Annotated in this window: 90 protein-coding genes and 2 pseudogenes (2 of these 92 cut by a window edge); 39 read left to right on the forward strand and 53 right to left on the reverse strand. The window is 63.4% G+C overall.

What is annotated here, in order from left to right:
• From SMD14_RS11125 to SMD14_RS11150, 6 genes are all read right to left on the reverse strand, one after another.
• On the reverse strand, nucleotides 1-1635 hold the 5' portion of the coding sequence (locus SMD14_RS11125) for an HAD-IA family hydrolase (RefSeq protein ID WP_321213668.1). It extends 1551 nt beyond the left edge of the window; the window shows 1635 of its 3186 coding nt (coding positions 1-1635); its start codon is at nucleotides 1633-1635; its stop codon lies beyond the left edge, outside the window.
• A 42-nt stretch (nucleotides 1636-1677) separates the two neighbouring features.
• Nucleotides 1678-4092 (reverse strand): phosphoenolpyruvate synthase, encoded by a 2415-nt coding sequence (gene ppsA / locus SMD14_RS11130; protein WP_321213669.1) that lies wholly within the window; start codon nucleotides 4090-4092, stop codon nucleotides 1678-1680.
• 111 nt (nucleotides 4093-4203) lie between these two features.
• Nucleotides 4204-6759 (reverse strand): cation-transporting P-type ATPase, encoded by a 2556-nt coding sequence (locus tag SMD14_RS11135; RefSeq protein ID WP_321213670.1) that lies wholly within the window; start codon nucleotides 6757-6759, stop codon nucleotides 4204-4206.
• Nucleotides 6759-7220: a universal stress protein gene (locus tag SMD14_RS11140; RefSeq protein ID WP_157242014.1), complete on the reverse strand. Its 462-nt coding sequence runs from the start codon at nucleotides 7218-7220 to the stop codon at nucleotides 6759-6761. Before SMD14_RS11140 ends, SMD14_RS11135 begins: the two co-directional genes overlap by 1 nt.
• A 67-nt stretch (nucleotides 7221-7287) precedes the next feature.
• Entirely contained in the window at nucleotides 7288-9267 is a 1980-nt protein-coding gene (locus SMD14_RS11145) for a heavy metal translocating P-type ATPase (RefSeq protein ID WP_321213671.1), read from the reverse strand.
• Nucleotides 9239-9721, reverse strand: coding sequence for a pyridoxamine 5'-phosphate oxidase family protein (locus SMD14_RS11150; RefSeq protein ID WP_321213672.1), 483 nt, complete (start codon nucleotides 9719-9721; stop codon nucleotides 9239-9241). The genes SMD14_RS11145 and SMD14_RS11150 overlap by 29 nt, the downstream gene beginning before the upstream one ends.
• Nucleotides 9722-9877: 156 nt before the next feature.
• Between SMD14_RS11150 and SMD14_RS11155 the strand changes: the two genes are divergently transcribed.
• The 5 genes from SMD14_RS11155 to SMD14_RS11175 all read left to right on the forward strand — a co-directional run bounded on the left by SMD14_RS11155 (nucleotide 9878) and on the right by SMD14_RS11175 (nucleotide 12397).
• On the forward strand, nucleotides 9878-10342 hold the full coding sequence (locus tag SMD14_RS11155) for a flavodoxin domain-containing protein (RefSeq protein ID WP_321213673.1): 465 nt from the start codon (nucleotides 9878-9880) through the stop codon (nucleotides 10340-10342).
• 66 nt (nucleotides 10343-10408) lie between these two features.
• Complete coding sequence (locus SMD14_RS11160; protein WP_157242010.1) at nucleotides 10409-10879, forward strand: pyridoxamine 5'-phosphate oxidase family protein; 471 nt, start codon at nucleotides 10409-10411, stop codon at nucleotides 10877-10879.
• Between the two features lie 99 nt (nucleotides 10880-10978).
• Entirely contained in the window at nucleotides 10979-11266 is a 288-nt protein-coding gene (locus SMD14_RS11165) for a DUF5655 domain-containing protein (protein ID WP_321213674.1), read from the forward strand.
• Between the two features lie 74 nt (nucleotides 11267-11340).
• On the forward strand, nucleotides 11341-11811 hold the full coding sequence (locus SMD14_RS11170; RefSeq protein ID WP_157242009.1) for a GyrI-like domain-containing protein: 471 nt from the start codon (nucleotides 11341-11343) through the stop codon (nucleotides 11809-11811).
• 22 nt (nucleotides 11812-11833) lie between these two features.
• Nucleotides 11834-12397: a flavodoxin domain-containing protein gene (locus SMD14_RS11175; protein WP_157242008.1), complete on the forward strand. Its 564-nt coding sequence runs from the start codon at nucleotides 11834-11836 to the stop codon at nucleotides 12395-12397.
• 55 nt (nucleotides 12398-12452) lie between these two features.
• On the opposite strand, the gene SMD14_RS11180 is transcribed toward SMD14_RS11175, so the two are convergent.
• The 3 genes from SMD14_RS11180 to SMD14_RS11190 form a co-directional block, all read right to left on the reverse strand.
• Nucleotides 12453-12962 carry a DUF1003 domain-containing protein gene (locus tag SMD14_RS11180; protein WP_321213675.1) on the reverse strand — a complete coding sequence of 170 codons (510 nt, stop codon included), beginning with the start codon at nucleotides 12960-12962 and terminating at the stop codon, nucleotides 12453-12455.
• Nucleotides 12963-13074: 112 nt separating this feature from the next.
• Nucleotides 13075-14520, reverse strand: a complete 1446-nt coding sequence (locus SMD14_RS11185) for a DUF5129 domain-containing protein (RefSeq protein WP_321213676.1) — start codon at nucleotides 14518-14520, stop codon at nucleotides 13075-13077.
• A 52-nt stretch (nucleotides 14521-14572) separates the two neighbouring features.
• Entirely contained in the window at nucleotides 14573-15343 is a 771-nt protein-coding gene (locus SMD14_RS11190; protein WP_157242006.1) for an SDR family NAD(P)-dependent oxidoreductase, read from the reverse strand.
• 153 nt (nucleotides 15344-15496) lie between these two features.
• On the opposite strand from SMD14_RS11190, the gene SMD14_RS11195 reads away from it, so the two are divergent.
• From SMD14_RS11195 to SMD14_RS11255, 13 genes are all read left to right on the forward strand, one after another.
• Complete coding sequence (locus SMD14_RS11195; RefSeq protein WP_157242005.1) at nucleotides 15497-16348, forward strand: universal stress protein; 852 nt, start codon at nucleotides 15497-15499, stop codon at nucleotides 16346-16348.
• A 146-nt stretch (nucleotides 16349-16494) separates the two neighbouring features.
• Entirely contained in the window at nucleotides 16495-17394 is a 900-nt protein-coding gene (locus SMD14_RS11200) for a CPBP family intramembrane glutamic endopeptidase (protein WP_321213677.1), read from the forward strand.
• 121 nt (nucleotides 17395-17515) lie between these two features.
• Complete coding sequence (locus SMD14_RS11205) at nucleotides 17516-18046, forward strand: hypothetical protein (protein WP_321213678.1); 531 nt, start codon at nucleotides 17516-17518, stop codon at nucleotides 18044-18046.
• Nucleotides 18043-18237 carry a hypothetical protein gene (locus SMD14_RS11210; RefSeq protein WP_321213679.1) on the forward strand — a complete coding sequence of 65 codons (195 nt, stop codon included), beginning with the start codon at nucleotides 18043-18045 and terminating at the stop codon, nucleotides 18235-18237. Before SMD14_RS11205 ends, SMD14_RS11210 begins: the two co-directional genes overlap by 4 nt.
• A gap of 57 nt (nucleotides 18238-18294) precedes the next feature.
• Nucleotides 18295-19167 (forward strand): HNH endonuclease, encoded by an 873-nt coding sequence (locus SMD14_RS11215; protein ID WP_321213680.1) that lies wholly within the window; start codon nucleotides 18295-18297, stop codon nucleotides 19165-19167.
• Nucleotides 19168-19275: 108 nt separating this feature from the next.
• Nucleotides 19276-20022, forward strand: a complete 747-nt coding sequence (locus SMD14_RS11220) for a hypothetical protein (RefSeq protein WP_321213681.1) — start codon at nucleotides 19276-19278, stop codon at nucleotides 20020-20022.
• 170 nt (nucleotides 20023-20192) lie between these two features.
• Nucleotides 20193-21215 carry a LacI family DNA-binding transcriptional regulator gene (locus SMD14_RS11225; protein ID WP_321213682.1) on the forward strand — a complete coding sequence of 341 codons (1023 nt, stop codon included), beginning with the start codon at nucleotides 20193-20195 and terminating at the stop codon, nucleotides 21213-21215.
• Between the two features lie 143 nt (nucleotides 21216-21358).
• Nucleotides 21359-22651, forward strand: coding sequence for a sugar ABC transporter substrate-binding protein (locus tag SMD14_RS11230; RefSeq protein ID WP_321213683.1), 1293 nt, complete (start codon nucleotides 21359-21361; stop codon nucleotides 22649-22651).
• 71 nt (nucleotides 22652-22722) lie between these two features.
• Nucleotides 22723-23691, forward strand: coding sequence for a sugar ABC transporter permease (locus SMD14_RS11235; RefSeq protein WP_321213684.1), 969 nt, complete (start codon nucleotides 22723-22725; stop codon nucleotides 23689-23691).
• 1 nt (nucleotide 23692) lies between these two features.
• A complete protein-coding gene (locus SMD14_RS11240; protein ID WP_104998153.1) occupies nucleotides 23693-24571 on the forward strand; it encodes a carbohydrate ABC transporter permease in 879 nt (292 codons plus the stop codon).
• Nucleotides 24572-24573: 2 nt separating this feature from the next.
• Entirely contained in the window at nucleotides 24574-26091 is a 1518-nt protein-coding gene (locus SMD14_RS11245) for a glycoside hydrolase family 32 protein (protein WP_321213685.1), read from the forward strand.
• 133 nt (nucleotides 26092-26224) lie between these two features.
• Entirely contained in the window at nucleotides 26225-27304 is a 1080-nt protein-coding gene (locus SMD14_RS11250; RefSeq protein ID WP_321213686.1) for a glycerophosphodiester phosphodiesterase, read from the forward strand.
• Nucleotides 27305-27539: 235 nt separating this feature from the next.
• A complete protein-coding gene (locus SMD14_RS11255) occupies nucleotides 27540-29396 on the forward strand; it encodes a substrate-binding domain-containing protein (protein ID WP_321213687.1) in 1857 nt (618 codons plus the stop codon).
• A gap of 82 nt (nucleotides 29397-29478) precedes the next feature.
• Here SMD14_RS11255 and SMD14_RS11260 read toward each other — a convergent pair whose 3' ends face one another.
• Complete coding sequence (locus tag SMD14_RS11260; protein ID WP_157241995.1) at nucleotides 29479-30447, reverse strand: metallophosphoesterase; 969 nt, start codon at nucleotides 30445-30447, stop codon at nucleotides 29479-29481.
• A gap of 362 nt (nucleotides 30448-30809) precedes the next feature.
• Between SMD14_RS11260 and SMD14_RS11265 the strand changes: the two genes are divergently transcribed.
• From SMD14_RS11265 to SMD14_RS11280, 4 genes are all read left to right on the forward strand, one after another.
• A complete protein-coding gene (locus tag SMD14_RS11265; protein ID WP_321213688.1) occupies nucleotides 30810-31502 on the forward strand; it encodes a histidine phosphatase family protein in 693 nt (230 codons plus the stop codon).
• A gap of 24 nt (nucleotides 31503-31526) precedes the next feature.
• Nucleotides 31527-32081 (forward strand): DUF3090 domain-containing protein, encoded by a 555-nt coding sequence (locus tag SMD14_RS11270; protein ID WP_321213689.1) that lies wholly within the window; start codon nucleotides 31527-31529, stop codon nucleotides 32079-32081.
• Nucleotides 32081-32848, forward strand: a complete 768-nt coding sequence (locus SMD14_RS11275; RefSeq protein WP_321213690.1) for an SCO1664 family protein — start codon at nucleotides 32081-32083, stop codon at nucleotides 32846-32848. The genes SMD14_RS11270 and SMD14_RS11275 overlap by 1 nt, the downstream gene beginning before the upstream one ends.
• A 69-nt stretch (nucleotides 32849-32917) precedes the next feature.
• Nucleotides 32918-34456, forward strand: coding sequence for a DUF222 domain-containing protein (locus SMD14_RS11280; protein ID WP_321213691.1), 1539 nt, complete (start codon nucleotides 32918-32920; stop codon nucleotides 34454-34456).
• A gap of 346 nt (nucleotides 34457-34802) precedes the next feature.
• Here the strand turns inward: SMD14_RS11280 and SMD14_RS11285 are convergent, their stop codons facing one another.
• The 6 genes and pseudogenes from SMD14_RS11285 to SMD14_RS11310 form a co-directional block, all read right to left on the reverse strand.
• The gene (locus tag SMD14_RS11285; RefSeq protein ID WP_321213692.1) at nucleotides 34803-35489 is read right to left on the reverse strand and encodes a hypothetical protein; all 687 of its coding nucleotides are present in this window, start codon (nucleotides 35487-35489) and stop codon (nucleotides 34803-34805) included.
• A gap of 366 nt (nucleotides 35490-35855) precedes the next feature.
• Nucleotides 35856-37199 carry a hypothetical protein gene (locus tag SMD14_RS11290; RefSeq protein ID WP_321213693.1) on the reverse strand — a complete coding sequence of 448 codons (1344 nt, stop codon included), beginning with the start codon at nucleotides 37197-37199 and terminating at the stop codon, nucleotides 35856-35858.
• Between the two features lie 2 nt (nucleotides 37200-37201).
• Nucleotides 37202-38968: an Hsp70 family protein gene (locus tag SMD14_RS11295; RefSeq protein ID WP_321213694.1), complete on the reverse strand. Its 1767-nt coding sequence runs from the start codon at nucleotides 38966-38968 to the stop codon at nucleotides 37202-37204.
• Complete coding sequence (locus SMD14_RS11300; RefSeq protein ID WP_321213695.1) at nucleotides 38965-40110, reverse strand: hypothetical protein; 1146 nt, start codon at nucleotides 40108-40110, stop codon at nucleotides 38965-38967. Before SMD14_RS11300 ends, SMD14_RS11295 begins: the two co-directional genes overlap by 4 nt.
• Nucleotides 40111-40113: 3 nt before the next feature.
• A complete protein-coding gene (locus tag SMD14_RS11305) occupies nucleotides 40114-41235 on the reverse strand; it encodes a hypothetical protein (protein ID WP_321213696.1) in 1122 nt (373 codons plus the stop codon).
• Nucleotides 41236-41751: 516 nt separating this feature from the next.
• Nucleotides 41752-42892 (reverse strand): annotated as a pseudogene (locus SMD14_RS11310) (IS3 family transposase).
• 368 nt (nucleotides 42893-43260) lie between these two features.
• Here SMD14_RS11310 and SMD14_RS11315 point away from each other — a divergent pair.
• On the forward strand, nucleotides 43261-45624 hold the full coding sequence (locus tag SMD14_RS11315; protein WP_321213697.1) for a hypothetical protein: 2364 nt from the start codon (nucleotides 43261-43263) through the stop codon (nucleotides 45622-45624).
• A gap of 250 nt (nucleotides 45625-45874) precedes the next feature.
• On the opposite strand, the gene SMD14_RS11320 is transcribed toward SMD14_RS11315, so the two are convergent.
• The 3 genes and pseudogenes from SMD14_RS11320 to SMD14_RS11330 all read right to left on the reverse strand — a co-directional run bounded on the left by SMD14_RS11320 (nucleotide 45875) and on the right by SMD14_RS11330 (nucleotide 52555).
• Nucleotides 45875-47164, reverse strand: a complete 1290-nt coding sequence (locus tag SMD14_RS11320; protein ID WP_013601589.1) for an ISL3 family transposase — start codon at nucleotides 47162-47164, stop codon at nucleotides 45875-45877.
• Nucleotides 47165-47377: 213 nt separating this feature from the next.
• Nucleotides 47378-47662, reverse strand: a pseudogene (locus SMD14_RS11325) (integrase core domain-containing protein); the annotation flags it as partial.
• Nucleotides 47663-47743: 81 nt separating this feature from the next.
• Complete coding sequence (locus SMD14_RS11330) at nucleotides 47744-52555, reverse strand: sacsin N-terminal ATP-binding-like domain-containing protein (RefSeq protein WP_321213698.1); 4812 nt, start codon at nucleotides 52553-52555, stop codon at nucleotides 47744-47746.
• 329 nt (nucleotides 52556-52884) lie between these two features.
• Between SMD14_RS11330 and SMD14_RS11335 the strand changes: the two genes are divergently transcribed.
• Nucleotides 52885-53100 carry a hypothetical protein gene (locus SMD14_RS11335; protein ID WP_321213699.1) on the forward strand — a complete coding sequence of 72 codons (216 nt, stop codon included), beginning with the start codon at nucleotides 52885-52887 and terminating at the stop codon, nucleotides 53098-53100.
• A gap of 564 nt (nucleotides 53101-53664) precedes the next feature.
• Here the strand turns inward: SMD14_RS11335 and SMD14_RS11340 are convergent.
• The 4 genes from SMD14_RS11340 to SMD14_RS11355 form a co-directional block, all read right to left on the reverse strand.
• On the reverse strand, nucleotides 53665-54237 hold the full coding sequence (locus SMD14_RS11340) for a hypothetical protein (RefSeq protein ID WP_321213700.1): 573 nt from the start codon (nucleotides 54235-54237) through the stop codon (nucleotides 53665-53667).
• Nucleotides 54238-54278: 41 nt separating this feature from the next.
• Nucleotides 54279-54710 carry a hypothetical protein gene (locus tag SMD14_RS11345; RefSeq protein WP_321213701.1) on the reverse strand — a complete coding sequence of 144 codons (432 nt, stop codon included), beginning with the start codon at nucleotides 54708-54710 and terminating at the stop codon, nucleotides 54279-54281.
• Nucleotides 54703-55698, reverse strand: a complete 996-nt coding sequence (locus SMD14_RS11350; RefSeq protein ID WP_321213702.1) for a hypothetical protein — start codon at nucleotides 55696-55698, stop codon at nucleotides 54703-54705. The genes SMD14_RS11345 and SMD14_RS11350 overlap by 8 nt, the downstream gene beginning before the upstream one ends.
• 325 nt (nucleotides 55699-56023) lie before the next feature.
• Complete coding sequence (locus SMD14_RS11355) at nucleotides 56024-56884, reverse strand: PGN_0703 family putative restriction endonuclease (RefSeq protein WP_321213703.1); 861 nt, start codon at nucleotides 56882-56884, stop codon at nucleotides 56024-56026.
• A 567-nt stretch (nucleotides 56885-57451) separates the two neighbouring features.
• Here SMD14_RS11355 and SMD14_RS11360 point away from each other — a divergent pair.
• The 9 genes from SMD14_RS11360 (at nucleotide 57452) to SMD14_RS20280 (ending at nucleotide 76656) form a co-directional block, all read left to right on the forward strand.
• On the forward strand, nucleotides 57452-57772 hold the full coding sequence (locus tag SMD14_RS11360; protein ID WP_321213704.1) for a hypothetical protein: 321 nt from the start codon (nucleotides 57452-57454) through the stop codon (nucleotides 57770-57772).
• Between the two features lie 130 nt (nucleotides 57773-57902).
• Nucleotides 57903-62123 carry a BREX system serine/threonine kinase PglW gene (pglW, locus tag SMD14_RS11365; RefSeq protein WP_321213705.1) on the forward strand — a complete coding sequence of 1407 codons (4221 nt, stop codon included), beginning with the start codon at nucleotides 57903-57905 and terminating at the stop codon, nucleotides 62121-62123.
• Nucleotides 62120-65683, forward strand: coding sequence for a BREX-2 system adenine-specific DNA-methyltransferase PglX (gene pglX / locus SMD14_RS11370; RefSeq protein ID WP_321213706.1), 3564 nt, complete (start codon nucleotides 62120-62122; stop codon nucleotides 65681-65683). Before pglW ends, pglX begins: the two co-directional genes overlap by 4 nt.
• Complete coding sequence (locus tag SMD14_RS11375) at nucleotides 65680-69471, forward strand: DUF6079 family protein (RefSeq protein WP_321213707.1); 3792 nt, start codon at nucleotides 65680-65682, stop codon at nucleotides 69469-69471. The genes pglX and SMD14_RS11375 overlap by 4 nt, the downstream gene beginning before the upstream one ends.
• A complete protein-coding gene (gene pglZ, locus SMD14_RS11380; RefSeq protein ID WP_321213708.1) occupies nucleotides 69468-72224 on the forward strand; it encodes a BREX-2 system phosphatase PglZ in 2757 nt (918 codons plus the stop codon). Before SMD14_RS11375 ends, pglZ begins: the two co-directional genes overlap by 4 nt.
• The gene (brxD, locus tag SMD14_RS11385; RefSeq protein WP_321213709.1) at nucleotides 72217-73569 is read left to right on the forward strand and encodes a BREX system ATP-binding protein BrxD; all 1353 of its coding nucleotides are present in this window, start codon (nucleotides 72217-72219) and stop codon (nucleotides 73567-73569) included. Before pglZ ends, brxD begins: the two co-directional genes overlap by 8 nt.
• Nucleotides 73566-75698, forward strand: a complete 2133-nt coding sequence (locus SMD14_RS11390) for a DEAD/DEAH box helicase (protein WP_321213710.1) — start codon at nucleotides 73566-73568, stop codon at nucleotides 75696-75698. The genes brxD and SMD14_RS11390 overlap by 4 nt, the downstream gene beginning before the upstream one ends.
• A gap of 566 nt (nucleotides 75699-76264) precedes the next feature.
• Nucleotides 76265-76405: a hypothetical protein gene (locus SMD14_RS20275; RefSeq protein ID WP_409339726.1), complete on the forward strand. Its 141-nt coding sequence runs from the start codon at nucleotides 76265-76267 to the stop codon at nucleotides 76403-76405.
• Between the two features lie 107 nt (nucleotides 76406-76512).
• On the forward strand, nucleotides 76513-76656 hold the full coding sequence (locus SMD14_RS20280) for an RES family NAD+ phosphorylase (RefSeq protein WP_409339680.1): 144 nt from the start codon (nucleotides 76513-76515) through the stop codon (nucleotides 76654-76656).
• 604 nt (nucleotides 76657-77260) lie between these two features.
• Here the strand turns inward: SMD14_RS20280 and SMD14_RS20285 are convergent.
• The 4 genes from SMD14_RS20285 to SMD14_RS11405 form a co-directional block, all read right to left on the reverse strand.
• Nucleotides 77261-79252 (reverse strand): zinc-ribbon domain-containing protein, encoded by a 1992-nt coding sequence (locus tag SMD14_RS20285; protein WP_409339727.1) that lies wholly within the window; start codon nucleotides 79250-79252, stop codon nucleotides 77261-77263.
• Between the two features lie 171 nt (nucleotides 79253-79423).
• Nucleotides 79424-80476, reverse strand: a complete 1053-nt coding sequence (locus SMD14_RS11395) for a TniB family NTP-binding protein (protein ID WP_321213711.1) — start codon at nucleotides 80474-80476, stop codon at nucleotides 79424-79426.
• A complete protein-coding gene (locus SMD14_RS11400; protein WP_321213712.1) occupies nucleotides 80476-82494 on the reverse strand; it encodes a transposase in 2019 nt (672 codons plus the stop codon). Before SMD14_RS11400 ends, SMD14_RS11395 begins: the two co-directional genes overlap by 1 nt.
• The gene (locus tag SMD14_RS11405) at nucleotides 82487-83314 is read right to left on the reverse strand and encodes a TnsA-like heteromeric transposase endonuclease subunit (RefSeq protein ID WP_321213713.1); all 828 of its coding nucleotides are present in this window, start codon (nucleotides 83312-83314) and stop codon (nucleotides 82487-82489) included. The genes SMD14_RS11400 and SMD14_RS11405 overlap by 8 nt, the downstream gene beginning before the upstream one ends.
• 441 nt (nucleotides 83315-83755) lie before the next feature.
• Between SMD14_RS11405 and SMD14_RS11410 the strand changes: the two genes are divergently transcribed.
• From SMD14_RS11410 to SMD14_RS11420, 3 genes are all read left to right on the forward strand, one after another.
• Complete coding sequence (locus SMD14_RS11410) at nucleotides 83756-84244, forward strand: helix-turn-helix transcriptional regulator (RefSeq protein WP_321213714.1); 489 nt, start codon at nucleotides 83756-83758, stop codon at nucleotides 84242-84244.
• A gap of 208 nt (nucleotides 84245-84452) precedes the next feature.
• Nucleotides 84453-85223 carry a metallophosphoesterase family protein gene (locus SMD14_RS11415; protein WP_321213715.1) on the forward strand — a complete coding sequence of 257 codons (771 nt, stop codon included), beginning with the start codon at nucleotides 84453-84455 and terminating at the stop codon, nucleotides 85221-85223.
• A gap of 585 nt (nucleotides 85224-85808) precedes the next feature.
• Nucleotides 85809-86132, forward strand: coding sequence for a hypothetical protein (locus SMD14_RS11420; RefSeq protein WP_321213716.1), 324 nt, complete (start codon nucleotides 85809-85811; stop codon nucleotides 86130-86132).
• 131 nt (nucleotides 86133-86263) lie between these two features.
• Here SMD14_RS11420 and SMD14_RS11425 read toward each other — a convergent pair whose 3' ends face one another.
• The 14 genes from SMD14_RS11425 to SMD14_RS11485 form a co-directional block, all read right to left on the reverse strand.
• A complete protein-coding gene (locus SMD14_RS11425; RefSeq protein WP_321213717.1) occupies nucleotides 86264-86731 on the reverse strand; it encodes a hypothetical protein in 468 nt (155 codons plus the stop codon).
• The gene (gene istA / locus SMD14_RS11430; RefSeq protein WP_321213718.1) at nucleotides 86731-87972 is read right to left on the reverse strand and encodes an IS21 family transposase; all 1242 of its coding nucleotides are present in this window, start codon (nucleotides 87970-87972) and stop codon (nucleotides 86731-86733) included. Before istA ends, SMD14_RS11425 begins: the two co-directional genes overlap by 1 nt.
• 42 nt (nucleotides 87973-88014) lie before the next feature.
• Nucleotides 88015-88344, reverse strand: coding sequence for a hypothetical protein (locus SMD14_RS11435; RefSeq protein WP_321213719.1), 330 nt, complete (start codon nucleotides 88342-88344; stop codon nucleotides 88015-88017).
• A 479-nt stretch (nucleotides 88345-88823) separates the two neighbouring features.
• The gene (locus tag SMD14_RS20290; RefSeq protein ID WP_409339681.1) at nucleotides 88824-89303 is read right to left on the reverse strand and encodes a Mov34/MPN/PAD-1 family protein; all 480 of its coding nucleotides are present in this window, start codon (nucleotides 89301-89303) and stop codon (nucleotides 88824-88826) included.
• Entirely contained in the window at nucleotides 89300-90610 is a 1311-nt protein-coding gene (locus SMD14_RS11440; protein WP_321213720.1) for a ThiF family adenylyltransferase, read from the reverse strand. The genes SMD14_RS20290 and SMD14_RS11440 overlap by 4 nt, the downstream gene beginning before the upstream one ends.
• A gap of 113 nt (nucleotides 90611-90723) precedes the next feature.
• A complete protein-coding gene (locus SMD14_RS11445; RefSeq protein WP_321213721.1) occupies nucleotides 90724-91719 on the reverse strand; it encodes a nucleotidyltransferase in 996 nt (331 codons plus the stop codon).
• A gap of 2 nt (nucleotides 91720-91721) precedes the next feature.
• On the reverse strand, nucleotides 91722-92249 hold the full coding sequence (locus tag SMD14_RS11450; protein ID WP_321213722.1) for an SLATT domain-containing protein: 528 nt from the start codon (nucleotides 92247-92249) through the stop codon (nucleotides 91722-91724).
• A gap of 456 nt (nucleotides 92250-92705) precedes the next feature.
• Nucleotides 92706-93680: a class 1b ribonucleoside-diphosphate reductase subunit beta gene (gene nrdF / locus SMD14_RS11455; RefSeq protein ID WP_056079660.1), complete on the reverse strand. Its 975-nt coding sequence runs from the start codon at nucleotides 93678-93680 to the stop codon at nucleotides 92706-92708.
• Nucleotides 93681-93772: 92 nt separating this feature from the next.
• Nucleotides 93773-95893 carry a class 1b ribonucleoside-diphosphate reductase subunit alpha gene (gene nrdE / locus SMD14_RS11460; protein WP_157243134.1) on the reverse strand — a complete coding sequence of 707 codons (2121 nt, stop codon included), beginning with the start codon at nucleotides 95891-95893 and terminating at the stop codon, nucleotides 93773-93775.
• Between the two features lie 20 nt (nucleotides 95894-95913).
• Entirely contained in the window at nucleotides 95914-96378 is a 465-nt protein-coding gene (gene nrdI / locus SMD14_RS11465; protein WP_321213723.1) for a class Ib ribonucleoside-diphosphate reductase assembly flavoprotein NrdI, read from the reverse strand.
• 74 nt (nucleotides 96379-96452) lie between these two features.
• Nucleotides 96453-96698: a glutaredoxin-like protein NrdH gene (gene nrdH / locus SMD14_RS11470; protein ID WP_013601222.1), complete on the reverse strand. Its 246-nt coding sequence runs from the start codon at nucleotides 96696-96698 to the stop codon at nucleotides 96453-96455.
• Between the two features lie 383 nt (nucleotides 96699-97081).
• Nucleotides 97082-98506: a class I SAM-dependent methyltransferase gene (locus SMD14_RS11475; protein WP_321213724.1), complete on the reverse strand. Its 1425-nt coding sequence runs from the start codon at nucleotides 98504-98506 to the stop codon at nucleotides 97082-97084.
• On the reverse strand, nucleotides 98503-99234 hold the full coding sequence (locus SMD14_RS11480; RefSeq protein WP_321213725.1) for a DUF1365 domain-containing protein: 732 nt from the start codon (nucleotides 99232-99234) through the stop codon (nucleotides 98503-98505). Before SMD14_RS11480 ends, SMD14_RS11475 begins: the two co-directional genes overlap by 4 nt.
• Nucleotides 99231-100631 carry an FAD-dependent oxidoreductase gene (locus tag SMD14_RS11485; RefSeq protein WP_321213726.1) on the reverse strand — a complete coding sequence of 467 codons (1401 nt, stop codon included), beginning with the start codon at nucleotides 100629-100631 and terminating at the stop codon, nucleotides 99231-99233. The genes SMD14_RS11480 and SMD14_RS11485 overlap by 4 nt, the downstream gene beginning before the upstream one ends.
• A gap of 130 nt (nucleotides 100632-100761) precedes the next feature.
• On the opposite strand from SMD14_RS11485, the gene SMD14_RS11490 reads away from it, so the two are divergent.
• Together SMD14_RS11490 and SMD14_RS11495 are read left to right on the forward strand one after the other, a co-directional pair.
• Entirely contained in the window at nucleotides 100762-101679 is a 918-nt protein-coding gene (locus SMD14_RS11490; protein WP_104998187.1) for a LysR family transcriptional regulator, read from the forward strand.
• A gap of 45 nt (nucleotides 101680-101724) precedes the next feature.
• The gene (locus tag SMD14_RS11495) at nucleotides 101725-102231 is read left to right on the forward strand and encodes a DUF2004 domain-containing protein (RefSeq protein WP_157241985.1); all 507 of its coding nucleotides are present in this window, start codon (nucleotides 101725-101727) and stop codon (nucleotides 102229-102231) included.
• Nucleotides 102232-102314: 83 nt separating this feature from the next.
• Here the strand turns inward: SMD14_RS11495 and metE are convergent, their stop codons facing one another.
• The 8 genes from metE to SMD14_RS11535 form a co-directional block, all read right to left on the reverse strand.
• Nucleotides 102315-104654, reverse strand: coding sequence for a 5-methyltetrahydropteroyltriglutamate--homocysteine S-methyltransferase (gene metE / locus SMD14_RS11500; RefSeq protein WP_321213727.1), 2340 nt, complete (start codon nucleotides 104652-104654; stop codon nucleotides 102315-102317).
• A gap of 111 nt (nucleotides 104655-104765) precedes the next feature.
• Entirely contained in the window at nucleotides 104766-105725 is a 960-nt protein-coding gene (locus SMD14_RS11505) for a methylenetetrahydrofolate reductase (protein ID WP_157241983.1), read from the reverse strand.
• Nucleotides 105726-106053: 328 nt separating this feature from the next.
• Nucleotides 106054-106809: a hypothetical protein gene (locus SMD14_RS11510; protein WP_321213728.1), complete on the reverse strand. Its 756-nt coding sequence runs from the start codon at nucleotides 106807-106809 to the stop codon at nucleotides 106054-106056.
• Nucleotides 106806-107951 (reverse strand): vWA domain-containing protein, encoded by a 1146-nt coding sequence (locus SMD14_RS11515; protein WP_321213729.1) that lies wholly within the window; start codon nucleotides 107949-107951, stop codon nucleotides 106806-106808. Before SMD14_RS11515 ends, SMD14_RS11510 begins: the two co-directional genes overlap by 4 nt.
• On the reverse strand, nucleotides 107948-108979 hold the full coding sequence (locus SMD14_RS11520) for a VWA domain-containing protein (protein ID WP_321213730.1): 1032 nt from the start codon (nucleotides 108977-108979) through the stop codon (nucleotides 107948-107950). Before SMD14_RS11520 ends, SMD14_RS11515 begins: the two co-directional genes overlap by 4 nt.
• Nucleotides 108970-109440, reverse strand: coding sequence for a hypothetical protein (locus tag SMD14_RS11525; protein WP_321213731.1), 471 nt, complete (start codon nucleotides 109438-109440; stop codon nucleotides 108970-108972). The genes SMD14_RS11520 and SMD14_RS11525 overlap by 10 nt, the downstream gene beginning before the upstream one ends.
• Nucleotides 109430-110332, reverse strand: a complete 903-nt coding sequence (locus SMD14_RS11530; RefSeq protein WP_321213732.1) for a DUF58 domain-containing protein — start codon at nucleotides 110330-110332, stop codon at nucleotides 109430-109432. The genes SMD14_RS11525 and SMD14_RS11530 overlap by 11 nt, the downstream gene beginning before the upstream one ends.
• A gap of 6 nt (nucleotides 110333-110338) precedes the next feature.
• Entirely contained in the window at nucleotides 110339-111346 is a 1008-nt protein-coding gene (locus SMD14_RS11535; RefSeq protein WP_321213733.1) for a MoxR family ATPase, read from the reverse strand.
• Between the two features lie 139 nt (nucleotides 111347-111485).
• On the opposite strand from SMD14_RS11535, the gene SMD14_RS11540 reads away from it, so the two are divergent.
• The gene (locus SMD14_RS11540; protein WP_157241980.1) at nucleotides 111486-111689 is read left to right on the forward strand and encodes a hypothetical protein; all 204 of its coding nucleotides are present in this window, start codon (nucleotides 111486-111488) and stop codon (nucleotides 111687-111689) included.
• 95 nt (nucleotides 111690-111784) lie between these two features.
• Here the strand turns inward: SMD14_RS11540 and SMD14_RS11545 are convergent, their stop codons facing one another.
• From SMD14_RS11545 to SMD14_RS11560, 4 genes are all read right to left on the reverse strand, one after another.
• Nucleotides 111785-112660: a carbohydrate ABC transporter permease gene (locus SMD14_RS11545; RefSeq protein ID WP_321213734.1), complete on the reverse strand. Its 876-nt coding sequence runs from the start codon at nucleotides 112658-112660 to the stop codon at nucleotides 111785-111787.
• Nucleotides 112657-113538, reverse strand: coding sequence for a carbohydrate ABC transporter permease (locus SMD14_RS11550; RefSeq protein ID WP_157241978.1), 882 nt, complete (start codon nucleotides 113536-113538; stop codon nucleotides 112657-112659). Before SMD14_RS11550 ends, SMD14_RS11545 begins: the two co-directional genes overlap by 4 nt.
• Nucleotides 113539-113542: 4 nt before the next feature.
• Nucleotides 113543-114895, reverse strand: coding sequence for an extracellular solute-binding protein (locus SMD14_RS11555; protein ID WP_321213735.1), 1353 nt, complete (start codon nucleotides 114893-114895; stop codon nucleotides 113543-113545).
• A gap of 118 nt (nucleotides 114896-115013) precedes the next feature.
• Nucleotides 115014-115343: the final stretch of an ROK family protein gene (locus SMD14_RS11560; protein ID WP_157243127.1), read on the reverse strand. The gene runs 873 nt beyond the window's last position; only the last 330 of its 1203 coding nucleotides appear in the window; its start codon lies off the right edge, out of view; its stop codon occupies nucleotides 115014-115016.

The following is a 115343-nucleotide window of genomic DNA, read 5'->3' on the forward strand; positions in this document are numbered from 1 at the left end:
GGCAGACAGGAGGGCTTCGAAATCGTCACCACACCGCTCCAGTACGGCCCGCGCAGCCGACGCCGGGGAGGAAATCGCGCGGTCACGGGAGGTCACTACGGCCACGGCCTTGCTGATCCTGGACGGTGCCCCGTCGACGAGCGGAACCTCGAACGTCCGGAAGTGAAAGGCACCCTTCCTGCCGGGATGTCCGCCGCCCGCCGCCCCGGATACCAACGTACGGAACGCGGCAGCAATCCGGACCAGGCTTTGCGTCGTTTCAGCTTCGACGACCGAAATGTCTTCCGGATTGGATTGCTCGACGCCGCTTCCGGCCTTGGTCCGGTCCACCAGGTGGCTCCCGGGAACCGACCCCTTGCCGGGAGTGTTCATATTCCTGACACCGGCGTTGACGCCGCTGCGGACTTCCACAACACCGTTCCAGCCCAGCGGGGTGACTTTCATGTCCAGGGCAAGGAGGTGGGGCTCGGCCATGGACGCGAAACGCGTCTGGACAACTTCCAGGCGCCGCTTGTCAGCGGCTTCCAGCAGCAGCCGCCGCTCCAGGACGGCGCGCTGGAGATCCAGGGTGCGGCGCTCGCGGAGGACTGTCATTCCACCCGTCGACCACCACTGTCCGGGCGACAGCCGAAGGTCGACCGGAAGGCAGTCAGGGGCATTGACCATGTGCTCTTCCACGAGCACTTCACCGGCCACCTCGGAGGCCACCCGGTTGTAGACGCCCGCGAGGTACATGCCCGGGTACCGGAAGCTTCCGCCCTCCGGCGCCGCTCCCCGCACGCCAAAGTAGCCATTGCCAAGGGTGGTAAGCGCTTCGCGGTGCCCCTCGTGGCCGGCGTCGAAGCCCTCATAGATCAGTTGCCAGGGATCACCCACAACGAGGCCCAGGTCCAGTTCGCCAACGTCGTTGAGGACAGAGCGCGCCCCGGCGGCTTCGAGTTCCCGCCGGCTGCCGTTGCGGTCGATTCCCACCACCAGCCCGAATCCGCCCCGGTGCGCCGCCAGTACCCCCGCGACCGAGTCCTCAATGACCACCGCGTGGGACGGCGATACCCCCAGGCGGAACGCGGCGGCCAGGAAGACGTCAGGGGCGGGCTTCCCGCGGAGGCCCAGGTTTGCTGCGGCGGTCCCGTCCAGGATGACGTTGAAATAGCCCGGAATGCCGGCCGCGTCCAGGACGGAGGAGGCATTGCGGCTGGACGTGACCACACCGGTGGGAACACCGGCGTCGGAAAGTCTTTGCAGCAGCTGCATTGTCCCCGGATAGCTCTGGACGCCGTCCTCCCTCAGGTGCTCGAGGAACAGGCGGTTCTTAAGGGCGCCCAGCCCAAAAGCCGTCCAGGTGCCCGGCTCATCCCGGTCAGATCCCCGGTCGACTTTCACTCCCCTGGAGGCAAGGAACTTCAGCACGCCTTCTTCCCGGGGAAGGCCGTCAATGTAGTTGCGGTAGTCGGCTTTGGTGAGGGGGGACCGGTCCGCGGTGGCGGGTATCCGGGGATCCTGCAGGATCTGTTCGAAGGCCTCTTTCCAGGCGGCCTGATGCACCAGCGCCGTGTTGGTGACCACCCCGTCCAGGTCGAAGATAACGGCGTCAAAGGGCGGCTTGGCGGCAGCAGCAGTGGGCGACGCGGTCATATGACAGGGATACCAGCAGGCCGTCCGCCCGTGACAGTGCCGTTAGGCCTGTCTGCCCAGCCGCTGCTCGGCTGCGGCGATGACGGGCAGGGCCTTCAGGAACGTGTCCGGGTTCAGCGAGATGGAATCAATGCCCTTGCTGATCAGGAACTCGGCAAGGTCCGGGTGGTTGCTCGGGCCCTGCCCGCAGATTCCGATCTTGATGCCGGCCGCGTGTGCTTTCTCGATGGCCTGGGCAATCATCGAACTGACGGCGGGGTCCCTTTCGTCGAACAGCCCGGCCAGCTGCTCAGAGTCGCGGTCCACGCCCAGGACCAGCTGGGTGAGGTCGTTGGAGCCAATGGAAAAGCCGTCGAAGCGCTGGGCGAACTGTTCCGCCAGCACCACGTTGGAGGGTATCTCGCACATCATGTAGAGCTGCAGCCCGGCGCTGCCCCGCACCAGGCCGTGCCCGGCCATGGCCTCTATGACCAGGTCAGCCTCGCGCAAGGTCCGGCAGAAGGGAATCATGACAATGACGTTGGCGAAACCCACTTCCTCGCGGACGCGCTTAAGGGCCCTGCATTCCAGGGCAAAGCCCTCGCGGTAGTGCTCGCTGTAATAGCGCGAGGCACCGCGGAAACCCAGCATGGGGTTTTCTTCCGCGTGTTCAAAATAGCCGCCGCCGATCAGGTGGCTGTACTCGTTGGTCTTGAAGTCGCTGAGCCGGACGATCACGGGCCTGGGGTGGAACGGCGCCGCGATCTTGGCGATCCCGGTGGCCAGCACGTCGACGAAGTACTCCTGGGGGTCCCGGTAGCCGCTGGTGAGTTTGCGGATGAGCGCTGCTTCCTCAGGGTCTGCCACCCGCTCGGGGTGCACCAGGGCCATCGGATGGATGCGGATGAGGTTGTTGATGATGAATTCCATCCGGGCCAGCCCCACTCCAGCCGCCGGCAGGCGCCACCATTTGAAGGCTGCGGCAGGACTTCCGATGTTGACCATGATGTCGGTGCCGGTGGCGGGAAGAGCCTCCATGTCCACTTCCTCCACGGTGTACTCCAGGAGTCCTTCGTACACCCGGCCTTCTTCGCCTTCCGCGCAGGACAGGGTGATGGGGTCACCGTCAGGCAGGGCTTCGGTTGCGTTGCGTGTTCCGACGACGGCGGGTACGCCCAGTTCCCGGCTCACGATCGCCGCGTGGCTGGTAGGCCCGCCGTGGTCCGTGACGATGCCCGCTGCACGCTGCATCACCGGCACCCAGTCCGGATCTGTCATCCGGGTCACCAGCACCGAGCCGTCCACGAACGATTCGATGTCCTTCGCATCCCGGATGACGCAGGCCGGCCCGTTGGCTATGGCATCACCGATCGCCGCCCCTGATGCCAGCACGCGCCCCGGCTCACGCAGGTGGTAGGTGCGGAACGTGGAGCTGCTGCGCCGGGCCTGGACCGTCTCCGGCCTGGCCTGCACCATGAACAGTTCGCCCGTTACGCCGTCTTTGGCCCATTCCATGTCCATGGGCCTGCCGTAGTGTGCCTCCACGGCAGCGGCCCAACGCGCCAGCAGGACAACTTCCTGGTCGTTCAGCACCAGGGTCTCCTGCTCCCGTTGGCTCGTTTCCACCATCCGGGTCCTCGCGTTTCCCCCGAGGCTGTAGACCATCTTGCGTTCCTTTGCGCCGCGTTCCCTGTCAATCACGGGGCTGAAGCGGTCATCGGCGAGCAGCGGTTTGAACACCTGGTATTTGTCCGGGTTGATGGTGCCCTGCACTACCGTCTCGCCGAGGCCCCAGGCGGCGCTGATAAGCACGGCCTGCGGGAACCCGGACTCCGTGTCGATGGAGAACATGACCCCCGAAGCGCCGATGTCCGAGCGGACCATGCGCTGGACACCCACGGACAGCGCCACCTCCAGGTGGTCGTAGCCCTTCATTTCCCGGTAACTGATGGCGCGGTCCGTGAACAGCGAGGCGTAGCAGTTCCGGCAGGCTTCGAGGACGGCGCGCTCCCCCGCCACATTGAGGAACGTCTCCTGCTGGCCCGCGAAGCTGGCGTCCGGCAGGTCCTCCGCTGTGGCACTGCTGCGGACCGCAACCGCAACCTCGGGCTGGCCGGCGCGGCGGCAAAGGAGGCGGTAGTGTTCCTGGATTGCCTGCCCGGTGCTTTCCGGAAAAGTGGCTGACAGAAACAGTTCCCTGATGGCTGCCCCGGCCTGGCGCAGGGTGGCCCGCCCCGCGCGGTACTCGCCGATGTAGGCCCGGATGCGCGGCTCCAGGGCGTTGGCTTCCAGGAAAGCGCGGTAGGCAGCAGCGGTGGTGGCGAACCCTTCCGGGACCCTCACGCCGGCCGAACGCAGGGACCGGCTCAACTCGCCCAGGGAGGCGTTCTTTCCGCCCACGGACGCGATGTCCCCTATCCCGGTGTCAGCGATCCACATGACATGGACATCGGCACGGGGGGTTGCGGGTGCAGTCATGCCTTGATTCTGGGCCGTGGCGGAAGACGCCGGGCAGAGTCTTTGGTCCCGAGCACGGACCGCCCCCGGAACGCGCCCCTTGCCGGGCCCCGCACCAGGGCCGGCTGCCGGTCATACGTGGTTGGAGCGGCCCCTGATGCGCTTGTAGGCCCAGTCCGCGGCCAGGACGGCAGGCACTGCGGACAATGCCACGAGGAGTCCGGCAGGCGCCGGGGGGGCCTGCCCCAGCACGGCGGCGAGCTGGGGAATAAACAGGCAAGCCGCGAGCACAGCCAGCTCAGCCAGGATCGCCCATGCCAGGAGCCTGTTCGTGCCCCAGCCCAGCTGCCAGGGCGGAACGGTTGCACTCCGGCAGGCAAAGGCGTTGGCCAGCTGGCCCAGCACCACCGCTGTGAAAGCGGCACCTGAGGCGGCCATCAGCAGCCCGGGCTCCGGCGTCTCGCCGCGGTCCCAGCCACCGCCAAAGAGCACCGCGGAGAATGCGGCCATTTCGATGACGGCCTCCACGGGGCCAAGCACGCAGAAGACGCGCACCATCAGTTTCCGGTCCATCAGGTGCCGCCGTTCCGGGGGCCGCGCAAGCACGCGTTTGCCCGGCTGCTCAGCGCCCAGGGCCAGGGCCGGCAGCAGGTCGGTTCCGATGTCCAGGGCAAGGATCTGCAGGACGCCGAGGGCCAGCGGAAACTGCCCGCCGGAGAGCGCCCAGATAACAAACGGGGTCAGCTCCGCCACGTTGTCCGTGAGGTGGTAGGTAAGGAATCTGTGGATGTTGGCGTAGGTGGCCCTGCCCTGTTCGATGGCGGCCACGATGGTTCCGAAGTGGTCATCGAGGAGGACCAGGTCGGCCGCTTCGCGTGCGACATCGGTGCCGCTTAAGCCCATGGCCACCCCGATGTCCGCTTCGCGCAGGGCCGGGCCGTCGTTCACACCGTCTCCGGTCATGGCCACCACGTGTCCCCGGGACTGCAGCGCCCTGGCAACCCGCAGCTTCTGCTCCGGGGAAACCCTGCTCACCACCACCCCGTCGCGGTCCAGGAGCGCGCCGAGCAACTGCTCGTCGTCCGGGAGCTCCGTGCCTTCCAGCACCCGTTCGGGAACCCCCATCAACCCGATCTCACGCGCGATGGCCGCGGCAGTGCCCGGATGGTCACCGGTGATCATGGCGAGTTTGAGACCGGCATTGCGGGCGGTCCGGATGACCTCGCCGACGTCCGGCCGGGGCGGATCATGAAGCCCGATCAGGCCCAGCAGCTCGAGGCCGCGTTCGATGTCCTCGGCGGGGCGGGACTCCCAGAGGTCCGGCGCGCCCTCCAGCTTCCGCCGCGCCACGGCGATGACACGCAGCCCCCGTGAGGCCATCAGATGGACCTGTTCCCCGACCGGTTCGGGCACGGCGCCGCAGAGCGGAAGAACCGCCTCCGGGGCGCCCTTGCAGAACAGGTCCTGTCCGACGATCGCCGATTCCCGCCGTCGTACGGGATCGAAGGGGAGCCTGCGCGAAGGCACCCTCCCGTCGCCTGCTGCCCCTGTCAGCCGCCGTGCCAGCACGTCGATGGCCGCTTCCATTGGGTCGCCGGAGGCCCGCCACTGTCCTTCGTGCAGTTCGGCGCGGCCTTGTGAGGCGGCAAGGGCCGCGAGCGCAGTTTCGGCGGCTTTGTCCTTTCCCTCCCCCAGGACTGTCCCTTCCGGGTTGTACCCGTCGCCGGCAATGTGTACCTCTCCTTGGGAGGTGAAGACCTCGACGGCGTTCATCCTGTTCTGGGTCAGTGTGCCCGTCTTGTCCGTACAGATGAACGTGGTGGACCCAAGGGTCTCCACCGCCTCAAGGTTGCGGACCAGCGCATTGCGGGCAGCCATGCGCTGGGCGCCCATCGCGAGCGACAGCGTCACCGTGGGCAGCAGGCCCTCGGGAACAAGGGCAACGGCGACGCCGATGGCGAAGAGGAAGGAATCCCGCCACTGGATGCCCACCAGCAGGGACACCAGGAAAAAGACGGCGGCAATTGCCAGGGCAACGGATGCCACCACGCGGACGATCCGGCGCAGTTCCAAGGACAGCGGAGTGGGTGGGGAAACGGCTCCGCTGGTCAGGAGCGCGATCCCGGCCAGCCGGGTCCTGGCGCCCGTGGCCGAAACGGCGGCCTCCGCGTTGCCGTTGACCAGGAACGTCCCGCCCCAGGCAGGATCGCCGCCGGCTTTCGGCACCGGTTCGCTCTCCCCGGTCAGCATGGATTCGTCCACGGTGCAGGACGCAGCGGTGACCAGCACGACGTCGGCGGGGATGCGGTCTCCGGCGGCCAGCAGCACGACGTCGTTGATCACCAGTTCACTGGCATGGACTTTCCGGACGCGCCCGTCCCGCCGCACCAGTACGTCAGCGGGCAGCAGTCCCCGCAGTTTCGCCGCCGCGTGCTGGGCGCGTTCCTGCTGGATGTGGGCAAAGACGCCGTTGACAAGGACGACGACGATAATCGCCACGCCCAGTTGCGGCATGTCCGCGAGGAAGGCAAGGCCCGCCGCGCACCACAGCATGAGGGCGAAGAAGTGCGTCAGCTCCCCCCAGAGTTTCCGCCACTGGGGCACCGGTTTCTCGGCCGGAAGGAGGTTGGGGCCTGCCTGCTTCAGGAGATCCGCGGCCTGGACCGAGGTCAGGCCAGCCGCGGTCATCACACGACGTCCGCCTCCTGGCCCACCAGGAGCACCGGGCACACGGACCGTGCGGCGCACGCCTTGCTGACGGAGCCCATGCTGGTTCCCAGGAACCCTCCCTCACCGTGCCGCCCGACTACCAGAAGCTGTGCCCGCCGGCTCTCCTCCACGAGGACCTTGCCCGGCGGCCCGAACTTCACCGTTACACCGACATCTTCGGGCCGGTCGCCGGAGAATGCCCTCCCCAGGGCTTCGTCCACCAACCGGCGGGCCGCGTCCTCAAGCCTCGCGGTAAATTGGCGGTCGGCGCCTTCAAGGTGGGGCAGCACCAGGTAGTCCGGCATGCCGATGCAGGTGATGACCTCCAGCCGGGCGCCAAGGCGGGCCGCGAGGGTGCCCGCGTACCTCAGGGCTGCCGATGAGAATTCTGACCCGTCGACACCCACAATGACGGGCTTGGACACTGTTTCTGCTTTCATATCCACCAGATTCCCTACTGGCGGCGGCCGTGGGAAGGGCCGAAGGTCATGCCGGCCCCCTGCCGTTTCAGCCTCGGCCCACGGGCTTTTTCGGCCTGGGTCCGTGCAGCGCCCTCAACCCGTTCAAGATTGTGGCCAGGTCCACGAGTTCCTGGAGGAGTGCCCCCGTGACGGCCGGGATGTACCCGGTCATGGCAACAGCCATGAGCCCGATGCTGAGGCCTATTCCTGTCCAGATGCTCACCAGGGCCACAGCGACGGTGCGTTTCCCGATTTCGACGGCAACGGCGACTTTGGACAGGTCGTCGAGCATGATCACCACGTCTGCCGACTCACTCGCGGCTGTAGCGCCCTTGGCCCCCATGGCTATCCCCACGTCCGCCGCCGCGAGCACAGGGGCGTCATTGACGCCGTCGCCCACCATCAGCACCGGTCGCTCCCGCACGCCGGCCACCGTGTTGACCTTGTCCTCGGGAAGGCAGTCCGCCTGCACGTGCCGGATGCCTGCCTCTTCGGCAATGTGCGCCGCGGTCCCCCGGGCATCACCGGTCAGCAGCATGGTGTGGCGGATTCCCAGGCGGTGCAGCCGGGCAAGCGTCTGCCCTGCGTCGGCGCGCAGCGGGTCCTTCATGATGAGGGCACCTGCGTAGGTGCCGTTCACGGCCACGTAGACCGCCAGCTGCCCGCTGCGCAGGGCGGCTTCACGGAAGCCCCGTGCTGAGCTGCGGACCAGGCCCGCCTTGCCCACCACCACCGTGTCCCCGCCGCATACCGCCTCCACCCCCTGGGTGGCATGTTCCGTAGCCCGGGTAACCGGCAGGAGTTCAAGGTCGCGCAGGGCGGCAGCTTCAATGACGGAGGCTGCCAGGACGTGCGAGGAGTATTGCTCTGCGGAGGCGGCAAGCTGCAGGATCCGCGCAGGGTTCATCGATCCGCTTCCCGCCCCTCCCGGTGCTGCCTGCACGGTATCCAGGACGGGCCGCCCGGAGGTCAGCGTTCCTGTCTTGTCGAACACCGCGGTCCTGGCCTTGGCCAGCTGCTCGAGGGTCCCGCTGTTCTTGATGATGATGCCCTTGTGGGCGGCCTGGCTGGTACCGGCCAGGAAGGCCACCGGCGCGGCGATCAGGAGCGGGCACGGAGTTGCCACCACCAGGACCTGGGCGATCCGCACGGGATCCCCTGAAAGAAGCCACGCGGTTGCAGCCATGAGGACCGCGAGCGCGGTAAACGGAACGGCGTAGCGGTCCGCCAGGCGGACCACCGGGGCGCGGCTGGACGCCGCCTCCTCCACCAGGGCGATGATGCGGCTGTATTGCGAATCGTCCGCGGTCGCGGCGGCCCGCATTCTGATGGCCGTCTCGCCGTTGACCGAGCCGCTGAGCAGGAGGTCGCCCCGGACCCGCTCAACCGGGAGGCTTTCGCCCGTCAGCGAGGATTCATCCATGCTGGCAGCGTCCGAGAGGAGCTCCCCGTCCACTGGTACGAGCTCGGAGGGACGCACTACCAGCACGTCCCCTGGCAGCACTTCGCCAACCGGGGTGTCCTCCAGGACTGATCCGGGGGCTTCCCTGTGCGCGAACCGCGGAGCCCTGTCCAGCAGCGCCCTCAGCTCCCGTGCTGCGCGTCCCTGGGCAAAGGTTTCCAGCGCTTCCCCGCCGGAAAGCATGAGGATGACCACCAAGGCAGCAAGGTACTCACCCACCCACACAGTGCTGCCAATGGCCATGAGTGCCAGGACGTCGATCCCCCAACGGCCCTGGCGCAGGGAACGGAACATTGACACGGCACGGGTCACGGCGACGACGGCGGCATAGGCAGACGCGCCGAGCCGGGCCGGCTGCCCCAGGCCGGACTGCAGCAACAGTCCCGTCACCGCGAGCATCAGGCATGTCAATGCCACCAGCGGGTACAGCCGGACAAACGCGATGCCCCTGCCCGCCAGGGACGTGCGGGGCTGCTCGGGGTTCGCCGCCTGCAGCGGCCCCAGGGACGTGCCGGGCGGACCGGCCGGCCGACCCTCAGGCAAAACCTGCCCGCGCCGGGTCATCCAGGTGGCTCCACCAGGTCAGCGGCGAAGTGATCTTGAAGCGCCGGCCGGTCACCGCCGTCGGAGTTATCCGCACAAAGTAGTCCTTGTGCCCCGCCTGCCACGGAAAAAGGGTGAGCCCGACGCCGGTCATCAGGTCCGGGGAAGGTTCAAGGACAACCGCATGGCCCTTCACCTCGACGCTCCACGCGGTTTGCGTTCCCTGGTCGGTGCCGTCGGCTTCCAGGGCGACGGCGGCGGGCCCGGCGGCCGCGTGAAGTTTCGTTCCTTCTCCGGTGCGGAAGACCACCGACTCATGGTCCACCTTGTAGTTCACGGGGAAGATTTCCGGATGGCCGTCAACCAGGACGGCGAGGTGGCCAACCGATACTGTCCGCAGGAGATCCCAGCAGGCACTGGCGCCAAGGACCTCCACTGCCGATGAGGCGTCCCGTTCCGGTGAGTTGTTGAGCATACAGCTGAACGTACTGCCACCCCTCGGCCGCCGCTAGGGCATTTAGGCCCGGAGCCCGCCTCCCGTATGACCTTCGCCCCTCCCGCCCAGGCCCGGCGGCGCGCATTCTTGAAAGGGAACCCCGGCTTCCGCCCGTCCATGAAAGGGACCAGGACCATGAAGGCATTCGTCGTCTATGACTCCGCCTACGGCAACACCAGGACCATCGCCGAAGCCCTGGCGGCGGGCCTGGGCAGCATGGCCGCTGCCGTTCCCGTAGACCGTTTCGATCCCGGTTCAGTCCAGTCCGGCGATCTCCTTGTGGTCGGCAGTCCCATCAATGGCTGGCGCCCGACCCCCAAAATCACCCAGGCGCTCGCCGATCTTGCGGCCCGTGGACTGTCAGGGGTCCGGGCCGCCGCGTTCGACACCAGGCTCAAGCTCTTCATCCACGGGGATGCGGCCAGGAAAATCAGCCGGGCACTCAAGGACGCCGGCGCAAGCATTGTCGCCGGCCCCATGGCCTTCCATGTCAAGGGCAGCGAAGGCCCTCTTCGCAAAGGGGAGGTTGACCGCGCAGCTGCGTGGGCTGAAACGCTTCTCTCGCGCCTGCAGGACCAGGGCAGCCACAGGGAAGCCTGAACTCGCGGACAGGTCAAAGGTCTTTGGGCCCTTTCAGGGCTGTGGCCGGCGCCGTAGGATCTGGACATGACCGACAAGAACATGGTGCCAGAAGCTGAGATCCTTGACTCCGACGAGTGCTGGAAACTACTGGAACACACCAGCGTGGGACGTCTTGGCGTCGTCGTGGACGGCCAGCCTGATGTGTTCCCGGTGGGCTTCAAGGTTGACGGCCAGGGCCTTGTTTTCCGGACAGGGAGTGGAACCAAGCTGCAGGCCATTGAAGCCAACCCGCTGGTTGCCTTGGAAGCGGACAGCGTCAGCGCCGAGTTTGGCCTGGCCTGGAGCGTTGTGGTCAAGGGCAGGGCGGTCCAGGACGATGCCGCGGGGCCGGCACTGAACGAGACGCGACGGGGGCTCTTTCCCTGGCAGGGTGTAGGCAAGGACCACCTCATCCGGATTGTTCCCCAGTCGGTGACGGGCAGGAGGTTCACCCTGTCCGCCTCCGGTACCTGGCGCACCCCGCTGGACGAGGCCACCCGCGCAGGATTCGAATAGACCCCGCCCGTTCCCGTGGAGGGCGGCGAACCCTGGACGCTTGACCGTTTTTTTGAAGGTTCCGCCACGGCCTACGGCATCTACCGGGCGGCAGAACGCATGGCATCCGCTCTCGGACCGATGGAGGTCCGGGTTTCCAAAAGCCAGGTTTCGTTCCGCCGCCGGCACGGCTTCGCGTTTCTTTGGCGCCCTGGGACCTATGTGAAATCTTCGGTTCCCGTTGTCCTGACCCTTGCGCTCCCCTACGAGTTGCCATCGCCGCGGTTCAAGCAAATCGTGCACCCGTCCCCCGGAATCTGGATGCACCACCTTGAGCTGCTGGAGAGTAGCCAACTGGACGCCGAAGTGGAGCATTGGATGCGCGAAGCCTATGGTGCTGCCGGCTGAGGCCGGGCGGCCCGGACACCATTTAGAGTCCTAAGGCCCTGTGACGCCTGCAGCCTGCGGCGCACGCTAATGCCATGAACAACTCTGCCCAGCACCCAAGGAAAGTCCACCTTACAGAGCAGCCCGTCGCCGTCGTCCGCGAACGCGTCCCCATGGCTTCCCTGACTGACTTCTTCAGCCGGGCCTTCGGCACGGTGATGGCTGCGGCCCGGAAACAGGGTGCCAGCCCCGCAGGACCGCCTTTTGCGCTCTACCGGGGAATGCCCAGCGAGACAGTTGACGTGGAAGCCGGCTTCCCCATCGACGGCAACTTCACGGAGGCTGACGGGGTGGCGAGCGGCACCCTGCCTGAGACAGATGCCCTGGAAGCGCTCCACGTCGGGCCGTACGACACCCTGGAGAACACCTACCACGCGATCCTGGGGCAGATGGAAGCCGAAGGACTCACCCCGTCGGACACCATGTGGGAGTACTACCTGAGCGACCCGGAAACTGAACCCGACCCCGCGAAGTGGCAGACCCGGGTTGTCTGGCCCGTCGCCTAAGTGCCAATCAGGGAGGTACCCGATGAAGGTTCTCGTTGCGTACGCCAGCCGGCACGGCTCCACCGCCGGCATTGCCGAACGCATCGCTGCCCGGATCACTGAAGACGGGATCGAGGCCGAGGCCCGGCCCGTGGCAGAAGTGGATGACGTGGGCCAGTATGAAGCCGTGGTGCTGGGCAGCGCCGCCTACATGGTCCACTGGCTTAGGGAAGCGACGGCCTTCGCCAAGCGGCACCGGCGGGAGCTGCAGGCCAGGAGGGTCTGGCTCTTCAGCAGCGGCCCGCTCGGAAACGACACTGTCGATAAGGACGGTGAGGATGTCTTGAAGAGTGCCAGGCCCAAGGAGTTCGCCGAACTGCAGGAGCTGCTCCGGCCCAGCGGAGAACAGGTCTTCTTCGGCGCGTGGAACCCGGATTCCCCTCCCATCGGCATCGGTGAGCGCCTCATCCGGCTCGCGCCGGCAGCGAAGGAAGCCCTGCCGGCAGGCGATTTCCGGGATTGGGCGGCCATCGACGCCTGGGCTGACGAGATCGCTGCCGGCCTGGAGGCTGCTGGCCGTCCGGACTCCGGCACCCCGGCAGACTAGCGGCCGCCTGATCTTCAGTCTGCGGTTCCGCCGCGCCCCGCCCGGCAACCCCTGCCTAGCCGCCGGCCGGGCGGCCGGCCGTACTGCCGCCGTCGTCCGTGCCTGCATCTTCCCCCTGTAGCGGCGCGGCCGGCGGCAGGGGGCCGGGTTGAAGCGCGCCTGGCCGGGAAATCATGGCCCGGAGCTCCTCCAGCAGCTCAACCTGCTGGCTGTTGATTGCCATCAGCCGGTCGATTTCCGACTTTGACTGAACGTCCGTCTCGTAGTCGTGGCGGGCCATCGCCGCCGCGATGGCGTCCTGGCGCTTTGCGGCAATCAACAGGATGGCGCCCTGGAGCCCGGCCAGCATGGAGAGGAAGAGGTTGAGGAGGATGTAGGGGTAGGGGTCCCAGGCGTCCGATGCCAGCACGTAGGTGTTAAATGCGGCCCATGCCGCCATGAAGGCGACGAAGAGCCCCACGAATGTCCAGCTGCCCATCCCGTTGCGGAGGACGTCCGCCGCCCGCTCACCCCGGCTTAGGCCCTCCTTGTGCCGCGCGTGCCACGTAGTTCTTCGCTCGCTCATGTGCCTAGGGTAAGTGCCGGCCCCGGGTGGCCGCTCGGCCCGCCGCGGAACGCGCCGGTAGCCCCTGGAATTACCCAATGGACAGGGCGCCCGGAAGGCGCGGGTCCCGGCGCTAGAAGCTGGATGAACTGCCCGAGCCGGAAAAGCTCCCGCCGCTGCTTCCATAGCCGGTGGTGCTGCCGCCTCCGCCGCGGGCGGAGCTGACGCTGCTGACCCCGGTGTTGAGCCCGGAATTGAAGGTGGCCACGGAGAAGAAGTGGTAGGATGGGTAGACGGTGCCCAGGATGCTTGGCTCATAGGTAGGGCGCCGGTGGTCCAGGCCTTCCTGCGCTTCCTGCATTTCCTTCCGCATGAGTTCGGCTTCACGTTCATTCTTCGCGAAGCCCCCGATGACCGTTTCCGCGTGGCTTTCCAGGAGCGAGGCGAGCCGGGTCCGGGCGTCGTAGAGGCGGTCCAGCGCCTCTTCCGGGCCGATCCTTCCCTCCGCCAGCTCGGCGGTCCAGCGCTCGATCTCCCGCAGGCTCTGGTCGCGGAAAGACCGCAGCGCCGCCGCGGTGGCCGAATCCCCCTGCCCGTGGCGCTTGGTGAGGAGCTGTTCAAGTCCGGCCAGGTCGCTGCGGAAGGGTGCCAGCTGCCGGTCCCAGGCAGTCTGCCAGGCGCTGGCGCGGTTCAGGAGGGCGTTGCTGTCCGCGATGACGTCGTCCAGCGCGTCGAGCTCCGAGGCCGCGTCCGCGTACTGTCGCGCGAGCTTGAGATTCTTCCGCCGGCTCAAAGCGCGCCCGGAGAACGCGTGCACTTTGTTGGACAGCTCGCTGGTTGCGTTATAGCGGTTCAGGAACGTGCGGTGTTTCTCAAGCACCTGGCTTCCGTACCTGGATGCCTCGGGAATGGTGCCGGCGTTCAGCTCGGTCACCTCCAGATCCATGCTGACGTTCGCGTAGCTCCGGTCCCCGCGCTCAATCTCTTTCCGGCTGGAGGACCTGGTAACGGCCCGCACGATGATCCAGGATCCCGCGCCGAGGGCTGCCAGCCCAGCGGTGACCCAGGCAGTGACCAGGAAGGCAGCCGAGAGGTACCAAGGCTGGTTGATGAGTTCGGCGGCACGCCGGACGCCGGCGATGGTTCCGTCGGTCCACTGGGCGTCCCGCAGAAGTTCTTTGGCCGAGTCCTGGATGTCCGTCCGCTGTCCCAGGGACACCTTGCGGTCCTCGCCCATGTATGTGCCTACATGGCGGCCCACCGGGTCGAGGGCAAAAATGAACAGCCCGTCCGCCCACTTTTGGCCGTCCGCGCTGATCCATTCAGGGTGCTCGGCCCGGGCGAACCTCAGGACCTCCTCGTTGAGGTTATCCTCCGCACTGCCGTTGTAGGTGTACACCACAACCTTGGTTGGATTGTGGAACTCAATGCGTTCAAGGGCCGGTACCAGCGTGTTCCGGTCCAGCACCCCAGCCGTATCCTGGACCTCGACGGACGCCGGCGGAACAGCGAAGGCAACGCCTGCACTGCCGGGCAGAAGCACCAGCAAAGCCAGCAGCAGACCAACGATCCTGCGCACAGTCCTGTCCTGTCCTTTCCTTTCCTGTCCTGTCCCGCGGCCCGCGGCCCGCTCAAATGGCGTTCCATCCGTTATCCGAGGCCAGCACCACGCCGTTGATGTTCGTGCCGTCCCTGCTCAGCAGGAAGGCGATCCCCGCTGCGACCTCCTCTGCCTCGGCGATGGGCGGAACGTTCGCCTGCATAAACGGCCCCAGCACCTCGGCAGCCAGCCGGGACTTGAACTCGGCGTGGATATTGGTCCTCGTCCCGCCCGGGGCCACAGCGTTGACGCGGATTCCACGGCGCCCGTACATGACGGCTGAGCTGCGGGTGAGGCCATTCACCGCATGCTTGGACACGGTGTAGGCGGCCCCTGCCGCGGAACCGCGGAGGCCTGCCTCGGAGGAGACATTCACAATCGAGCCGTACCCCGCGGCCAGCATCAGCGGCACCACTGCCCTGGTAAGCCGCATGACGGCGGTCAGGTTGACGTTCAGCACGCGCTCCCACGTTTCGTCGTCGAGCTCGTGCACCGGCTGGAAGCTGTCCATGATCCCGGCGACATTCGCCAGCGCGTCAACCCGCCCCCCGGCAGCAGCCACGACGCTCTGCACCACAGCCTCGTTGCTGATGTCCCCGGCCACGGGTACGAAACCCAGTTCGGCGTACTCCGCCGCGAGGCTGTCCAGGCCCTCGGCGCTGAGGTCGCTGGCAATCACCCGGCCGCCTTCCCGGGCAACGCGAAGGGCGGTGGCACGCCCAATGCCGGAGGCGGCGCCGGTGACGATGACGGTCTGGCCCTCGAACCGGTGCGGAGTGATGTTTTCCTGCCAGGCAGCCATGTGATGCTCCTCGTATCGGACAACAGTTCTTGCTTCCGGCAACTGCGGGTGCTCTGCTGGAAGGGCGGGTACACAGCAAGCCCACCCCATCAGCATGGAGTCCCACAGCGAGCCGCCACAGGGCCGAAGGTCCCTGCGAAGGAGCGAGGAGCAATGGAGGAACCTGGAACCATCGTCGCCGGATACGACGGTTCGGCCGAAGCGGCCGCCGCCATCACGTGGGCAGCGCAACAGGCGGACCTGCGAGGCTGTCCCCTCCACGTCGTCCACGTTTCAATCTGGCCGCTGCTGACCCACAAACTGGGCCCCGTTCCAGGAGTAGCGGACAGCGGCCTGGAACGGTCAGCACAGGCGATCCTCGAGGAGGGCGTCGGCCGCGCCCAAGCCGCGGCACCCGGGCTGGACGTCCAGGGCACCCTGCTGCATGGGCTGCCCGCCTCGTACCTTGCCGAGATCTCTGCCGGCCAGGAGATGGTTGTTGTGGGCAGCCGGGGGCTGGGCGGATTCCTGGGGCTGCTGGTGGGTTCGGTGAGCCTGGAACTCGCCGCCACTGCTTCCTGCCCCGTAGCTGTGATCCGGCCGGACCTCCACCCTGGCGGGCCGGTCGTCGTCGCGGTTGACGCATCCGGTTCTCCCGCGGCCCTGGAGGACGCTTGCGCCTTGGCCTCGGCATGGCAGGCAAAGCTCAATATCGTCCACGTCCACCATGTGCCTGCCGGGTACGCGCAGCGGAACGGGCCCGACGCCGAGGCTGCCGCCGGCGAAGTGCTCCACGCCGCCCTCCACCGTGCCCGGGCGCTCGCACCCTACGTTGCCGTGGAGGGCAGGGTACTCACCGACGCGTCGGTCCCGCATGCCATCCTCAAAGCCTCGGACGACGCGCGGATGCTCGTCGTGGGAACCAAAGGCCACGGCTTTTTGCGGGAGACCATCGGTTCCACCGCCCATGCGGTCCTTCACCACGCGCGAGGCCCGGTCCTGATCTCCCGGCGGGGAACTGTCTGACCCGCTGCTCCGTTCCTGCGCCTGGCCCGAGCCAGGCCCTGGAGCCCCTGCCCTATGTTCCAGGCGAATCGGGCCGGACGGCCCTATGCCGTGCGTTCCGTGGAAGGGAAGCTGAAGGTACATCAGGCGTAAATCGGGAGGATCCCATGCTTGCCCTTCGGACATCAGTCCGGAAGCATCCGCTGTGGTGGTATTACGGCATTACTTTCCTCTTGTCATGGGGCAGCATTGTGCTGGCCGTATGGGCCTCCACCGGCGGCCTGTCGCCCACCCCGGAAGAGTTCCAGCTGACGGTCCCGGTCACCGTGCCTGCGATGCTGCTCGGGCCGGCTGTTGCCGGCCTGCTGCTGACGGGAGTCGTGTCCGGACGGGCAGGGTACCGCGAATTATGGTCGCGCCTGCAGAAGTGGCGCGTGGGCGGCCGCTGGTACGCCGTCGCCCTGCTGGTCGCGCCAGTGACGATGGCCGCCGTCGTGCTGGGCCTTTGGTTGTCCTCCGCGGATTACGCACCACGGATCGCCACGGCAGAAGACAAAGCCGGCACCATCGTCATGGCGCTTGTGCTCGGGCTGGTGGTCGGGCTCCTCGAAGAAATCGGCTGGACCGGGTTCGCCATCCCGAAGGCGCGCCGGCGCCTCAGCGTGCTCTGGACCGGAATCATGGTGGGAGTGCTGTGGGGTGTATGGCATTTCTTTGTGAGCTACTGGGGCGGCGGCGGGACAAACGGCGGCATACCGCTGGAGATCTTCCTGTCCCTATGGTTCGTCGCCGTGCTCGTGGGGCAGCTCACCGCCTACCGCGTGCTCATGGTGTGGGTCTACGACCACACCGGCAGCCTGCTCCTGGCAATGCTGATGCACGCCAGCCTCGCGACGTTCCAGTTCATCCTGAACCCCCTGACGCCCGGGATCCCCCAGCAGGTCTACCCGTGGGGCCATGCGGCAACAGCCTGGCTGGTCGTCGCCGTCGTCATGCTGGTCCGCCGCGGAGACCTGACACGGGGACCTGAGACCCTTTCGGCCCGGAAACCCATCCACCATTCTTGAGGGGACGTGGTCCGACGACGTTGCGGCCGTCCAGGAGGAAAGGATCCTGGGCCGCGAAGGCGTGTGGCAGTAGCGGGGTGTCAGGCGGGCCGGCCGCTCTTCCCCGGCCTATGCTGGCGAAGTGACCCCTGCACCGACCCCCAGCACGCTTGATGTCGTGGTGCATTCCGGACCGGCTGACTGGTGGGTGATCCTTGCCGGCCTCGGGCCGTTGGCCGTCCTCATCGCCGCCCTGCTCGCCTTCTACATCAACTGGCGCACGCTTAAGCAGCGCACCACAGCGGACAAGACGGCCCTGGACCAGAAGCGGGAAGCGGACGCCCGGGCCCTGATGCAGAAGACGGAAGCGGACAGCCGGGCCGAATGGTGGCGGCGGACCCAGTGGGCGCTGGACCGGGCGCTGGACCAGGACGAGGGAACGAAGGCCCTGGGACTGGCCACCCTGGAAGTGCTGGCCCGCAGCGAACTCGCGCGCACCGAGGAACTCGAGTTGTTCGACATCGCGTGGAAGAGCGTCTCCGGGGATGAGAACGGGGACGACCTCGGGGAGGAAGGAAACACCGGCGCGGAGATGCCGTTCATGGACGCCGGCCGCAACATGGGCGAGAATGGAACGACGGATGAAGACACAACCAAGGAGGCTGGACCATGAGCGCAGCGTCGCCTGAACACCGGTTTGTCCATCCTCCGCGGAGCACTTCCGCCAGTCCCGCCCCGAAGAAGGCCACCCCGGCTGAGCACCGGGTCCAGGTTGCGGCCGCCAGGCTGCGCGTCACGCTCGATCAGCGTCTGGGCCGCGAAACACCCGCAAAGACCAAGGCGCTGGCCAAGGAACCTATCTAGGTTCCGCTCGGATGGCTGTGGTACCCGACGCACAGCACGTGCTGGATTAGGTGAGTAGTGGCTGCAGTCCTCCTTGGATGGAATCCCAACGCATGGGACCGCTGGGACTACCGTGCCGCCGTCGAGCAGGTGGAACAGTCCGGGCGGTTCCTGCAGCGCTGGAGCATTGGCCACGCACTGCATGTCCGGCCGGGGGCTGAGGCCTGGCTCCTGGTAGAGGGCAGCACTGACGCAGGTTCCGGGCTCATCGGACATGGGGTGGTGGTGTCCGAACCCTACGCAACCATGCCACGAGGGGAACGCGAAGACGCCGGCTGGCACGTCAGCGTCGCTTTCGATGCCCTGCTCCCCCTCGGCGAGCAGATACCGCCGGAGGCCATCAGCCATGCCGTCCCCGGGATGGCCTGGCGCGACATCACCTTTCGTTCAGGCATGGACCTTCCACCAGGGGCGGAGCCTGGCCTTCGCCGGCTGTGGCGGGAGCAGGGGCCGTCCGCCGTTGTCCCTGCCCAAGTGGTTTCCGGGACCTATCCCCAGGCCGCGGTCAGCAGTATGGAGGTGAACCGCTACGAGCGGGACCCCGAAGCGCGCCGGATGTGCCTTGCTTTCCATGGAACGTCCTGCGCTGCCTGCGGGTTCTCTTTCGAGGCCTCGTACGGCGACACCGGCACAGGCTACATCGACGTCCACCACGTAGTGCCGCCGGAAATGCTCGGGGCCGGGTACCAGTTGGATCCCATTGTCGACCTTGTTCCGCTGTGCCCCAACTGCCACGCCCTGGCGCACCACGGGGTGACAGAACCACGCACAGTTTCGGAACTCCGGAACATCATCGCTGCTGCCGGCCACCTGAGGGGCGAGGCGGTAAGCCCCCGTGCCCTCCAGGCGCAGGATGACGCCCGGCGGATTCTCGAGGGCCGCCAGGACTGACCAGGTGGCCGTCCCTGAGCCTGCCCGGGGACCTTATGCCCTGTTTCCTCCGGCGGCTAAGCCGCATCCTAGTCGCGGGACCTGTAGGCGCAAGGAGCGGGAACAGCCATGCCAACAAGACGGAAAAGCAGTCGAACTGCCGGCGCACCCGCACGCGGCGGGCCGGGCGCCTTGAGCCCGGCCGGGGCCGCCTGCCGGTTCGGGTTCCGGGTGGCAGTGGCCACTGTCGGCGTGACAGTCCTGACATTTGCGCTTGCCCTGACGGCACTGCCGGACAAGGTCCCCTACCCGTTCACTGGCGACGGAATCCCTCAGCAATGGCCCGGAGACTATTACTGGCTGTTTCCGGCGATGGTCCTGATGCTGCTTTTCGTGGCGTTGGTTGCCGCGCTTCATCAGTACGCACCGGATAAAAGCAAGACCTACAGTTCGCTGGCGCTGTGCCTCGCGGTGATCGCGGCGACTGTCCTCCTGATCAACTACTACATCCAGGCAGTGGTCATGCCCACCAGCCTTGAAAAAGGGCAGCTTGACGGTTGGTCCATTTTCACGCAGTACAACCCCCACGGGATCTTCATTGCCTTGGAGGAACTGGGGTACCTGCTCATGACCCTGGTCTTCCTCTCCCTGGTGCCTGTGTTGTCCACCCGGACCAGGCTTGAGCGGAGTATCCGGTGGCTGTTCCTGGCCAGCTTCGCCGCGGCAGTGGCCTCCCTCGCTGTCGTGGTGGCGTTGCGCGGCATGAACCGGGAGGACGTCTTCGAAATCATCATCATCAGCATCGCCTGGCTGACGCTGATCGCCGGAGGGGTCCTCCTGGCTGTGCTTTTCAGGCGCGGACCGCAGGTGGCGTAAGCCTTCGACGGCGGCTCTGCCTGCCAACAGCGGTGCCCGCACGGCTCTTGCACACATTGTCCGCGGCCCCAGGAAACCCAGGTTTTCCAAACTCGCCCCTTGACGGCTGCAAAACGTTTTGCATATAGTGATGCAAGCAACATACAAAACGTTTTGCAAAGGAACGGTCGATGGCGACGAAGGTAAACATCCGGGACGTAGCGAAAGCTGCAGGCGTGTCCGTGACCACTGTGTCCCACGCCCTGAGCGAAGCGCACAGCTCCCGGGTGAACGCCCAAACTGTCGAGAACATCAAAGCCGTCGCCGGCGACCTCGGCTACGCGCCGAACCGTTTGGCGAGCGGACTGCGGAACCAGCGCTCCCAGATCCTAGGCCTTGTCAGCGACGAGATCACCACCACCCCCTTCGCCGGCGCCATGATCCAGGGCGCACAGGACGCCGCCTCAGAGCACGGACACCTGCTGATGGTGGTCAACTCCGGCCTCGACAATGAACTGGAGCGCCAGGAGATCCGGGCACTGCAGCAGCACCAGGTTGACGGAATCATCTTCGCCCGGATGTTCAACCAGCTGGTGTCCGTACCCGATGAACTCAGCGCGGTTCCCACCATCGTGCTGGACGCCACCACGGACAACCCCGGGCTGTCGTCGGTAGTGCCGGACGAATTCGGCGCCGGCGAGTCCGCTGCCGAACTCCTGGTGGCGGCAGGCCACCGCAGGATCGCCATGATCAACAACGAGGACGACATTCCTGCCGCCCACGAACGGCTCGCGGGTTTTCGTTCAGCCCTGGACCGCCATGGACTGGAGCTGCCGGCGGACCGCCTGGTGGCTGGGCATCCGAGCACTGCCGGCGGGCGTGCGGCTGCACTGGATCTGCTGTCCGGAACGGAACGGCCCACCGCGTTGTTCTGTTTCAACGACCAGATGGCCATGGGCGCCTACCAGGCAGCCGGCTATCTTGGCCTGGACATCCCGGCGGACCTCTCGATTGTGGGGGTGGACAACCTGGAACTGATTGCCGACGCCCTCTGGCCGGGGCTATCCACCATGGCCCTCCCCCACTATGAAATGGGCCGGTGGGTGGTCCATAAGCTGCTCAACGAACTTGAGAACCCCGGCGCACCCCGGGTGCATGAAAAGATCGCCTGCCCGCTGGTCGAGCGGGACTCCGTGGCCCCGCCCAGGAACTGACCTGCAGAGCCCCCGGGCCAGGTGCTGTTATCCGCTTTCCCTAATTCCCCCAAAAAAGATCGGGAACGCAGCCGTTGCAGCGGCCGCGTTCCCAGCAGGACCCCGTCACACCCCTCCACCCTGTCTAAGCAGAAAGACTGATCATGAACAAGAAGCTCACCAAGGTCCTGGCGACCAGCATAGCCGCCGTCGCCCTCACCGCCACCCTCGCCGGCTGCGGCAAGGGCAGCGCGTCCTCCTCCAGCGAAGGTTCCGGGGAGATTGCCCTTTGGACCCACAACGCCGGTAACCCGGACGAGCTGGCTGCGGTCCAGAAGATCGTGGACTCCTACAACGGCAGCCAGGACAAAGTGAAGATCAAGGTCCAGGCCTTCCCGCAGGACTCCTACAACGACTCTGTCGTTTCCGCCGCCGCCGCGGGGAACCTCCCCTGCATCGTGGACATCGATGGCCCCAACGTGCCGAACTGGGCGTGGGCCGGATACCTGAAACCCCTGGAACTGGATGCCGACCTTTCCAAGCAGCTCCCCAGCACAGTGGCTGAATGGGACGGAAAGCCCTACGCGGTGGGCTACTACGACGTCGCGCTGGCCATGATGGCACGCACCTCAGACCTGGAGGCCGCCGGGGTGCGGGCTGCCACCATCGAGCAGCCCTGGACCAAAGAGGAGTTCCAGGACGCCCTGACAAAGCTCAAGGCCCTCGGCAAGTGGGAGCACCCGCTGGACCTGGGCACCGCCGGCACCGGCGAATGGCTTCCGTACGCCTACTCCCCCTTCCTGCAGTCCTTCGGCGGAGACCTGGTCAACCGCGACGGCTTCCAGAGCGCCGAGGGCGAGCTCAACGGGGACAAGGCTGTGGCGTGGGCCGAGTGGTTCCGCGGCCTGGCCGACCAGGGATTCATGGCCAAGAAGAGCGGCAAGGATTCCACCCAGGACTTCCTGAACAACAAGAGCGCCATCGTCTACACCGGTTCATGGGCTGCGGACAAGGCCAAGGCCGCGCTCGGTGACGACCTGGTGGTTATGCCCCCTGTTGACCTGGGTGAAGGCCCCAAGATCGGCGGCGCCTCCTGGCAGTGGGGCGTCACCAGCGGCTGCAGCAATTCCGAGGCCGCCATGGACTACCTCTCCTACTCCCTGAAGCCGGAGAACATCGCCGCCGTCGCCAAAGCCACCGGAGCCATCCCCGCCAGCAATGAGGCGGCAGCCCTGATCCCGGCCTTCGCCGACGGCGGCGCCAACCGGATCTTCATGGACTTCTCACGTGAATACGCCGTCATGCGCCCCGAGACACCCGCCTACCCGTTCATCGCCACTGAATACGGCAAGGCCGTCCAGGACATCCTGAACGGTGCAGACCCGAAGTCCACCCTGGACAGCGCCGTGAAGGCGATAGACGCCAACATCAAGTCCAACGGCGGCTACAAGAAATAGCCGGAGCACGCCGGAGGGATGCGCCGCAGCGCGCCGCATCCCTCCGGCAGCCCGACCTACGGAGACCCCTCATGGCAACTTCCCACCTTCCCACCCGCCCACGTCCGGCCACCCCCGCAACTGCCGTGCCGCCGTCGAACGCTAAACCCGCCGCGCACCGCCGGCCCGGCTTCCGCCGGGACCAGCTCAGCGGCTGGGGCATGATCGCCCCCGCGGCGGTGCTCCTGCTGGCCTTCATCTTCATTCCGGCCATCCTGGGCTTCGGCCTGGCCTTCACCAACGCCCGGCTCATCTCGCCGCGGCCGGTGGAATTCGTGGGCGTGGACAACTTCGCCCGGCTCTTCACCGACCCCACGTTCTACCGCGCCCTGCTCAACGTCGCCTACTTCACCGTGGTCATCGTTCCGGTGCAGTCCGGCCTTGCCCTGGTGATGGCGCTGCTGATCAACAAGAAATTCCGCGGAGTGAACTTCTTCCGCACCGTGTACTTCCTGCCTGTGGTCACCTCCATGGTGGTGGTCTCGCTGCTGTGGCTGTTTATGTACCGCAAGGACGGCCTGATCAACGAGATCCTCGCCGCCGTCAGCTTCGGCCTGATCGACGGGCCGGACTGGCTGGGCGATCCCAACACTGCGATGCCGGCCATCATCATCCTGTCCATCTGGCAGGCCGCCGGCTTCCACATGATCATCTGGCTGGCCGGACTGCAGGGCATCTCCGGCGAGCTCTACGAGGCGGCGCAGCTGGACGGCACCAGCCGGTGGCAGCAGTTCCGCTACGTCACCTGGCCCGGCCTCTTCCACACCCGGAGCCTGGTGCTCGTGACCATCACCATCCAGGCCCTTGGCCTCTTCGACCAGATCAGCGTAATGACCCAGGGCGGGCCCATGGATTCCACCACAACCATCATTTACGAGGCAGTCCAGTCCGGCTACCGGCAGCAGGAAACCTCCTACGCCTCCGCCATCTCACTGGTGTTCTTCGTCCTCGTCCTGATCGTCTCCGTGGTGCAGCGCCACCTCACGCGGGAGAAAGACTGACATGAAAAACCAACTGCTCCTCAGAAGCGCCGGCACCATGCTGGTGCGCATCCTCTTCGCGGTCGTCGCTGCGTTCCCCATCGTCTTCATGCTGGTGTCCTCGCTGAAGCCGGACCAGCAGATCTTCGGCGACATGTCCTCGCTGGCCGCGTTCCTGCCCATCGGCAACATCTCCTTCGACAACTACGCAGCCGTGTTCGACCGCGTCCCGGCAGCCCGCTTCCTGCTCAACTCGGTGGGCGTCTCCGCCGTCACCGTTGTCCTGGGCATCTTCGTCAACAGCCTCTGCGCCTTCGCACTGTCCCGGATGCAGGTCCGCGGCAAGAAGATCGTGTTCACCGCCATCCTGGCCACGCTGATCGTGCCCTTCCAGACCCTCGCCCTGCCGCTGGTGTGGTGGGTCAACCAGCTCCCCTACTTTGAACTGAACGGCTTCAGCCTTGAATTCTCCAAGGGCTGGCTGGACACCTACCAGGTGCAGATCATCCCGTTCATCGCCAACGCCTTTTCCATCTACCTGTTCCACCAGTACTTCGAGTCCATCCCCAAGGAACTCGACGAGGCCGCCCGCATTGACGGGGCCGGCTGGTTCAAGATCTACCGCCAGGTGGTCATGCCGCTCTCCGGACCGGCGACGGCCACGGTGGCGATCCTGACCTTCCTGCCGGCCTGGAACTCCTACCTCTGGCCGCTGATGGTGGTCCAGTCCGAGGAACTGCGCCCGGTGATGATCGGCATCCAGTACTTCTTCCAGCTGAACGTTTCGTGGGGCGAGGTGATGGCATACGCTTCCCTGATCACCGTTCCGGTGGTGGTGCTTTTCATCGCCTTCCAGCGTTCGTTCGTCAACAGCATCGCCTCCAGCGGCGTAAAGGGCTAACCATGAATTCATTGACGACGGCGGCGGGCGCCACGTTGGCTGCCACCGACCAGTACCGGCCCGCGTTCCACTACACCGCCGAACGGAACTGGTTGAACGATCCGAACGGGCTGGTGTACCTCAACGGCACCTACCACCTCTTCTACCAGCACAACCCGTTCGGCGCTGACTGGGGCAACATGTCCTGGGGGCACGCCACCTCGCGGGACCTGCTGCACTGGGACGAGCAGCCCGTGGCCATTCCGTGCGACGAACACGAGGCCATCTTCTCCGGCTCGGCGGTATTCGATCAGCACAACACCAGCGGCCTCGGCACAGCGGCCAATCCCCCGCTGGTGGCCATTTACACCAGTGCCTACAGTGACGCCGCGCCGCTTCCGGGCCGGCAGGCGCAGTCGCTCGCCTACAGCCTCGACGAAGGCCGGACCTGGACCAAGTACCACGGCAATCCCGTGCTGGACCGCGCGTCCGCTGACTTCCGCGATCCAAAGGTTTTTTGGTACGACGGCGGCGCCGGAAGTTACTGGGTGATGGTCGCCGTCGAGGCGGTGCAGCGCCAGGTAGTGCTGTACAAGTCGGCCGACCTGAAGGCGTGGGAACACCTGAGCACCTTTGGCCCTGCCAACGCCACCGGCGGCGTCTGGGAATGCCCGGACCTGTTTGAGCTGCCCGTGGACGGGAATCCGGAGGACAACCGGTGGGTCCTCATTGTGAACATCAACCCGGGCGGCATTGCCGGCGGCTCCGCGGGACAGTACTTCGTGGGAGAGTTCGACGGCGTGGCGTTCCATTCCGGATCGACGGTCACCGAGGGCCTCCAGAAGGACAGCAGCCGGATGCGGGAGTACGGCTGGCTGGACTGGGGGCGGGACTACTACGCCGCCGTTTCGTTCAGCAACGTGCCGGACGGGCGCCGGATCATGATCGGCTGGATGAACAACTGGGACTACGCCCGCGAGACGCCCACCGGCGGCTGGCGCAGCGCCATGTCCCTGCCGCGGGAGGTGTCGCTGACCCGGGTAGACGGGAAAGTGATGCTTCGGCAGCAAGCCATTGATCCGTTGCCGGAGCGGGAAACAGGGCACGTCCGGCTGGGGCCGCAGCCCTTGGCGTCCGGCGTTCTGGACGTCCCGGCCGCCGCATCCGTGGCGCGGATCGACGTTGAGCTGGAGCCGGGCGCCGCCGCGGGAGTGGGACTGGTGCTTCGGGCGGGGGACGATGAGCGGACGGTCCTCCGCTACGACACTTCGGACGGGATGCTGCGGCTGGACCGCCGCGAATCCGGGCAGGTTGCCTTCCACGAAACCTTCCCGTCGATTGAAGCCGTGGCCGTGCCCTTGCAGGGAGGCCGGCTGCGCCTGCGGGTCTACCTGGACCGCTGCTCGGTGGAGGTTTTCGCCCAGGACGGGCTCGCCACGCTCACTGACCTGGTGTTCCCCGGGGAGGCGAGCACGGGCCTGGCCATCTTCGCCGAAGGTGAGGGGGCGCACCTCGTGGTGCTCGACGTCGTCGGCCGTTGAACCTTCCGGGAGTACGGTCTTAGTTCATGCCTGCGTAACGTCCACGCCACCTGTTCGCTGTTCTTGGTTTCATCTGGATCCCGAGACTTGGTGTGCCCTTTCACCGGGCACCCCCCAACTTGGAGATTGACAGATGAAATACGCAAAGCTGCTGACCGCTGCGGCCATATGCACAGGAATGGCGCTGGGAACATCCCTTCCGGCCCAGGCCGCCGACACCAACCCCAACGGCACGGACAACCACTTTGACCTCCAGGCGCACCGCGGCGGGCTGGGACTGACCGTGGAGTCCACCCTGGCGTCCTTCGCCAAGGGCATCGAAACAGGTGTCTCCACCCTTGAACTGGACCTGCAGATCACCAAGGACGGCCGCGAAGTCGTCACGCATGACCGGAAGATCAGCGACAAGAAGTGCGCCGACACCGCCCCCGTCACCCCCGGAGACCCGCAGTTCCCGTACGTTGGCAAGTACATCAAGGACCTCACCTTCGACCAGGTCCGCAGCCTGGACTGCGGCTCAAAGACCCTGCCGCAGTTCCCGGGCCAGCAAGCGTCCCCAGGCGCCAAGATGCCTACCCTCGCCGAAGTTTTTGCCCTGGTGGACTCCTACCGGGCAAGCCAGGTGAAGTTCAACATCGAGACGAAGGTGGAGGCCGGCGCGCCCGAGCAGACCGCTCCCCGGGAACAGTTCGTAAACGTGGCACTGAAGGAAATCAAGGCTGCCAACATGCAGTCCCGCGTTTCCATCCAAAGCTTCGACTGGGGCGCACTCCGGCTCGTCCAGGAGATGGACCCGCAGATCCGCACCGTAGCCCTGACCAACAAGGACTTCCTGCAGGCCGGCAAGCCCGGCAGCTCACCCTGGTTGGGCGGCATTGACTCAGACGACTTCGGCGGTGACCTGGTGGACGCGGCCGCGTCCCTGGGCTTCGACGCCGTTTCCCCCGTCCACGGCACGCCCCAGAACGGAACCGTCACCGACCCCGGCTACGTCCCGTATGTCACGGCGGACATGGTGAGCCGGGCACACGCCAAGGGCATGCAGGTCATTCCCTGGACGGTGGACGACAAGCCCACCATGCGTGCACTCATCGACACCGGAGTGGACGGCATCATCACTGACTACCCGGACCGCCTTCGCGACGTCATGGCCGAGTACTCCATGAAGCTTCCGAAGAAGTCCTCGCTGGAACCCGGAGCTGCCCGGCCGTAAAGCCGGTGCCAGCACCAAGCGGGCCCTGCACGGTATTCCGTGCAGGGCCCTTTTCTTGGCAAAAATGTGAATCACAACGCTCAGTTCGCGCCCGCCGGGGTTATCCTCAAAGTGCGTCTCCGGTTGCGGGGGCATTCGGGCGGGGGCTAGGCGCAATCGCGGTTTCACGGCCGCGGGTCGGTTTCATGTTTGTATTCACACCGGGGAAACCCGGCGGAAGCCAAAGGAAACGTGCATGGGCCGCCGACGCGCAGCAACTGACCCGATTTATCCACGCTGGATCTGGACTGCCGCAGCGGCAGCCGTGGCACTCCTGATCGTAGGCGCCGCATTCGTGCTGCGGGCGGTGATTTTTCCCGCCGATTCAGGAGAGGGCGGCGCATATGGGACACCTCCAGTAAGTGAATCCCTGGCGCAGGACAGCCCTCCCGCTGCCGCCGGGAGCGCTCCCTGCATCCCCTTGAATATCCTCACTTCGCTGGAAAACGCGGACATGGTCCGTGCCCTGGCCGGCGAGTACACGGCGAAACCCCGGAGCGTGGACGGCAAATGCGTGGCTCCTGCAGTGATGCAGGAAAAATCGGGTGTCGCTGCCGGCAAGGTTGCTGCACAATTCCCCGGTGTGCCGGCAGGTGACAGGCCCGCCATCTGGCTGCCGGACTCCTCCGCGTGGTTAAGAATCGCACGGGAAGGTGCCGGTGGGAGCCTTGTCCCTGAGGAAGGAACCAGCCTCGCCCGGAGTGCCATTGTGGTGGCTATGCCGGAGACCATGACCGCCGCGCTCGGCTGGGACAGCAACCCGCCGTCGTGGTCTGAGGTCTTCCGGATGGCCGGGGAACAGGATGTGTGGGAACGCCAGGGCCATGGCGACTGGGGAAAGTTCAAGTTCGGCAAGGCCAGCCCGCTCGTCTCGACGTCGGGCTTGATGGCCCTCGCAGCTTCCTACGGTGCCGCCGGCGGCAGCGTGGGAGGTTTGGAGGGCATGGATCTGAACGCACCATCGCTGGTGGAGAAGGTGCGCGACGTGGAGCTCGGCACCAGCCACTACATGGCCACTCCCGAGCATTTCCTGTGGCACGCCAGGCAGGCTGACGACGCCGGGCGGGTCTCGGAGTTCCTTTCCGCGGTGATCGTGGATGAAAAGTCTGTTTGGGACTACAACCGGGGAGTCGTCAGCGAGGACGGCAAAACGAAGCAATCCGGTCCCGCGCCGAAGGAACCCCTTCGCGCCATTTATCCGGACGACGGCGTGCACGTAGCGGACAACCCCGCAGTAATCCTTAACGGTGATTGGGTGGGGCGCCAGCAGCGCATGGCGGCCGAGGACTTTCTCGCGTTCGCAGTAACGGAACAGGGCCAACACGTTGTGAAGGCATCCGGGTACCGCAGCATCCAGGGGAAGCTGGATGCCGGCGTGGCCGCGACCGGACGGTACGCTGAGACGCTCCAGCCGCTGCCGCTTCCCAAGGGCAAGGTGCTCAACGACATCAAGGACAGCTTCGCCGATGTCCGGAAGCGGGCCAGGGCCCTGTTCCTGCTGGACGTCTCGGAGTCCATGGTGCAGGAAACCGGAGTGACCAAGCTGCAACGGGCCAAGGACGCCGTACTCAAGGCGCTGGACCACTTCGTCGGCGAAGATGAGATTGGGCTTGCGGCCTTCTCCCACGTGGGCGACGGTCCCCTGACACCGGGCATCGTAAGCCCCGTAGCTCCCTTTGCAACCAACAAGGACGACCTCAAGGCCAAGCTCGCTGAACTTAAGGCCGTAGATGCTACGCCTCTTTTTGAAGCGGTGAGCCGCTTCGCGGGCGAACAAGCGAAGGAATACAAGGACAGCTTCATCAACACCATCGTGCTTTTGAGCGACGGAAAAAACGACACCACCCATCCGGGGGACCTGAAGGGTCTCTCGGAACAGTTGAGCCGTCAGAACCACTCCACGCCGGTCCTGGTTTTTACCCTCGCTTACGGTCCCGACGCCGATGTCCCCACCCTTAGGGAGATCGCTAAGGCCAGCGGGGCCCACTACTATGACGCCACCGATCCAAACAGGCTCGAAGAGGTGCTCAGCGAACTGGTGACCAGTTTCTAGGGCCGCCCGCCACGAGATCTGGCGACTGCTACGCGCAATCCATCGGCACACAACCGGGGCGCGTCAACGGCGAAAGCCTCCCTCAGACCTCGTATGCAGGCGCGCCTATTGGGACGATCCGGTTCGGCTCGCGTCCGAAGCCCTCAACCACCAGGCGGTCGTCGTAAGCCTGGACAGTCGCATATGAATTCACCGTCGTGTCGAGCATGCCCTTGAAAGTCATGAAGTGGGTGCCACCGGCGAAGCCGTAGTTGCCTGCATGGTTGTGGCCGTTGAACCAGGCGACCACATTGTCGTACGAGGTCACCAGGTCCACCAGTGTGGTGTCGTTGTAGGCATTGTGCTGGTCAAGGGGGAAGACAGGGTGGTGCGCGTTGAGCACAACCTTTTCGCCGTTGTGGCGAGCGAGTTCAAGGGTCTGCTCAATCCAGGCGAGCTGCTCCGGACCAACACCGCCGTTCCAGGTCTGTCCGTTCGGCTTGCCAGCCGCCTGCAGTTCGGCCCGCATCTTTTCGGCCAGTACGTAGTTGGCGGAACCTTCGGGGTTGCCGTAGGTGCTGACGTCGTTCGTGTCCACGATGATGAATCGCCAACCGTTGCGGCGAAACTGGTGGTACGACGCCGGCATGTTCATGGTGCGCAGCACCTCCTCGCGGGGCATCTGGAAGTCATGGTTGCCGAGTACGTGGTACTTCGACATCCGCAGCTGCTCCCAGATGGGCATCACGGCATCGAAGCTCTCCGGAAACTCGTCGACGAAGTCGCCGAGGTGCAGCGCGAAGCGGAGGTCTTCCTCATTGAGGGTGGCCACCGCCTCCTGCAGCTTGCTGATGGACTGCCGGTAGAGCCGGACACCGCGGTCGGGCTTGTCAGCGTACTGGCAGTCGGCGATGACTCCGAACCGCAATGGCGGCTCGGCGCCGCGGGTAGTTGCGGCTGCTGCTGGGGCCCCGGCGACGGCGAAAGCGGCGGCCGCACCGGCACTCATGCCCAGGAAGCTGCGGCGGCTCTGGCCATGGCTGATGTGGGATGCGGGGAACTGGATCGGCATCGTGAGCTCCTGGGTGATAGGGAAAGGAACAGCACGAGCCAAGCAGCGCCAGGTGACGCTGCGGCAACGCAGCAGGGGCTACACCGTAAACTTCGGCCAAAGTCCCAAGGGACAACAAAAAATGGTGCCGTGGCAGTTCGGCGGGCCGCGATGCTGTGTCTTGACCAAATGAAAGGGTGGCCGACGGCGGCAGCGCGTGCCATCCACCAGCGACTCCACCCGCACCGTCATGGTGCGGGCTATTGCCTACCCAGGTCCCCGACGGGCACGCCTACTCCCTTCCGAAGGGCCGATGCCAGCGCCGGACAAAATCTTCATGGGTCCGGGGACACCGCCGTCGAACGGGTAGATAGGCTGGGTGGATGGCGACAGTTATTCTCGTGCGGCACGGCCGCACCACAGCCAATGCCACTGGACTGCTGGCCGGGCGGGCCGCCGGTGTCAGCCTGGACCAGATCGGGCGCGAGCAGGCGGCCTTGACCGGAGAACGGCTCGCGGCAGTGCCCGTAGTTGGGGTGGTGTCGAGCCCTCTCGAGCGTTGCCAGCAAACTGCCCAGCTCATCCTCGACCGCCAGACCGGCAATCCGTACGCGCCGGTGGAACCCGATCTCACCGAGTGCGATTACGGCCAGTGGCAGGGCCGCATGCTCAGTGATCTCGCAACCGAAGACCTGTGGTCCGCTGTGCAGTCGCAGCCGTCCGCCGTCGTCTTTCCCGGCGGTGAATCCATGGCCGGGATGCAGGCTCGGGCGGTAGCAGCGATTCGGCGCCACGATGCAGCCTTCGAAGCCGAGTACGGGCCGGGAGCCGTTTGGGTGGCGGTGAGTCACGGTGACGTCATCAAATCAATTGTTGCCGACGCGCTTGGCATGCACCTCGACCTGTTCCAGCGCATTAACGTGGGCCCTGCCTCGGTATCGATCGTGCGCTACGGCGCCACACGACCAAGCGTCTACGCGACCAACACCGATGGCGGGGATCTGTCCTGGCTGTCGAACGGCATCCAGTCCGTCGACGCGCCGGTGGGCGGCGGTGCAGGGCAAGGGGCGCCATGAAGCGCCTGTGCCTAGAATGCTCTTATGCCTACACGTGTTCATGAGTTCGACTGGCCTGATCGGGTCGTCGTTGGCACCATTGGCCTTCCGGGGGCACGAACGTTCTACCTGCAGGTGCGGGCAGGGACTCAGATCGTGAGTATCGCCATGGAGAAACAGCAGTCGGCCCTGCTTGCGGAGAAGATCGACGAAATCCTCGACCAGCTTCTCAACATCGAGGGCAACCCCCACAGCGTTCCCACCAGCACTCCCGTTGAACTGGTTGACAATGACCAGCTCGAGGCCGTTCAGGAGCAGTTCCGGACGGGCGCCATGAGTTTGGGCTGGGACCCGACGACGGCGCAGGTCGTGATCGAGGCCTACCCGATCACCGATGTCGACGCTGATAACGACGACGAATTGCTTGATGAGGATGACGCCGACGTGCCCGAAATGCTACTGGTGCGGATGCCGGTTGGCACCGCCCGCGCATTTGCCAAGCGCACGCGGGAGGTTGTGGGCGCCGGGCGTCCTGCGTGCCCGCTCTGCGGTTACCCCGTAGACGCGGACGGGCATGTCTGCACTTTGCCCGAGGCCTGATGCCGGCGCCTGACCTGGTGACGGCCGAACTGACGCTCACCGGGCGCATTACGACGGCGTCGAACGCCACCTTCGTGGGCAGCATCGGCAACACGACAGTTGTCTATAAGCCCATAGCCGGGGAGAAACCGCTGTGGGATTTTCCCGACGGCGTCCTTGCCCACCGGGAGGTTGCCGCCTACCTGGTCTCGGAGGTCCTCGGCTGGAACGTGGTGCCTCGCACCTGGCTGCGCGATGGCCCGTTCGGCGAAGGGATGGTGCAGCTGTGGCAGGAGACAGACGCCGGCCAGAACGCCGTGGACCTCATTGCGTCGGACGACGTACCGGAGGTCGGTTGGAAACACGTCCTTGAGGGGCAGGATGAGAACGGACGGATGGTCGCCCTCATCCATGAGGACTCTCCGGCGCTCAGACGCATGGCGGTGTTCGACGTCGTCGTAAACAATGCCGACCGCAAAGGCGACCACATCCTTGCCATGGCGGGCGGCCACCGGCACGGCGTGGACCACGGGCTTACCTTTCACCGTGACAACAAGCTGCGCACGGTGCTGTGGGGGTGGCTGGGAGATGCCCTGACCGTCGAGGAACTTGAGGGCATCGACCGTGTCAGCGAAGGACTGGACGGTGAGCTGGGCCGAAACCTGGCGGACCTGCTCAGCGCCGAAGAAGTCGCCTCGCTCGCCGCGCGCTGCGCCCGGTTACGCTCGGCGGGTAGGTTCCCGGCTCCGAGCGGTGAGATGTCGGCGGTGCCCTGGCCGCTGTTCTGAGGGAATCACGCTACGGGCTTCGCAAACTGGTGCACAAAAAATGTCACACCCTCCTTCAATAATGGCTACATGGCAAGCGAAGCGGTGGAAAAGGCTTTTGGGGCGATCGACGACGCGATTGCCATAATTCGCGCCGAAGTCGCCCGGCCCCATTGCGGGCCGGCGTCGGACACCGACCCTCTGGCCGCCGTGGCTGATGAGTGCTTGGACGTCCTTGCCGGGAGCGCACGGGCTGAGGCCCAAATCGCGGGATTGAAGGCGGAGGCAGCGGCCACCTATGCGGACTCGGCGCGGGCGGCAGCGCCTCTGGACATGCCGGTCCAGGCCCAGGAAATGGCGATAGCGGCCGAGGTGGGCTGCGTCCTGGCCATCGGCGATCGGGCCGCAGGCATGCTGCTGGTACAATCCCATGCTCTGGCTACGTCCCTACCCCGGACCCTGTCAGCCCTGCAGGCGGGAACCGTTTCGTGGCAACACGCCAAGGTAATGGTGGACGAAACCGCCACCCTCGACCGCGACGCAGCGCGGGCACTTGAAGCCCACTTCCTCGGGGATGATGCGGCCACTCCTGCCCGCGGCTGTCCGGCCGGCGAGATGCCCGCCTTCAGGTTCCGGCGGAAGGCCAGGACCTGGCGCGAACGGCACCACCCCGACAGCATCGAAAAACGCCATGCTAAAGGAGTGCAGGACAGATGCCTGGAATACACCCCGGAGCAGGACGGCATGGCGCGGGTGTCTGCCTACCTGCCGGCGGACCAGGGGGCTGCGATCTGGAACCGCATTACCGCCATCGCCCGGGGCCTGCAGGGGCCTAACGACGCCCGGACGCTCACCCAGTTGCGGGCAGACGTATTCGCAACGGCAGCCCTGCGCAGCGACAACGGCTGCACCCGCTGCAGCAACGGCGTCAGCGCCGCGACCGGGGCTGGGCCGGATGCAGGGGCCAGCGGTCTTGCCGATGTACCTACGCCCCGGGCCGAAATCCTGGTTACCGTTCCTGTCTTCTCCCTGCTCGGGGCGACGGAGGAGCCGGCCATGCTCGACGGGTTTGGACCCATTCCTGCCTCCATGGCACGGAATCTGGTGGCCAACGGAGCGGACTCGTTCCACCGGGTGCTCGTGGATCCACGGGACGGGGCACCCCTGGAAATCGGCCGCACCAGTTACCGGCTCACGAAGGCCATGCGGAACTGGCTACGGATGCGCGACGGCAAATGCCCGTTCCCAGGGTGCAGCAACCATTCCCTGGACAACGAGGCAGACCACCTCCTGGCCTGGCATCACGGCGGAACCACCGGGATCAGCAACCTGGGACAGCCCTGTCCACGGCACCACAGACTCAAACACGCCAGCGGCTGGAGACCGACGCCGGCAACAAAAAATGAGCCGCCCGGCTGGGTCTCACCATCAGGACGGAACTACAAAAGCGAACACCAGGACTGGGAGCCGCCCCACTGGCCGCGCACGCTCGCGCCGGAAGCCGGCGAATGGAAACCACAACGGCCCTACCCGCCTATGCCCACCGCCCTGGGCGGGACCGCGGACTACCTTAAGGTACCGCCGTCTGCCGCAGAACAGTTCCTGCGCGCCTACCTCGATGCCAACTAACTGCCGGCAAAGCACAAGGGACCACGCACAAATCGTGCGGAGTTGTGAGATTCCGATCTACTTGACCCATTCCTCATAGCTGACCCCATTATTTCCGCAAGTGTTCCTAGGACTCGTGATGGCGACGTTCCACCCTAGTTGACCTTTTCTGCTGCACGGCAGCAAACTATCGCGTAGGCCCGCTGCTGGGCGGCCACCCAGAATGGGGTGCGCACCGGCGACCGGACCACGGATCGGCACGCAGATGGGCCGCACCCTTGCCTAGGCCGATGTGCCCGAGCCCTACCCGCGGCTGCACCCAATGTCGGAACAAGGTTCAATCCGAAGTCGTCTAGTCAACTGCGATTCATTCATCTGCCAATAGACGCGCGACTGGCTGCCCCGCGTTTCCCTTCCAGCGGGTCCCCCATACATCGGTGAAAGCGAAGTTGACCACGTCAAAACCATCGAGTGATCCTCGTTTAGCAATGCATTGTGAGCTGCTTCCATCCGCAGATCCTCCCGGAAGAACATTACCCATAGAAAATTGCTTATGCTGCCCGCTCGCTTCTCCCGATACGGCAAGATGCGGAACGAAGACGATTAGTTGAAATATGGGGAAGGGGCCGGCGTTCTGGACAGTCCACTGAAATCTTGTTGTCCAACTTTTTGATGGCGGCTGATCAGTCGAACCAGTTACCGGATCATCGTCCGGAGTGGAGGAGGCTGTCGATACAACTGCCACTGCTTGGGCGTGTCGAAGGCGCTCGACCTGTTCTTGCTCATACCTTAGTCGCTGGTCGTTTTTGAAGGTGAAAACGGCCCAGGCGAACCCAAGGCCCGTTACAATGACGCCCGCCCACGTACCCATGGCATCCCAGGCCGGACCGGCTGGTCGGGCCCCCGAGATCCACCCAATTGTCGTGAAAAGGAAGAGACCGAAGAGCACCAAGGAAATGACGACAAGAGTTTTCCTTTCAGGATCCCAGCCGCGGAGTCTGGCCCGCCACTCATGGACAATGGAATTTCCAGAATCTGGCGTGCGATGACTCAATGAAAAGAAACTCCTTCAAAAATTCGACAAGCAAACCTGGTGTTTACTACATAATGGCAGGCTCTAGGCCAACTGGTGGGCTCTTGGGACTAGACGTCGCCGTGACTCCATACACGCGCTATGCACCGGTATCTACATCTGCAATGCTCAAATACAAACCCCTAGACCATATCCGGCCTGTGAGGTGGGCATCGTACAGCGACTTTGAACGACTGACTTACTTGGTCTCAAGGAGCACCCCTGATGTAGTTTCCACTGAGTCAGTAGCCGCTCGGAGCTGGCAAATACTCGTCCGTCCGTTACCCGGATGCGATTTCATTAAGTCAGACGCGGCAGCTGTTTTGCAGGCTGGCCGGGGGTCCTTTTTCAAATCGAGCGAAGTCGCTCAAGGTGGCGGCGCTGTTCCTTGTCGTCCTGCTTGACGTGAACACTGACCAGGACCTGGGCACCATCAGGCTTGTAGTAAATGCGGCCCATGTCCTCGCTGCCAGCAACGCCCGTTGCAAGCTTGGAGACTTCTCGCCAGCCACGTAGGCCTTCGAGGTCTTTCCCCACGTTCTCGCCCATATCGATCTGCACCAGCGAACGCAGCAGCGACGCGGGTGCGTCGAGGTTGGCCAGTACCTCCATGCTGTCCAGAACGAAGGTAAGCCGCGAAAAGGCCGTGTCAAGAAAGCCCAGCACGCCTCGGCGAGGCGCTACAGGAGCGGCAGCAGCGCGGCGCCGCTCTCGTTCCTGGTGCCCTACCTCTTCGAGCCTCTCGCGTAGGCCTAGCACCATTGCTTCCAAGGACAAGACCCGTGCATCGCCTTGCTCTGCCTGCGCCCGTAAGCTCCCGACGCTGCTGTAGAGTTCGGCGTTCTCAGCCAGTGCGAATTCAAGAAGTTCCTCGGTCTCTGTCTGCTTGACCAAGAACGCCCTGGTGTCAAAGGGTTGCTCCGGCGCACGGCCCAGCTCGGCGATCTGACCGAGCAGAGACTTTTGGTGTTCCAAAGCGCGATTCAACTCGCTGGCGAGTTTGGACTCCCGGTCAGTCGCTGCCGCGAGCCGCTGGCGCAGAAGTGTAACCTGGCTCTCCGACCCATCGAGACGCTCCCTGAGTTCGACAGTCTGATCCAGCAGTTGCTCGACCTGGGCTGCAAGGTCCTCGAAGCGAGTATCTGTTTGAGTCGGCGAAGGTTCAACCACCAAGTCAGCCGATACGGGCGAGAACACCGCCGCAACGCGAGACAGGGCGTCGGTGTGAGTGCCCTTTACGCGGAGGCGAGCGAACCAGTCGTAGAACTTGCCATCTGCGGCAGTGCGGTGACTGACATCCCACCGCTGAACTGAGAGGCCTCCCGCCTCCAGTGCAGCGACGACTTCAGCCGCAAGCCGCTCTGAGGCGTTGAAGACGACGTAGTGGCCGAACCTGGTCGTTTCAACGTTCCACTCGTCGGGAAACTCTATGAACGACTGCTGCGCTAAGGCATTATCGGCCTTCCGCGCAAACGGCACACTAGCGCCCGCCAAGAGAAAGCGATTACAGTCCTCGATTTCCCAAGATGGTCCAGCCATGTCGATGACATTGTCGGCAAAGAGCGGGAAAACCGCGCCAGCATAAACGATGCCAGCGTACCCGTCCGGCGTCAGCCGAACTGGCCGTCGAACGGATTCCTCAACTACAGACGCGCCATCCACCACCCGGACAACAACCTGTTGTGACGCCATCGTCAAGCCACCGAGGCACACCTACACGCCGGGTCGCCCCACTGGCGTTTACAGACCGCGCATGGCTGGTAGTAGAGATGCTCAAGGATTTGCTCGTCGGTGGCCTGGTCTGGCCCAGGAAGCCTCGAGAACGCCCAGCGCTTGTGCTGATATAGCACGTCCCCGGGGACAAGGCGGGTGTCCTCCCGGTCAGCTACGTTCGCACGGACAACGAGTCCGCCGATCGGCACCCAAACGTCAGCATCAGTAACATCAAGATCCCGTAGGTCGCTGCTCCCCGGAAGACCTATGCCGAACTCCAGATCAAAGTAAGAGGCACTCGCCCGGTCAGCTCGCCTGCTGGACGTTGCGCTGACAGACAAAATCAGATTGTCGTCGACCTCAACGTCAAGTTCTAGACGCTCGACCAATGGTGGCGCCGTCTTGTCCACAGCGACGGCTACCATGCCGATCGATGTCCGCGGGTCACTCGCTTGCGGCTGCTCGGAGAGCTCGGAGGGTGCCACGATGGCGAACTTCGCGACACCATCAGTCGGGTCCGTGCAGTACAGGTGGAATCGGTCACGACATATTTCGCCATTGCTCGGCATGGCCGTTCCGGCCCGCAGAAGGGGAAGCCTCAAGCCCCGTGCCATCTCCAGTTCAATTTGCTTTGCTAGCACCAAGCGCTGTGCGTCGTGCGCGATCCAAGCTGCTCCCTGAGAAACTAGCGTTGCGCTGTTCTCTGGAATAAGAACGCGCTCGGGCCCGAACATTTCGTGCAGTCGGCCGCGGATGCTCGGCATAGCAGCCATACCGCCAGCCACGAGGCAAAGCGAGATCTGGGCTGGCGCCATGTCGACACTCTCTAGAAGCGACTCGATCTCACGAATGCCAGCGGCCACAAGCGGTCGCGTGATTCCGTCCAGCTCCTGCCGGCTCAGGGAATACTCTAGGGTAGTGCCTGACTCCGCAAAGTAGCTCGCATGATAAATCGTGACGCTTGGCCGGTCTGAGAGCTCGATCTTGCTGCTTTCCGCTTCTTGCAGCAGGCTTAGGCGCGCGTCGCGAGTCGGATGATCGAACCCGGAAATTCCATGCTTGTTCGAAAACCTCGCGACCACCTCGTCACGGATTACTCGGTCAAATTTGTCTCCGCCTACCTGGTCGGTACCACCGTTGCGGAGTTGAAGGATGCGGCCTGGCTCTATGCGGCAGAGTGTAAGGTCCAATGTTCCGCCACCCCAGTCCACAACGAGGACGTTGCGTTTCATGAGCCTGCGGATCTCGGCCTGAGGGTCCGTCGCCCCGCGCAGGTGGCCGTATAAGGCGGCGAGCGGTTCGTGTACAAACTGGGTCACCGAAATTTCCGACTGGGCGAAAGCCTCCCGAAGAGCCGCGCGCCGCGGTCCGTTCATGTTCACAGGGATGGTGACCACGGCGCGGTCCAACTCTCCCAGCACCTTACGATGACCGCTCCGGCGCGACTCCGTCCGAACGTGCCGGATGACATCCGCAACGATGTCAATCGGGCTGCGCTCGACCCCACCAACGCTGACGATCTCCTGTCCTAGAAGGAACTTCGGCGAGCGTACGGTGTTGCCGTACACCCCAAGCCCGACTTCCTCTAATGCATGTCGCGCCTCGCGCCCGACGATAACGTCCTCGCCTTCATAGCGGACAACGGAAGCGTGGGGCAGGCCTTCCGCATCAAGAACGTCGACGACTCGGTCGCCTGCCACCACAGAAACCAAGCTGTTGGTGGTGCCGAAGTCGAAACCTACCGTCATTGCCTTCCTTCCTCCAGGTCCTTAAGTCGCGCAATCTCGCTATCAATGGCACTCATTGCCCGGTCAACGAACTCGTCAGCGACGTTTGCGCTGCCATTACGAAGCGCATGAAGTCCTTTGCTCAAAAGCTCGGCCTGCCTTGTCAATCGTCGAATCACTTGCGTTCGGAGCGCCTCGTAGTCATCAACGTGGTGGCTCTGATCCACGACCCTGTTGCTCTGCTCTGCCGAAAGTCGTCGTTTCAAAGTCTCGGCCTCTGCACCCAGCTCAGCAGTGCGAGCGATCGCATCCTCAAGCTCAGCAGACAGCCGCTTGGCGGAAGCCTCAGCCGTTACAGCACGGAGCTCCTCCCGTCGGGCTTGAGCAAGCGCCTTCTCGGTCGCCATCGTCGACTCTTGGAGACGAACCTCCGAGTGCCTCGATAGTTGACTAAGCGCATCGCTGTTCTTTGCAGTTGCCAGGAGCGCGGCGACCCTAGGGACGCTTCGGTCCCTAGGGGCGTTCCAAATCCAAGCGGCCATATCCCCAATGAACTGGTCCGCTGTCCAGTGATCGTGGAGGACGCGGAAGAGTCCGAAGGCCGTGACAGCGTTCACACGCAACCGCTCCCGGGCGCCTTCATTGAAGTCTGACGCCGTGTGAAGGCCTAGCGTATCGAACGTGATTCGCTTGGCCGCTTCATTCATTTCTTGGGCAGTCAATACCGGACTGCCCGGCACACCAGTCAACCGTTCAAGTCGATTCTCGAAGACTTTGTGACTCGCAAACGCCACCAAAACTAAGTCTAGGATGCGGCGACGAACAGGCAACTCCGGACCAAGCTCCGCCACGGCCGCCAATAAGCTGGGCGGCACCGCAAGACATGGGTCGCCAACCGCCAAACGTCGCACAGCATCGGTCTCGGCTTGCGCTGCGTCTGGTTGCAGTGAAAGTTCGCGCAAATCTCTCCGCGCAAGGTTTAACTTGCGTCCCTCTTCGCCATACGCGAACTCAATGAGGGCAAGGATGGACTTTGGCCGCTCCTTCTTCTTAGCCCCTTCCTGATTGCCCAGCTGTCCATTGATGGGGTTGGACTCCTGTCTCAGGGTCACATCAGTGCTTTTGTCGGAAGCTACCGCATTCGGTCCCGCGTCTGATGTCACTTTTTATACTCCTTGAACTCGAGTGCGAAAGCCTGCATACCAGCCCTCCGCGAGACGGCTGTAACGAAGACGTTCTGCATGCTGGCCGGCTGTCGCAATGTCCCCTTCAGCCAAAGCGTGCTCGGCCGCGACCAAATGCAGTTTGAAAGCATCGTACGGTCGCTGCTGGTGAATACTGGCCGACAGCTCGGCAATCTCCGCCGCCGCGGTGCCATCGAGCGGCAAGGCGCTCCACCCAAGCACCTGTTCGATCACTGAGTCGCTGAGCGCAACATCCAAGCTGGCGTGTGGCGATGGCGCTAGATCACCGACGAAGTAGGTTTCCCTCTTGAGGAGCGACTGAAAGCGCAGAGAGACTTCGGCGACGCGTTGGCTCTTGGTCTTTGTCATGGCACGCTCGAAGTGGTTGTAGTGGAAAGCAACGATGCCGCAAATGGCCTCAGCTGCAGGTCGATCGAAGGTACCTAGAATTCCCACCGCCTGGTCGTACTTGCCCTGATAGCCACCGCCGTCCTGCAGGTCATCGCGAACGCCGGACTCGGCGAGCCCCTCGCGTGCCAGGACGCCGTACAGGTAGTTCGCGAGACCATACAGATACCTGCCGGCAGAGAGGTAGCCCTTGGAGCGCATGATGAAGTCGTCAATAGCCCGAAGGCTCAGCTCACCTCCGTCGATTAGGCGTTTCAGAGCATCATCCACGCTTTCAAGATGGTCGACGTCGGCAAGAGCAAACTCGAATTGGAACGCCTGCACCACATCGCTCTTTGTGAGCGTTACGTCGACAACGCCACCGCGTTGCGCCGCCAAAAACTCAACAGCATTTGCGATCGAGGTCCCAGTGCCATTAATGGCCACCGCGTCAGTATTGCGAATTACCCAATCTTCAGGCGAGGTAGCGCTGGTGAGAGTCAGCCGGGTCCTGCCACACTCCCGTCCCTTCAACACAAGAACCGGCCTTCGCGTTGGATGTCCCTCGAATGCATGCACGCGGAGATCACGGTCGGTAAAAAAATCCACCCCGCACGTTGCGCAAGGGAACGTCGCTGGCAGCGGTTCTGCCACCGTGCCCGTACCTTCTTCAGTTGGCTCATGAAATTCCAAGTAACCGGTGTGCCAGAAACCCATGACGCATCTACCTGCCGTCGGCCGAGATCGAATTTATGAGTCGGGCTGGCCGGTTAGAGGTTACGGGCACACGGCTACATGTAACAGCAGGTTCATTTCCATGAAGTTCCCTAATTCGCCCCAACGTTGAGCGCGCCCTTGCGGCGGATGTGCTAACCATCGTGTTTCCTTCCGACGAACCCCAAAACGTCGACCGGTCAAGGTTGGGCCGCTTGAGTTTTGCCGTGATCATATCGCTGTTCTGGGCCGCGTCGCGGAAGTGACGCCCCGTGTACGGTCCGGCCGTCAGGAGCGTTGCCTCCCGTCGGCGCGACCGCGTTTCGCATAACCTTAGACGCGCGGTTTAATTACGTAACGATTCATCGGCTGTAGACCTTCTCAAGACGGGATGGTGTCGACACGCGTCGTCAAGAAGTCCTGAAACTCAGCGGTGTCAACTGCCGGCTTGGGACTGCCCCCGGTTTTGTTGACTCCTTGACCTGCCCCAGGGATTGGTTACCACGTGAAGAATGAGTCTCAGGCTGTTTGGGATGGGTTCTGGCAGTGTAGCTCGTGCTCGATCGGAGTCCGATAGTCGATCCCCGAATGGCGGCGCTGGCGGTTGTAGAGAATCTCGATGTAGTCGAAGATCGCGTTGGCCAGATCGGTACGGGTCTTCCAGCGTTTCCTGTTCAACAGCTCGATCTGCATGCTGGACCAAAAGGATTCCATCATCGCGTTGTCATAGCCGTCTCCGATCGTCCCAAACGAGGGCATCAGGCCGGCTGAGCGGATCTTGTTGGTGAAGGCCCAGGACGTGAACTGCACGCCGTGGTCGGCATGGACAATACCGCCCGGGACGGGCCGCCGGTTTCTGATGGCCATGTCCAGGGCGTTGACGACCAGGGCAGAGTCCTGGCTGCTGTCGATCGACCAGCCCAAGATCCTGCGGCTGAAGGTGTCCATCAGTAGACCTTACCTTCCCTGGTGGGATGCTCGGTGATGTCCGTGACCCAGAGCTCGTTCGGCGACAGGCGGTGGAATTTGCGGCGCACAGGGTCATCGCTGGTTGCTATGCCTAGCAGCCGCTTGACCTTCGCCGGCCCGGGTAGGCCGGCAATTCCGGCCAGGCTCATCAGCTCCGCGACCAGATGCTCGCTAACGGTAACGTCCATGCCGCGTGTCAGCTCGGCATGGATCCGCCGGGAACCGTAGGTGCCGCGGCTGGCGGTGTGGACTTCCCGTATGAGCCCGGTCAGCCATTGCCGGCGCATCCGCGTCGGTGAGATAGGCCGGTTCCGGTACTTGTAGTATCCGGGACTGCTCACGCCCAGAAGCCGGCAACAGACCTTCGCGGGGAACCCGGCACCGGTAAGTTCTCCGATCACCGGGTGGATCCTTTTGGGTCCGGCCGGTCCTCACCGAGCAGCTTCGCTGCACGCTTGAGGATCTCCACTTCCGTTTCCAGCTGCCGGATCCGCTTCCGCGCTTTGGCCAGCTCGGTGCTCTCCGGCGTCGTCAGCCCTTGGCGTTCGCCACGGCCGATCTGGTCCTGACGGACCCAGTAGCAGGCCCCCTTCGCTGATGCCCAGTTCGATGGCAACCCGGCTTAGGGGTTTGCCGCCCGGACCAGGGCGACTGCCCGTGCACGGAATTCCGGTGGATAGGGTCTTGGCATGTCTGAAAGCCTCTCAGCGAGAGCCGGAAACTCAAACCCTTTCGGGTAACCAATCCCTGGGGCAGGTCACGAAGTCAACAAAAGCCGGGGCAGTCCCATTCGGCCGCTCACGCATCTGGAACACGCTATACATCTACGACGGAGCCTGGCGACCCATGCACTTGGCGCTTTTGCCGTTGAGAACACTAAAAATCTCACGGCCCACGGCCCACGACGGCGAACTCGTCGTTTGCTGTCCAGAGTCTCGCAGGACATTATGGTGAGCGCACCAACAGCTTTCACGATCGCCTGCCGAGGAGACCAAATCCGATGCCACATACCTGCAAGCCATTTTCATCTTGCATTTCAGCGGTTGGCAGGCGTATTAGATGACTCGCTCGAATTTTGACGGCGCCCAGCCTGGCTCGCGGACAATCTCTCGCTCGATCCGAAAAGCGCCGCTAGATGTACTTTGGCACATGGGACAAAGGGACCATAACGACCAGCAGTCGCGTGACGCGAACGAATGGTATTGGATAAATCGATTCGGTCACTCGCTAGTCGATCACTACAGTTCTGGGCTCATGGGCCAGACCTCCTACTATGCGGGACCTCTGACAGAAGAGGAGATCGATCGCCTGACATCGGAGGACCTGGCAATGCTCGCTGGCTCCGCAAGCGTGGTGGCGCGCACGACAGCCGCAGGCAGCGCGGCGACTCCTTCAAGCTCGCTCGAAAAGCTAGTCTTCGACTCCGAACGAGACGTCCGCAGGGCAGCGGGTCACAACCCCTCAACCCCCGCAGCGGTGATTCTGCGAATGCCTAGCCAAAACTCAGATGGCACGCAAAATGGTGAGGTCAGCGAGCATCGTCTTGAGTTTCTATGGGCCGAACTCGAGTCTGTCCCAGTCGATCGAGAACTCGCTCTAAAAGTCGCAGACGGCCGCTACGAGGATTTGCATCGCGTTGCACTTGCCCGAAAGAAGTCAGTTTCTGTGGATATTCTTACGAGGCTTGCTGCCAGTTACAGTTTGCCACCAGAAGCGGCATTAGAACTTGCTGAGAACAATCACATACAAGTTCGCAGCTCATTGGCGGCGAATAACTTGGCTACGATTCCAACGGAAGTTCTCGTGGATCTTGCAGACGACGCCGCACCCGAAGTACGGGCAGCCGCAGCGACAAACTACAAACTGCCGGACGACGTGCTCCTGCGCCTGCTCGATGACGAAAGCGCCGAGGTCCGTCATGCGGTGATTGTTCACGGTCATTTAAGCTACGACGTTCAGCATGACCTGGACGGTGAGGATGAATCGCGCCGTAGTCTTCAAGAGCGTCTGCGGTCACACAAATGGTCCGGGTACGGGCGCTACCCGGAGGATGATGGGGAGGAATCTCCTCGTGCAGCGTTCCTGCGCAAACTAGCTGGATCACCGTACGCGCTAACGCGTGCTGCAGTGGCCCAGAGTCCTGAAACACCTATCGACGTTCTCGAAGAACTCGCAGGCGACACCGAAGAAGAAGTCACTCGTGCCATTTCGTATGGGCTCGGATACGACACGGCCAACCGCTTCGTCGATGGGGGCTACAATTTCACCACGATTTGGTGGTACCGCCGGCGGTTGAGCAGGACAGAGTTTTCAAAACTTCTGAACTCTCCTATGGCTCTTCTCCGAGCCCTGGGAGCCGCTCGACATGAAGCCTTCCTTCAAGACGACCCCGAGGCGATGTCCAGGCTGGCACGAGACTCAGCTCCCATTGTCCGGGCTGCGGCGGCGACAAGCCCTTTCATTTCGTTTCTAGACCTCGTCGAATTGGCGAGTGACACGGAAGAAACCGTGCAGCAGGCCGCTTCGTCATCCATCATTGACTGGCTTAGACGGCAGCAGGAGCCGCATATCCCTTATGAACAGAGGGAACACTTCGAAAACAACTGGCTTGTCCGAATGGAATCGGTTCCAGATGGAGTTCCTGAGTTGCTTGGGAAGCCGAATTGGAACGAGTTACACATTGACCGTATTCCCGTAGGCTGGTTCGGGTGGTCTGTAGGAGACGAGGAGCTTGAGCTTCTGGCGAACTCCGGAAGCAGTGCCGTGCGCGCCGCGGTTGCCTCCTACCCTGGACCTCACGAGTCACGTTGCAGTTCGGCTCGCCTGACTCCGAAGGTGCTTGCTCTCCTGTTGAGGGACGAAGACAGCACTGTTCGCGAGCGCGCGCTCGGCAACACAGGCACGGCTGCTGTCAGCTTGGCTGCCTCCAGCGAAGCGCCAGCGGAAGCGCTGGTTCACTATGCGCGTTCGAGGAACCCTGACTTGCGCCGCGCGGTCGCGGCCAACCCGCTGACGCCGGGCCGTATTTTGGCGAACCTCGTGCGCGACACAGAGGACTCCGTCCGTGCGGCCGTTGCCGCAAACCTTGCTTCGCCGGGCGAAGCCCTCGTCGTCCTCGCTGGTGACCAGAGCGAGGAAGTTCTACTTGGGTTGCTGGCCAACGAGAATACTCCTCAGGCAATCCTTGAGCAGCTAGCCATCCGCCCGGCAGACTACGGGGAAGCCGAGCGGCATAGAAGGCTCGCCATAAACGCAAGTTCGCCCGCGCATGTCCTTGCCAGGATTGCATACAGTTGGTCGGGCGAAATTCGTGAACTAGTTGCAGGGAACCCGAACACGGCCGTCGGTACTCTGGAGATCCTGGCGTTCGATGAGAACCCGCGTGTGCGTGCTGCTGCGGAGCGTCGCCGCCAAAGAGATTGAAGGTGTTTGAGACCTGGTCAATGCCATGTGATTTACTTGCTTCATTCGCGGAACCCTACCCAGTAACCGGCGAAGCGCAGCGACCGATCAGGAACACGGAATGCTATCGGTCATCTCGAGCGGGTTCACGACGCTCCCAATAAGCTCAGGTTGTGCCCGTGAAGGCTAGACCTGCTTTCGAGAACCGCTGTCTGCGGTGTCCAAAGGGGCTCTTCACGGTTCGTGGTGAACGTTCTGCCGTGAGGGATGTTCATGCCGCTGTTCTGGCGGCACTGCGCAACAGGATACGCGTTTTGTAGTTGCGTGCGTTGGTGAATCCCCGGCCAGTCCTTTTTATGTGTTTGATCGCGGTGTTGTTGGCTTCCACTTTCGCGGTTGTCGCACCGGTGACAATGAGGACTTCGATCTCTTTCCACCACCTGCAGACCGTGCGCCAGAGCCGGTTCGTCTCCGGCTGCGCGGCTCGCTCGACCAGGACCTGCAACCGGTCTTTCGCGGCGGCTGCGTCGGCAAGAGAGCCGGTAGTCAGCAGGGCCCGGAGCTGTTCCTTGACAAGCCACGCTGCCTGCAATTTCCCGGTGGCATCGTCGGTTGCGAACACGGTGCTGAGCCTGTCCCGTGCCCGGTCCGAGAGTGTGTCCCCGGCGCGCAGGAGCAGTCGCCGGTTGGCCCAGACCGGGTCAACGGAGCGCCCCCGCCGACCATGGGTCTGCTGGGTGAGTCGTTGACGGACTTCGGTGAGCATGTCGTTGCCGAGCTTGACCAGGTGGAACGCGTCGACCGAGACAGCGGTGCGTGGCAGCCACATCCGCAGGGCCTTGCGGAACGCCGCCGAGGGGTCGATGGCAACGACCTGCACGCCCAGGCGCCACTGAAGCGGACGGGCGAACAGCCAGTCCCCGACGCCCTCACTGTCGCGGCCATCCACGATGCCAAGGACTTGTCCGGTGTCGAGATCGACAATGGTGGTCATCCAGGGTTCGTAGCGTTTCCAGGCCTTGGTGGCGGGGTCGCGGAAGAACCGCACGGACCGGTAGCGGTGTTCATCGATGCCGAGCATCCGCGGGGCCAGGGCATCTACATCAGGCAGCGTCAGCGCCGCCGAATCCAGAGCCCGCTGGACCAGCCACCACGAGACACCGAACGAAGCGGCGGCCTCCGCGGCGGCCCTGCCGGAGCCGATGACGGCAGCCACCAGGGCCTCACGGAGCCGGCGGGTGGACCGTGCCCGGCGCGGGACCTGGGTGGTCTCTTCAGTGAATGTCCGGCGGGGGCACAGGTACTCATCGCAGAAGAATCTCCGCTTGGCCCAGACTACTTCGACCGGCCCGGCGACAGGAATGTCCCGCAACCGTTGTGGCCGACGGGAATGAGCCCGGGTGCTGATCACGCCACACGACGGGCAACCGGCCTCTGTGGTGGCCACGACCCGGATCCGCCGCTGGCCGAAGGAGAGGACCTCGGTGCCGGTGACTCGGTAGTCGGGCAGGTTGAAAATGGCGGTGGCAGCATCGGGGCGCGGCGAAGTAGGCTCGATCAAGGCTCGTAGCTCCTGACTCTTGATGAATGCGTAGAGAACATCCATCACAGCAGGGCTACGAGCCCTTCAGCTTTCAAGACACGGAACCCGTTTCACCACCAACCGCGAAGAGCCTCCAAAGGCTCGATTGAGGGGCGCCACGTACTCGCGCAGCTTCGACCTCAGCGAGCATGAGGAGGGGACTGCCCCGGCTTTTGTTGACTCGGGGTCGTAGGCCGCTTTGAGCGCGGTCCGGTTGATTGTTTCATATTCGATGGGCGTGAGTTTTCCCAGCCGTCTTTGCCGTCGCCGGCGGTGGTAAGTCCGCTCGATCCACGTTGTGATGGACAGCCGGAGGTCCTGCCTGGTGAGCCACCGCTGACGGTCCAAAACGTTCTTCTGCAGCAGCGAGAAGAACGATTCCACTGCGGCGTTGTCCGCGCATGCACCGACCCTTCCCATGGATCCGGTGAGGCCTCGGTAGCGGAGCGTTTGGACGAAGCGGCGGGACCGGAACTGTCAATCAGATCTTCCGTACTCGGTCAGTTTAAAGTTGCCGCTTACAAACGGTGGACTTGGCCATCCTGCTCAGGTGTCGTCCTAGGCTAACGCGTCTTCCTCGTGTCGCAACTCCAGGGTGAGTTGATCGGCAGCGGCGAACTCGCGTACTCGTAGTTGAACGGTCCGCTTGCGTATGACGTCTTCCGATTTTGATGAGGCAAGTGTCCCGAATGGGTCTTGAACGGCTCTCACGAAGGGTGGGGCGTTTTCGAGATCCGCGCGAAGGTTGCCGACGAGGTAGAGCCAGAAGTGACTTCTTAGTTCGCCCCCGGCCGTCTTCCACTCGTTCCAACTCATGGCTTGAACTTGCGCGTCGACTCCGGACGACTTCAGCTCAATCATTCGATCGATGGAACCACCCTTGACGGTCAGAACGTCGAAGCCGGGGTAGAGCTCGCTGATGCCCTGCTCAGCGAGCTGGTCAAACACTTGCTCGACCACGGTGGACTGTTCGATAGCGGCTACGATCATCTCCGGCGAGCTGACGTCGACGATGAGCACGTCCGCATTCTCAGAGGACGTCTCTCCTGGGAGTACGACGGTCTTCTGCCCGACGAATCGTCGCTCCTCAAATGCGAAGGTTATACGCATGCCAAGTCGGTCAAGTTCGTTCAGGTCGGTGCCGGCGGCTGCCCTGGGCGTGCCTGAAGAATCACCCCCTTGGTCGCCATGTCCGTGACCTGCGGCTCCGAATTGACCGTTCCTTCCTGTGGTCTCGTGTTTGGGACCTGCTCCCTCGATGCGGATGACTTCTCCATCTATAAGGAGGTCCTCATAGCGGTGCAGCGGAATACGCGGAGCGGCACGGGTCGCAGCGGGAGGGGTTCGGTCTGGGTTCCCGGTGGCCGCTTCTGTTGACTCGCCGTCTGTCGTGTCGAGCTCGTTCCCTTCTGTGCGGTTTGCCAGTTGATCGACCTGATAAGCGGCGCGTCCGAGATCGACAAGGTCTTGCTGCACCTCCTCCAGCTTCTCCGCGGCGCCGGCCAGATCGAGTAGTTGCTGTCGCTGCGCAGGGTTCGCGTTGATGAACGATAAGAAGGTCTCTACAGTGTTGACCTCCAAGGTCTCTGCGAGCGCCATAGCCAAGGTATGAGCGTCCTCCGCTATTGGAGGCCACGCAGGGCCTGACCACACGGCGAATCCCTTGAATCCCGAGTCCTCCGAGCGGCGCACGTAGTACGTCCGCTGCGGAATCTGACCGAGGTTCTGACCGCGGAATGAACAGCTCAGACTGAGCGAATCCACGGGTTCCAACTTCTCAGCGAATTCGGTCAAAGCCCGACGGTCGGCCCCACTCCGGTCAGCTCGATCGGCACTGAGGCGAGCGAGTAGCGGTGCGACCAAGTCTCGGAGTCCCTGGCGCAAAGTACCGAGGTCGGATGCTTCAAGAGCCGTCTCGCCCGGCATCACCGACCACTCCAACGCGCTCTCAAGGAGCGGGGTTCCGAAGAGCTCGCGGAGCGGACGAAGCGCTCCCGGCTCGGCCTCAAGAACGAACAACGGTACCTTGTCCTGCACACCGCTCCGTTCTCGGCTGCCAGACACCGATGCGTACACGACGTCTCGGGCGGCGAGGAACTCGTACCCGGCCGCGGTGCGCGCGGCAAGCGGGGTGCCACTGAGTGGCGCCCCGCTATTCACCGTGCTGCCGACCAGGAGTTCGAACATTTGGCGGTAGATCGGCCGCAATTCCGAGCGCAGTGCCTGGTCGGTGATGCCCGACGGGTAGATGTGCGAAATGCGTACGCAGAGATCGTGTGCATCCTCGACGGTGAACGCGGCCGGAGTCAGCTCGCCGCGGACTTGTAGTTCGTCGAGGCAAGCGCGGAGTGTCGAGTTCGGCACCCCCGTCGGTTGTTTGAGGACAGGAAGGTAGTCGTCGGCGTCGCGCCCACTGCGGCCCAGGCGACGAACGAGCTCCTCGGATCGACGCCACGTTTGGTTTGGACGCCGCGGGCCATGGCTTGTGGGGCAAATCGCGTGGTGACGAAGTCGGTAGAGCCATAGGTCCGGGCCAGCATTGACGAGTTCTTCCGACGTTGCTCGCGAAGGAGGCGTCCTTGACGACGGCTGTTTGCCGGCTCGGACGAATGCCAACTCAGCCTGGGTGTGGCGGGCGTAGGTGGTCCAGTTGCGAACGAGGTGGTCGAGCAGTTCCTCGGCCACGTCGTTGTCCCTGCGGAGGGCGACCCTGGCGATCTCGTCGAGCCGATCAAGGTTGTGAACCTGGTAGAGATAGTGGTCCGTCGGCTCCCACCGTGGATCAGACGAGAGTTCGCCGATGAGATCTGCTTGGTATTCGGACCATACGTTGTCCAGGCCTGAGAATGCCCAGCCACCGGGGAGGCCGAGACCCTTCGTGTTCGTCCACCCGGTCCCGCTGTCATCGACGTCGTGAAAGTGGATCAGTCTCAAGCCTCGACTGACTCCGAGCCAGGCGAAAAAGTTGCGCCACCGATCGTCGACGGTTGTCTCCAGGGCTTCGTCGGTGTCGTCATCGAGGTCGACTTCTCCCTCGTCGGGATCGACTGTTGCATCACTCGCGTCGTCTTCCACGTTGACGCCGATGGTGGACGAGAACTCGGCGAACACGTCAGGCGATGCAAGGAATCGGATTTGCATGACCTCGCCCGCAGCGGCCATCGCTTCAACGATGGTCTCGACCGAGTCATCTCCAACCCAGTCGCTTCCGAAGTAGACCTGATGGGCCGGTGCCCAGGTCAGCTCGCCGGTGGCATCGGCTCGACACGGAACGTCAAGGCGGCTGAGATTGAAGAACGCTCGGTCCGAGCCAAGCCGCCCCATGGGGAGGGGCTGGTCGGGTTTGGTGGTTTTTCCGGCCAACCGACAGATCGTGGCGAGTGCTTCGATGGTGCGGTTTGACTCCCGCAACTCGGCATCGGCGGCCGTGCGCGTGAGTCCGGGGAGGACTGCGGCGCGCATGACTTCCTCGAAGCGGAACTCTTTGATGTCGAAGAGCGCATCCCAAGCCTTCACCTGGCGCTCCAGGACCGACCTCTGTTCGGTCCTGCCGAGGGTGCCCCAGCAGACCGCATGTGCGAGGAACTGCAACTTACGAAGGGGAAGTTCCTCTGCCGAAGAGCGCGGCGGGTAAAACGCACTTTCACTTTCCAGGGTTATCCGCCTGACGGTGCCATCGTCGTTCTCGCCGACAGGGAAGACCGGTTCCAGCCGGGCGCTTTTCTCCAAGGCCTGTCGATCCGCCGCGCCAGATCGTTCCCAGAGGAGCGCGCAGAGGTCAAGTACGGGGTCAACCCGATAACGAGAGTCGGGGCCTGGTCTTAACGCTGTCTTCCCTGTATCGAGGTTGTGCGCAAGGGCACGTAGTGAGTCAATCGGGCTGAGTGCCACCGACCCGTAGGCCGCACACACCCTGGCAAGCGATCCTTCACAGAACTCGGGATCAGGGAATTGTCTGCCGTTCACAACGCAGTCCGCCTTGAGCAGGTCAGCGAAGACGGACCCCTCCGCGTCGAGAACGGGCGATGGAAAAACCGCCTCATTGAGGGCGAGTTCATTCGGTCCTGATGGCAGGAAGCGGGCACCTTTCATTGCGCCGGCAATGGCGTCGGCGAGGAGTCCGCCGGCCGACCCGGAGTCGCTTTCGTCTCGATCCAGAACTCGCAGTACGTAACGTGGGCCACCCTCGGCAAGGAGGTGTGGCATGAGCGTCTGCACGAATGTCTCGGCTGCGCGGCGTACGAGATACCCGTTGTAGTTCGACGGGGTGTGCGCAATTTGAATGTGCTGGCGTGAAAGGTCGGTCGTGAAGGCCCCGTTGACCAGTAGCGAGCAGGGCGAAGGCTCCTGCGTAGGCAGGAAGACGTGAAAACGGCGGTCCTCTGTGTTAACCCGCGGGTCGTCGGCATCCCGGACTGCGACGGACACTTCGGTCACGTCCACGCCCTCCCATGCGGGCCCGGTCAAGCCATCGCGGTGGTCGCCGATTCGCACGTTGCCGTCGTGAGCTACCCAGTAGCGGTCACCCTCACCTTCACGGTTGACCAAGTCGACTCTGAAGAGGCCAGATTCGGTCAGGCCGACACACCGCTCGACGCCGGCGGAGGTCACTCGGTGCCTCTCCAAGAGCCACTGACGGTCTGACTTCTCGGTGGAGGTCGCAACCTCAATGACCACTTCTTCAAGGTGCTTGAGGAAGAGCACGCTGGTCATCGGAAGGTTCAACAATTGATGCGCGAGTGCGGCCTTCTGTTCGGAGCTGACGCGTTCGTGGAACGGGAATCGAAACGCGCTGTGATAGCCGGCTGCTCGGAGTTGGTCCCAAGTCTTGTGCACCTCGGTGATCGCCCATGGGAAGCGCATCGCTGGCACCGCTCGGACCTTGCCGCGATCAAACTCCTTCCATAGCAGAGACACCTGCGCTTCCGCTTGCTCCCGTCCCAGTCGGAAACTCACCGTCTCGGAGTAGGCCTCGGGGCTGTCGGTGATTTCGAGGACAGACTTGAAGCCCAACCCCTTGTGACCGATGCTGGCACGCTTGGGGCCGTCTGACTGGGCCTTGGAACTGGCTCCCAGGCCGCACAGTCCCCGAATATCGGCGTCGGTGAAGGGGCGCCCCGTGTTGGCAACCCAAAGCTCCGTGTCGGTGAGTCGAAACAACGCCCTGTCCTCGGTCTTGGCAACGCCAACCAGTGCGTCATCCGCGTTCTGAAGGAGCTCGTACACGAGACGTCCGCGATAGTCATGGGCAACTTGCGACTCCTGACTAACGTCCTCTTGGAGCCGGCCCTGTGACTCTCGGTAAACAGCGAGGTTCTCGCGGCAAATGCGCTCCAGGACGTCATCAGGCAAGGTCGTCGTCGCAGTCATGTACGCCATTCCACCACATGGTTCCGACAAAGGGGACTGCCCCCCGGCTTCTTCCGCCTCCGCTCGCACTATCCAGCCCCGACACTAGAGCCGCACGTACCCAAAGCCCCTGCCCGGACGAACGCGTCGGAAGGCGGAGTGGCAGGCGCCCCGTACCGGTCAGATAGCTTCGCTGGACCACTCCGGGGAGACTGGGAGCAGTATCGCGACCCGGACATTATAGAGCCCGGCCTTAAAGCACATTCGGCGACCCAGGACAAGCTGGCCGACGCGCTGGGCCTGCATGGGCTCACACTGCTGTCGCCATTCGCCAGCAGTGCAATTTCGACTTGGCCTGGCAATTGGACGACGGCACAATCGGCATCGCTGAGGTGAAGAGCAACACCGAGGACAACGAAGTCCTCCAGATTCGGCACGGTCTGGGTCAGGTGCTTGACTACGGCTACCGAATGAAAGACCGCGGCTTCCGTCCGAAGCTCTTCCTCGTTCTGGAGCGGAAACCCAAGGGCAGTCACTGGCGGGACTTATGTGCCGCTCATGAGTGACCCTCACGTGGGGCCATCTCTTCCCTGGCATCTTGTGACCACGGTAGGCCAAAAGGAAGAAACCGCTCCTCTAACGGGAGTTGACGAAACGGAGCATTGCGGCGTCGGTTCTTCATGTCATCTTTAATTTGTTCCGAATGAGTACCTGCCTGAGGTCTGAGCGGCGCAGGAATGAACCGCTACAAAACGCCGCCGGGGGCCCAACCAGTTAAAGAAAAAAGGCCATCGGGAGATGGCCTTTTAGCGCCTTGTAGGGCCGGGTAAATGACGTTCAAGCAATAAGGAAGGCCCCCGAAAAGTTACGGGGGCCTTCGATATTTATTGTCGTTTTGGTTGCGTTACAGATTCAAGACGGTCTGGAGTGGCTTCCGTTGCGGACTTGTCCAACCTCATCGGGGTAGTCAACCGTATCGTGCATCAGGTGTATGCGGTCTCATTAGGCGGCCACTTCCGTTACAGATGCAAATCCGTGTGCAAACTACGGAATGGGAATCCGCGCAGCTTCCTGCACCAGCGGATCGGAGATCATCATTGTGGGGCACTAAGTGACTTTGATGCCTGGCTTCAGCACCCCTTTGCCGCTATAAGTTTGAAGAGACCTTGATTCGGAAACTTTTTGGGCGCGTCAATATTGGCGAACGGGGGAAAATGTCGGACGTTGGACTTTCTGAATTCGGCAATCATGAGACTTTCTATATCCGCAGCGGTTCCTTCGGGGAGGCATTTCCAGCAGATCAGCAAGCTGTCCCTATCGGCAATGCGCCACACCAGACGTCCTCCGAAGTGATTCGCCCCGCCGCTAAACCCGCAGCTTTGGAACTCTCGTACACGGTTGGCCAACCCGTTTCGCCGCTCCCCTTCTTCACCCCTGAGGGGAGCCTTGCCGATGTAGAGAATTTCGGGGTTCTCCTCGGGCCATCGGCCAGCTACAGCTTCCGTGCTCATGACCGGTAGACGGGGATTGGGGTGGTCGTCTTCGATGAAAATCGGCCTGGTTCTGCTGGGCCGCACCACCACGTACACGCCCTCAACGTCAGCGCTCCCCCGGGGGCCGAGGACGTCAACACGAGTCAGAGTCTTTAGCCCGATGAAACCCTGGAAGTGAGCCGCCTCAAGGCCAGCACGTGAGTAATCCATAGAATCCCCTCATTCATTTGCACCGGCTGAGTCAACCAGGTCTAGAACTCGAAGGTGGTGTTCGGGTCGGCCATGGCCCGCTGCAGTTCGCCAATATTGCCGATGTCCGCCAGTGGCGATGTCCGGGCAACTTCGACGATGCCCCCGAGGACTGCCTGCATGGCTGGCACGTCGCCGGCCGCAACCGCCACGTCAAGACTCTCGAAGAGTCGTTTATGCGTCTCGTGGCGCTCCTCGTAGGTCCGGTCCAGGTAGTATCGAAGGGCGTTCTCGGATGCTTTGATCCTCGCGACCTCGGTCTCCCGATATGTCTTGAGCTTCTCGCGTTTCGTGCTCTCCGTCTCGTGGATGTGGATCGCCTCGCGCAAAAATCCCACGATCTCGTTGAACGCGCCGAGCGCATCAGCGGAGCTGACCCGATCCACCGCCGGCGGCAGCACTTTGCCCTCGTGTACGCGTTTCTGATCAGTCATCCGTGGCCTCCGTGGTTGTATCGCGGTATCTAAACGTGAGTTGTTCGGTAGTCCCATCGAGGCTGCCGTCCTCGCCAACGGCTGGCACGCTGATAACTTGTCCCACCGCCTTAACGAGCGTAAAGGCGACAAGGAGCCGCTTGGCGTGAAGCTCGCTGGTGGAGTCGAACGGCTCGGACTCGAGAACGTCAATCGCCTCCGTCGCCTGGGATACCAGATGGCTGAGGACTCCGTCCTGCTCCCGCCCCCACTCCTGCACCCCGCGGTGGAGCTCGTCCTGCACATCGAGCTGCGCTATCGCGACGTCGACATTTGTTCGGTGCTCCTCAGCCTGGCTTAGTGCTTTGGTTCCATGCATCTTCACCGTGACACCGGCGCCGAGGAGACTCACTCCCGCACCTGCGACATTGAGCATGAGCCCGCCCAATTCCATGCCGCCACCGCCTGAAACGTAGCTTCCGCCGCCGAAGAATGCCAGTATGGCCCGCTCTGCCGCGGCCCCGTTGAGGGTTTTTATTCGGGTCCCGGTACTGGCGCGCGCAAACTCTTTCGCCGCGGCAAGCAGGGCAACCCGTGTTGCGGCGCTGGCGGCTACAGGGCCGCCGAGGCTACCGACCCATCCCACGACGTCAGGGTAGATCGTGGGCCTTTCTCGGACGTGAGTGTTCGATCCGTCGACTCCGTCGAGGATAGGGCGCTCTTTCGTTCGAACCTGCATGCCCTGCCTCACGAGGAAGTCTTCCATCCGGACGATGACATCGCGCTCAGCCCGTTCCTGCGTCTGCCCAAAGGCCTGCAGCACTGCATCCGTGCGATCGGCCTGGGCGAGGTGGAGGACCTTGCGCTTCTCGTAGCGTGCCGAGTGTAGCCCGATCTGCTTATTAGCATCCCGGATCTGCACGCCGCCCTGGGCGCCGAAAAAGAGGCCGGCGCTACCAGTGAGAGAGCTCGTTATGACGATCGCGAGCGGGACAATCGGTAGAACCACAGCGGGCACCTCCAGGACGGGACTACGAAGCGATCGCAGGCTCTGTGATCGTACAACAGCAGGACGAACTGGGCCTGTCGCCGGGTGCTTATGCGCATCGAAGCTGGAAGAACTACGCGGGCACCGGCACCGGGCCGCCCTGCGACATCGCGAGAAAGATACTTGGATCGACCAGCTCTGGTCGATCCAAGTATGTAGCGTCCAGGCTGTTAGAACCCTATCCAGAATGGGGGCTACAACGCTTAATGAGAAACGAGGTTCGCTTCTCTCTAGGCGGATCAGAATCCAGCCAGGGGTTGAAGCCCTCGGCGCCTGCATCAAACATCTACCCCATAAGGTCGCATTCCTGCAGGAATTCCTGCCACAGTGACTCGCTGACGCTTTCACTGGCATAGCGCACGCGCAACTCGTCGCAGATCTTGAGCGCAGCCGCGCTTGGGGCTGTCGAAGCCATTGCCGAAACGAAGTCACTGAGTTGGAAGCCAGCCAAGCCACTAGGATTGTCCAAGCTCTCCCCGTATTCATCGAGAATTGAGGTGGCAGCGAGATCTGCGGCGTGGTGCACCACGACCAAGGCAGATTCGTACTTCGATCCTTGACTCTGCCGAGCGTACGCCATACCCAGGGCGTGACACCGCGCCAACCGATTCATTGTTGTCGAGTTGAGCACACCCTCTTGATCGGTCCATAGCGAGGTTGACACGCCCAACTCGATGTATCGCTCGTTCCGGTGTATCGCGATTTTGCGACTGTTCATTCGGTCCGTGTACTTGACTTCGACGACGACGGCAAGAATCCCCGCTTCTGTCTCGAACTCAATCAGGGTATCGACCCTCGTCCTGTCGCCAAGCAGCGCGGCGGGACTTGCCGGCGCATACTCGATGGCACAAGCACGTACCGTTAGCAGGTCATCACGATGCAGCAGCTTAGAGAAGCAGGCAAGCAGCCACGTCGGATTGGCTTTCAACGAGGCTAGCAGGTTAATCGTCAGCGTCTGACTGGAGGTCAGGTACTGCAGGCAACGAACTGGATCCACACCCCAGCCTTGCTTGCGACGAGCCAAATACTCCACATGTGCCAGGTTCCCAACAAAGTTTCGGCCCTCTTTGGCCTCTCTTTCTGGCAACACGCTGCCAAGAGGTTTCGGCGAGCGGCTTTCTAAAATCCCATAGCCCTCAATGCCCATGATGTTTAGGCGCAACCATGACTGGTGGAAACGAACACGGCGGGCAAATCCTCGTTCTCCCGGTAGCAAGGGACCCAAGCCCTGATCCAGGAGCCAACTGTCTTCAGCGTTGGCTTACTTCAAGGACGTCGCCCCCATCAATGACAAGCTGGGACTAGGGCCGATCGCGCCAAGGCAAAATTGCTGGCCTCTCACTCACCCGACAAACGGTTGTCATATCAGTTCCCGCTCACTTCTGCGTCGGTCTACTTGCGGACTCAGATACAGGGGCTGATCTCCAAGCCGGCGTTCAGGGCCAGCCGTGCGGCTGCACCTCTCCGGATTCGACTGTAGTAGTCGCAAAGTAACTCGGCAGAATCGGCCCTCATAGGCATTCCCGGGCCATGGCACACAGTTGCCACCCCTGAGCTGAACGGGAACGCCGGCTAGGTGCCTGCAGCAGGAGGTGGTTACTAGGAACACCAGGCCGGGTGCCGACTGCGCCGGAAATCTGGCTATGGCGGCACCGCCGACCCGGATAAAATAGCGTTTCCCCCGCCCCAGCCGCACTAAGGATCTCCCGCACAAATGACTCATGAGGAACCAGGGCTCTTCGACCTGCCCGCGGCAGCACCCCCTTCTCTAGTCATCGAAGACGTTCCGATCTCTCCCGAACAGATCGCGAGCATCCGAAGTGCCTTTGACACTGCCGGAATCGCCGATATGGCTGAACGCCAGGAGGTCATTCAAAGCTGCGTCATCCGAAGGATCTCGAACATCCGGGAACTGTATTCACGCGACGTTCGCCAGGTGCTGGCACGCATTGAGGGATGGGGTAGCAAGTCCGAACCTACCTCCGGCTCGGCTTGGGACAACCGGGAAGAAGACACCTGGATCGACAAGCTCTAGGCTCCCCTGACCGAAACCCCGCAACTCGCCGGCCACGGGCGAGCCAGGACCGTAAACACACCTCGCAAGGTTGGTAATGTAAGCCAGTGGTGTCTATATGTACGGAAGCATGTCTCGTGGGGGAACTGGTGTGGAGCAAGACCGCTGGATCGAAGTAAGCGATTCGCAGTTCCCGCATGAGATCGAGGGCCTTGCCTACCTCAGGAACAAGATCCCAGCGCAGAGCCCCTACCGAGTATGGAGCAACTTCGAGTTCCGGGACGGCCGCGGCGGCTGGCATGAAGTCGACGCTCTCTTACTCGGCCGTGGCGGCCTCCACCTCTTGGAGCTCAAGTATTATTCCGGCCGGCTGACCGGCAATGACACTCAGTGGCTCCGTGACGGTAGACGCGCTGAACCTTCTCCCCTTCTGCTAGCAAGGCGCAAGGCGCAGTACCTGGCCTCAAAGCTCAAAGACGCCCTCGCTGACTGGGCACGCGAAAAGGGCATTGGGTTCGACGAGGTGCGCGGCCTTGTCCCCTTCGTCAATCAGGCCGTATTCCTTCACCACCCGCGGTTTGTCAGCGAACTCCCCCCTTCCTCGGCGCTCGGTCTCTATGGACTCGATGAAGCGGAAGCTATCAGCCATCTTCCTGGCATCAGCGATCTCATTGGCCAGGAACCTCGTGCCAACGCTGCCATCGGTCAGAACCAGGAAGCGATCCTCGTAGATCTCATGGCGCGCATCGGCCTGGTCCAGCGCCGCGAACGCGAGGCGGGGTCGTGGATCATTGCAGACGGAGCCCTTGACGAGGGCCCGGGATGGCAAGACTGGAGCGGCTATCACAAGGTCTCCAAGCAGGAAACGGTCCGGATCCGTTTCCAGGTCACGCCGCCGGGAACATCGCAGTCCGTAGCCAGCCGCAACTACAAGATCGCCGAACACGAGTTCCGGCTCATGAGTCGGCTTTCACATGACGGGCTCTTGAGGCCCCGCGATCTGGTCGACTCTGAGCTCGGGGTCGGATTGGTTTACGACTATTCCGATGGCATGCAGCGACTGGATCTCTGGCTCGCGGGGCAGCCTAACGGGCTGCCCTTGGATCAGCGCTTGTCCATCATCCGTCAGCTGGCAGAAGCCCTAGACTACGCGCACCGTAACCAAGTGGTCCACCGTGGATTGAGTCCGAAGGCCGTCTGGGTCAAGACTGTTCACGGACAGCCCAAGGTCCTTATCGGCGACTGGCAAAGCGCTGGCCTAGCCTCAGGTCAGGTCCTCACCGGGCACGCCGCCGACGGCGTCACTTCCTTGCTGGACCGCAGGCCGGACCCCAATCAGGCAGACGCGTGGCTGACCGAAGCTTTTGAAGCCCCAGAGGGACGCTGGCAACCGGAATCAGCAGATCGTATCCGGGTGGACGTCTTTTCTCTTGGAGCCTTGGCTTACTTCATCCTCGCATCGCAACGTCCCGCTGATTCGTCGCTGGTCCTTGCGGAGCGCCTCCGGAACCAGCGTGGCCTGGACCTGTCCCTCGAGCTGCCCTCTATCTCGCCAAGCATCCGCGAAGCCGTGCTGGGTGCCACCAGGCCCGCCCCCGGCGAGCGGTTCGACGGCGTTGGTAAGTTCGTGGACGCCTTGTTCGATTCCTCCTCGCCCTCCGCCTTAGCAAGTGAGGACGTCGACGCCGTCGAGGCTGCTCCGGGCACGGTTTTGGCTGACGGACGATTTACTGTCGTTCGCCGGCTCGGGCGCGGCTCGACTGCGGTCGGGCTGCTGGTTAAAGACGCGGACGACGACGGCGCGCAGCGGGTGTTGAAGGTTGCGGTGGACGCGAAGGCGGCGCAACGGCTCCACGAAGAGGCCGCAGTGTTGCGTGCGCTGTCCGGTCCGCGCTTGGTCAAGATTGTCGATGGGCCGCTCTCCCTCGGCGACCGCTCAGCCTTGCTGCTGGAGAGCGCTGGCGAGCAAACGCTCAGCGAGCTGCTGCGCGAGCGTAAACGTCTCTCCCTGGACCTGCTGGAAAGACTCGGCCGGGACCTCCTTGAGGCACTTGTCCAGCTGGACAAGGACGGTGTTGATCACCGCGACATCAAGCCAGGCAACTTGGGCGTTCGGACGGAGCGCAGCGGCAAACACCTCGTACTGTTCGACTTCTCCCTGTCCCGTGCTGCGGCATCGGACATAGCTGCAGGCACCCCTCCCTATCTGGATCCATTCCTCGGTGGCCTCCGCTCGCGGTTCGATTCCGCGGCGGAACGGTACGCCGCCGCCGTCGTACTGTTTGAAATGGCAACCGGCCACACGCCGTTCTATGGTGACCCGCTTGCCAACCCCGCGTCCGTACCGGACGAAGCCACCATCGAGGCCCACGACTTCGACCGGGCCGTTGCCCCGCGCCTCGTCTCCTTCTTCCGCACGGCGCTGGCCCGCGAAGCCAAGCGACGCTATGACACCGCTACGGAGATGCTGGAAAACTGGCGGGCTGCGTTCCCGACAGATGCCACCACCGCCCCGGAGAACTCGGATGAACTCGCGGCTGTGGCCACACCGGCCACCCCGCTGGAGCAGTCCGGCCTTTCGGCGCGCGCCCTCTCCGCCCTGGAACCGCTCGGAGTCACCACGGTTGGGGAGCTCACGGCCGTCGACCCAATCCGGCTCAACGCCCTTCGGGGCGTTGCACTCGCCACCCGCCGGGAGGCTTCCGCGCGAGCAAGCCTCTGGCGGGAAAAGTTCGGAGAGAAGAAGCAGGGAAACCAGACGACCGCTCCGCTTCCCTCGGTGCTGGCCCTTGCCGAACAGCTCATCGAGGCAGCTGGAACACGGAAGGCAGTGCAGTCCCGAGCTGCCGCCGGCCTGATCCTTGGCACCTACGGCGATGTGGACGCGTTTGCCACCCAGGCGCAGCTGGGTGCAAACCTGCCCAACCCTGTCACTGCGGCCGGCGCGAACCAGCTCGTCGGGAAACTCCAGACTTCCTGGGCCGAGGAACCACGCGTGCTGGGCTACCTGCGTCACCTGACCAGCGTGGTAAACCAACGCCTTGCTGCCCTTGGCGGGACGGCAACGGTCGACGAACTGGCCGCAGAAGTGCTCGCCCAGACCACGATCGAGTCCGAGCGAACCGGCGAGAACGAACGCATCGCCCGAGGTCTCCTGCGGATCGTCATTGACCGTCAGCGGGCCCTCAAGCGCGCAGATGTCAACGACGAACCCCTTGAACTGCGCCGGCGGGAGGGCAGCGCGCTGTTGATCGCCAGCGAGGCACCGTTGCTAGATGTGGCAGAACGACTGGGCCGTGAAGGCGATGCGCTGCTTGCGGAGTCGACGGCGCAGCCCGCCCTTGTTCCTGCCGAACGGGTCCAGCAGCGGCTGTCGGCGATACTCGACGCTGCAGGCATCGAAGAGCCTTTGCTGCGCGATAGGGTCCGGCTGGCCCGCTTGGCCGCCGCGCTGTCCCGTCATGCCGCAGCGTCCGGTTCCGGCGAGCTGCACCACCGGGATCTGTCCCAGGTCGAGGCGCTGGGGCTTGCCCTGCGCGGAGTGGCGGGGCCGCAGCGACTTTCGCCCCGCGAAATCGTGGACCGCGTGCGCGTCCGCTTCCCGGCCGTGCAGGGTCTTCCGACGTCAGGACGTCTCGCCGAGCTTCTCCGTGAGGCTGGCCTGGACCTGGTCCACGACCCCGATTCCGGGACATACGGTGCGCCCACCATTGTGGAACCATCACAGAGCAGTTCCTCACGTCTAGGCACAGGAACGCATGTCGGCGGCCTTGGGTCCGGCGCATACACCCCGGAGCAAAGGCTTACCGAAAGTGTCACCCTGCGGTCCTTCCTGGCGTTGGGTGCCCGCGCCGACCGCTGCGGCGCGCTGGCCGACCGGCTGGAAGCGGAGTTCAACGCGCAACGGATCGATGTCACTGCACTGCTGCTGGACGAGCTGAAGTCCCTGAGCCTCCGGGAGGGTTTCCCGTCCTGGGAGGCGCTGGTGCGCGCGGACGCGCAGCCCGAGAATGACCGGGCTTCCCGCGGTGTGTCCGCAGCAGTGAAGCTGGCCGTGCCCGTTGTCGAGACGGCCATCGCGCAGGCGACTGCCGACGTTCCCGAACAGGAATCCCGACCGGTCCTCATCGTCGAAGCTTCCCCCTTGGTCCGCTATGGACATGCCGATCTCATCCGGCGTTGGAGCGATCTGGCCACCCCCCGCGGCCAGGCGGTGTGGGTGATTCTGCCCCAGGTCGGAGCGAACCAAGGACCGCTGCTCGACGGCGCCTCGGTTCAGACCTCCCCTAACCAGTATCTCCGTGTCGAAACCGCCTGGATTGACGCCCAGACAGACCTCATCCCGGCAGCCGTCGAAGGAGCCACCGCATGACCATTGGCAAGGAACTCACCCCCAAGCTGCAGAAGCTGGTACTCCGGGTCGAAGACGACCTGCGCGCCAGGCTGGAAGAAGATCGGGAGCTCAAAGCCAAGTGGCAGTCCGAGCATGCGGAGGCCCTGCGCGCCGAGCGCACCTCCTCCGCCTGGGTCAGCTGGCGTGACGACCGCATCACCCAGGCTGCCGTCGGCTGGGTCCTCACCACGGTTTTCCTGCGCTTCTGCGAGGACAATGCATTGCTCTCCAAGGTCTGGATCTCCGGTCCCGGCGCCCGCCGCCAGGAAGCGTTCGACGCCGAAAACGCCTACTTCCGCGCCCACCCCGAAAACACGTGGCGCGAATGGATTCTGGAAGGCATTACCCACCTGCGGTCCTTCCCGGCCACCGCTGCCCTGGTCGACGAACACGCCGCACTCTGGCAGGTCTCCCCGTCCGGTGCCATGGCCAAGGAAATCCTGGACTTCTGGCGCGCCACCGACGAGGCAGGCGTCCCGGTCTACGACTTCCAGGATGGCGAACTTTCCACCCGCTTCCTGGGCGACCTTTACCAGGACCTCTCTGAATACGCGAAGAAGACCTTCGCACTGCTCCAGACCCCCGAGTTCGTCGAGGAATTCATCCTCGACCAAACCCTTACCCCTGCGTTGGCCGAGCGCCCGCTGGAAGGGTTCAAGCTCATCGACCCCACCTGCGGCTCCGGGCACTTCCTTCTTGGCGGATTCCAGCGGCTGCTATCAGCGTGGGACTCCAAGGCACCGAACCTGGAAGCCCGCGACCGCGTTCAAAAGGCACTCAACGCGATCCACGGCGTGGACCTCAATCCCTTTGCGGTGGCCATCGCCCGCTTCCGGCTCACCATCGCCGCACTTCAGGCTACGGACGAGCTCGATCTGGAGCGGGCTCCCGACTTCAGCTTCCACTTGGCCGTCGGCGACTCGCTGCTGCATGGACGGGCGCAGCGCGAGTTCCGATTTGAGGGCTTCGACGCCGATGCGGAGTTATCCGGATTCGCATACGCCACCGAGGACCTCGAACAGCTCAAGCGGATCCTAAGGCCAGGTCAGTACGACGTGGTGGTAGGCAATCCGCCCTACATCACGGTTAAGGACAAGACCCTTAACGCGGCTTACCGCAAGCTGTACAAGACGTGTAAGGGAACTTATGCCTTGTCCGTGCCGTTCATGGAGCGGTTCTTTGGTTTGGCCAAACACGGTACCGATTCCCAGCCCGCGGGCTGGACGGGCCAGATCACCTCGAACTCCTTCATGAAACGAGAGTTCGGGTCCAAGATCATCGAGGAGTACCTCACTCGGCAGGACCTGCGTCTGGTCGTGGACACTTCCGGCGCTTACATCCCCGGCCACGGCACCCCGACGGTCATCCTTGTTGGCCGGCACCAACACCCCGTCAGCCAGACAGTGCGTGCCGTCCTAGGCGTGCAGGGGGAACCGGGGCAGCCCTCGGACCCGGCCAACGGGATAGTATGGCGAGCAATCACAGACCACATCGATATGCCCGGACACAATGACCAATGGATTTCCGTTGCCGACCTTCCCCGTCGTAGCTTCGCCACCCATCCGTGGAGCTTAACGGGCGGTGGGGCCACGGCCCTGATGGATGCGATTTCGCTATCTGCCAACCAGGCCCTGGGAGATGTGAGCAAAGAGATCGGCTTTGCTGCCGTAACTCGTGAAGATGAAGCCTACTTAGTAGGGGAGGCGACCCTTCGCCGAAAAAGGATCGCAAAAGAGAATATGCTGCCGCTTGTCGCCGGGGAGGTAGTTCGTGATTGGCGAGTTAGTGATGCTGTTGTAGCACTTTGGCCCTACGACGCCTCAACGCTGAAGGGCCACGCCGATTCGCACATATTGAAGTTTCTTTGGCCCTACAGATCCATGCTGGCGTCCCGAGTTGCGTACGGCTTGACGCAGATCGAACGTGGGCTTGAGTGGTACGAGTACTCGATGTTTTTCGACAAGCGTTATCGAATCCCCCTCTCCATTACGTTCGCGTTCGTCGCGACGCATAACCATTTTGTACTCGACCGCGGGGGGAAAGTTTTCAAACAGTCCGCCCCCGTGATCAAGCTGCCAGAGGGAGCCTCGGAGGATGAACACCTTGCCCTACTCGGCGTCCTCAATTCCTCGACCGCTTGCTTCTGGCTAAAACAGAACAGCTACCCAAAAGGCGGCGATCCTGTTGGAAACGATGGCGCGCGCGTCTCGCAGCAGCCATGGTCGGACCGTTACGAATTCACGGGCACAACACTGCAGGACTTTCCGCTGCCTTCATCGATGCCGCTGAGCCGGGGTCGGCACCTCGATGAGCTCGCGCAATCTATAGCAGCAGTATCTCCCTCCTCTTGCGTGGAGACCGCGCATCCGACAGCTTCTGCACTGTCGGATGCCCGGAAGTTGGCCCAGAATCTCCTTGGTCAGATGGTGGCGGCCCAGGAGGAATTGGACTGGGAGACGTACCGCCTTTATGGACTGATCGATGAGGACCTGACCTACAAGTGTGAATCGTTGCCGGCGCTCGAGCTTGGACAGCGGGTCTTCGAAATCGTGCTGGCACGACAGATCGCCAACGGCACCACTTCGTCCGCATGGTTCTCCCGCCACGGCTCCACACAGGTCACCGAGATCCCTCCCGAATGGCCGGCAGACTACCGAGAACTTGTAGAGCGCCGGCTCGGTGTCATCGAAACCAACCCCAACATTCGGTTCCTCGAGAAGCCCGAGTTCAAGCGGCGCTGGGCAACCGAGCCGTGGGACAAGCAGCAGGAACAGGCCCTGCGCGGCTGGCTTCTGGACAGGCTGGAAGTTCCCTCCTTCTGGTTCGACGCGCAGGACCGCCCGACGGCGCGCAGCCTCTCCCAGCTGGCCGACATGGTATCCCGCGACGCTGACCTAGTCAGCGTTTTGGCGCTGTGGGACGGAACTATCGACGTCGACGTCTCCAAGGCCCTCACCAGGCTGCTGACCGACGAAGCTGTCCCTTATCTGGCCGCCCAGCGGCTCAAGGAACCCGGCTTGCGCAAGCGCGAAGCGTGGGGGGAAACCTGGGAGCTGCAGCGGCGGGAAGACAATGGCGAAAAAGTCGGCAAGATCCCAGTTCCGCCTAAATACACCACTGCAGACTTTCGGAACACGTCCTGGTGGCAAGCCCGCGGAAAACTCGACCTGCCCAAGGAACGGTTCATCCTGTACCCGGACGCGGGACGTTCTACTGACCCGACGTTGCTGCTCGGCTGGGCGGGGTGGGACCACGTCCAGCAGTTCCTCGTTCTGGCCACCATCATGGATGAACGGATCGCCGAAGGTTCGGAAGATGCTCAGCTGATCCCACTGATAGCCGGTATGGCGGAAGTACTGCCATGGGTGGAGCAGTGGCATGGCGATCTGGATCCGAACTTCGGCATGAGCATGGCCGAGTTCTGTTCCGGACAATTGGAGGAACGGATGACCCAGCTCAATGTCTCGAACACCGATCTGAAGGCATGGCGTCCTGCCACGGCCACCCGCGGCCGCCGTGCCGTCAAGGAGAACGCATGACCATCCTGCTTCGCAACGTCTTCGACATTCCTGAACGCGCGGGCGTGGAGGACTATGTCCTCCGCCTCACCGACGCCGTCAGCGGCGACGGCGCCCGGCACGCCCTCGACGACTATGTAGTCACGCCATCTTTGGTCGAGGCGTTCGATTCCGCAATGGGACTAGTGTCCAACGCGCTCACCACGGGCATCAACCGCGGGGCGTTCCTGACCGGGTCCTTCGGCTCTGGTAAGTCCCACTTCATGGCTGTCCTTCACGCGCTGCTGCGTCATGATCCGAAGGCACGTTCAGTAGCGGAGCTGCAGGAAACCGTGGCCCGCCATGACTCCGTCTTGTCCGGCCGGAATATTCTGCCGCTGGCCTTCCATTTCTTGGACGGCAAGTCGATGGAACAAGTCATCTTCGACGCCTACGTCCGCCATATCCAAGTCGCGCACAATGGTACATCCTTGCCCGCCCTCTTCGCGTCCGACGCACTCCTTGAGGACGCCGAGAATCTGCGACAGCAGATCGGAGACGATGCGTTCCTTCAGGGCCTGGGCGGCGGGCAGGTCGACGATGAGTTCGATGAATTTTCCGGCTTACTCGGCTCAAGCGGCTGGGGGCTCGACCGCTATAAGACTGCTCTCACCGCGCCGGCTCAGAGCGTAGAGCGACAGTCGCTTGTCAGCGCCCTGGTCGGGACGTACTTCAAGGCCTACGTACGCTCCGGTGAGTACGTGGATCTGGACACAGGCCTCGCCGCCATGTCTGCACACGCCAAGTCGCTGGGGTACGACGCCGTCGTCCTGTTCCTCGATGAACTGGTCCTCTGGCTTGCCTTCGGCATGCATGAACCGGAGTTTTTCCGCCGGGAATCGCAGAAGCTGACTAAATTAGTGGAGGGCTCCTACGGGAGCCTTGAGGCCCCGCTGGTCTCCTTTGTGGCCAGGCAGATGGACCTGCGTAAGTGGTTCGCCGACGCCGGTGCCAACGGTGTCCAGCAGGAGGCGCTCGAATCCGCGTTCCGGCACCAGGAGGGACGCTTCGCAAAGATCGAACTGGGCGATGACAACCTCCCGTTCGTCGCCAGCAAGCGCCTCCTGAAGCCCACGGACGACTCCGCCAGACAGTCCGTAGACGATGCCTTCACCCGGCTGGACCGCAACCCTAAAGTCTGGGACGTGCTGCTTGACGGGGTCAATTCCGATGACCAGCACCGTGGTTCGGATGAGAAAGCCTTCCGGCTCACCTACCCGTTTGCCCCCGCCTTGGTCTCCACCTTGCGTTCCCTGGCCAGCGTCATGCAGCGCGACCGCACCGCACTGAAAGTCATGCAGCAGATGCTGGTTGACCGTCGGAACACGATGAGCATCGAGGAGGTCATACCCGTAGGCGACAGTTTCGATTACATCGTCAAGGGTCAGGCCGGGGCCGCCCTCGACGCGCAGGCTGCGGCGCTCTTCCGATCCGCCACCCAGCTGTACCAGGACAAGCTGCTGCCCAAGCTTCTCTCGACCCACCACCTTGCCGCTGCCGACCTGCAGGACCAGTCCCGGCTGACTCCGGCATTTCGCGCGGACGACCGACTCGCCAAGACGCTACTGCTCTCCGCTGTCGCTCCCAACGTCCCCGCCCTGAAGGCGCTGACGGCGGCCCGGCTCGCTTCGCTGAACCACGGATCCATCGCTTCCCCGCTGCCCGGCGGAGAGGCCAACATTGTGCTGGCCAAGGTCAAGAACTGGTCCCGTGAGGTGCCCGAAATCCATGTGGGCTCGGAACCGCTGAACCCCATCATCCGGGTCCAACTGTCTAATGTGGACTACGAGTCAATCGTGGAGAAAGCCAAAGGCGAAGACAACCCCGGGCGCCAGCGTGAGCTTATCCGCAAGCTGGTAGCCGAAGGGCTCGGCCTGGAACTCGGCGACCCCGATGCATGGAACGTTTACCGGCACCCGGTGGTTTGGCGCGGCTCCAAACGCGAGGTCGAACTGGTCTTCGGCAATGTGCGCGATGCAGGCTGGCTCACAGACGAGCATTTCCGTGCAGGGGCCGGCGCCTGGCGCTTCGTCGTCGACCACCCCTTCGATGAACAACAGCACACCGCCACCGAGGACATCGAGCGCATCGAAAACTTGCGCGCCCGCAATTTCACCTCGCGAACGGTCGTCTGGCTACCCCGCTTCCTCTCGTCAGATTCGATGCGTGACTTGCGCCGGCTCGTGGTTCTCGACTGGTTGTTGGAAGGCACCGGAGACCGGTGGAACAGCCACGCCAATCACCTCAGTGAAGTCGACCGCCAACAGGCCCGCGGCATCCTCGAATCTCAGCAAGCGGCCCTGCGCGAGGGCTTGCTACGTATCATCCAGCAGGCTTACGGAGCAGCGACCCCCGCACCCGGGGCCCTGCTCGAAGATCCCGCGCACGTGGAGGTCCTGTACTCCCTGGACCCGGAGTACGTGCCGCAGCCCCCTGTCGGGGCCACCCTCGGGGCAGGTTTCAGGCAGTTAGTGAATCGTGCTTTCGAATCCGCTTACCCGGGCCACCCTCGCTTCGAGCCGGAGGACACCGAGGTCAGGGTTGCCGACCTCAAGGCGGTTGCCGCCGCGCTTGAGGCCGCCGCTGCCGATCCTGAAGGCCGCGCCCCCTACCCGGGAGATGCCCGGACAGTCCGCAGGATCGCCAACCCTTTAGAAGTCGGGCTCGCAGGAGAAACTCATTTCCTCTTCGGTGACGGCCGCTTCGGACCGTGGGGTGCCGCGCTTGAGCGAGGGCTCTCCCGCGCCGGCATAGGCAATGACGACCCCGTCACCGTTTCGAAGCTGCGCGAAATCATCGCCGGAGTCGAACCGGCACATGGGCTGCGCAACGAGGTCTCGGACCTGATCGTCATCGCGTGGGGTTTGTTGCGCCAGCGTGCCTGGTTCAACCATGGCGGAGCCTTATCCGCCACCCCACCGCCTGGTTCGCTCCAGCCCAGCATGGAGCTGCGCCCGCAGCCGATGCCCACTGAAGAGGAATGGGAGGCCGCCCGGGCCACCACGGGCCGCGTCTTGGGTATCGAGGCTCCAAAGTACCGCACCCCGGCCGCCGTGGCCACCCTTGCCGACGCGACCCGAACGCTCGCACGCCGCACTGTTACTGATGCTGATGTGCTCGTCAACGCCTTGGAGTCCGCCGCAACAAGACTCGGGATCGACGGCGGGCCACGCCTTCAACTTGCCCGCGGGATTGCATCTACTCTGGGAGCGCTGCAGCACCAGAACGGTGTCACGCTGATCCAGACCCTGGCTGGCCTTGATCTCCCGGCTTCGCCAGAGGAAGCGGCAGCATCCCTGGCCCGCGCCAAGGAAGTTGCCGCAGCCGTATCGACCTTCGCGTGGAACCGGCTGGCTCCCGTCCGTGAAGCTGCCAAGGGGCAAGATACTCGCGCGGATGCCGCCCAAAACATCCTCGACCAGCTCACGACCGCCCTGAGCGGCCATGAGCACGCCTACGCATGCGCGAAGGCGCTCAAGACCGCCGAAGACGGAATATTTGATTGGCTCGCCACGGCGTCGCCCCCACCTGTCATGCCTCCCATTCCTGTCTCTCCACCTGTTCCACCGGTGGTTACACCCGAACCTACCGAAGGTAAACCCGAACGTCCGGACGATGTCGACCTTCCGCTCACGCCGCCGCAGTCAGTAACTCCAGGTGGTGAGTGGCGCACAGCCCGTGGCGGAGACAACGTGGTAGCCGAACTGCAGGAGTTCATCCTTGAAAACCCTGGTCGCCGTGTCGAGGTGCAATGGAGGATCGTCGGGTGAACGGCCAGGCAGTCGTTCAGGGCACGGTGAGCACCGCAGTTGTCCGTTCCCTTATTTCCGCGGCCCGCAAGCACGGCACTCAGCGCGTGATCGGTCTCCGTGCAGTCCCGGACGCCGATGCTGAACGACGCTTTGCGGATTCCGGGGAACGAGTACACGTACTGCCGTGTGTTTCGTCGCTGGCCATCCGAGACGCGTTGCGCAACCGTGCCGGTAATGAATGGCTCGTGATCCTGACGGACCGGCCGGAAGAGGATCTGGGGGCCGGAATCCTTGGGCACTTTGCGAACCAGAGGCTTCAGACACCAGGTGCGTGGGAAGCACTCAAGGAACGTTTCGGTGCTGATCGAATCGACCGCCCGCTGTCCACTCTCAAGCAGCGGCTGCCAGTGGCACAAGGCCTATTGCGCATCACCCCGGATGAAGGATGGCCTGCAGCTCCCGGAGCAGTCCTGACCATCGACCATGCCTTCGCTTCAGTCGCGGAGCGGCAGCTGGCACTGCAGCGTGGTCCGGTAGATGGCCTCAGCGTCCTCGAATGGACCATGCGGACCGATGCCACAGATCGTATGGCAGACCTGCGCGAGTTTGGCGGTGACGAACTTGCTGACGCAGTTCTTCAATGGCTGACCGACCGCGCAGGGCTGGCAGGGAAGCCGCTCCTGAGGTTTCTTCTCACCGGCCGCGCCGCCGAAGCAGTGCCGGTCGGCATCGCCTTGAACGTGCTTACCGAGACTGGGGGGCGGACAGCCCAGGACCGGCAGCTCAGCGAGCTTGCGCTGGCACGGCTCGAGCACCTCTGGGCCGGTTCCGCGGAACCCATTACCCCCTCCATGCTGGCGGCACTCGGTAAGTCAGCCCGCAACGTTGTCGAAGCGCAACTGGAGGATCCGGCTCGCTGGCAGGAGGCCCACGCGGCCTTGCAGGCGGCCGACAGATTACTCACTAAGATCCAGGCTTCCAGCTTGGGCCGAGATTCGCAGCTGCTCCCCGCGGGACTCACCGCGATGCTACAACGGCTCGCGGAAATGCTACGTTCTTTCCCTGAGTCCGGGATCGACGCCGTGGAAAAGGCCTGGGCAGCGGCCGAAGACCACCGTCTGGCATATCCGCTACGAGGCAACGCCCAGGATCCGCGCGTGGCCCCATTCCACGCTGCCGTCAGATTGGCCCGCTGGCTCACCGGCAAAAACACTCTTCCCAACGGTTTCATCGATGCCGTGCATTTGCATGCTCACGTCCACGCTTGGGTCGACGCCGCCTACAACGACGTGGCTGCCGGCGTCAGCGACCAACTCTTGGGCGAAGGTCTCGCCACCATCCTGCGACTCACTGAGCAACGGCGCCACGGCCATGACCGAGAATTTGCGCGGCTGCTGGCCACGTCGACCTCCTTGGACGAAGGCAGAGCGACAGGCCACTTGGACGGCGCAGGAGACCCCGTGTGGCATCTGGAGCGCTTGCTGCCCTCAGTGGTTCTGCCGCTCGCCCGAGCAAAGAACACACTCCTCCTGGTTCTCGACGGCATGAGCGCCGCCAGCGCCGCGGAACTCTCCTCCACCGTGCTCCACGGGAACGAGGGCTGGGCCGAGGTTATTCCGGCTGCATCGGAACGCCGTGGGTCCGCCGTGGCCGTGCTGCCAACGCTCACGAACCTCAGCCGAGCTTCCTTGTTCAGCGGCGAGTTGACGTCGGGAGGGCAGTCCCGCGAATTGTCCGGCTTCGCCGCAGTGACAAAGGCCGGCGGGATCGCCCAATCACAGCTCTTCCACAAGGCGCCCCTGGATTCGTCACGTCCTGGATTGGCCCTGCAGGACGACATTTCCGTTGCCATCGCCGACCAACGGACCCCGCTCGTGGCCTGCGTTCTGAACACCATTGATGACGCCCTGGACAAGAGCGACCCGGCCGGAACCACGTGGACGCCTGACACCGTCCGGCACCTGCGACCGTTGCTATCCGCCGCGATGGCCGCCGGACGCACCGTGGTCATGACGTCCGATCACGGGCACATCGTGGAGCGTCGCCGCGGGGAACTGCGCGCGTTCGGTGAAGCGAGCAGCGCACGGTCCCGGCTGCCGGAGACCCCTATTGGTGAAGATGAGGTTCTTGTCCAAGGACGCCGGGTTCTCGCCGAGGGAGGGCGCGCAGTACTCGCCGTCGATGAAACCCTGCGCTACGGACCGATCAAGGCCGGATACCACGGGGGCGCTTCCCCCGCAGAGGTTGTCATTCCGGTCGTTGTCTTAATTCCAGGCGACAACGTCCCCGGCGGGTGGAAGCTGGCGCCGTCACAGGAACCGCTGTGGTGGTCGGTTGTGGCCACCGGCGCCGCGGTGCGCCCGGCGATCCCGGGTGCCGGGCTGACGAAGACCGCCAAGGACAACACTCCATCGATGCTCGACATCCTCGACTCCCCAGACCAGATGCCCGCTGCGCCGCGGTTGGGCGCCGCCGTGGTGTCCTCAAGCATGTACAAGGCGCAGAAAGGGATCGCGGGCCGACTCGCAGTCTCCGATAACCAAGTCGCTTCGCTGCTCGATGCGCTGGCCGCCGGGCCCGGGACCCGCTTGGCCAAGGAGGCTGCCGCCGTCGTCCTCCAGGTCGCACCCGCGCGCATGGATGGCGCGGTGGCCCAACTGCAGAAGCTGCTCAACGTCGAAGGCTACGGGGTGTTGCGTGTCGACGGTTCCATGCTGGTCCTGGACGCACGGCTGCTCCGCGAACAGTTCGGGGTGACAGATCGTGGCTGACGTCTCGCCTCGCAGGCGCCGTGAAGTGATCGACGCGTTGCGGCGCGGCACGGTTCCTTCCAACGGGCTCGATCTGCTGGCCGTCGGTCTGGAGCGTTTCCAGCGCGCCGTCGACGAGGAACTCGAGACGGTCGCAGGTAGTGGTGCCGTGGTCAAGGCTGTCCGTGGTGAGTACGGCACGGGTAAGACGTTCTACACCCGGCATCTTGCGGAGAAGGCGCTCAAGAAGGGTTTCGCCGCCGCCGAAGTGCAGATTTCCGAGACTGAGTCCCCGCTGCATAAGCTTGAAACCGTCTACCGGCGGATCACCGAATCGCTGCGCACTGCTTCGGTGGCGCCCAGCGCGTTCCGTTCCGTCCTGGATGCTTGGCTGTTCACCCTTGAGGACGATGCCATCGCCGCAGACCCCGCGCTGGCTACCGCTTCAGCGGCTGAGTTAGCGGCTGCCGCGGATGAGTTGCTGGACCGGCGATTGGCCGAGGTCAGTGCGAAGACACCTGCCTTTGCCCAGGCACTCCGCGGTTACCGTGCGGCCGTAGCCGCTGGAGATGCTGTGGTCGCGGACGGGCTTGCCGCATGGCTCGGTGGGCAGCCTCATGTGGGCGCTGCGGCCAAGCGCGGGGCCGGCATCCGTGGCGATCTCGATCACTTCGGTGCCTTGGGATTCCTGCAGGGTCTGCTGCTGATCCTGCGCGACGCCGGGCATCCCGGCCTGCTGGTGGTTTTGGACGAGGTCGAGACCCTGCAACGAATGCGCTCGGATGTGCGGGACAAAGCCCTCAACGCGCTGCGCCAGCTCATGGACGAAGTGGATTCCGGTCGGTTCCCAGGGCTGTATCTGGTTCTGACTGGAACACCGGCTTTCTTCACTGGCCCATCGGGAGTGCCCCGCCTGGCGCCCCTTGCACAGCGCTTGGCGACGGATTTCGGCACCGATTCGCGCTTCGACAACCCCCGGGCCGTACAGATCCGTTTGGCCGGCTTTGACCGTGAAGCGCTTGAAGCGTTGGGTATCAAGGTACGGGACCTTTACCTTCTCGGTGCCGACGCTCCTGACCGTATCCGCCAGCTCGTCGACGATCCCTACGTCACTGAGCTGGCCGGCGCGGTGACCGGTGGTCTGGGCGGCAAGGTGGGCATCGCGCCAAGGATCTTCCTCAAAAAGCTCATCAGTGACGTACTAGACCGCGTTGACCAGTTCGCTGACTTCGATCCGCGCCAGCACTACGCTTTAACCCTGGCCCGCGAGGAACTAAGCCCGGAGGAACGCAACGCCGTTGGCGGCACCGTCGGAGTGGCCGGCGGCTATGTGGCAACCGCGGACGACGTCGAACTCAACCTATGACGCAGCGTGTGGGTTTCGAGGCGCTGAACAGCGTGGTCCAGCACCATATCGCCAACACGCTGGGCTGGGGCAGCCTGCGGCCGTTGCAGTCAGAGTCCATTGGTCCCGTACTGGGCGGCAACGATTGCCTGCTCCTGGCTCCCACAGCTGGCGGTAAGACCGAAGCAGCCTTGTTCCCGTTGCTGACCCGCATGGCTGAGGATGGCTGGTCCGGCACCTCCGTGCTCTACGTATGTCCGTTGCGCGCGCTGCTGAATAACTTGGAGCCTCGGATCGCTTCCTACGCTGGCTGGCTCGGACGCACCGCGGCGGTCCGGCACGGCGACACCACTGCAGGCGCCCGCAAGCGTCAGGTCTTTGACCGACCGGACATCCTGCTGACGACCCCGGAATCGCTCGAGTCCATGCTGGTCTCCACCCTGGCGGATCCGCGACAACTCTTTGCAGATGTACGTGCCATCGTCGTCGACGAGGTCCATGCCTTTGCCGGTGACGATCGGGGTTGGCACTTCTTGGGAGTTGTGGAACGCATTTCTAAGCTGTCTGGCCGTCCCCTCCAGAGGATCGGACTGTCCGCGACGGTAGGCAATGCGCCGGAACTCTTGTCTTGGCTGCAAGGTAGCAATCGGATCTCGGAGAAACCTGCGTCCGTCATTGCTCCGGACGGTGGCTCTGCGGCCTTACCGGAGATGCAACTCGACTTCGTGGGGAGCGACCTGAATGCCGCCAAAGTGATCGCTGCCCTGCATCGCGGCGAGAAACGCCTCGTCTTCGCAGATTCGCGACGAACGGTGGAAAAGGTGTCGCTGGGGCTGCGCGACCTTGAGGTGGAGACTTTCGTTTCGCATTCATCCTTGTCCGTGGACGCGCGCAGGCAGGCTGAAACAGCATTCTCGCAGGCCCGCAATTGCGTCATCGTCTCCACTTCTACCTTGGAACTCGGCATCGACGTAGGCGACCTCGATAGGGTCGTCCAGATCGGTGCACCGCGCACCGTGGCGTCGGTATTGCAGCGGCTCGGCCGGACCGGCCGCCGACAGGGAACCGAGCGGAACATGCTGTTCCTGTCCACGGACGACGCGCAGTTCCTTCGCGCCTGTGGCCTACTGTTGCTCTGGTCTGAGGGCTATGTGGAGCCTGTCACTCCCCCGCCGACTCCTTTGCACGTGGCAGCACAACAACTTTTGGGGCTGACACTCCAGGAACGGCGAATCGGGGCCAATACTTGGGACGAGTGGTTCTCTGGGCTCGAGCTCGCCTCTCCAGTCGAGTGGCAGAAGATTGCCGCCTGGTTGGTGAAAACGGGACACCTCGATTCCGACCAGGGAATGCTCTTCATGGGTCCTGAGGCTGAGCGTAAGTACGGGGGCATCCACTACCGGGACCTCATGGCCGTGTTCACGGCTGACCCGCAGGTAGTCATTCTGCACGGGCGCGAGGAAATCGGCTCCGTTGACCCAATGGTCCTCCAGCGCAAAGTCGATGGTCCACGCCTCCTTACACTCGGAGGCAGGGCTTGGCAAGTGAACTACGTCGATTGGAAACGCCACCGCGCCTACGTTGAACCATCGGCAAACGCCGCGGACTCCAAATGGTCAAGCATGCCGCAGCCGGAGTCCTATGCCCTGAGCGATGCAACGCGGCGGGTGCTTCTCGGGGCCACTCCCGCCGGCGTCTTGCTATCCAAAAGGGCTGCGACCAAGTTGGGCGAGCTGCGGGAGGAGTATTCCCAGCGGGTACTGGATGGTTCCACAGTTTTAGTCCGCGAGCCTAACGGGAGACTTCGCTGGTGGACTTGGGCCGGCGCCCGCGCGAACGCCGTGCTGGTCGCGGGGTTGCTCGACCTGGCACCTGACTTACTGGACGAATCGCGGGCCCACAACAACTGGCAAATCGGATTACGCGGCGACACCACCACTCCGGCTCTGACTGAGGCCATGAGGCAGATCGTGCTATTGCTCAAAGACGAGGCGCCGAGCCTACTTCCACGGGTTGACGACCGAGCCCTCAGAACGCTGAAGTTTGCTGAACTTCTTCCTGCTTCATTGGCCGTGAGCACCCTTGCTGAGCGAAGCAGCGATCATGCGGGTGCTTCGACGGTCGCCGCAAGACCCGTTGCCTCCGTCTAGTTCCCGAGGCGGCATGCTGGCCACCAGCCATGATGGACGCCTTGCGGCACCTATAGGCTCGCCGTATGCCACGAGCAATCTCCAACGACTGCGGGCGTTACCTGGTCACGACAGCTACTGGGAGCCAGTACGTGGTCAATCTAGACCACCGAACCATCGCCCGGAACATGGCGGCGACTTCAACGCTAGTTGACTTCTTAGAAGCTCGATTCTCACAGCTCCGTCGCGACGGCGAAGAACTTGAACGGGTCTGCTGAAGGTCTAGTTGACAGCTTGTCAAGCAAACCTTCAGCAGTCCCGCCCGTGAACGGTACCAACGTCGACAACTACTCCACTGTCTGGGATGACTTCGCCCATGACCTGGTTAAGCGAACCGCTCTTTCCCCTCCGGAGCTATTGACCCCCTGGTTCTGGATCACGTCATCGGGCGCAGTCTGCGCCGCATCCATGCCAGGACAAGCTTCTACCGCGGACGGATAAGCCCTGATGGAAGCCCCATCCCGCGCGGGAAGAGGGGAACGCCACCACCCAAGAGGGCCACCGGCGGAAGAGGCAACCCTACGGGCATTCCCCGCCTCTACTTGGCCTTTGATGAAGACACCTGTATCGCCGAGATCCGCCCGTCCACGCACAGCGCGATCACTGTGGCGCTTTCGAAACCACTGACGAAATTACCTTCCTGGACCTTTCGGCGATCCAGCCGCTGAATCCGTTCGTCCTCGAAGACGACAAGTTCAGTCAGCTGTACAGCTACAAGCTTCTCAAGCGGCTCGGCCTCGAACTCTCGAAGCCAGTGCGGCGTTCAGACAACGGCGTGGAGTACGCAGCGAGCCAGTACATCTGTGAATTTGTGAAATCTATCGGTATCGAGGGCATCAAGTACGCCAGCTCCGTACATCCAGGAGGACACAATCTCGTCGTGTTCAACGAGAAAAGGTCCGCGTCACGGGGAAGCTGACGACCTACGAAATCATCGGAGCCAAGTACACCACCCGGCCGACAACGACAGCCAAATGAGGCGACCACGGGCAGAGTCCGGCGGGCCCTCTGTACTGACCACGTCGCTTCATTAACTCGGTCTTTCCTCAGTTCCGCGTCTCTCCGAGCTGACGGAGGGGGGACGCCGTACGGCGGCTGCAGCCAACAAGTCACGATCTTCCTTCCTCAGCCGAAGCCGGGACAGGGAATCTATCGCGCGCCGGCCCATTCTGGCCCTTCGCGGCTCGTCGGACACAGAGGCGTCCAGAGCCCACCGCATATGCTCCCAGTCAACTTCACTGCCCTGCCCAGCGTGGAAGCCTCCGCGCCTACGCCGGAAGCTTCGCAGAACCAATAACACGATGAGCACCAATTCAATGACAAAAATAAGCATGACTGGCCCCACAGCAGCCACTATCTGCCACCACGGTGCGGGGTCGGCGTATATCACCACGTCGATCGTCTGAGTTGGGCTTGGATGCATTTCATATCACTCCTACGTCAATGGGCGCTCGGACTTTCCCCACGCCACTACAAATGCTTGGACTGCCACAAGCTTTGGGAGGAATGGGGGCTGGATGCGGTCAGCTGTTAGGCCCGTTGCGGGCTGCGCGCTGGTCGACGGGGCAGGCCGTGCATCCCCCGGCTCGGAGCCGGTTGCGGAACATCATGTGTTTTTCGTGTCCGAAGGGGCACCGCCACCCTCGAAGGCAGCTGCCGGGAAGGACTTCGGAAGCTGTCAGCCCGCCGTTCAGGTCAGGGGCCCAGTCTCGGGCCAGACCAGGGTACTGGGTGGCCAAGTCGTTAAATCCCGGCCAGAGTTTACGGTGCGAGCAGTAGGGGCAACCACACTTCTTGGGCCCGGTGCGGTTGTTTATTGGAGCCGGATAGTCGTGTCCCTTTGGGCAGAGCCAGTAAATTAGATCTTCGCTCCCGAACGTCACCTGTTGGGGCGTTCTTTCTCCGTTCTTAGTAGGATGCCATTCCGCTGCGATGTCGGGATGGGTCGTTCCGAGGTCATTGATTCCTGCTTCAAGGCGCCGGCCCGAGCAGATGGAGCATCCTTGGCCGCTTTTTCGCTTCTGAATCTTTTTCCAGTAGGTGTGGCCGTTGGGGCACAGCCAGGCAAATTTGTAGCCTGAGCCGCTGATGACGTGGTCGGGTCGGACGTCTCCGTTTAGGTCCGGATGCCATTCCGCGGCCAAGGCAGGGTGGGTCGTTGCTAGATCGTTAGTGCCTGCCAGGACAGCAAAGTTTGCGCACACTGCGCATCCGGAGCCGTTGCGGGCGCGGTTAGCAACGGTGGCAGGGTACCGGTGCCCCTTGCGGCAGATCCAGTGCACCATCTTGCCGCTACCCGACACCACGTCCCCTGGTTCTAATACATTGCGCGTCAGGTCCCATTCCACGGCCAGCCAGGGGTGGCTCTCAGCTATCGAGTTATACCCGGCTAAAGCCGTCAGCCCGGAACATACTGAACATAAAGGATTACCAAGGGCAAGGGCTTTGACCACCTTCGAGCAAGACCGCCTGATGACATGACCCGCTGCGCAGATGAAAACTGTTGGTTCCTTGGCCCCTCTGACTGCGGCTCGGCGTTTCGAACAGCTGCCTGCGACAACATACAGCTCCGAAAATTCCGGCCAAGACGTTCCCCTCGACAGTTCAAGCTGGTCCAGGTAACGGCTGAATGGCTCCAGAGGGCGCTGTGTCAGTCCCTGAGCCGGATTCCACCAGTTGACGTGAATGAGCGGACGAAATTCGTCCCCTAGACGTTCGCCTTGAACCTCCTGCCGCACCCACAAGAATGTTGGTCGCAGCAAAAGCCAGAGCGCATCTCTGAGAGCGGCGTCGGCAGCGGGTACTGCACGCAGGACATGGGTGTCCAAGAAGCTGCGGGCCTGCGCATAGGTTCGGCGGGGATTGAGCAGAGCCTGCAGGAATGCCGGTTGGCTCAGCATCCAGGCAATCGACACCACGGCCGCATAGTTTTCCAGGCTAACGCGCCCGGTGCCGGTCCCAGATATTTGATGGGCCACCACGTCAACGAGTTCGGCTACGAGCGCAGGCGGCGCGGCGCCTCGGCGGAGGAGCTCCCGGTAGCAGCGTTCGGCCGCGAGCACTTCGTCCGAGACGAAAACCAGCGGAGGCGGCAGCCCAGGACCGGTCGTTGCGCTCTCGGGGCGTCGAAGCTTCGCAGCCTCCGTGCCGGGTCCCGTCCAGAGACGGTGCTTTAGGCAGCAATGTTCCAATGCGTGGGGACTTTGTTCCACAACCCAGCCGTGGGCGCAGAAAGGACATAGGAATCGCGGGGAGTGGGCGTGGCTACCCGCTAGGTCCCTTTGTCGTTCGAAGAAGCCTGATGGCACGCCGGCGCGAGTCTCTAGGAAGATCTCAAGTGCGTTTCTTACGTCCCGGCGTCTTATTGTTCTGGCTTGGGTTCGAGGCGCGAAGGACAATGCGAGTTCTCTCAGTGTTCCGGTGCTGAGGAAGTTCGTTTCCTCCAGTCGAGCCGTATAACTGGCTGCCGTTTCCAGCCGGCGGATCCGTGCGTGGAGAGGCAATCTTCCCCTCATGTCCCCTATCGTCGGGTGGGTCTTTGCCACATCCGGCGAGGTAAGTATTCCCCAGCGGTCCCTTGCGCCGGTCTTTTGCCGGTTGGTGCCGATTCCCTGGTCCGGATGCAAGGTGAGCCTCCTGTACGTGACTGCCGGCGTCCTTCGCGTGCAGGCTTCGTTCGATGGACATCATTTCCCGTCGTCCATGTGGGCGAGATCGGACTGAAGCCAGTTTTCGCTTGCATCGATGTCCAGGGGGATACTCTCAAGAACCTCGCGTGTAATTCTTTCGTCGTCCGCTTCGGCATCGCTCGAAATCAGCCACTGCGCTGCCCCTGTCAGAAGGCGTCCGAGGCTGCCGATGGAGCCGCGTGTCCGATCATGGAGGTATTGCGCGTCGGCGGCCAGGTCCCCTTCGTGGTGGTTGAAGAGGAGCAATTGGTTTTCAAAGGACTCAATGATCCGCTTCCAGAGCGCCTTCTCGGTCGTTGTGGCCCTCATGTACCTGTGCAGTACCTCGGCCGTGAACCGTCCTCTTATCTGCTGTCCACGGTCGCCTGTGAGCAACGGCCCCAGATGGATGTTTATGCCGGCGTACAGGAACGTTGCGGGAACCCTGTTCGAAAGGGATTTCAGAACGTCGACGCTCTCGCCGTTGCCGTTGTTGACAGTGCTGAGGTTGTGAATTTCATCAACGACGACCAGCACCGTTCTGCTCTTTTGGAGTTGGCCTACAACTGTTGTCAGAAGCGATTCCAGGGTGTCCCGGCTCCTTATGGGCAGCCCCAGGAACTGTGCGAATCGTCCCACGACCGCTTTGCCAGTGCAGCCTGCAGGTACTTCGATATAGATGACGGGTTTGTGGTCGAGTTCCATGAACTGGGGGTACTGAAGTGCATAACGTCCGTAAATCGTCTTCATAGCTGCAAGGCACGCCGTCGTTTTGCCCATGGTCGACTCGCCCGAGACGAGAACACCGAGGCGCCCTGCCACACGGGATCGGTTCTGCAGGACGGCAAGCTGGGCCTTTCGCACCACGGCTTTAAGCTGAGGCGTCGAAATGACAAGGTCGGCCCCCAGATAATCGAGCCGTCGGTTGTTGAACGGCTCCCGCTCCGTTGGTCCCATCCCAGCCCACGATGAGGCGTCGGGCAATTCCGGCAATTCCCCGGGCCGACTGAGTATGTTGGTTAGGCCTTCCCACTGATCAAGGACCTCAGGAGGGCGCTCCGAGAAGAACATCAGAGGTACTCCTGATTTGGGTCAAAAATACCGACTGTCGGAACTTCGATGTCGGGGCTTTCGGCCGGCGCGAGCAGATCAGGCCGCTGTACAACGAGGTCAGGCATCCCGGCGTCGTGGGCAAGCTTTTGCGCCGCCGCCTGCCGTTGCTCGGCAGCCTTTGTTTTCGCCTTTTCAGTCCGGGTGGCCTTCAGGACATTTTCGATCACACGCCCGGATTGCGGGTCGCCCTTGACGCCCAGTTCCGCGGCGACCTCCCGGGCTTTTTGCCTGAATTCAGCAGAGAAGGGCTTTCCGAAGGCGTCCTGGTTCATCCAGTCGCACTGAATCCACGACTGGTCCTCGGGGTCCTGGACCCAGACAGCCGCGGGATTGTTCGGATCCGTCCGCACGGCCCATTTGCGCTTATGGCCAGTCACATAGGACGGCGAAAGACGATAGCGCTGCAGATACGGGGAGTCGTATCTGCGATAATGAATCTGGATGCCGTCCATCTGGATGGTCCGGTACTCAATCGGCATCATCGCGATGTAGTCAGCCGCCGTCAACGGGATTGGTACGAATCCCGTGGCGTCGAACATAGCCATGTACATCGAGTTTGGCGTATGGAGCACACCAGGACAGAGAGGGTCCCGGAGTCCATCCTGGGGCCTGTTCTGCCAGACCACCGCGACCCACCGCTCAAAAAGTTCGGCCAGCGTATAGATGTCCAAAAGTCCGGCATCTTTCTCAGGGGATTTCCCGCGCCGGCTTACCTCTCCCCCGGTGTATCCGGGCAGGAACTGGGCGAAGAGGGTTTTGATGGCATCGAATGCCCGTTCTACATTCGGCTTGTCCGTTGGTGTCCGAATGGAGCACTCTGTAATGCTGATGCCAAGTCCTTGGCACGCGGAGCGGAACGTTGTCGAGAGGTAGTCAGAGCCGTTGTCCGTCACGATCCGCGCCGGAACGATGAACGGCCTGGTCGTGTCGTACTTTCCGACCTCGTCCGCGCTCAGGCCAGCTGCCCATGGCATCTCCGCGAGCTCAAATTCATTGAACGCCGCGTCCGCAGGGCGCAGCGGGCGTGGAACTACGCACTGGGCGAGCATGCAGGAGAGGTCGAAGCCTTTGGTCGCAACGCGTCTGATGCCGGTCGAGATGATGCTTCGCGTGGCCTTATCCAGGAAGATGACCAGCTTCACCCTTTGCGGCTTCCCATCGTCGTCGAGCACAAGGATGTCGAAATCAGACGTGTCGACCTGCACTTCATGGCCAGGCATGATTGGCGGGCGGGAACTGTACATGCGGGCAGGAGCATTCGCGGCGCTCCGCCTATTCGCAGCATTGCCGAATGCGTATTTGTTTTTCCCAAGAAACGCCTCATATCGCCACAGACTTGTGCGCGGCGGGACCTTGACGTCCTGGCCCGGATAGTCCTTGAGGAGACGTTTTTCCAGCCGCAGCGAAAACCGTTCGCGTGAGCCCGTCGACGAGTCCCGTTCTGCTGCAATAACGCTGATCAGCGCATCTCTGACCCTCGGATCCAGCTTCCTGAATGGGTCATCGTGCCGTGAACCGCGACGGTCGATCAACCCCGCCTCCCCGGCTTCACGGTAGGCGTCGAGTTTTCGCCGAAGCGTGCGCGCAGAGCAGGACCAGCCAAGGCTGTTCAGTTCCTTAGCTTTCAGATCGATACGGTCGGCCAGCGAAAATCGTGCGGGATCATACTCGGGGCGGGGTTCCGTGTCGGGGGTCGGGGGCGTGCCGTCTATCAACTCCCGGAGGTGGAGGGCCAGCAGGTCGATGTGCTTGCGTTCTTTATCGGAGATTGTGTCCAGTATCGCCGGACCGGCGTAGTCCGTGGTGCCTGCTCCCCCGGGGATGTCCGTCATCCTTTGGACCAGTTCAGTGATGTGGAGTGCGCAGTATTCCTGATCATCCAGATTCTTCAGTTTCAGATTTCCGCGGTTCAGGCCGGTGATGACGTAGTTTCCGTCGTCGAGTCTGATCTCTTGGCCAATTCGCACGCTATACATTTTCGTTCTTTCGGAGAAGGGTGTTCCAGGACAACGGGCGTGCTAAGTCAGCGCGGATCTCTCGTGTCCATATGAGGTTGTAGACAAAGTGGATGCTGAAGGCAGGAGCTCCTGAACTTAATGCCCGAGCTACGTCCAGCAACCTGGCGGGCTCGGAAACGAGGTCAACCACGAGTTCCTGAATCTCCTGGGGGGCTTTGTACCGGGGGTTCCGGTAGGCTGCAAGCCACTCCAAGTTGTGGCGTATGGGCAATCCAAGGTCGCCCAGGATTTGATATGGCCAGCCGATGCGCTGGCAAAGGTCTCTGGTCTTTGTGAATGTTTCCGCTGCTTTGGCGTCGATGAGATTCTGCGGCCGGACGTCATAGAGGGTTTGGGTTCCGTCCCATTGAACAGTGAAGAAGTCGGGATAGTGGCTTGTTCCGTCCGCAAAGGAGATGCACATCGGCTGGGTCGATATGCCTACGATGTCCTGCGAGAAGTCCAACCACATCAGTGCTGAGTACTCCGTGAGGGACTCGTACCACAGGTGCTGACCTGTGCGGGAAAACCAGTAATAGCCCTCATAATTCCGCCGCCGAGGATACTTGATCCCTTGCCGGAACACTGTCGCCTTATGAAGGTCCAATCCTGTGGCCCTGCTGTCCGCAGGAGCCACGTGTCCCACACCCTCGGCGTCGATCCAATGGAAGACGTCCCTGCCAAATGTCTTAGGTGGCGCCTGAGCGCGTACGGAAAGCCGCCTATTTCCGGGGAAGCTCACGAAGACCACTCTTCGCATGAAAACGAAGTCGTCCGGTTCCTGGTTGGGTTCATCCAAACCACCCGCAAATCTTTTTGATCTCAAACGCCCTATGCAATGAGAACGGCATGCGCGGCGGGCGAGCGAACCACGGGAGCCGACTTACGCCTACGTCCGCAGGGCGTGCGTCCGCCCGGCCGACGTATCGGATGAATAGTCGAGAATGGACCGACTGAAAGGGAGTGGGCAACGCAGGAAAGGAATCCTGCCGTCATTCGCGACATCTTGGAAAGGTGGTACGGCTAGCGTGCGACCTTCATCACGCTCAGCGACCGCCAAGGGCTGCTGGTTAAGTGCACTGAAATGATTCGCCTACATGTCCATTATACGGCTGGGCAATAAGGTTGTACCGCCTACGTACATAACTCTCTCTCTTTGCCTATGGGGAGTATCTTCATTGTCATGGGGAAGCCCAGCCAACAGAGACCCAGGACGGGCCCGAGGTATGAGCCTCGCGCCATGCTCATCAACCCCCGAGAGTTTGGCATGAAGCTGCATCCGGAGTTCGTAAAGGAGACCGGGGCGAACGTTACCCAGGTTTCCGGCGCGATGGTTCAGCACTTATTTGCCAAGGGGATACGCGACGCCCTAACGGAGCGCGGCATGAGCGTAGTGACGTTGTCGGAAATGACGGGCTTGAACTACCAGAGGCTTACGCGCATGCTGCGTGGGTCCGTCCTCATGCGCATGGACGACATTGGAATGATTGCGCGCGCAGTGCCGGAGGCATTCGACGCCGTCGTCGGCAGGTACGACCCGCGAGACCGTTTCACGAGCGGCAAGAAGTCGAGACTGGCACAGATTTACGAAGCAGCTCGGCCTCTGAGCCACTCACCAACCCAGGCACCCATGACGCGGAAGCCAAGCCAAGCAACAGACCAGAATCACACCGAAGAATCACAACCCCCCAACGCGTCCCGCCCACCAAGCTACTCGCCTATCATCTGACAACCCCTCAACGGGCGACTCGCGGACTTCCAAGAAAGCTATCTCCCCAAGGCAAGATGTCCCGCCTAGTTACTGGGCCGACCACGTCCGACCGCTCGAAGACTGAGGACTTGCCTTGCTGCTCTTCCACACCGGAAGGATTGGATCCGAATGTAGCCATGCCCAACCTGGGCTGAACCCAGTACCCACATCTCCGTATGCTGGACGGATGTCATCTTCTCCCCTGGCAGTCTTCGGTGACTGGCATGGCAACGCCGGCTGGGCGCTGACCTCCATTAGGTCAGCTGCCCGCGAAGGCGTCCGCACTGCCATTCACGTGGGAGACTTTGGATTTGATTGGCCGGGTGCCAAACGGGGACGGTATGAGGCGAAGCTGAACAAGTACCTGATGGATCTGGGAATCACCATTGTCGTCTCCGGGGGAAATCACGACAACTGGGACACTCTGGAAAAGCTCCTCGTCGAAGACGACGGCTTGGCAACCATCCGATCAAACGTCCGGGTCTTGCCCAGAGGCAGTCGAACCACGATCGAGGGCCTTGCTGTCGGTGGCTTAGGCGGCGCGTTTAGCGTCGATTACGAGCACAGGACCAACGGGAAGGACTGGTGGCCCAATGAAGAACCCACTCGCGAGGAAGCCGAAGCACTCATCGCCGGCGGCCCTCTGGACATCCTGATTTCCCACGACGCGCCTGCAGGCGTTCCGCTGACAGGAGACTTCCAACTCAGCCCAGAACTGATTGAGAAAGCGAACAAAACTCGCGTCCTGCTCAGAGAGGTCGTCGATTCGTTGGCCGTGCCTCATCTGTTCTGTGGCCACTGGCATCAGCGGCGCATACACCAGCTGGTACATCCGAATGGAATGGTTACGAGAGTGGACGTGCTCAATATGGAGAACTCCCGTCATGGGAACGGCGTCCTCGTGTGGCCTGGCCAAGTTCCTCTGCGTATTGACCCGCTTGAAATCCGGAACGCATAGTGAAGTGCTTCCCCGCCGTCGCTGATTTAGAGTATGAGCATGGACGCGGCCGAGTGGGCGACCGAGCTGGCTTACTCCCTTGCCGTTGGGCCAGGAGCACCGTCCTTGCTGACGGTGGCTACTTGTTCCGGACCTGCTGCCAGCAGGGAAGTCATAGAAACGGCCAGGCGAGTAGTCGGCGAGGCAGGATGGCCCGTCTACGAGCTGGTCGCCCGCGAAGTGGCCCCGGACCCGTCTCTTCTGCGTAAGCGCGGCTTCCTGATTCTTCGCGACGTTCGCCAACCGTTGTCCCCGTCGGTGCCAGTTCTCATCGGCGCCCACCAACTGCATATCCGTCGAAACCTTCCCGTCGGTCTGCTCATAGTAGGGTCGCCCGCCGGCATCAAAGCTCTGCGTAGACATACCGGCCTGGGCTTTCTCAGCCGCGCCGAGTGGGTGGTACAGAACTAGCGCGAACCAGCCTCCGATAAAGCCAAATCCCTTGTCCTTGGCATTACGAAACCACTCGGCATTAGCTCGGGGCACGGTTTTCCGCGTCGTCGGTGAGGTACCAGAGCCGTGTCAGGCTGCGGCTACACTCTCACCATGGTGCAGGAGCTACGCAATGACGACGCGGGCCGCTACCTCGTGACCACCGCTACAGGCAGCCATTATTTGCTCGATCTGACAGCCAGAACCGTCAAGCGGCAGATGGCCGCAAGCGCGCCTCTCATCGATTATCTGGACGCGGGGTTCTCGAAGTTGCGCCGCGACGGGGAAGCACTCGAACTGCTCATGCTGGAGTCGTGCGCCGTCGGGGCGTCCGCCCGCTATTGGATCCAGGTCCGCGACGACGAGATCCCTACCCTCAGAATGACTTCGCCTGTGGTGCGGATCGATGCTCTCCTAACTCCGGATGTATTAGCATGACCGCTTCGCCAAACTCGTGAGACATACCTGTTCTACACGCCTAGAGGAGGACCCCGCAAAACTGGCAGCTCGGGTGCCAGGCTGCAAGGTATCAACCCGGCGGGGGCCATCGTGTGGCCCGGCCAGTTTCCTTACGGATTGATCCGTTTGAAATCAGGAGCGCTTAGTGGGCGGGAGCGAGGAGGTAATCGAGTGGGCGCGTGAGATGGCTGACCCTCCTCGCCGTGGGTCAGGAGCACCGTCTTGTTGACCTTCAATACTTGCACGGGACATCCCGCTACCAGGGCATCAATAGAAACGGCTATCCGAGTAGCGTGATTAACGATGCAATGGCGGGAACGCACCGGGGTGATCCCGCGTCCTTCCTGGTAGTTGATCTCGGCGACCGAGGCTTGCGGGATGGGGAATCTGGCGGCCCGGATGAGCTTGTCGATCCGGTGGGCCCAGCGCTGTTGGAGGGCGTCGTCCACGGCGGTGAGGAAGATCTGCTCGGGAGTGAGCTCGTCATTGGCCTCGTCGGTGATCAGTTCCTCGAACCGCACGGCCAGGTGCGCGATGCGCAGGGTCCGGAATTTCTCGTGGTCCTCGCTGGTGAACATCAGCCCTGCCCTCCCTGTCCGCCGCGCCGGTAGTGCTCAGCCGAACGCACGTGCACCGCCGCCCCGATGCCTGCGCCGGAGTCAACGCCACCCGCGGGTTTGCGGGTGGCCGCCGCCGGTGTGACCGTCCTGGGCTTCTTGGCGTCCGAGTCGATGGTGGCCATGATCCGCTTGATCGTGCTGTAGGTTCCCGGGCCCTGACCGGTGTCGAGCAGAACCTGGCAGGCGGCCTCCAGACGGGCCTTGTTCCGCTGGCCCAAGGACTCCAGGATGTTCTGGCAATCCAGATAGCCTTGGGCCTCCACCGCGTGCCGGTCGATGATCCCGGCGATGACCGCCGCGGTGGCTGGCCCGAAGCCCCGGGCGCGGTCCGTGAACCACCGCTTGGACCACAACCCGTCGATACCCCGGTGCCGGGTCGGGGCATGCGCGACATCGGTCGAATACTGGCCCTTCCGGCCTTGCCGCCGGACATGCTCACAGATGACCTGGTCCCCGTCGAAGACGGTGACCGTCGTGGAGGTGACCCGGACCCGCAGGAGCTGCCCGGCATAGGTGTAAGGCACCGAGTAATGCTGGGAATCGCAGCTGACGTGGTAATTCCGTCCGACCTTGAGCTGCTTCCATTCCACCGAATCGAACCCGTCGGCCGGCAGCGCCTGGAGCAGGCCGGACTCATCGGCGGTGAAGCGTTCCCACCGGGTGCTCCCATCGGCCCGGGGAATCCGCTCGTTGATCTCGACCAGCCGGGCCCCGATTGCCGCGTTCAGGGACTGCACCGTGGTGAAGACCTCCTCGGCCAGATAGCCGATCACCCGCTTGTTCACCACGTTCACCGCCGACTCGGCCGCGGCCTTGTCGCGGGGGCGTTTCACCCGGGCCGGCACGATCCCCGTCGAATAATGCTCGGCCAGCTGCTGGTACCGGGCGTTAAGCACCCGGGCCGACTCGCCCCGCTTCGGCCGGTGGGTCGAGGTCGCCGGATTGTCCGGGACCACCAGCTGTGGGACCCCGCCGTAGAACGAGAAGGCCGCCACGTGGGCGGCAATCCAGGACGCCGATGTCATGTCCGTGTACCCGTGGCAGAACACCGCCCCGGAATACGGAAGCACCGCCACGAACAGATAGACCCCCGTCACTTCGCCGGTGACCGCGTCCACGACCCCCAGGGTGTCCCCGGCCCAGTCCACCAGCATCGCCCGGCCCGGCTCGTGATGCAGTGTCGCCACCACATCGCTCACCCGGGCATGCTCGGCGAACAGGGCGCAATACTGTGAGTACCCCTACTTCTTCCCGCCGTTCCCGGTACTCGAAGCCAAATACCTGCTCCAGGCCTGCTGAAGGGTGAAGTGCCGGTTCTCCCTCATCGAGGCCAGCACCCGATCAAAGTCCGGTCGCTCGTAAGACTCCGTGACCCTCTTCCGGCCATCGGGAAACAACCGTGCGATCTCCTGCGGGGACATCGCCCCGATCTGTCCCGCGGTGAACCCGTAGGCCGCGATCATCTTCTTCGCCACGGCCACGTCACGGCGTGAACACCCCGCCCTCGCGACGATCTCGTCATAGCTGCGACCAGCAACGGCCAGGGTCATGATGGCCTTGAAATCGGCCATGCTGCCTCCTCACATAGGAAGAGACGGCGCCCAGTGCACCGCCTCACCCACAGCGCAGCACCCACAAGCCACGACAGTACCAACTCACCGGAACAGCAGTACCAACAACCCGGAACGCCAGTACCAACTCACGCTATCTGCCAGGGCATCAGGCTAAGTAGCCGGATTTTAACACAGCGTAAGTGTTCAGAGACCAAATGTTGGCCATAGTCCCGATTAGCAGGCACGCTCCCGCCAGCCAGACTTCCTCAGCTCTGGCACCACAGCAAATTTCGGTACCTACGGTCGGTTCGCGGCGGCTATCCGGAACAAGAACCCACCCGACTACTCGCTTCGCATATCTGCCTCAGCCCTGGAACGCCAGGATCCGTAACGATTAGCGGCCGCGGTCCAACATGGCGCGTTTTCCGATCAGCTAGTAGAGAGTGAGTGTGTGCGTAAGGGCCACCAAAGCCCTCAGCTGCACTATAAGTGGAGTACTAGAGCACTACCCACGCTTTTCGATACACACCGAGGCATCGCCGGGCTTGGTGCGATGGTTTAGTAGCTAGGGCGTAGAAAGATACGCTTTTCAGGTCTCTTTGGAGAGCCGCCACCAATAAGGCAATGCACTCCGTATTTCGGATTGCCATCATGGCCATTGATGCATGATCAGTTGTGCTCGGCGGGAACGGCAACGGATGAGTGTGCCACTCACCAACGTATCCGATCATCGGGTCCACCTGATGCTGTAGGTATGCCGCAAGTACCTCTTGGCCTTTCCTAGAACGACGCACATACCGTCCGTGCGAAGCCCACTCGTCAGCAACCGTTAGAGCGTCCTCGACTACCAGCCCGGCCATTGTCCGGTACCCCACGAGGATGCCTCCTTGCTCCCTATTTCGGGATGCGCGCGCGGCGGCCCGTAATCGATCTCCTGCCTGATCACTGAGTCTCAGCTCAGGCGCCGCCGGCCTCACTTGAATTCCCTGACTTCTCCAGCCGGTGACGCCGGTTCGCCGGTCAAATACCCAACAATGTGACGCACGGCCATGGCAGCCGCTTCCGCAACTGCAAATGGAGGCGTCGGAGAAACCGGTTCGCCGCAACCTCCCTCGAAGACTTCAGATCCCAGGTGTGGGAGCACCTTGGTCATCGGAATAGGGGGTGCTTGCGCAAGGGGCGGTACGACGTCAACGCGCTGCGTTCTGCCGTCATTCTGCAGGCACGTCGTGAGGAATCTGATGCCGGTGATATTTGCGGCCGCCTCAAGCATCGCAGTGACCGCACCGTCACCCGTTGCATCGACAACAAGATGGTCCCCCTCAAGCACCTGCAGTGCTTCCTGAGGTGTAAGGAGACCGTGCTGAACATCGATGATTTCAGCCCAGTTATATAGGCGCTTGCTAAGTACACTCTTCACTGCTGAGGCTTTGTTGACGCCGAATTGATCCGGCTCAGCGACAAAGTGTCGGGTCATATTGCCAGGTGTAAGGTAATCCGAGTCTTGAATCGTTAGGTGTCCAATACCCGCGCGCGATAGCCCGTCGCAGATGTGGGATCCAAGAGCCCCCGCGCCAACTATGTAAACGTGTTTGCCCCCCAGTTCACCGCTCGCTGGGCCGGAACGCAGCCGCATTGAGGATCGGTCGAATCCTGCGGAGGGCGCGAACCAAGGGTCGCGGCCCGCGTTCGGGAACGTAATCGCCACGACGCCCTTCTGCGCCGACCGGTGGTATTGGATGAGCAGGACGTCGAGACGGCCGCGTTCAATCTCTTTTCGCAACGTGGCGGACTCTGCGAGTCGGTCAAAAAGACTGTCCCAGTCCTGAGGCGGTGCAGTCAGCTCGCCGAGGTTAGCCACGAAGCCCGTTAGTTCTCGGGTTCTCTTCCTTGCGGCCTTACCAGCGCCATGAAGACGAATCGCCCTTGCGCCCTCGCTCCGGAAAGTGACATAGCCTCCGACAAACCGATCCAAGTCACCATAAACAATTAGCCTCTGGTCCGCAGGCAGTCCAAGGTATGCTTCCAAGTCCAGTGCCGGTGGATCGTCAGGCCAGCCCTGGCTGTTCTTCTCAAACCATTGATCGATGCGTTCAAGGAACGCATCTGGGTCAAGCCACGGACTTCGGTTACGGTCACGGCTCGTGTAGAGGCAGAGTCCCCCATCAGGTTCCTGATGCCATGTCCTCGGATGGAAAAGGCTTGTAGTAACTTTCGGCGGCAGGTAAGGAAACCCTTCTGTCAGTGAGACGGAAAAGTCGCTGTGTACGAGAACAACCTTCATTGTCCCTCCCGCTGACACCTCGGTGGTCAATCGCATCCCACGTTGCACGAGATTGTCTATGAAGGTCTCGCGTACGTACCCGATGTAGTCGTGCCACTGCACGTGGTTTTCGGTCAGCCGAATCGTAGGTCTCCCGCGGTTGTTTGCTGGTTTCCCGGCTTGCTCCCCTCGGCGTAGTTCCGCTTATTGCCTTGTTTGTCGTATCCGGAGGGCATCGGAAATACGTTAGTGAAGTCGTCATTGGACCCCAGGATCCCCTGGAGGAGGAGGGCAGCCTTCCCCGCTTCGTCATCACCCATGTTGTAGGCTGCGCGAGCATCTATGGCTGCGGACGAGAACTTATCGCGAGCTGTTTCAAAGTCCGCGTCCTCATCGAAGACTAGGACCTCCCCATCTCTGGAGGGGTCAGGCATCTGGAAACCTTCATCAGCCATGCGACGAAAAACCTCCGCGACGCCTTCAAGAGCTGACGCGAAGAATTCGCCCATGGAGTTTCCGGTAACGAGTCCGTCTTCGCAGGCAGTAAAAAGCGCCATTTCGACTGTGAATCCGCCGAGTTTGGCCCTGCCTAACAAGGTGCGCCGAGATTGACGAAGCAGTTTTACGCAGGGAACATACATCTCGCCATATTCGGCGTTCTTATCTTCCTTCAGCTCTGTCATCTTTATCGGGTTGGTCTCAATCCAGCCTCCGTTACGAACCGGAATTTCCCAGGCGGTTCCAGCCTTGCGGGCTGGAACGATGTCTACAAACAAACCGTCCGAGTCAGGCATGAGCACGGTGACGGACCGATCGAACTTCGTCACGCTCGGGGAGCTGTACTGGTCTCTAAGGACGTCGTAAACGCGGTCGATCACATCAGACGCCGCGAGTCCAGTCGGATAATCTTCAAGGCGACAAAACATATCTACATCGAAGACTCGCCGAATGGATACACGGCGGCCGTACGAGCCGATGAGAATCGGGGAGATGCCCGATTCCGAAAGTTTTTCGTCCTCGGCGAGAACCCGGCCGATCTCGTCATGGGCGGCCGGGGCGTTTTCCCAGTCCCCTTCGCTCGGTTCGACGTTAGACTGAGCGGTTTGGAAGGCTGTAGCAAGTTCAGGCATCTCTATTTCTCCTTCATGAGGGTGGATTTCTTAGCCCGATCGATTGCGTGCGACTGTCCCCCGTTGCGGATGTTGCGTCCAGCCAACTCATAGAAACGGCTGGCCGGGGCGTCGGCGGTATGCCGGATTTCCGAGTATCGGTCCGAAAGTGCCCGGAGTTCATCGCGGGCAGCACCAATCTCCATAGTGGCCAGGTCGACGAGAAGCAAGCGGCGAGCGTCCTCCTGAACATCAAGGAAGGCGTTCGCGCAGGACTGCGCTCGTTGGGCGCGGCGTTCAGCCGTTAAGACCGTCGCGGTGCCACTAAGGAGGGCGGCGACTAGCGCCGCCCACCCTACCCATTCAATCGGCAAAGCCTCGCTGATTCCGGCACCACCCGAGGCGACACCAAGAACGCCCGCAGGGATCCCGATTGCGAGGTTACATCCGCGCCAATATTTGCCCTGCTCAAATTGCGTTTGGGAAGACCACCGCGCATTCTCTTCGATGCGTGATAATTCTTCGCCAATAGATACGAGTTCTTGAGGCACATTCCCTGGCACAGCAAAGTGGGAGTCGGTGCCTGGCGACAAGGACCTACCCCTGCGCTTGAACGGGTTCAATAGCCACATCCTCGCATTCAGTCTTATAGAGAGACCCAGGACAACCCTCAAGAAAGGCGGGCAGAGGCTGGGTCAAGTGCAATGGAACGTTGGGTCCAACTTGAGTGAACCAAATCAACCAGCCTGAAGCCTCTCAGTGGCGTCACGCAACTGCCCGAGCGTCAGTATCGGCAACTAGCCCGGCCGACGCCAAAATAGCGGGACGGGATCGCCAACTTGGCGAATCGCCACCAAGCCTCCGATCTCCCGCCAAGTCAGCCGACCGTGCGAAACATCTGGCCAAGTACCACGAAACATGGCCATCTAAGTTGGAAAATGGCCATGTACCGCGGAACCTCACAGGAGTCCCTTGTGTCAGATCCGAAAGGTATCGCGGCAGGGGTCCTAGAAGTCCCAGTCCTCGTCTTCGGTGTTAACAGCCTTCCCGATCACGTAAGACGAACCTGACCCGGAGAAGAAGTCGTGGTTCTCATCAGCGTTCGGGGACAGTGCCGAGAGGATGGCCGGGTTCACGTCGGTGACGGACGCCGGGAACATCGCCTCGTACCCCAGGTTCATCAGGGCCTTGTTGGCGTTGTAGTGCAGGAACTTCTTGACGTCCTCGGCCAGGCCCACGCCGTCGTAAAGGTCATGTGTGTACTGGACTTCGTTCTCGTACAGCTCGAACAGCAGCTCGAACGTGTAGTCCTTGATTTCCTGGCGCTTCTCCTCGGAAACCCTCTCCAGGCCCTTCTGGAACTTGTAGCCGATGTAATAGCCGTGCACGGCCTCGTCACGGATGATCAGGCGGATCAGGTCTGCGGTGTTCGTCAGCTTGGCGCGCGAGGACCAGTACATGGGCAGGTAGAAGCCCGAGTAGAACAGGAAGCTCTCCAGGAGCGTGGAAGCGACCTTCCGCTTCAGGGGGTCATCACCCTGGTAGTAGTCCATGACGATCTGGGCCTTCTTCTGAAGGTTCTCGTTCTCGGTGGACCAGCGGAAAGCCTCGTCGATCTCCTTGGTGGAGGCCAGCGTGGAGAAGATGGAGGAGTAGCTCTTGGCGTGCACGGACTCCATGAAAGCGATGTTCGTGTACACGGCCTCTTCATGCGGAGTCAGCGCGTCCGGGATCAGGGAGACGGCGCCCACAGTGCCCTGGATGGTGTCCAGCAGGGTCAGCCCGGTGAACACGCGCATGGTGAGCTGCTGCTCGGCCGGCGTCAGCGTGTTCCAGGACTGGACGTCGTTGGACAGCGGCACCTTCTCCGGCAGCCAGAAGTTGTTGACCAGGCGGTTCCAGACGTCGACGTCCTTGTCGTCCTGGATGCGGTTCCAGTTGATGGCCTCGACGTGGCTAAGCAGCTTGACCTTCTCGGTCATGTCATCCCCTATGCGTTGGGTGGTTTTCTCTAAGTTAAAGCGTACGACGGCGGGCGGGCACCCGCCGTCGTACTGGCACATTTAGTTGAAGACTAAAGCATGCAGGAAACGCAGCCCTCAACCTCAGTCCCTTCCAGCGCGAGCTGGCGGAGACGGATGTAGTAGATGGTCTTGATGCCCTTTTTCCAGGCGTAGATCTGGGCCTTGTTGATGTCGCGCGTGGTGGCGGTGTCCTTGAAGAACAGCGTCAGGGACAGGCCCTGGTCCACGTGCTGGGTGGCGGCGGCGTAGGTGTCGATGACCTTCTCGTAGCCGATCTCGTACGCGTCCTGGTAGTACTCCAGGTTGTCGTTGGTGAGGTACGGCGCCGGGTAGTAGACGCGGCCCAGCTTGCCTTCCTTACGGATCTCGATCTTGGACGCCACCGGGTGGATCGAGGAGGTGGAGTTGTTGATGTAAGAGATCGAGCCGGTAGGCGGCACGGCCTGCAGGTTCTGGTTGTAGATGCCGTGCTCCATGACCGAAGCCTTCAGCGCGCGCCAGTCTTCCTGCGTGGGGATGTGCACGTTCTTGAAGAGCTCACGGACCTTCTCGGTCTGCGGCACCCATTCCTGCTCCGTGTACTTGTCGAAGAACTCGCCGGAGGCATACTTGGACTTCTCGAAGCCGCCGAACGTCTGGCCGGTCTCAATGGCCAGCAGGTTGGAGGCGCGGATGGCGTGGTACACCACCGAGTAGAAGTAGATGTTGGTGAAGTCCAGGCCCTCTTCGGAACCGTAGTGGACCCGCTCACGGGCCAGGTAGCCGTGCAGGTTCATCTGGCCCAGGCCGATGGCGTGGCTCTGGTCATTGCCCTTGGCGATGGACGGCACCGAGGTGATGTTGGACATGTCGGACACGGCCGAGAGCGAGCGGATGGCCGTCTCGATGGTCAGGCCGAAGTCCGGCGAGTCCATGGTCTTGGCAATGTTCAGCGAGCCCAGGTTGCAGGAAATGTCCTTGCCGGTGTCCGCGTAGGACAGGTCATCGTTGTACGTGGTGGGCTGGGAAACCTGGAGGATCTCAGAGCACAGGTTGGACATGATGATCTTGCCGTCGATCGGGTTCTCCCGGTTCACGGTGTCCTCGAACATGATGTACGGGTAGCCGGACTCGAACTGGATCTCGGCGAGGGTCTGGAAGAACTCGCGGGCCTTGATCTTGGTCTTCTTGATCCGGGAGTCGTCCACCATCTCGTAGTACTTCTCGGTGACCGAGACGTCGGAGAACGGCATGCCGTAGACGCGCTCCACGTCGTACGGCGAGAACAGGTACATGTCCTCGTCCCGCTTGGCCAGCTCGAACGTGATGTCCGGGATGACGACGCCGAGGGAGAGGGTCTTGATGCGGATCTTCTCGTCCGCGTTCTCGCGCTTGGTGTCCAGGAAGCGGTAGATGTCCGGGTGGTGCGCGTGCAGGTACACAGCTCCCGCGCCCTGGCGGGCACCGAGCTGGTTGGCGTAGGAGAAGCTGTCTTCGAGGAGCTTCATCACGGGGATGACGCCGGAGGACTGGTTCTCGATCTGCTTGATCGGGGCGCCGACTTCGCGGATGTTGGTCAGCGCGAATGCCACGCCGCCGCCGCGCTTGGAGAGCTGCAGCGCGGAGTTGATGGACCGTCCGATCGACTCCATGTTGTCTTCGATGCGGAGCAGGAAGCAGGAGACCAGCTCGCCGCGCTGCTTCTTGCCCGCGTTCAGGAACGTGGGGGTGGCCGGCTGGAAGCGGCCCTCGATGATCTCGTCCACCATCTGGAGGGCAAGCTGCTCGTTGCCGCGGGCCAGGTGCAGGGCGACCATGCAGACGCGGTCCTCGTAGCGCTCCAGGAAGCGCTTGCCGTCGAACGTCTTGAGTGTGTAGGACGTGTAGAACTTGAAGGCGCCCAGGAACGTCTCGAAGCGGAACTTCTTCTTGTAGGCACGATTGAACAGTTCACGGATGAAGTTCATCGTGTACTGGTCCAGCGTCTCGCGCTCGTAGTACTGGTTCTTCACCAGGTAGTCGAGCTTCTCTTCCAGGTCGTGGAAGAACACGGTGTTGTTGTTTACGTGCTGCAGGAAGTACTGGTGGGCGGCCTCGCGGTCGGCCTCGAACTGGATCTCGCCGCTGGGACCGTACAGGTTCAGCATGGCGTTCAGCTCGTGGTAGCCCAGGCCCTTGTAGGCGGCGGGCATCTCGGGCTTCTGGGCCCTGGTTACTTCTGTGTCTGCGACAGTCGTGTCCAAAACGTATCCAATCCTTGGTTGACCCGGGTGACGTCTTCCGGCGTTCCCATAAGTTCGAATCTATAGAGGTGGGGTACCTGGCATTTGGCGGCGATGATGTCCCCCGCCATGCAGTAGTTATCCCCGAAGTTTGTGTTGCCGGCACCGATGACCCCGCGCAGCAGTTGCCTGTTCTGCGGGTTGTTCAGGAACCGGATGACCTGCTTGGGAACGGAACCTTCTCCCCCGGTGCCGCCGTAGGTGGGCACCACCAGCACGAACGGCCGGGTGGCGAGCAGGGGTGCGTCCTTGGCCAGGAGCGGAATCCGGGCCGCGTCGCGGCCAAGCTTGGAGACAAAGCGGCTGGTGTTCTCGGACGCCGAGGAGAAATAGATAAGCTGGTTCTCCGTAACAACCGCCGGGACCGGCCCTGAAGATGCCACGCGCTGAGCCACGTGGAAATCCTGGACTGCTGGTGCTGCCGTAAGAGTCACCTCGGCTGGTTGTTGTTTGTCGGCAGGGAAAGGCCTTAAGCCACGGAGGAAACGGCGGAGAGGGCCAGTTCCTCGATCTTGTCCGGGCGGAAACCCGACCAGTGGTCCTGGTCCGTGACCACAACGGGTGCCTGCATGTAGCCCAGTGCCTTCAGTCGCTCGAGGGCTTCGGCGTCCTGGGAGATGTCAACGCTCTGGTACGTGATGCCCTTTTTGTCGAGAGCCCGGTAGGTGGCGTTGCACTGAACACAAGCAGGCTTGGTGTAAACCGTTACGGTCATGATTCCTGTCCCCTTTTCTGGAAAAACTTGCTCGTCCGGTGTTCCCGCCCAAGCTGTATGTAGATACTACATCTAGTGCAGACGCCTCTTCGGAACCCCAAGATGATGTATTACAAGTATGTCATTTAATGCACCGTTAATCCACAGGCAAGGTCCCTCAAAATGTCCGGAATCCCGCCAAATTCGTGGACTGAATCCACACCCTGTGGAGTACTTAGCCACATTTAACGCCCAGCGTGTCGCTGGAAAGACGGCGTGTCGCGGCCCCTGCCGAGGGGGTGCAGGAGGGGTCCGGGGCACAGGAAAGGGGCCCCGAAGTGACCTTCGGAACCCCTCCTGGTGATGAAACGCACGACGACGGCCGCCGCCTTATCTATGAAGCGCTAGAGCAGCGCCTCCCGGCGGTCCAGCACAATTTGCTGCACGTCCAGGTAGCCGGACTGGAATCCCGCCCGCGAGTAGCAGAGGTAGAACAGCCACATCCGCTGGAACACGGCGTCGAAGCCCAACTCCCCCACCTCGCGGGACCGCTCCAGGAATCGTTCCTCCCACAACCGCAGGGTAGCGGCGTAGTGGTCCCCCATGCCCATCCGCTCCCGCACGCGCAGCGAGGTGTGCTGCTGCGTCACGCCCTCGATGGCACGCACGGACGGCAGGAACCCGCCCGGGAAGATGTACTTGTGCACCCACGTGTACGCGTTGCGGGTTGCGAGCATGCGGCCGTGCGGCATGGTGATCGCCTGGATGGCCACCTTGCCGCCGGGGGCCAGCACCCGGTCGATGGTCTGGAAGTAGATGGGCCAGTACTCGTAGCCCACCGCCTCGATCATCTCTACGGACACGACGGCGTCGTACTCGCCCTCCACCGCACGGTAGTCCTGGAGGGCCACGGTCACGCTGTCCGCGTAGCCGGCCGCCGCGATCCGTTCCTGCGCCAGCGCCTGCTGTTCGCTGGACAGGGTCACGGAGTAGACGGTGGCGCCGCGGGCTGCTGCCCGAAGCGCCAATTCACCCCAGCCGGTGCCGATTTCCAGGAGCCTGGTCCCGGCTCCGACGCCGGCCTTGTCCAGCAGCCTGTCGATCTTTGCCTGCTGGGCTTCGGCCAGCGCCTCCCAGCCAACCGAGGCGAGCGGCCCGGCGTCGGACGGAAACAGTGCCGCCGAGTAGCTCATGGTGGTGTCCAGGAAGTTGGAGAACAGGTCGTTGGACAGGTCGTAGTGCCGCGAGATGTTGCTGCGCGTATTCTGCTCGGCGTTCCGTTCCTGCCGTGGCGTGCGCGGCAGGTACAGCGAGCGCAGCTTCTGCAGCGGAGTGGGAATGAGCGTGTCCACCGACGCCGCGAACACCTCGAGGACGCCCGCCAGGTCGCTGGCTTCCCAGTCTCCGGCCATAAAGGATTCGCCCAGCCCGATCAGGCCGTTGTCGCCGATCCTGGCTTCGAACGCCTCCGGCCGCATCATGGTCATGACCGGCGCGTCCGGACCGCCGGTGCCGAGCACAGTACCGTCGGGGTACTCCACCCGCAGCGGCAGCCGCTTCACGGCTCCTTTGAACAGGAGGCCGGCGGCTTTGCCGGCCACGGCAGCCTTGGCGCCCGACGGCGGCTGGGCCACTTCCGGCCACAGGTCCGGATCGATGGTGGCGGGCGACGCCGGCACGCCGGCCGCGGTCCAGGCTGCGGGAGAGTGCGCGGGGGCCTTGCCGGCAGCGTCGCCTGCTGCCATGAGTCCAGCCTTATCGGCGGCTGTGCCTGCTGCCTTGCCTCCGACATAGGCCGCAGTTGCTTGGTTGTCGTCCGTCATTGTCATTGAACTGCCTCCTGTGAGGGGTGGTGTGGCCGGGCGACGACGGGCAGGCGTCTTGCCCAGAGTGTAATGCCCTGCACCCTGATGAGTGCGGAAACCAGCAGCGGCGCGGCTGGCACCGCAAGGGCGGCCGCAAGGATGTTCCGGAGGGTGGCGGGCCGGCGGATGCCGTCCATGCTCGCCACGAAGGGCCGGTGGCCCTCGCGCTGCAGCACGATGGACACCGCCAGCCGCTCCCCCGGCGCAGGCAGCTTCATCCGGTACTGCCCGCTTACGTCGTTGAAGGGTGAGACATAGAACGCCTTGGGCACCGAAGCCCGGCCGGCCGCATCCGTCCGGAGCAGGTAGCAGTGGCGCTCCCCGTACGTGTTGTGGACCTCGGCCACCACGCACTCGAGCTCACCGCTGGTGCGATAGCACCAGAACAGCGTCAGGGGGTTGAAAACGTAACCGAAAACCCTGGCGCTGGTCAGCATGTGGATAGCGCCGCCGTCGGGCTCTATGCCCTGGGTGCGCAGGTAGCGCTCCACGTTGCTGCGGATGCTGGCATGCGGATCCCCGAGATGGTCACCGGCCTTGAACACGGCCAGCGGCCGGAGCAGGAACGGTAGCCGCGGGAGCTGGTCCACATCCACGAACCAGCTGTAGTTGCGGTACGTGAACGCGTTCTTCAGCGGTGTGCGCCGCACGTGCGAGATGGACGTGCGGTAGAGGGCTGGGGCAGTGGTCATGCGGGTTCCGCCGCGGACAGCAGCTCCCGTTCCCCGCCGTCGCGGGAGTCGGGCAGATCGGCAGCCTGGGCAACGGGCCAGGAACGGCCCAGCGCCTCGGCGGCCCGCACGCCGGAAAGCGCGCCGTCCTCATGGAAGCCCCAGCCGAGGTAGGCACCGGCGTACGCGATGCGGCTGTCACTGAGGCCCGCGATTGCCTGCTGGGCCTGCAGCGACTCGGGGGTGTACTGCGGGTGCTCGTACACCATCCGCTTGAGGACCCGATCATCCGCAATCAGCTCCGACTCCCCCAGGCTCACCAGGTAGGGCATGCCGTCAGCCGGGCTGAGCCGCTGCAGCCGGGTCAGGTCGTAGCTCACCAGAACCTTGTCCGGCCGGGCTTCGCAGAACGGCAGGCGGTAGTTCCAGGAGGCCTTGGCATTGTCCGAGGCGGGCAGGACGGCCGGGTCCCGATGGAAGACAGTGTGGTTTACGGAGTACGGCATCCCGCCCAGCGCTTCCTTTTCGGCAGGCGTGGCATCGGCCAGGAATCCGAGGGCCTGCGCAGGATGGGTGGCGATGACAACCGCCTCGAAATCCTCCACGCCATGTTCCGTCACCAGCTCGACGCCAAGCTCGTGGCGCCGGACGGCGGTCACCGGCGTGTTGAGCCGGACATCCGCCAGCGTGGCGGCGAGCTTCTCGACGTACCTGGCCGAGCCGCCGCTGACCGTCCGCCACTGCGGCGAGCCTTTGACGCCCAGCATGCCGTGGTGGCCCAGGAACGTGAAGAGGTAGCGGGCGGGGTACGCCAGCGCGGTGGTGGGGTCGCAGGACCACACGGCGCTGACCACCGGGGTCATGAAGTGCGAGATGAAATAGGAGCTGAAGTTTTCGCGTTCCAGGAACTCGCCAAGGGTCTGCTCAGGTGCGGCCAGTTCCGGGTTGACCGCGGAAACGGGTGTGGTCTCCAGGAGGGCCCGGGCCTTCCGGTAGAAGCGGGTGACCTCGAGCAGCATCAGCAGGTAACGGCCCCGCAGGAGGCTGGAGGGACGGGCGATGATGCCGCGTCCGCCCTCGCGGGCCCCGGCGTACTCCAGGCCGCAGCCGTCGCACCGGATGGACATGCTCATTTCAGAATCCTGCGTCTCTACCCCCAGTTCGGCGAACAGCCGCAGCAGAGTGGGGTACGTCCGTTCATTGTGCACGATGAAGCCGGTATCGACGCCCAGGGAGGACCCGTCCGGCTGCGGCAGGTCATGCGTGTGCGCGTGCCCTCCCAGCCGGGAATCCGCTTCGAACAGCGTGACGTCGTCCTGCCGGTTGAGGACGTAGGCGGCAGTCAGGCCGGCCACGCCGCTGCCAATGACGGCCACCCGCCGTCGCCCGCCTCCGCTTACTGCTGGGTTAGGTGACAATGTATGCTCCTCTGCTGAACATTTGCCGCTGGGCTGGGTATGCAGAGGGCAATTCGGCGCCAGGTGCCCTGCGGATGGGTGGGATGGGCGGCAGTTTTTTCGGCGGGTGCCGGCGGAGTACTGTGGGCGGGTGGTAAACCCGGTACACCTGAAGACCCTCCTGGAGGTCACCCGGCTCGGTTCATTCGCAGCCGCAGCGGCAACCCTGGGCTACACGGCCTCGGCCGTCTCCCAGCAGATGTCCGCCCTGGAACGCGACACCGGCGTCGTCCTGTTCCAGCGCTCGGCGCGCCGCGTGGTGCCCACGGAAGCCGCCGTCGTCATGACCCGCCACGCTGCCAAGGTCCTCACGGACATTGAAGCCCTGATGGCCGCTGCTTCCAGGACGCAGGATTCAGCCAGCCAGGAACTAAGGCTGGGGATCTTTCCCAGCCTGGCCACCTATGTCCTGCCACGGATCCTGAAGAACCCGTCGTGGAAGAACCTGGGCATCGACCTGAAGGTGTCCGTGGCTGAACCCGGGCAGACCATCCAGGGGCTGCGCACCGGCGGTGACCTGGACCTCGCCGTTGTGTTCCAGGTGGGCCAGACCGGTTTTGCGTGGCCGAACACGATCAACCGGCAATGGATCGGCGACGACGACTTCCGGGTGGTGCTGCCCGCCGGATGGGGCTTCCGCTCCGATGCCAAGGTGGCGGCTGACCATCTCTCCGAGATGCCGTGGATCATGCACCACCCGGGCACCAGCGACGCCATGGTGATTGAGCGACTGTTCGCCGGCTGCAACCTGCATCCGCGGGTGGTGGCGCACAGTGACGATTTCCACGCGAGCCTGGAGATGGCCGCCGCGGGGCTGGGCGCGGCTTTGGTGCCGGAACTCGCGCTGCGGAACAAGCCGGCGGGCGTGGTGGTGCTGGACGTTCCCGAAATCCGGCTGGCCCGGAACGTCTTTGCGCTCCTGATCAATGAGCGGAAGACCGCCCGGGTCCAGCTGTTCGTCGACCTCCTGGCCGAGACGCTCGCCGGGATGCGCACCGCGGTGAATTAGGCCCGAACGCTGGAATGCACCGCTGTTCGGGTCTATGTTGAAACTATGAGCAAGGTAGCGAGCCGGCACTTTGGAGAGATTGAGCTCAACCACGGCAGGGATCACTTGATCGCCGCGAAGCATGAACTGCGCGGCCACCCGCTGGAACTCGACCTGAACGTGACCGCCCACGACCACTTCGACGAGGCCGCGCTGCACAAGGTGGACTACCGCCTGCGGTTCCTGCCCGAGCTCGTGGACGAGGTCCGGGACATGATCGCGGAAGAACTGGAGCAGGAAGGCACCAGCCCGCAGGAGTACCTGCACTTCCACTGCAACGCCCTCAAGGATGAGCACCTGCAGAAGGTCTTCGGAATATCAGACCGCAGCCAGCTCACCAACGAGGTGTTCCTGAAGGCCCTGAAACTCGGCCACGTGGGCATCTACCCCGGACAGCCCGAACGCTACTTCGTCCTGGACTTCACCCTGGGTGAGCATTTCACCGACGAGGTGCTGGTGGCCTCCGCCGACGAAGACGGCGTGGTGGACGACGAAATTGTGTGGGAGTCCTAGGTTTCGACGGGCCCGACCATCAAACAAAAGAACGACGTCGGCAGGTCACCTGAAGTGACCAGCCGACGTCGTTCTTTATGTACTTACTTCGCTGACTCCAGCAGGCCGGCGCGGACTGCCTGGGTTGCCTTGACCAGGTTGCGCAGGGACTCTTCGGTCTCGGCGTAGCCCCGGGTCTTCAGGCCGCAGTCCGGGTTGACCCACAGCTGGCGGGACGGAACGTGCTTGACGGCGGTGGCCAGCAGCTCGGTGACTTCACCCTCACCCGGCACGCGCGGCGAGTGGATGTCGTAGACGCCCGGACCCACGCCGCGGCCGAAGCCGTGGGACTCGAGGTCGTGGACAACCTCCATGCGTGAACGGGCGGCCTCAATGGAGGTCACGTCGGCGTCCAGTCCGTCGATGGCGTCGATGATGGCGCCGAATTCGGAGTAGCACAGGTGGGTGTGGATCTGGGTGGCGTCGGCAGCCCCCGCGGTGGAGAGGCGGAACGAGTTCACGGACCAGTCCAGGTACGCTGCGTGGTCTGCCTTGCGCAGCGGGAGGAGTTCGCGCAGGGCGGGCTCGTCCACCTGGATGACCTTGATGCCGGCTGCTTCGAGGTCAGCGATCTCGTCGCGAAGCGCCAGGCCAACCTGGTTGGCGGTCTCGCCCAGCGGCTGGTCATCGCGGACGAAGGACCAGGCGAGAATGGTGACCGGACCGGTGAGCATGCCCTTCATCGGCTTGTTGGTCAGGGACTGCGCGTACTCGGCCCAGGCCACCGTGATGGGGGCGCTGCGGGTGACGTCGCCCCAGAGGATGGACGGACGGGTGCAGCGGGAGCCGTAGGACTGGACCCAGCCGTGGACCGTGACGTCGAAGCCTTCGAGGTTCTCTGCGAAGTACTGGACCATGTCGTTGCGCTCGGGCTCCCCGTGCACCAGGACGTCGTAGCCGAGCTCTTCCTGCAACTCCACAACGCGCTTGATCTCGTCCTTCATGAGCTGCTCGTACTGCTCGTTGGTGAGGTCGCCCTTGTTGTTGCGGGCGCGGGCCGAGCGGATTTCGGAGGTCTGCGGGAACGAGCCGATGGTGGTGGTCGGCAGCGGCGGCAGGTGCAGGGCCTCTTCCTGGGCGGCTTCGCGGACCGAGTACTCGGAGCGGTTGAAGTCGGCGGCGGTCAGTGCTTCCGTGCGGGCGCGGACGTCGTCGCGACGGACCCCTGCGGCGGTGGCGCGGGAAGCAATCACTGCTGTTGCCTCGTCAATGGCGGCCTTCGCGGAAGCGGGGTCGGCCAGGTATGACGCGAGGGTCCTGACCTCAACCGCCTTCTGGTCGGAGAACGCCAGCCAGCTGCGCAGCTGTTCGGAGAGCTGCGTCTCCTCGGCAACGTCATGCGGCACGTGCTGCGTGGAAGTGGAGGTGGAGACAGTGACCTTGCCTGCAGCTCCCTTCAGGGCGTCCAGCTTGGCAGCCGAAGCGGCGAGGTCGTTGCGCCAGATGTTGTGGCCGTCAACGACGCCGGCAACCAGGGTCTTGCTGCCCAGCCCGGCGAGTGCCGCGGCGGAAGGAACGGCGCCCTTGAAGACGTCAATGTGCAGGGCGTCGATGTTGGTGGCTGCGAGGGTGCCGAGCTGGCCGTCGAGCGAACCGTACGGGGTGGAGACGAGGATCTGCGGGCGGTTCGCTGCAGCGGTGAGGACCTCGTAGGCGCGGGCCACGGCTGCTTCGATTTCGACGGCCGGGGTGTCCTGGTCAACGACGAGTGCGGGTTCGTCCAGCTGGACCCAGCTGGCGCCGGCGGCGGCGAGCTTCTCGAGCAGCTGGACGTAGACGGGCAGGATGTCCTCGAGGCGGGACAGCGGCGCGAAACCGGCCGGGGCGCCGTCGGAAGCCTTGGACAGCAGCAGGTACGTGACCGGGCCAACGATGTACGGGCGGGTTTCGATGCCGTTGGCCAGGGCGAAGGCGAACTCGTCAACCTTCGCGGTGGAGGCCAGGCTGAACCCGGTCTCCGGGCCGATTTCCGGCACCAGGTAGTGGTAGTTGGTGTCGAACCACTTGGTCATTTCCAGCGGCTGCTGTTCCTTGTTGCCGCGGGCAAGGGTGAAGTAGCCGTCGATGTCCAGCTGTCCCTCGGCGTTGAGCAGCTTGCCGAAGCGGGCAGGCACGGCGCCGAGGTGGGCAGTGGTGTCCAGGACTTGGTCGTAGTAGGAGAAGGTGCCCGGTACGGCTGCGGCTTCCGTGAGGCCGAGTTCCTGCAGGCGCCTGGCGATGGACAGCTGGATGTCCTTGGCGGCGGTGTCCAGGGCGGCGGCGTCGATCTTGCCGGCCCAGTAGGCCTCGACGGCTTTCTTGAGTTCGCGGCGGCGGCCGATGCGGGGGTATCCCAGCAGGGAAGCAGCGGGAAAGGGCGTGGTGGCGTTGTTGATGTCAGTCATGGGAATCTCCTGGGGAGTTGGAATGTGTGCGGAAGGCCCGTTGGAGGGCGCACGGCTGAAGGGTGTTCAGCTAAAAAGCGTTCAGCTAAAAGACGTTGGGCTTTGGCGGGCTCAGCTGGCGAGCTGGCCGGCCACGGCTTCGCGGCGGCTGGAGCGGGTGCGCCGCGGGAGGGCCAGCTTGTCCAGCACGTCCAGGGCACTTTGGTGTTCGTTGAAGGTGTAGAGGTGGATGCCCGGCGCTCCGGCTTCCAGTGCTGCGTTGGCAAGGTCCACGGTGGCGCTGACGCCGATCCGCATGCGTTCCGCGTCGCTGTCCGCCGCGGCCATGCGTTCCAGCAGTTCGGGAGCCGGCTCCACGCCTGTCAGCTCGCCGAGCCGCTTCAGGCGCCGGAGGCTGGTGAGCGGCATGACACCGGGGATGATCGGGATGGTGACGCCGGCCCGGCGTGCCCTCGTCAGGAGGTCGGCATACTGCTCCGTGTGGAAGAAGACCTGCGTGATGGCGAAGTCCGCTCCGGACCGCTGCTTGGCGAGCAGCACCTCGACGTCGTGCGCTTCGCTCGGTGACTCCGGGTGCCGGGTGGGGTAGGCAGCGACGCCGACGGCGATCTTCCCGGCGCAGAGCAGGGCGGACCGGCGCTGTTCAACCCGGCGGATCAGTTCGATCAGGTCCTGCGCATAGCGCAGCGACCCTTCGGCCGGTTCGCCGCCGTCCCTGGGCAGGTCGCCGCGGAGGGCAAGGATGCCGCGCACGCCGGTATCCAGCAGTTCGCCGATGATTCCCGCAAGTTCCTGGGGCGTGTTGCCCACGCAGGTCAGGTGGGCCAGGGGCCGGAGCGTGGTTTCCAGGAGGAGGCGGTTGATGAGCTCGACGGCGGTATCCCGGTTGGAGCCGCTGGCACCGTAGGTGACGGAAACGTAGTCCGGTGCGGTGGTTTCCAGTTCCCTGATGGTGGTCCAGAGCGTTTCCGCGGCTGCCGGCGATCGTGGCGGGAACAGCTCGTAGGAAAGCGCCACCGGAGCGGCGTCGGAAAGATTCGGGTGCGTCTCAATAAGGCTTGGTGGCGACATTTGCGTCCTTGGCTTTGGGCCATTGACGGCTGCTGTCGGCAAATGCGACGGCGGGCCGGCAATGAATTGAGTTTGGGGAACACGGAAGGACTCCACGAGGACGCAGCCGCGGCTGGTACGCCCTGAAATGAAGTTGTCCGTGAGCAAATGTCAGGCCCACATGGGGGCACCCACACCCTCCACACGGAGGATCGCTGACACGTTACCGGGGTAACTTGTATAAGACTCTATGAGCGGCCGGGCACGTATTCAAGTTGGCCTCCGAATTAAGACTCAGTTTTACGCCCTCTTTTGGATCTTTTCGGAATTTTGTTCGTTGCGCCCGGCGCTACCAGGGGCGCTCCGGGCCGGGCGCATATTCAGTGTCACTCAGGTATTCCTCCCGTTCGCGGCCGCTGTTGCGTTCGCGCTGGCCCTGCCGGGCGCTATCCTCCAACTGCTGGAGCTGGCTCTGCAGCGGCGAAGCCTGGCCGTCCTCACCGGGTGCGTCCTCCGCCGGTCCTGCGTCCGGCGCCGGCTTGTTGCCGGCGGCCGAGAGTTTTTCCTGCAGGCGTGCGTCGGCTCCCGCCAGCCGGTCCCCCGTCCCGCCGGGCTGTCCCTCGGAAAAGCATCCGTCCGGTGCTGCTTCCACGGCTGCGAGTGCCTCCCTGAACAGGCCGGCCGCCGGCGCCGGTTCTCCTGCCTGCAGTTTTTCGTCGCCGAGGCGCTCGATGGCCAGGACCAGGTTCACCCTGATGACGCACGCTTCGGCCGACTCGGACCGGGCCGGGGGAACAAGGTCCAGCGCTTCCTCGAAGCGGAGGCGCGCCGCGGCGAAATTGCCGTCAAGGACATCGGCATCCCCGGCGGCGAAGGGCGCCTTGTGGGGTTCGATGAGGTTTGCCGGCTGCAGGGCGTCCGCGGCGGCCCGGACGGATGCCGCGTCGGCGGCGTCGAAGGCGTCCGCTGCCCGGCCTCCCAGCAATCCAAGGCTGAGCAGTTTGACGGCGATGCACACGGCCAGGACCACAGGCAAGGCGGACCACGCGAGGAGGCGGCGGCGCCGTGCCGGCCGGCTGCCCGCGTTGCGCTCGAGGGACGTCACCTGTCCTCCGCCTTTCCATCCTGGGATCGCCGGCCGGCCGAGGCCGGGACAAGGGCCCGCACTTCACGGAGCCGGCGAATAATCACGATGGCCTCCGCCAACCCCAGCACGAAGGCACCGGCCGCGAGGATCCAGTACAGCTCGGTCCGCCCCGCCAGGGATCCGTCACTGCCCGGGCGTTCGAGCGTGCCCCCGGATTCGGGCACCGCAGGGCGGGCATCCTGCATCATCGGCGCAACGGGGTCGCCGGACGACCGGTGGACATAGGGAACGCCCAGCTGCCCTGCGAGCTCCCGCAGCCGGGGCTCATCAATCCTGGACAGTGCATCCCGAGGCTGCGCCTCCCCGCCGGCACCGGCGGTGCTGTCCTGGACATAGGGGGCGTCCTCGCCTTCCGTGGAACCTCCGTGGTGCTCCTGCCCGGCGCTTTCCCGCCCGGTGTTTTCGCGCATCCTTCCGCCGCCCGGTGTGCCGTAGCCCAGCACTGCTCCCCCGGCCACCAGGCCATCCGCCAGGTCCAGGGCTTCCGGTTCCTTCGGGCTGGTGTGCTCGCCATCGCCAAGGTAGTAGACGAGCCGGGGCTGCTCAGGGTGGCTCTGCCGGGCCGCGGTGAGGCGTTCGGCCAGCACCTTCCGGGCTGCGGTGATGCTGCTTCCTTTGGCATAGGCCGTGACCTGCGGCTCCAGCACAGAGATGATGGTTTCCAGCGCCAGGGTATCGGTGGTCAGCGGCATCAGGACATGGGCTTTGATGTCGAAGGTGATGACGGAAAAGCGGGCGCCGGGCAGTTCCTCGGCGATGGCCGCGATGTCCTGCCGCACTCCCTCCATCCTGGGTCCGGCGTTGCCGTAGTCCTCCGCGACCATGCTGGTGGTGGTGTCCACCACAAAAAACACGTTGAGGTCGGCGGTGGCTGCCTGGGCCGTGCCGCCCGGCAGTCCGGGGCGCAGCGCCGCGCCGAGGAGGAGCAGCACCAGTGCGCTTCGGGGCATCCAGGCGCGGACGTTGGCTCCCGCACTTCGCTCCGCAGCCGTCCGCACAGCAGTCCCCGCTCCCCGGTAAAGCCGCCATCCCAGGAACCCGAGGGCCGCCACCATGACGGGAAGCAGCAGCCACCAGGGAAGGATCGGTTGCAGGGTCATGGCCGCAACCGCCAGCCGGCGACGGCGAGGACCAGCCCGGAGAGGAGGGCCGCGGTGAGCGGCAGTCCCGGCTCGTCCGAGACGACCGCCCGCGGCGCGCCCTGAAGAGCCGACTTTTCCGTTTCCTCGACGCCCCGCACGACGCCCGGCACAGCTTCGGGGTTGTCCAGGGCGTAATAGGCACCGCCCGTGGATTCCGCCGCAGCCCGCAACTGCTCCCCTGGCTGATCCTTGCCTGGGCCGTAGTCAAGGTCACCCGGGTTCAGTGCATACACGCGCACAGCCCTGTCCTTGGCAAGGGCGGCCGCTTCCCCGAGGGTCATGATGGGGTCTCCGGAGAGAAAATTGTCCGTTGCCAGGACCACTGACCGCGAGCGCGCCGGTTGGCCGGATGGGCGCTTGATGCCGGTGTCCCGGTTTCCGGCCTGTTCCGTCCCGCGCGGGAAGCTGGTGAGGCAGGACGCCAGGCCGTCGCCGATCAGGGAGGAGCCCCGGCCGCTCCACGTCCCGTCGAGGAATCCGGAACTGCCGGGTTTCCCGTTGAAGGCGTCCCGTGCGAGCTGCAGCTGCTCCCGGGCGTAGCCGTAGTCGTCGGTCAGCGGAAAAACCTGGATGGCCGTGCTGTCAAAAACGGTCAGGCCGATGCGTTCGCCGTCGAATTCGGCGGCCAGTTCCGAGAAGACGTCCACCACGGCGGCGTCGGCACCGCTCATGGAGCCCGAAACGTCGAGGCACAGCATGATGTCGCGGTTGTGCTGTTCCGGCCGGATGGTGGCCACCTCGGCGGGCCGTGCCGCCGCCACAGCCGTGGAAACCAGCAGGGACGCGCAGGCGAGCGCGGCCACGGCGAGCCAGCGGCGGTACCGCCGCACGGCTGACTGGTACTCCGGCAGCACGGTGAGCCGGTCCGCATGGGCCACCGGCCGGCGTCGTGCGTTGGCAGTCCTGTCCGGCCGCAGGGCAGCCCATAGGGCAGCGCCGGCTGCCACGGCGGCCAGCGGCAGCAGCCACCACCACATCAGTTCCATGCCTGCACCGCCTTGCGTGCCGCGGCCGCGGAGCCTGCGACGGAGGGAAGGGGCTCGGGACCGAACTCGGCCGGATACAGCTGCCCGACGGCGGATGCGGCGGCCGGCAGCGGATGTTCCGCGAGGTCCGTCCGGGTCATGCGGGGCGCATCCACTCCGGTGGCGTCGCGGATGAATTTCCTCAGCAGGAGGCTGATTTCCTGGTGGGAGTCCCGGGCGCTCCGCTTTCCGGCGGCGGCGTCACGTTCCACGTCATCGATCCTCTGCAGGTACGCCGCCTTGAGTCCTGCCAGCTCCGTCAGGCGTGCAGGTCGGTGGCGGGCCTGCACGCCCAGTGGCTTGCGGGTGGCGGCAAACACGAACGCGTACCAGGCGGCAACCATCACCAGCAGTCCTGCACCGGCCCAGCCCCAGACGGGGGCATACTCCAGCGGTCCGTAGAACTCCGGTTCAGCCTGCACGTCGGTGCCTTTCCAGGAGGGCGAACAGGGCCGTCATCACGCCCCCGGTTCCGGCCACTTCGCCTTCCGTGATCCCGGCCTGGCGCAGCATGGCCCTGCGCCCGGCGTCCCGTTCTGCCACGGCGTTGGCATAGGCCGCGGCGACTGCCGGGTCCCGGGCAAGGTGCGCAAGAAGGGGGCGGGAACCGCAGACGCTGTAGGAATCAGACAGGCCCTGCTCCGGCTGAAGGAGCGGGTCCCCAGGGGCCAGTCCTGCGTCCCGGACCGTGAGCCAGAGGACCTCGTGCTGGGCCCGAAGCCGGCGCAGCAACTGCCCCAAGGCCGGGCTGGCCGCAAGTTCGTCGGCAACGACGAACAGCAGGTTGCGCCCCTTCACCTTGCGCGCCACATGGTGGAGCTGGTCCTCGATCCTGCTGGGCGCAGCGTCCAGCGTCGCCGCCGAGTGCACCTGCCGCAGGAGGCGTTCCAGATGGGCCTCACCGCCTTTGGCGGGCAGTGACGTTGTGCCCCCGGAATCGCCGCACACCAGTCCCACCACGTCACCGTGCCGGTGGGCAAGGTACCCCATGACCCCCAGCGCCATCACAGCGATGTCCTTCTTGGTTTCCCCGCTGTAGGCTGCCGCGGCCATGTTGCGGCCCGAGTCCGTGACCAGGATGACGCTCTGCCGGCGGACCGCCACGTACCGTTTGATCAGCGGCGAGCCGTGCCGCGCCGACGCCTTCCAGTCGATGTCGCGGACTTCGTCGCCGGGAACGTAGGCACGGAGGTCATCGAAGTCCAGGCTGCGGCCGCGGAACACCGAGCCGTATTCGCCGTCGAGCATGCCGCGGGCCTTGCGGTGCGCGAAGATGGCCATGTTGGACTTCACCCGCTGCAGGAGGCTGGTCACGCCGGCCTAGGGGGTTTGGACGGCAGCGACGACGGCGTCAATCACCGTTTCCACCCGTACCTCTTCCGCCACAGCGTCAAAGTTCAGGATCAGGCGGTGGCGGAGGACCCGGTGGGCGAGCGTTCTGACGTCCTCTGGAATGACGTGGTCCCTGCCGTTCAGCAGGGCGACGGCCCGCGCAGCCTGGCTGAAGGCGATGCTGGCCCGGGGGCTGGCACCGAACTCGATGAACCCGGCCAGCCGCGGGTCGATGTACTGCCCGGCGTTCCGGGTGACGAAGACCAGCCCCACGATGTAGTTGATGACGGCAGGGTCTACGTAGACGCGCCGGACGAGTTCCTGGACCGCCGTGACGGCCTCCAGCGAGGCTGCGGCGGGGGGCGCCTGCTCCGGCGTGTACACCCCCGCATCAATGCGCCGGATGATTTCCGCTTCCTCCGCCGGGGAGGGATAGTCCAGCACGTCCTTGAGCATAAACCGGTCCATCTGCGCCTCCGGCAACTGGTACGTGCCTTCCTGCTCGATGGGGTTCTGGGTGGCCAGGACAAGGAAGGGCGAGGGCAGCCGGTATTCCTGGCCGCCGATGGAGGTCTGGCGTTCCTGCATCGCTTCGAGCATGGCGCTCTGCGTTTTCGCGCTGGAACGGTTGATCTCGTCCAGGAGGACAATGTTGGCGTGCACCGGTCCCAGTTGGGTGATGAACGTGCCCTTGGCAGCGTCGTAAATCTGGGTCCCCACGATGTCACTGGGCAGCAGGTCCGGGGTGCACTGGATCCGGCGGAACTCTGCGCTGACGGCTTCCGCCACCGTCTGCGCGGCGGTGGTCTTGGCAAGCCCGGGGACGCTTTCCAGGAGGATGTGCCCGCCGGTCAGCAGGCCAACCAGCAGTGATTCCCGCAGCCTTGCCTGCCCCACCACCTTGGCCTCGAAGCTCCTGGCGATGTTCGCCACAACCTGCCGCGCCCGGGCCAGTTCCGCGGGTTCAATTCTTGCGGACGCGCTGGTTGAAAGCACTCGGACTCCCCCTGGTGGCTGAACTGGGCTTTGCTGCCGGACCGGCTGCACTCCGCCGCCATCCTATCCAAGAACGGGGCTGCACTTCCGGCAATGGGGAGCCCTCCCCATCAAGGGCGCCCGGGTCTATCCTTTTGACATGAGCGAGCTTCCAGCCAGTTACAAGGAGTTTCTCGCCGACAAAAGCGAGATGTTCATCAGCACTGTCAGGCCTGTCCTGCTGCAGTCCGCGGCGGACAAGCTGCACGGGGTCCGGGTCATCTACAATCCCGGAGCCACAGGCCACCAGGCGCACTTGGACGAAAGCCTGCCATACGGAGTGGTCATCGAGGACATCGACTGACTCCTCCTGCGTCGGGAAAGTCGCTTGGCGGGGCCGCCATGGTCCGTGCCGGGCTGCAGCCGTTGCCGGCGGTGATGCGAAACCGCGCTGCCCGGCTACCCCCTGACGGCTCCGGACAAGGCAAAGGAACCGTCGGCGCCCCTGGCCACAATGACGTAGAGCACCAGCACCGGCAGGGAATACAGGATGGAGAACGCGGCCAGCTGGCCGTACGCAACAGCGCCGTGCTGTCCGAAGAAACTGAAGATGGATACCGCGGCGGGCTGCCGTGCCTCGGACAGGAGCAGCACGAACGGCACAAAGAAGTTGCCCCACGCCTGGATGAACACAAAGATGAACACCACGCCCAGCCCCTGCCTCATCAGCGGCAGCACAATGGTTCGGAGCGCAGCCATCCGCGTTGCACCGTCCACCCAGGCGGCTTCCTCCAGCGATGCCGGCACGCCGTCCATGAAGTTCTTGGTCATCCAGATGGCCATGGGCAGGGTGGTGGTGGCCATGAAGAAGATGGTGGCGGGCATCGAGTCGAGCAGCTCGAACTGGACGAAGAGGCCGTACACCGGGACCATGATGGCAGTGATGGGCAGGCATGTTCCGAAGAGGACGGTGTACATGAACGGCCGGTTGAACCGGGACTGGTAGCGGGAGAGCGGATAGGCAGCCAGGACGGCTGCAACCAGGGTCACGACGGCCGTACCCCCGGACAACACCACGCTGTTCCACAGTGGCCGGAACAGCAGTTCCGGGGTCAGGACGGCGGCGAAATTGTCCGCGCCGGCTTCGGCAGGAATCCTTAGTTCATGTCCGGCTTCGGCATCGAGGGACGCCAGGATGAGCCAGAGCAGCGGCAACAGGAAGCCGGCTCCGATCAGGAGCAGCACCACGTCAGCCGGAGTGCTGCCGGCCCGGCGCCGCTGCCGGCTTCCAGTGGTGGCCGGACGCGTGCGGGCTGTCCTGGCGGGAGCGCTCATGGATTCCGTTCCCGGAGCAGCCGGACGTACACCAGGCCGAAGACCGCGCCAATGAGGATAAGCACCGAGGCGACCGCTGTCCCGTAGCCAATGTCCCCGAATTTGAAGGCCTCCTGGTAGGCCAGGACAGGAAGCGTGGTGCTAGCGTTGGCCGGTCCACCGGCAGTCATCACCCACACCAGCGTGAACACCGCCAGTGTCTGCAGCGTGATCAGCATCAGGTTCGTGGTGATGCTTCCGCGGATCATCGGCAGCGTGATGAAGGCGAGCCGCTGCCAGCCATGCGCGCCGTCCATCTGGGCCGCCTCTGTCACCTCGGCCGGAACATCGTTCAGTGCCGCACGGTACACCAGCATGGAAAACGCGGTTCCCCGCCACACGTTGGCGAGCGTTACGGCCACCATGGGAAAGGCGTAGAGCCAGTCCGGCCGGCCAAGCCCCAGGCTCCCCAGGAGCTGGTTCAGCGTCCCGTCGCCGCTGAAAAAGGCATAGGCGGCAAAGGCAGCAACGATCTCGGGAAGGACCCAGGCAGCTACCACCGTGGTGCCAACGACCGTGGACACCACCGGCCGGGCCCGGCGCATCAACACCGCCAGGGCGAGCCCCAGCAGGTTCTGGCCCAGTACCGCCGAACCACCGACGAACACCACCGTGAGGAAAAGCGAGAGCGGGAACACCGGGTCCGCCAGCAGCCGGCCGTAGTTGTCCAGCCCCACCCATAAGGGGTTGCGGGCGCTGCGCCCGGTCAGGCCGGCGTTGGTGAGGGACGCGTGGAAGGCCCAGAGCACGGGTCCGGCAAGAAAGACGAGGAGGAGCAGCACAGCAGGAAGGACCGGCAGGTACCGAAACAGTTGCCGTGCCGTGGCGGGTAGCTGCAACGGGCTACTTCCGGACGGTGTTGTCGCCGCCCACGATCCCGGCCACGGCGGCGTCGTACTCCGCCGCTGCCTCCTGGGGGGATTTGTTGCCGGTGATGACGGCTTCCGTGGCCTCCTGGACGGCCGCTGAAATCCGGGGGTAGTCAGCAGTTGCCGGCCGGTACCGGGTCACCGAGACAAGCTCGGATACATCCCTGACGAACGGGTTGGCATCCAGGTACTCCTTCTCGGCAGCCACGTCCTTCCGGACGGCAATCTGCGAGCTCTCCACGGTGAAGGCCAACGAATTCTTCTTGTTGAGCGCCGTTGAGAGGAAGTTGAAAGCCAGTTCCGGTTCCTTCGTCCCCGCCCCGAGCGCCAGGGTCCAGCCGCCCGACATGCTCACGGCACCGGGCGCCTGGCCGTTTTGGGTGGGGAAAGGGGCCACGCCGATCTCCTGCTCGTAGCCGGGCCACTCGTAGGAACCGCCATCCTGCCAGAATGACGGCGCGTAGGAGCCTTCCACCGTGGCCCCCATTTTGGCGTTCGGGAACCATTCACCAAAGACCTTTTTCCAGACATTCGCGTCCAGCGCTTCAGCCGGCGAAACCGCCAGTTGCTCTTCATACAGCGTTTCAAGGAATCCCAGCGAGTCCCGGAAACCGGCGGACCCAACCACCCATTTGCCGGCATCTTCGTCATACAGGGCAGACCCCGTCCCGTACAGCAGCTCGTAGAAGCTTTGCATCACAGAGCCCTCGCCGGTGCCCTTGCCCGCGTACATGTTGAACGGGATCACCGTGGGGTCGTTGGCCTTGATCTTCCGGGCGGTGTCCAGGATGTCCTGCCAGCTCCGCGGCTGCCAGGGAAGGCTGATCCCGGCATTTTCCAGGACCTTCCGGTTGTACCAAATGGCGCGGGTGTCCGTGCCCAGCGGCACCGCGTACGTCCCGCCGTCGTCCGCGCGCCCTGCCGCCTTGGCGCCGTCGTCGAACGTATCCCAGTCCGCCCAGCCCTCAAGGTGGCTGTCCAGCTTGAGGAGGTAACCGGCGTCCACGTCGGAGCGGACCTTGAAGGTGTCCTCGTAAAACACGTCCGGTGCCGTGGACGGCGACCGGAGGGCAAGCGCCAGTTTGGTGCCGTAGTCGTCGTCGTTCGCCTGGATGGGCTGCAGCTCGACCTTGACACCTTGGTTCGCCGCCTCGAACTCCTGCTTGGCGGCCTGGAGCATGGTATCCAGGGCGGTGAAGGAGTCAGTCTTCTGGTAAGCCACCTTCAGGGTCTTGGAAGCACCCGCCGGATCAGCCGGGTTGCACGCCGTCAGGACAATCATTGCCGAAGCGACGAGGGACATGGTCTTCAGCGACTGGCGACGCATGGTGCTCCATTCGGTCAATGGCTGCGGTCCCCGTTGTCAGCGGGCCCCCAGCCGCGGCAATAAGCAAATGCTAGATGGACGCCCTGACCCAGGCAAGGCACCGCCGGCGGCGCACCGGTCAACTTTCCAGGAGGAGCCGCTGGGCCCGGGGCGCCAGCGTATATTCCAGGACCAGGGAGGCCGCTCCGATGGCTCCGACGTCCTCTCCTACCCCGGTGCCCACCACCTCGATGGGATGGATGAGCCGGGTGTCGCTGTTGGCCTCGAGCAGCGCCGGAATCTTCTCGAGGTAGCGTCCGGCCAGCCGGCTCCAGAAGGGCCCTCCGAACACCACGCGCTCAACGTCCAGCGTGTTGGTGACCACCGAGGCGGCACGCGCTACCCGCGCTGCGGACTTGTCGATGATGGCAAGGGCCTGTTCGTTTCCCTCGTCCGCAAGGTCGCACAG

It is taken from the genome of Pseudarthrobacter oxydans (genome assembly GCF_034258515.1).
Classification (GTDB): Bacteria; Actinomycetota; Actinomycetes; order Actinomycetales; family Micrococcaceae; genus Arthrobacter.

Coding starts and splice junctions, on each gene's coding strand:
- ppsA (WP_321213669.1), bottom strand. CDS start 4,092: ATGACTGCACCCGCAACCCCCCGTGCCGATGTCCATGTCATGTGGATC.
- SMD14_RS11135 (WP_321213670.1), bottom strand. CDS start 6,759: ATGACCGCGGCTGGCCTGACCTCGGTCCAGGCCGCGGATCTCCTGAAG.
- SMD14_RS11140 (WP_157242014.1), bottom strand. CDS start 7,220: ATGAAAGCAGAAACAGTGTCCAAGCCCGTCATTGTGGGTGTCGACGGG.
- SMD14_RS11145 (WP_321213671.1), bottom strand. CDS start 9,267: ATGACCCGGCGCGGGCAGGTTTTGCCTGAGGGTCGGCCGGCCGGTCCG.
- SMD14_RS11150 (WP_321213672.1), bottom strand. CDS start 9,721: ATGCTCAACAACTCACCGGAACGGGACGCCTCATCGGCAGTGGAGGTC.
- SMD14_RS11155 (WP_321213673.1), top strand. CDS start 9,878: ATGAAGGCATTCGTCGTCTATGACTCCGCCTACGGCAACACCAGGACC.
- SMD14_RS11160 (WP_157242010.1), top strand. CDS start 10,409: ATGACCGACAAGAACATGGTGCCAGAAGCTGAGATCCTTGACTCCGAC.
- SMD14_RS11165 (WP_321213674.1), top strand. CDS start 10,979: ATGGCATCCGCTCTCGGACCGATGGAGGTCCGGGTTTCCAAAAGCCAG.
- SMD14_RS11170 (WP_157242009.1), top strand. CDS start 11,341: ATGAACAACTCTGCCCAGCACCCAAGGAAAGTCCACCTTACAGAGCAG.
- SMD14_RS11175 (WP_157242008.1), top strand. CDS start 11,834: ATGAAGGTTCTCGTTGCGTACGCCAGCCGGCACGGCTCCACCGCCGGC.
- SMD14_RS11180 (WP_321213675.1), bottom strand. CDS start 12,962: ATGAGCGAGCGAAGAACTACGTGGCACGCGCGGCACAAGGAGGGCCTA.
- SMD14_RS11190 (WP_157242006.1), bottom strand. CDS start 15,343: ATGGCTGCCTGGCAGGAAAACATCACTCCGCACCGGTTCGAGGGCCAG.
- SMD14_RS11195 (WP_157242005.1), top strand. CDS start 15,497: ATGGAGGAACCTGGAACCATCGTCGCCGGATACGACGGTTCGGCCGAA.
- SMD14_RS11200 (WP_321213677.1), top strand. CDS start 16,495: ATGCTTGCCCTTCGGACATCAGTCCGGAAGCATCCGCTGTGGTGGTAT.
- SMD14_RS11210 (WP_321213679.1), top strand. CDS start 18,043: ATGAGCGCAGCGTCGCCTGAACACCGGTTTGTCCATCCTCCGCGGAGC.
- SMD14_RS11220 (WP_321213681.1), top strand. CDS start 19,276: ATGCCAACAAGACGGAAAAGCAGTCGAACTGCCGGCGCACCCGCACGC.
- SMD14_RS11225 (WP_321213682.1), top strand. CDS start 20,193: ATGGCGACGAAGGTAAACATCCGGGACGTAGCGAAAGCTGCAGGCGTG.
- SMD14_RS11230 (WP_321213683.1), top strand. CDS start 21,359: ATGAACAAGAAGCTCACCAAGGTCCTGGCGACCAGCATAGCCGCCGTC.
- SMD14_RS11235 (WP_321213684.1), top strand. CDS start 22,723: ATGGCAACTTCCCACCTTCCCACCCGCCCACGTCCGGCCACCCCCGCA.
- SMD14_RS11240 (WP_104998153.1), top strand. CDS start 23,693: ATGAAAAACCAACTGCTCCTCAGAAGCGCCGGCACCATGCTGGTGCGC.
- SMD14_RS11245 (WP_321213685.1), top strand. CDS start 24,574: ATGAATTCATTGACGACGGCGGCGGGCGCCACGTTGGCTGCCACCGAC.
- SMD14_RS11250 (WP_321213686.1), top strand. CDS start 26,225: ATGAAATACGCAAAGCTGCTGACCGCTGCGGCCATATGCACAGGAATG.
- SMD14_RS11255 (WP_321213687.1), top strand. CDS start 27,540: ATGGGCCGCCGACGCGCAGCAACTGACCCGATTTATCCACGCTGGATC.
- SMD14_RS11260 (WP_157241995.1), bottom strand. CDS start 30,447: ATGCCGATCCAGTTCCCCGCATCCCACATCAGCCATGGCCAGAGCCGC.
- SMD14_RS11265 (WP_321213688.1), top strand. CDS start 30,810: ATGGCGACAGTTATTCTCGTGCGGCACGGCCGCACCACAGCCAATGCC.
- SMD14_RS11270 (WP_321213689.1), top strand. CDS start 31,527: ATGCCTACACGTGTTCATGAGTTCGACTGGCCTGATCGGGTCGTCGTT.
- SMD14_RS11275 (WP_321213690.1), top strand. CDS start 32,081: ATGCCGGCGCCTGACCTGGTGACGGCCGAACTGACGCTCACCGGGCGC.
- SMD14_RS11280 (WP_321213691.1), top strand. CDS start 32,918: ATGGCAAGCGAAGCGGTGGAAAAGGCTTTTGGGGCGATCGACGACGCG.
- SMD14_RS11290 (WP_321213693.1), bottom strand. CDS start 37,199: ATGGCGTCACAACAGGTTGTTGTCCGGGTGGTGGATGGCGCGTCTGTA.
- SMD14_RS11295 (WP_321213694.1), bottom strand. CDS start 38,968: ATGACGGTAGGTTTCGACTTCGGCACCACCAACAGCTTGGTTTCTGTG.
- SMD14_RS11305 (WP_321213696.1), bottom strand. CDS start 41,235: ATGGGTTTCTGGCACACCGGTTACTTGGAATTTCATGAGCCAACTGAA.
- SMD14_RS11315 (WP_321213697.1), top strand. CDS start 43,261: ATGACTCGCTCGAATTTTGACGGCGCCCAGCCTGGCTCGCGGACAATC.
- SMD14_RS11330 (WP_321213698.1), bottom strand. CDS start 52,555: ATGACTGCGACGACGACCTTGCCTGATGACGTCCTGGAGCGCATTTGC.
- SMD14_RS11340 (WP_321213700.1), bottom strand. CDS start 54,237: ATGGATTACTCACGTGCTGGCCTTGAGGCGGCTCACTTCCAGGGTTTC.
- SMD14_RS11345 (WP_321213701.1), bottom strand. CDS start 54,710: ATGACTGATCAGAAACGCGTACACGAGGGCAAAGTGCTGCCGCCGGCG.
- SMD14_RS11355 (WP_321213703.1), bottom strand. CDS start 56,884: ATGGGCATTGAGGGCTATGGGATTTTAGAAAGCCGCTCGCCGAAACCT.
- SMD14_RS11360 (WP_321213704.1), top strand. CDS start 57,452: ATGACTCATGAGGAACCAGGGCTCTTCGACCTGCCCGCGGCAGCACCC.
- pglX (WP_321213706.1), top strand. CDS start 62,120: ATGACCATTGGCAAGGAACTCACCCCCAAGCTGCAGAAGCTGGTACTC.
- SMD14_RS11375 (WP_321213707.1), top strand. CDS start 65,680: ATGACCATCCTGCTTCGCAACGTCTTCGACATTCCTGAACGCGCGGGC.
- SMD14_RS11390 (WP_321213710.1), top strand. CDS start 73,566: ATGACGCAGCGTGTGGGTTTCGAGGCGCTGAACAGCGTGGTCCAGCAC.
- SMD14_RS20285 (WP_409339727.1), bottom strand. CDS start 79,252: ATGAGGGGAAGATTGCCTCTCCACGCACGGATCCGCCGGCTGGAAACG.
- SMD14_RS11395 (WP_321213711.1), bottom strand. CDS start 80,476: ATGTTCTTCTCGGAGCGCCCTCCTGAGGTCCTTGATCAGTGGGAAGGC.
- SMD14_RS11400 (WP_321213712.1), bottom strand. CDS start 82,494: ATGTATAGCGTGCGAATTGGCCAAGAGATCAGACTCGACGACGGAAAC.
- SMD14_RS11410 (WP_321213714.1), top strand. CDS start 83,756: ATGCTCATCAACCCCCGAGAGTTTGGCATGAAGCTGCATCCGGAGTTC.
- SMD14_RS11415 (WP_321213715.1), top strand. CDS start 84,453: ATGTCATCTTCTCCCCTGGCAGTCTTCGGTGACTGGCATGGCAACGCC.
- SMD14_RS11420 (WP_321213716.1), top strand. CDS start 85,809: ATGGTGCAGGAGCTACGCAATGACGACGCGGGCCGCTACCTCGTGACC.
- SMD14_RS11425 (WP_321213717.1), bottom strand. CDS start 86,731: ATGTTCACCAGCGAGGACCACGAGAAATTCCGGACCCTGCGCATCGCG.
- SMD14_RS11435 (WP_321213719.1), bottom strand. CDS start 88,344: ATGGCCGATTTCAAGGCCATCATGACCCTGGCCGTTGCTGGTCGCAGC.
- SMD14_RS11440 (WP_321213720.1), bottom strand. CDS start 90,610: ATGAAGGTTGTTCTCGTACACAGCGACTTTTCCGTCTCACTGACAGAA.
- SMD14_RS11445 (WP_321213721.1), bottom strand. CDS start 91,719: ATGCCTGAACTTGCTACAGCCTTCCAAACCGCTCAGTCTAACGTCGAA.
- nrdF (WP_056079660.1), bottom strand. CDS start 93,680: ATGACCGAGAAGGTCAAGCTGCTTAGCCACGTCGAGGCCATCAACTGG.
- nrdE (WP_157243134.1), bottom strand. CDS start 95,893: ATGCCCGCCGCCTACAAGGGCCTGGGCTACCACGAGCTGAACGCCATG.
- nrdH (WP_013601222.1), bottom strand. CDS start 96,698: ATGACCGTAACGGTTTACACCAAGCCTGCTTGTGTTCAGTGCAACGCC.
- SMD14_RS11475 (WP_321213724.1), bottom strand. CDS start 98,506: ATGACAATGACGGACGACAACCAAGCAACTGCGGCCTATGTCGGAGGC.
- SMD14_RS11480 (WP_321213725.1), bottom strand. CDS start 99,234: ATGACCACTGCCCCAGCCCTCTACCGCACGTCCATCTCGCACGTGCGG.
- SMD14_RS11495 (WP_157241985.1), top strand. CDS start 101,725: ATGAGCAAGGTAGCGAGCCGGCACTTTGGAGAGATTGAGCTCAACCAC.
- metE (WP_321213727.1), bottom strand. CDS start 104,654: ATGACTGACATCAACAACGCCACCACGCCCTTTCCCGCTGCTTCCCTG.
- SMD14_RS11505 (WP_157241983.1), bottom strand. CDS start 105,725: ATGTCGCCACCAAGCCTTATTGAGACGCACCCGAATCTTTCCGACGCC.
- SMD14_RS11515 (WP_321213729.1), bottom strand. CDS start 107,951: ATGACCCTGCAACCGATCCTTCCCTGGTGGCTGCTGCTTCCCGTCATG.
- SMD14_RS11520 (WP_321213730.1), bottom strand. CDS start 108,979: ATGGAACTGATGTGGTGGTGGCTGCTGCCGCTGGCCGCCGTGGCAGCC.
- SMD14_RS11540 (WP_157241980.1), top strand. CDS start 111,486: ATGAGCGAGCTTCCAGCCAGTTACAAGGAGTTTCTCGCCGACAAAAGC.
- SMD14_RS11545 (WP_321213734.1), bottom strand. CDS start 112,660: ATGAGCGCTCCCGCCAGGACAGCCCGCACGCGTCCGGCCACCACTGGA.
- SMD14_RS11555 (WP_321213735.1), bottom strand. CDS start 114,895: ATGCGTCGCCAGTCGCTGAAGACCATGTCCCTCGTCGCTTCGGCAATG.